At 66.3% G+C, this 99,792-nt stretch carries 78 protein-coding genes; 33 read left to right on the top strand and 45 right to left on the bottom strand.

Annotated elements, in window-relative coordinates:
- Window positions 1-156: 156 nt before the first annotated feature.
- Window positions 157-2,487 carry a TonB-dependent receptor gene (locus EBS11_RS10915; protein ID WP_290602841.1) on the top strand — a complete coding sequence of 777 codons (2,331 nt, stop codon included), beginning with the start codon at window positions 157-159 and terminating at the stop codon, window positions 2,485-2,487.
- A gap of 35 nt (window positions 2,488-2,522) precedes the next feature.
- On the opposite strand, the gene EBS11_RS10910 is transcribed toward EBS11_RS10915, so the two are convergent.
- The 5 genes from EBS11_RS10910 to EBS11_RS10890 all read right to left on the bottom strand — a co-directional run bounded on the left by EBS11_RS10910 (window position 2,523) and on the right by EBS11_RS10890 (window position 9,894).
- Window positions 2,523-3,551 carry a DUF4034 domain-containing protein gene (locus EBS11_RS10910; protein WP_290602836.1) on the bottom strand — a complete coding sequence of 343 codons (1,029 nt, stop codon included), beginning with the start codon at window positions 3,549-3,551 and terminating at the stop codon, window positions 2,523-2,525.
- A gap of 2 nt (window positions 3,552-3,553) precedes the next feature.
- Complete coding sequence (locus EBS11_RS10905) at window positions 3,554-4,780, bottom strand: hypothetical protein (protein WP_290602830.1); 1,227 nt, start codon at window positions 4,778-4,780, stop codon at window positions 3,554-3,556.
- Between the two features lie 207 nt (window positions 4,781-4,987).
- On the bottom strand, window positions 4,988-6,841 hold the full coding sequence (locus EBS11_RS10900) for a glycoside hydrolase family 15 protein (RefSeq protein ID WP_290602826.1): 1,854 nt from the start codon (window positions 6,839-6,841) through the stop codon (window positions 4,988-4,990).
- A gap of 3 nt (window positions 6,842-6,844) precedes the next feature.
- Window positions 6,845-7,606 (bottom strand): trehalose-phosphatase, encoded by a 762-nt coding sequence (gene otsB / locus EBS11_RS10895; protein ID WP_290602825.1) that lies wholly within the window; start codon window positions 7,604-7,606, stop codon window positions 6,845-6,847.
- Window positions 7,606-9,894, bottom strand: a complete 2,289-nt coding sequence (locus EBS11_RS10890) for a trehalose-6-phosphate synthase (protein WP_290602813.1) — start codon at window positions 9,892-9,894, stop codon at window positions 7,606-7,608. The genes otsB and EBS11_RS10890 overlap by 1 nt, the downstream gene beginning before the upstream one ends.
- 240 nt (window positions 9,895-10,134) lie before the next feature.
- On the opposite strand from EBS11_RS10890, the gene EBS11_RS10885 reads away from it, so the two are divergent.
- The 4 genes from EBS11_RS10885 to EBS11_RS10870 all read left to right on the top strand — a co-directional run bounded on the left by EBS11_RS10885 (window position 10,135) and on the right by EBS11_RS10870 (window position 14,165).
- Window positions 10,135-11,277 carry a mechanosensitive ion channel domain-containing protein gene (locus EBS11_RS10885; RefSeq protein WP_290602807.1) on the top strand — a complete coding sequence of 381 codons (1,143 nt, stop codon included), beginning with the start codon at window positions 10,135-10,137 and terminating at the stop codon, window positions 11,275-11,277.
- A 51-nt stretch (window positions 11,278-11,328) separates the two neighbouring features.
- Window positions 11,329-12,624, top strand: coding sequence for a cation:proton antiporter (locus tag EBS11_RS10880; RefSeq protein WP_290602792.1), 1,296 nt, complete (start codon window positions 11,329-11,331; stop codon window positions 12,622-12,624).
- A 108-nt stretch (window positions 12,625-12,732) separates the two neighbouring features.
- Window positions 12,733-13,914, top strand: a complete 1,182-nt coding sequence (locus EBS11_RS10875) for a serine hydrolase domain-containing protein (RefSeq protein WP_290602785.1) — start codon at window positions 12,733-12,735, stop codon at window positions 13,912-13,914.
- A gap of 89 nt (window positions 13,915-14,003) precedes the next feature.
- Window positions 14,004-14,165 (top strand): hypothetical protein, encoded by a 162-nt coding sequence (locus tag EBS11_RS10870; protein WP_290602782.1) that lies wholly within the window; start codon window positions 14,004-14,006, stop codon window positions 14,163-14,165.
- Window positions 14,166-14,175: 10 nt separating this feature from the next.
- Here EBS11_RS10870 and EBS11_RS10865 read toward each other — a convergent pair whose 3' ends face one another.
- Window positions 14,176-14,559, bottom strand: coding sequence for a DUF1232 domain-containing protein (locus tag EBS11_RS10865; RefSeq protein ID WP_290602778.1), 384 nt, complete (start codon window positions 14,557-14,559; stop codon window positions 14,176-14,178).
- A 110-nt stretch (window positions 14,560-14,669) separates the two neighbouring features.
- Here EBS11_RS10865 and EBS11_RS10860 point away from each other — a divergent pair, with 110 nt between their 5' ends.
- Complete coding sequence (locus EBS11_RS10860) at window positions 14,670-15,797, top strand: DNA topoisomerase IB (protein ID WP_290602773.1); 1,128 nt, start codon at window positions 14,670-14,672, stop codon at window positions 15,795-15,797.
- Here the strand turns inward: EBS11_RS10860 and EBS11_RS10855 are convergent.
- Complete coding sequence (locus EBS11_RS10855; RefSeq protein WP_290602769.1) at window positions 15,751-15,975, bottom strand: hypothetical protein; 225 nt, start codon at window positions 15,973-15,975, stop codon at window positions 15,751-15,753. The genes EBS11_RS10860 and EBS11_RS10855 overlap by 47 nt on opposite strands.
- Before the next feature lie 264 nt (window positions 15,976-16,239).
- Between EBS11_RS10855 and EBS11_RS10850 the strand changes: the two genes are divergently transcribed.
- A complete protein-coding gene (locus tag EBS11_RS10850; RefSeq protein WP_290602767.1) occupies window positions 16,240-16,485 on the top strand; it encodes a hypothetical protein in 246 nt (81 codons plus the stop codon).
- Here EBS11_RS10850 and EBS11_RS10845 read toward each other — a convergent pair.
- The 4 genes from EBS11_RS10845 to EBS11_RS10830 all read right to left on the bottom strand — a co-directional run bounded on the left by EBS11_RS10845 (window position 16,392) and on the right by EBS11_RS10830 (window position 19,967).
- A complete protein-coding gene (locus tag EBS11_RS10845) occupies window positions 16,392-17,204 on the bottom strand; it encodes a ferritin-like domain-containing protein (protein ID WP_290602765.1) in 813 nt (270 codons plus the stop codon). The genes EBS11_RS10850 and EBS11_RS10845 overlap by 94 nt on opposite strands.
- Before the next feature lie 43 nt (window positions 17,205-17,247).
- Window positions 17,248-18,168, bottom strand: a complete 921-nt coding sequence (gene dsdC, locus EBS11_RS10840; RefSeq protein ID WP_290602762.1) for a DNA-binding transcriptional regulator DsdC — start codon at window positions 18,166-18,168, stop codon at window positions 17,248-17,250.
- Window positions 18,168-19,499, bottom strand: coding sequence for a D-serine ammonia-lyase (locus EBS11_RS10835; RefSeq protein ID WP_290602760.1), 1,332 nt, complete (start codon window positions 19,497-19,499; stop codon window positions 18,168-18,170). The genes dsdC and EBS11_RS10835 overlap by 1 nt, the downstream gene beginning before the upstream one ends.
- Before the next feature lie 135 nt (window positions 19,500-19,634).
- Complete coding sequence (locus EBS11_RS10830; RefSeq protein WP_290602758.1) at window positions 19,635-19,967, bottom strand: hypothetical protein; 333 nt, start codon at window positions 19,965-19,967, stop codon at window positions 19,635-19,637.
- Window positions 19,968-20,280: 313 nt separating this feature from the next.
- On the opposite strand from EBS11_RS10830, the gene EBS11_RS10825 reads away from it, so the two are divergent.
- Window positions 20,281-20,433 (top strand): hypothetical protein, encoded by a 153-nt coding sequence (locus EBS11_RS10825; protein WP_290602756.1) that lies wholly within the window; start codon window positions 20,281-20,283, stop codon window positions 20,431-20,433.
- A gap of 164 nt (window positions 20,434-20,597) precedes the next feature.
- Window positions 20,598-20,975 carry a response regulator gene (locus EBS11_RS10820; RefSeq protein ID WP_290602754.1) on the top strand — a complete coding sequence of 126 codons (378 nt, stop codon included), beginning with the start codon at window positions 20,598-20,600 and terminating at the stop codon, window positions 20,973-20,975.
- A gap of 82 nt (window positions 20,976-21,057) precedes the next feature.
- Here EBS11_RS10820 and EBS11_RS10815 read toward each other — a convergent pair whose 3' ends face one another.
- The 7 genes from EBS11_RS10815 to EBS11_RS10785 form a co-directional block, all read right to left on the bottom strand.
- Window positions 21,058-21,498 (bottom strand): hypothetical protein, encoded by a 441-nt coding sequence (locus EBS11_RS10815; RefSeq protein ID WP_290602752.1) that lies wholly within the window; start codon window positions 21,496-21,498, stop codon window positions 21,058-21,060.
- A 258-nt stretch (window positions 21,499-21,756) separates the two neighbouring features.
- A complete protein-coding gene (locus EBS11_RS10810) occupies window positions 21,757-23,835 on the bottom strand; it encodes a TonB-dependent receptor (protein ID WP_290602751.1) in 2,079 nt (692 codons plus the stop codon).
- 88 nt (window positions 23,836-23,923) lie between these two features.
- Window positions 23,924-24,316, bottom strand: a complete 393-nt coding sequence (locus EBS11_RS10805) for a DUF2946 domain-containing protein (RefSeq protein ID WP_290602750.1) — start codon at window positions 24,314-24,316, stop codon at window positions 23,924-23,926.
- Between the two features lie 55 nt (window positions 24,317-24,371).
- Window positions 24,372-25,379, bottom strand: a complete 1,008-nt coding sequence (locus EBS11_RS10800) for a substrate-binding domain-containing protein (protein ID WP_290602747.1) — start codon at window positions 25,377-25,379, stop codon at window positions 24,372-24,374.
- Window positions 25,376-26,401 (bottom strand): substrate-binding domain-containing protein, encoded by a 1,026-nt coding sequence (locus EBS11_RS10795; RefSeq protein ID WP_290602744.1) that lies wholly within the window; start codon window positions 26,399-26,401, stop codon window positions 25,376-25,378. The genes EBS11_RS10800 and EBS11_RS10795 overlap by 4 nt, the downstream gene beginning before the upstream one ends.
- Window positions 26,391-27,086, bottom strand: coding sequence for a hypothetical protein (locus EBS11_RS10790; RefSeq protein ID WP_290602739.1), 696 nt, complete (start codon window positions 27,084-27,086; stop codon window positions 26,391-26,393). The genes EBS11_RS10795 and EBS11_RS10790 overlap by 11 nt, the downstream gene beginning before the upstream one ends.
- Window positions 27,086-29,230: a TonB-dependent siderophore receptor gene (locus EBS11_RS10785; RefSeq protein WP_290602735.1), complete on the bottom strand. Its 2,145-nt coding sequence runs from the start codon at window positions 29,228-29,230 to the stop codon at window positions 27,086-27,088. The genes EBS11_RS10790 and EBS11_RS10785 overlap by 1 nt, the downstream gene beginning before the upstream one ends.
- Window positions 29,231-29,491: 261 nt before the next feature.
- On the opposite strand from EBS11_RS10785, the gene EBS11_RS10780 reads away from it, so the two are divergent.
- A complete protein-coding gene (locus EBS11_RS10780; RefSeq protein ID WP_290602731.1) occupies window positions 29,492-32,968 on the top strand; it encodes a DUF748 domain-containing protein in 3,477 nt (1,158 codons plus the stop codon).
- A gap of 128 nt (window positions 32,969-33,096) precedes the next feature.
- On the top strand, window positions 33,097-33,534 hold the full coding sequence (locus EBS11_RS10775; protein ID WP_290602728.1) for an SRPBCC family protein: 438 nt from the start codon (window positions 33,097-33,099) through the stop codon (window positions 33,532-33,534).
- Between the two features lie 116 nt (window positions 33,535-33,650).
- Here EBS11_RS10775 and EBS11_RS10770 read toward each other — a convergent pair whose 3' ends face one another.
- Window positions 33,651-36,101 carry a membrane-bound PQQ-dependent dehydrogenase, glucose/quinate/shikimate family gene (locus EBS11_RS10770; RefSeq protein ID WP_290602727.1) on the bottom strand — a complete coding sequence of 817 codons (2,451 nt, stop codon included), beginning with the start codon at window positions 36,099-36,101 and terminating at the stop codon, window positions 33,651-33,653.
- A 351-nt stretch (window positions 36,102-36,452) separates the two neighbouring features.
- Between EBS11_RS10770 and EBS11_RS10765 the strand changes: the two genes are divergently transcribed.
- The 4 genes from EBS11_RS10765 (at window position 36,453) to EBS11_RS10750 (ending at window position 38,408) form a co-directional block, all read left to right on the top strand.
- The gene (locus EBS11_RS10765) at window positions 36,453-37,091 is read left to right on the top strand and encodes a hypothetical protein (protein WP_290602725.1); all 639 of its coding nucleotides are present in this window, start codon (window positions 36,453-36,455) and stop codon (window positions 37,089-37,091) included.
- A gap of 83 nt (window positions 37,092-37,174) precedes the next feature.
- Window positions 37,175-37,807: a response regulator gene (locus EBS11_RS10760; protein WP_290602720.1), complete on the top strand. Its 633-nt coding sequence runs from the start codon at window positions 37,175-37,177 to the stop codon at window positions 37,805-37,807.
- 12 nt (window positions 37,808-37,819) lie between these two features.
- A complete protein-coding gene (locus EBS11_RS10755; protein WP_290602715.1) occupies window positions 37,820-38,200 on the top strand; it encodes an Hpt domain-containing protein in 381 nt (126 codons plus the stop codon).
- A 79-nt stretch (window positions 38,201-38,279) separates the two neighbouring features.
- A complete protein-coding gene (locus EBS11_RS10750; RefSeq protein ID WP_290602711.1) occupies window positions 38,280-38,408 on the top strand; it encodes a hypothetical protein in 129 nt (42 codons plus the stop codon).
- A 6-nt stretch (window positions 38,409-38,414) separates the two neighbouring features.
- Here the strand turns inward: EBS11_RS10750 and EBS11_RS10745 are convergent, their stop codons facing one another.
- The 9 genes from EBS11_RS10745 to EBS11_RS10705 all read right to left on the bottom strand — a co-directional run bounded on the left by EBS11_RS10745 (window position 38,415) and on the right by EBS11_RS10705 (window position 51,014).
- Complete coding sequence (locus tag EBS11_RS10745; protein WP_290602705.1) at window positions 38,415-39,626, bottom strand: NnrS family protein; 1,212 nt, start codon at window positions 39,624-39,626, stop codon at window positions 38,415-38,417.
- 134 nt (window positions 39,627-39,760) lie between these two features.
- Window positions 39,761-40,423: a response regulator gene (locus tag EBS11_RS10740; RefSeq protein WP_290602703.1), complete on the bottom strand. Its 663-nt coding sequence runs from the start codon at window positions 40,421-40,423 to the stop codon at window positions 39,761-39,763.
- Between the two features lie 25 nt (window positions 40,424-40,448).
- A complete protein-coding gene (locus tag EBS11_RS10735) occupies window positions 40,449-42,350 on the bottom strand; it encodes a type IV pili methyl-accepting chemotaxis transducer N-terminal domain-containing protein (RefSeq protein ID WP_290602700.1) in 1,902 nt (633 codons plus the stop codon).
- A gap of 162 nt (window positions 42,351-42,512) precedes the next feature.
- Window positions 42,513-43,499, bottom strand: coding sequence for a GTP 3',8-cyclase MoaA (gene moaA / locus EBS11_RS10730; protein ID WP_290602696.1), 987 nt, complete (start codon window positions 43,497-43,499; stop codon window positions 42,513-42,515).
- 102 nt (window positions 43,500-43,601) lie between these two features.
- Window positions 43,602-44,348, bottom strand: a complete 747-nt coding sequence (locus EBS11_RS10725; RefSeq protein WP_290602692.1) for a peptidylprolyl isomerase — start codon at window positions 44,346-44,348, stop codon at window positions 43,602-43,604.
- A 15-nt stretch (window positions 44,349-44,363) separates the two neighbouring features.
- Window positions 44,364-45,050 carry a respiratory nitrate reductase subunit gamma gene (gene narI, locus EBS11_RS10720; RefSeq protein ID WP_290602686.1) on the bottom strand — a complete coding sequence of 229 codons (687 nt, stop codon included), beginning with the start codon at window positions 45,048-45,050 and terminating at the stop codon, window positions 44,364-44,366.
- A 35-nt stretch (window positions 45,051-45,085) separates the two neighbouring features.
- Entirely contained in the window at window positions 45,086-45,742 is a 657-nt protein-coding gene (narJ, locus tag EBS11_RS10715; RefSeq protein ID WP_290602682.1) for a nitrate reductase molybdenum cofactor assembly chaperone, read from the bottom strand.
- 21 nt (window positions 45,743-45,763) lie between these two features.
- Window positions 45,764-47,314, bottom strand: coding sequence for a nitrate reductase subunit beta (gene narH / locus EBS11_RS10710; protein WP_290602679.1), 1,551 nt, complete (start codon window positions 47,312-47,314; stop codon window positions 45,764-45,766).
- A gap of 1 nt (window position 47,315) precedes the next feature.
- Window positions 47,316-51,014: a nitrate reductase subunit alpha gene (locus EBS11_RS10705; protein ID WP_290602674.1), complete on the bottom strand. Its 3,699-nt coding sequence runs from the start codon at window positions 51,012-51,014 to the stop codon at window positions 47,316-47,318.
- 252 nt (window positions 51,015-51,266) lie between these two features.
- Between EBS11_RS10705 and EBS11_RS10700 the strand changes: the two genes are divergently transcribed.
- A complete protein-coding gene (locus EBS11_RS10700; protein ID WP_290602671.1) occupies window positions 51,267-51,638 on the top strand; it encodes a ribonucleotide reductase subunit alpha in 372 nt (123 codons plus the stop codon).
- Window positions 51,639-51,718: 80 nt separating this feature from the next.
- On the opposite strand, the gene EBS11_RS10695 is transcribed toward EBS11_RS10700, so the two are convergent.
- From EBS11_RS10695 to EBS11_RS10685, 3 genes are read right to left on the bottom strand one after another with little or no spacing between them, the layout of a single operon-like run.
- Window positions 51,719-52,405: a carbonic anhydrase gene (locus EBS11_RS10695; RefSeq protein ID WP_290602669.1), complete on the bottom strand. Its 687-nt coding sequence runs from the start codon at window positions 52,403-52,405 to the stop codon at window positions 51,719-51,721.
- A 58-nt stretch (window positions 52,406-52,463) separates the two neighbouring features.
- Window positions 52,464-53,849, bottom strand: coding sequence for a NarK family nitrate/nitrite MFS transporter (locus tag EBS11_RS10690; protein ID WP_290602667.1), 1,386 nt, complete (start codon window positions 53,847-53,849; stop codon window positions 52,464-52,466).
- Window positions 53,846-55,069, bottom strand: a complete 1,224-nt coding sequence (locus EBS11_RS10685) for a nitrate/nitrite transporter (protein ID WP_290602854.1) — start codon at window positions 55,067-55,069, stop codon at window positions 53,846-53,848. Before EBS11_RS10685 ends, EBS11_RS10690 begins: the two co-directional genes overlap by 4 nt.
- Before the next feature lie 304 nt (window positions 55,070-55,373).
- On the opposite strand from EBS11_RS10685, the gene EBS11_RS10680 reads away from it, so the two are divergent.
- Both EBS11_RS10680 and EBS11_RS10675 read left to right on the top strand, forming a co-directional pair.
- On the top strand, window positions 55,374-55,820 hold the full coding sequence (locus EBS11_RS10680) for a GNAT family N-acetyltransferase (protein ID WP_290602665.1): 447 nt from the start codon (window positions 55,374-55,376) through the stop codon (window positions 55,818-55,820).
- An 87-nt stretch (window positions 55,821-55,907) separates the two neighbouring features.
- On the top strand, window positions 55,908-56,285 hold the full coding sequence (locus EBS11_RS10675; RefSeq protein ID WP_290602663.1) for a SirB2 family protein: 378 nt from the start codon (window positions 55,908-55,910) through the stop codon (window positions 56,283-56,285).
- Between the two features lie 15 nt (window positions 56,286-56,300).
- Here EBS11_RS10675 and EBS11_RS10670 read toward each other — a convergent pair whose 3' ends face one another.
- The 8 genes from EBS11_RS10670 to EBS11_RS10635 form a co-directional block, all read right to left on the bottom strand.
- Window positions 56,301-58,763, bottom strand: coding sequence for a TonB-dependent receptor (locus EBS11_RS10670; RefSeq protein WP_290602662.1), 2,463 nt, complete (start codon window positions 58,761-58,763; stop codon window positions 56,301-56,303).
- A gap of 83 nt (window positions 58,764-58,846) precedes the next feature.
- Window positions 58,847-59,845, bottom strand: a complete 999-nt coding sequence (locus tag EBS11_RS10665; RefSeq protein ID WP_290602661.1) for a FecR domain-containing protein — start codon at window positions 59,843-59,845, stop codon at window positions 58,847-58,849.
- Between the two features lie 2 nt (window positions 59,846-59,847).
- Window positions 59,848-60,360 (bottom strand): sigma-70 family RNA polymerase sigma factor, encoded by a 513-nt coding sequence (locus EBS11_RS10660; RefSeq protein ID WP_290602659.1) that lies wholly within the window; start codon window positions 60,358-60,360, stop codon window positions 59,848-59,850.
- A gap of 128 nt (window positions 60,361-60,488) precedes the next feature.
- Complete coding sequence (locus EBS11_RS10655) at window positions 60,489-61,799, bottom strand: DUF5077 domain-containing protein (RefSeq protein ID WP_290602655.1); 1,311 nt, start codon at window positions 61,797-61,799, stop codon at window positions 60,489-60,491.
- Window positions 61,800-61,934: 135 nt separating this feature from the next.
- A complete protein-coding gene (locus tag EBS11_RS10650) occupies window positions 61,935-63,326 on the bottom strand; it encodes a Gfo/Idh/MocA family oxidoreductase (protein WP_290602650.1) in 1,392 nt (463 codons plus the stop codon).
- A gap of 64 nt (window positions 63,327-63,390) precedes the next feature.
- Window positions 63,391-66,432 carry a TonB-dependent receptor gene (locus EBS11_RS10645; protein WP_290602646.1) on the bottom strand — a complete coding sequence of 1,014 codons (3,042 nt, stop codon included), beginning with the start codon at window positions 66,430-66,432 and terminating at the stop codon, window positions 63,391-63,393.
- Window positions 66,433-66,935: 503 nt separating this feature from the next.
- Window positions 66,936-69,920 carry a TonB-dependent receptor gene (locus EBS11_RS10640; protein WP_290602645.1) on the bottom strand — a complete coding sequence of 995 codons (2,985 nt, stop codon included), beginning with the start codon at window positions 69,918-69,920 and terminating at the stop codon, window positions 66,936-66,938.
- 99 nt (window positions 69,921-70,019) lie between these two features.
- A complete protein-coding gene (locus tag EBS11_RS10635) occupies window positions 70,020-73,370 on the bottom strand; it encodes a TIM-barrel domain-containing protein (RefSeq protein ID WP_290602643.1) in 3,351 nt (1,116 codons plus the stop codon).
- A gap of 359 nt (window positions 73,371-73,729) precedes the next feature.
- On the opposite strand from EBS11_RS10635, the gene EBS11_RS10630 reads away from it, so the two are divergent.
- The 9 genes from EBS11_RS10630 (at window position 73,730) to EBS11_RS10590 (ending at window position 85,309) form a co-directional block, all read left to right on the top strand.
- Entirely contained in the window at window positions 73,730-74,878 is a 1,149-nt protein-coding gene (locus EBS11_RS10630; RefSeq protein ID WP_290602640.1) for an SIS domain-containing protein, read from the top strand.
- The gene (locus tag EBS11_RS10625) at window positions 74,865-75,812 is read left to right on the top strand and encodes an ROK family protein (protein ID WP_290602637.1); all 948 of its coding nucleotides are present in this window, start codon (window positions 74,865-74,867) and stop codon (window positions 75,810-75,812) included. Before EBS11_RS10630 ends, EBS11_RS10625 begins: the two co-directional genes overlap by 14 nt.
- A gap of 5 nt (window positions 75,813-75,817) precedes the next feature.
- Complete coding sequence (locus EBS11_RS10620) at window positions 75,818-77,161, top strand: D-tagatose-bisphosphate aldolase, class II, non-catalytic subunit (RefSeq protein ID WP_290602636.1); 1,344 nt, start codon at window positions 75,818-75,820, stop codon at window positions 77,159-77,161.
- Window positions 77,162-77,196: 35 nt separating this feature from the next.
- On the top strand, window positions 77,197-77,964 hold the full coding sequence (locus EBS11_RS10615; RefSeq protein WP_070223655.1) for a DeoR family transcriptional regulator: 768 nt from the start codon (window positions 77,197-77,199) through the stop codon (window positions 77,962-77,964).
- 3 nt (window positions 77,965-77,967) lie between these two features.
- Entirely contained in the window at window positions 77,968-79,062 is a 1,095-nt protein-coding gene (locus EBS11_RS10610; RefSeq protein ID WP_290602630.1) for an amidohydrolase family protein, read from the top strand.
- A 38-nt stretch (window positions 79,063-79,100) separates the two neighbouring features.
- A complete protein-coding gene (locus EBS11_RS10605; protein WP_290602627.1) occupies window positions 79,101-80,894 on the top strand; it encodes an MFS transporter in 1,794 nt (597 codons plus the stop codon).
- A 222-nt stretch (window positions 80,895-81,116) separates the two neighbouring features.
- Window positions 81,117-82,514 carry an amino acid permease gene (locus tag EBS11_RS10600; RefSeq protein ID WP_290602625.1) on the top strand — a complete coding sequence of 466 codons (1,398 nt, stop codon included), beginning with the start codon at window positions 81,117-81,119 and terminating at the stop codon, window positions 82,512-82,514.
- A gap of 128 nt (window positions 82,515-82,642) precedes the next feature.
- Window positions 82,643-84,433: an alpha/beta fold hydrolase gene (locus EBS11_RS10595; protein WP_290602619.1), complete on the top strand. Its 1,791-nt coding sequence runs from the start codon at window positions 82,643-82,645 to the stop codon at window positions 84,431-84,433.
- 30 nt (window positions 84,434-84,463) lie between these two features.
- Entirely contained in the window at window positions 84,464-85,309 is an 846-nt protein-coding gene (locus EBS11_RS10590; protein WP_290602614.1) for a universal stress protein, read from the top strand.
- 10 nt (window positions 85,310-85,319) lie between these two features.
- Here EBS11_RS10590 and EBS11_RS10585 read toward each other — a convergent pair whose 3' ends face one another.
- From EBS11_RS10585 to EBS11_RS10575, 3 genes are read right to left on the bottom strand one after another with little or no spacing between them, the layout of a single operon-like run.
- Window positions 85,320-86,291, bottom strand: a complete 972-nt coding sequence (locus EBS11_RS10585; RefSeq protein ID WP_290602612.1) for a threo-3-hydroxy-L-aspartate ammonia-lyase — start codon at window positions 86,289-86,291, stop codon at window positions 85,320-85,322.
- Window positions 86,292-86,322: 31 nt separating this feature from the next.
- Complete coding sequence (locus tag EBS11_RS10580; RefSeq protein WP_290602610.1) at window positions 86,323-87,315, bottom strand: ornithine cyclodeaminase family protein; 993 nt, start codon at window positions 87,313-87,315, stop codon at window positions 86,323-86,325.
- Between the two features lie 4 nt (window positions 87,316-87,319).
- The gene (locus tag EBS11_RS10575; protein WP_290602608.1) at window positions 87,320-87,973 is read right to left on the bottom strand and encodes a PAS domain-containing protein; all 654 of its coding nucleotides are present in this window, start codon (window positions 87,971-87,973) and stop codon (window positions 87,320-87,322) included.
- A gap of 131 nt (window positions 87,974-88,104) precedes the next feature.
- On the opposite strand from EBS11_RS10575, the gene EBS11_RS10570 reads away from it, so the two are divergent.
- On the top strand, window positions 88,105-89,178 hold the full coding sequence (locus EBS11_RS10570; protein WP_290602606.1) for an alpha/beta fold hydrolase: 1,074 nt from the start codon (window positions 88,105-88,107) through the stop codon (window positions 89,176-89,178).
- Window positions 89,179-89,259: 81 nt separating this feature from the next.
- Window positions 89,260-89,952: an alpha/beta hydrolase gene (locus EBS11_RS10565; protein ID WP_290602604.1), complete on the top strand. Its 693-nt coding sequence runs from the start codon at window positions 89,260-89,262 to the stop codon at window positions 89,950-89,952.
- 207 nt (window positions 89,953-90,159) lie between these two features.
- On the opposite strand, the gene EBS11_RS10560 is transcribed toward EBS11_RS10565, so the two are convergent.
- Entirely contained in the window at window positions 90,160-91,146 is a 987-nt protein-coding gene (locus tag EBS11_RS10560) for a magnesium and cobalt transport protein CorA (RefSeq protein WP_290602602.1), read from the bottom strand.
- 127 nt (window positions 91,147-91,273) lie between these two features.
- Here EBS11_RS10560 and EBS11_RS10555 point away from each other — a divergent pair, with 127 nt between their 5' ends.
- The 4 genes from EBS11_RS10555 to EBS11_RS10540 all read left to right on the top strand — a co-directional run bounded on the left by EBS11_RS10555 (window position 91,274) and on the right by EBS11_RS10540 (window position 96,571).
- Window positions 91,274-92,464, top strand: coding sequence for a DUF2252 family protein (locus tag EBS11_RS10555; protein WP_290602600.1), 1,191 nt, complete (start codon window positions 91,274-91,276; stop codon window positions 92,462-92,464).
- Window positions 92,465-92,646: 182 nt separating this feature from the next.
- Window positions 92,647-93,126, top strand: coding sequence for a sigma-70 family RNA polymerase sigma factor (locus EBS11_RS10550; RefSeq protein WP_290602843.1), 480 nt, complete (start codon window positions 92,647-92,649; stop codon window positions 93,124-93,126).
- Window positions 93,105-94,091 (top strand): FecR domain-containing protein, encoded by a 987-nt coding sequence (locus EBS11_RS10545; protein WP_290602598.1) that lies wholly within the window; start codon window positions 93,105-93,107, stop codon window positions 94,089-94,091. The genes EBS11_RS10550 and EBS11_RS10545 overlap by 22 nt, the downstream gene beginning before the upstream one ends.
- A 62-nt stretch (window positions 94,092-94,153) precedes the next feature.
- The gene (locus EBS11_RS10540) at window positions 94,154-96,571 is read left to right on the top strand and encodes a TonB-dependent receptor (protein ID WP_290602596.1); all 2,418 of its coding nucleotides are present in this window, start codon (window positions 94,154-94,156) and stop codon (window positions 96,569-96,571) included.
- Between the two features lie 52 nt (window positions 96,572-96,623).
- Here the strand turns inward: EBS11_RS10540 and EBS11_RS10535 are convergent, their stop codons facing one another.
- Both EBS11_RS10535 and EBS11_RS10530 read right to left on the bottom strand, forming a co-directional pair.
- The gene (locus tag EBS11_RS10535; protein WP_290602594.1) at window positions 96,624-98,993 is read right to left on the bottom strand and encodes a TonB-dependent receptor; all 2,370 of its coding nucleotides are present in this window, start codon (window positions 98,991-98,993) and stop codon (window positions 96,624-96,626) included.
- A gap of 93 nt (window positions 98,994-99,086) precedes the next feature.
- Window positions 99,087-99,792 (bottom strand): FecR domain-containing protein (locus tag EBS11_RS10530; RefSeq protein ID WP_290602591.1); only part of this gene is annotated, 706 nt, incomplete at its 5' end.

The raw sequence follows: 99,792 nt of genomic DNA, 5'->3' as shown, positions 1-99,792 counted from the left end.
GCCTGGCAACGGCGCGCCCTGCGCCAGCGCAATCATTCATATGCAGTTTACTTGCAATAGAGCGGCGCGCCCGCTATTATCGCAACTCTATTGCATTTAGACCATCTTGCCGCGGCCCCAGCCGGCGCCGCCGCTTCACCCTTCCTGGAAAGACCTATGCGCCAACACGTATTCGCAGCCGCCATGCTGTCCACCGCCCCGCTCGCCTACGGGGCGGACGACGTCACCCTGCAAGCCATCGAGGTCCGCGCAGACCGGCCCTCGGCCATCGACAGCGTCGCCGTTGTCGAGAATGACCAGGCCCGGAACAGGACGCTGGGCGACATGCTCGAACAGGTGTCCGGCGTGCAAAGCAGCGCCTTCGGGCCGAATGCGGGCGCGCCCGTGATCCGCAGCCTGGGCGGCAGCCGCGTGCAGATCCTCGAGGATGGCCAGTCCATCCTCGGCATGAATGCGCTCAGCGGCGACATCAACATCCCCTTCGATCCCCTGTTCGCGCGCAAGGTGACGGTCAACAAATCGTCCGACAGCGTGCGCTACGGCGGCAATGCCATCGGCGGCAGCGTCGACGTCGATTCCGGCCTCGTTTCCAGGAAGATGGAAAGCAAGCCGAAAGACGTGGAACTCGTCTTGCGCAAGGGCATCAACGATGCCGATGCCCAGGGCTTGCGCGCCAACTTCAACGACGGGCAGCACTTCTCGACCAATGTGCAGCTGTCCTTCCAGAAGATCGGCCATTACGACATTCCCGGCAACAGCAAGGCGGGCGTGTGCAACAGCCAGCTGTTTCCGGCAAACGGCGGGGTGAATACCTTCCTGGCCGACAGTTGCCAAAAAGAAGCGCGCATCCAGCAGGTGTACAACAAGGCTTCGCAGCCCTTCATCGACCAGTTCATGACGGAAAATCCGGACTGGGCGGACGGTGATTTTTCCTTCTTTACCAACAATCCGACCTCCGTCTGGCAGCGCAAGACCTACGTCAATCCCGCCAATCCCGCCTATGTGCCGGGCACGCCGGCGATGACGCAGAACAAGATCAACAAGGACGTGACGCCCGACTACCATGGCACTTTGGGCAACAGCTACGCCAGCAATGTCCACTTTGCTGTCGGCACTACCTATTTCTTCGAGCGGGGCTACGTGGCGGCCAGCGTCGATACCAAGGACAGCGAGTATGGCGTGCCCGGTTTTTCCATGGAAAACCAGTCCTTCGGCGCCAATTACGCCGAGGGGCAGCCCGTCGGCGTCGTGATCAGGCAGGATAAGTATGCGCTGGAAGCCCTGTTGCGCGATCCCCTCCCCTATCTGGAAAGCGTGCAGCTACGTGCTTCCCGCCTGAACAATACATCGGGGGAACGCCTCGGCGCCGCCAGGGCGAATGATTACCAGTTCGACACGAATCAGGCCGAACTGCTGCTGGCGCAGCGGCGCGCGGGGCCGTGGAGCGGCTTGCTGGGCTTCGGCTACCAGGCCAGGGACGTGAGCGGCACGGGACCGCAGCGCTACCTGCCCGACGTCAGCACCCGCAGCAGCGCGCTGTTCGTGAAGCAAAACCTCGACTTCGACTGGGCTTCCTTCGATGCGGGCGTGCGCCATGAGCGCGTGCAGCATGCGATCCACGAGAGCGGCTTCAGGACGGCGCGCAATGCTGCCAATTCAAAGCTCGAGGACAGGGCGTTCAGCCTGAACAGCTACAGCGTGGGCGCCTCGGCCCCGCTGGGCCGGCTGTTCGGCGTGAAGCTGCGCTACGCGTCATCGGCGAGGGCGCCGGAAATCAATGAGCTGTATGCGAGCAACCGGCACTATTCCATCATGACCCAGGAAGAAGGCAACCAGGACTTGCAGGCCGAGCGCGCCAGGACGACCGAACTGACGGCCCTGTTCGGCCATGGCGGCTTCAAGCTGTCGGCCACGGGCTACGCCATGAAGTACGCAAACTATCTGTATCTGGGCCACTCGGGACTGCAGACGGCCAACCGCCTGCCCCTGAAGTACTGGAAGCAGACGGATACGACGGTGAAGGGATTCGAAGTGGACGCCTCGCAGGCCATCCGGCTCGGCAGCTACGGCAAGCTCGATCTCTCCGCATTTGCCGACCTGGTCAGGAACAGGGCGGACCATCCGGACGCGCTGCGCGCGCACAACGACGGCGCCTACCTGCCCAATATGCCCACCAGCCGCTATGGCGCCCATGTGCAGTGGACACACCAGGGCTGGAAGAGCCGCCTGTCCGGCACCCGCTACGCCGCGCAGAAATACCTGGGCAAGAGCGTCAGCGAGGAAGTGCCGCTCGATGGCTACACGATGGTGAATTTCCAGGTCAGCCGCGCGTTCCAGCTGCCTGATTCTTCCGTGCGGGAAATCGAACTCTTCCTCAGCGCCACCAACCTGCTCGATGACGAGGCGCGGCCGCACAACTCCCCATTGAAATACATCGCGCCCTTGCCGGGGCGGGGATTCCAGCTGGGCTTGACGGGCAGGCTGTAAGGCGCCGGGGGGACCTTTGCCGCGGCGCCTGCCGCTCAGGCCTCGCTGGCCAGGCGCTGGCACCTTTCCAGGATGCGTTCGCCATTTGCGCCCCATTCGGCGGTGTCCAGCCTGGTGCCGATTTTTTCCAACTGCTCCAGCAACGTCATCTTGTCCTTGGCCAGGCAGGCAAAATAGGCATAGCGGTTGCGCTGGCTGACACTGTCCGGGGAGCGCGCCAGGATATCTTCATACCCCTGCTTCATCGTCGGCCAATCGGCCTGGCTGCCGTCGAACAGGGCATGGCCATACTGGTGTACCGCCGCCTCCCAGTACAGGCTGGCGTACAGGCTGGCGCCGTGTTCCGCCCGTGTCTGCGCGGCAGCCTGCCGGATATATTTGTCCAGCGTGCCACTGTCGCCGCCCCACTTGGGCAGCAGCGCCAGGCTGGCCACGGCATACAGGTTCAGGTCCCGGGGATTGCGCTTCAGGCCGTCCTGCACGATGACATCCCTCTGCTTTTGGCTGAAACCCAGGCCCCTGCCGATATCGAGCAAAGTCACATGGGCATAACTGTCGCTCAGGGCCACTTCCCCGTGGTCATTCAGGTACTTCATTGCACTGCGGAGATAGCTTTCAAAGTCTTTCCATGCCTGGGGCGGTACCTGGTGCGCCATTCCGTTGCCACGGTACGACCAGCCGTGTGCAAACAGTGACTTGGCGTGCAGGATGTGCGCCAGGGCCGATTGCGGATACTGCGTCGTCCATTGCAAGGTCAGCGCGTCCAGTTCCCGCAGATACGGTTCGCGCGGCCGCGCATCGTGATCGAAGACGCTGGTCAACTCCTCGCGAAACAGGTCGAGCTTCGCCCGGCCTTCCGGCGTGTAGCCGCCACTTTCCCTGAGTTGCGCATTTTTCCTTTCCAGCGCGGCAAAGTCTCCTATCCAGAAGTCTTCCGAGGCCTTCGTCGCGATGGGCGCCGCCGCTTCCGCCTTCGCCTGCGCGGCGCTGCCAGCCATGGCAATGAGCACGGCAGCCAAGGCCAGGAAGGGCCGGCCCGCCGTGCGCCCGCGTCGAGTCTGCATGATCATGGTGTTCCTTCCTCGCCATCGGCTGCATCGTCCATGCCGTCCAGGCTCCATACCATTTGAAAGCTGGCATAGCCCGTCTTCGACGGTGCATAGCTTTGTCCCGTCATGGCATGGGCCAGCGCGGCGGCATCAAAAACTTGCTCAAAAGCAATAGGCTGTGCATCACGGATGCCCGGCACCGCGATCTTGCGCCCAATGATACTGGCCTCCTGCGCCAGCCCGGCGCCATCGAGGCGCACGCGCACGGTCGTGGTGCCCGTCACCTCGAAGCGCCTGGCCAGCGGCGGATAGGGCCTGGCGGAAGGGCTTTCCCCAGCGGACTGCATGGAACGGAAATCATCATAACGGTCGGCCGCGACGCTCATGGTGCCATAGCGATAGGCACGCAGGGCTTGGGCAGGCGCGACGTCTTGCAACAAGCTCAGCTGCAGCCACCATTGCTGCAGGGCGCACTGTTCATCCTTATGCAGCTTATCGTACGCGAGCCGCTTCGACAGCACGCTGTCCGCCAGGGCCGGGGTGAGCGCCAGCGCAGGCCGGGGGCCGCCGGCCTGCCAGCGGCTGATTACCGAGGCAACGGCTTCCTGCGGCAGCGGTAGCGGCATGGGCAACTGGACAGGCCGCGCTTGTCCCCAGCGCGCCAACATCCGGCCTTCGTTTGCCAGCGCGGCCTCGCGCTGCGCCACGGGCATGGCCTGGATGCGCGTGATTCTCCTGGCAAAATCGCCAAAGCGCCACCCGCCATCCGTCACGCATACCCTGGGCTCCGCCTTGAGCACCGCCAGGGTTGCTGCTTCATACGCAGCATCGCCCGTATCGAGTTGCCAGAGTGCCAATTCATTGAACAAGCGGGACATCAACGGGAAATACAGGCTCGCGGCAGTGCCCGCCGCGCCGGCAGCGCGTTGCTGGACACGCTCTTCCGCCATCCAGGCCGCCAGCAAGGGGCGAACCTGCTTCAGGTGCGTCTCCCGGAGGGCATTGGCGCCCGCGCGCAGTGCCGGGTCGAGGGGCAGATCCTTGTCCAGCGCAAAGGAGAGTTCAACCCAGTGGTGCAGCCATTTGAGGAGCTCCGCATCCTCCCCCTGGCTTTTGACAGCCGCCCCATCCGCCTTGCCCTTGACGGGTGTCTTGGCGGGCGCGGCCTCCAGGGTGGTACAACACAATGCCAGGCCCAATACGAGGGCATGGCGCAAGCGGGGTGACGACGGGAGATGGGGCATCAGGAAAGGTCTCTTCGCGGGAAAGCAAATGTCTGATCGCGGCCACCGCTATCGGGCGGCGGTCCAAAATTGCGTGCGAGAAATACAATACCATCTTGTCAATGTTTAAAATACACACATTCTCACACTTTCCCACTATCGATCAAATAGTCCGGCTTCCAGCAACACTCCTGATCAGCCCTTTCCCCGGCCTGGACGGCGCGCCCGCTACACGGCGCTATCCCACGGCGCCGACAGCCGCACGGCGCAGTTGATCAAGCCCACCATGGAATACGTCTGCGGGAAATTGCCCCACATTTCGCCCGTCACGGGGTGCGTGTCTTCCGACAGCAGGCCCAGGTGGTTGCGCGCCAGCAACATGGTCTCGAAGATCTTGCGCGCCTCGTCCTTCCTGCCGATGCGCGCCAAGGCGTCGATGCGCCAGAAGGTGCAGATGTTGAAGGCCGTCTCCGGCTTGCCGAAGTCGTCGGGCGCCTCGTAGCGGCGCATGTAGGGGCCGTCGCACAGGGACGCTTCCAGCGCGTCGACGGTGGCGATGAAGCGGGGGTCCATGGGGTCGATGAAATTGACTTCCGCCATCAGCAGCACGGAGGCGTCCAGGTCGCGCCCGCCCAGGCTTTCCGCGAAGGCCTGGCGTTCCTCGCTCCACGCTTCGCGCAGCAGGCGCTCGCGGATCAGCACGGCGCGGCTGTTCCAGTGGTCGGCCCGGTCCGCCAAGCCCAGCTTGTGCGCGATCTTCGCCAGGCGGTCGCAGGCCGCCCAGCTCATCAGCATGGACGAGGTGTGGACCCTGGCCCGCGTGCGCAGCTCCCACATGCCCGCGTCCGGCTCCGCGTGCAGGCGGAAGGCCTGGTCGCCCACGGCTTCCAGCGCAGCAAACTCGGCTTTTCCCGCCCGGTGGAACAATCGGTGGTCGAGGAAAGCCTGCGCCGCGCCCAGCACGATGTTGCCGTAGACATCGTGCTGGAAGTGTTCCTGCGCCTGGTTGCCCACCCGCACGGGGCCATTGCCCCGGTAGCCGGGCAAGTGGTCGAGGATCGATTCGGGCAGCTGCTCTTCCAGCCCGATGCCGTACAGGGGCTGGATGTGGCCGCCTTTCGAGCGGGCGACGATATTCGTCAGCCAGCGCAGGTATTCCTCCATCGTGCCCACTTCCGACAGGCTGTTCAGTGCGCGCACGACGAAAAAGGCGTCGCGCAGCCAGCAGTAGCGGTAATCCCAGTTGCGGCTGCTGCCGGGCGCCTCGGGGATACTGGTGGTCATGGCGGCGATGATGGCGCCCGTGTCCTCATATAAAGACAGCTTCAAGGTGATGGCGGCGCGGATGACGACGTCCTGCCATTCCAGCGGCACGGCCAGGCGCCGCGTGTAGGTGCGCCAGTAGTTGATGGTTTCCTTCTCGAAGATGCGCGCCGTCTCGTCGATGCCGCCGGCCAGGGTTTCATCGGGACCCAGCAGGAAGTTGGCCGTGCTGCCCAGCACGAAATACGTTTCACTCAGCACATAGTTGAGGGACACGTCCGTGTTCAGGCGCAAGGTCTGTTCCGGCCCCACGTAGCGGATGTGGTGGCTGCCCTGCGTGACCTGCGGCGCCAGGCGGCCCCAGTCGTAGCGGGGGCGCAGGCGCACGCGAATGCGCACGGCGCGGTCCAGCGGGCGCACGCGGCGGATCAGCATCAGGGGGCGGAACATGCGGTCGCGGCTGAGGAAACGGGGCGCGAAATCCGTGATTTCCACGCCGCGCCCGTCCGTGTCGTACAGCCGCGTGCGCAGTACGGCCGTGTTCGGCTCATAGAACTGTTCGCTGCGGGCAAAATTCTCGATGTCGATGGCCCACACGCTGCCGTTTTGCGTGTCGTCCAGCAAGGTATTGAAGACGGGATCGCCGTCGAAGCGGGGCAAACAGGACCAGACGACCTGCCCCGCCTGGTCGATCAAGGCGTTGAAGGCGCAATTGCCCACCACGCCGCAGTTCAGGGATGCTTGCGCGGGAGGCGCCGTGGCGGCGGTCGTGGCGGCGGATGCATGTGCGCCGCTGGGGGTGTCATAGGACGTGGTCATCGGCTACTCCTTCAAAGGGGATACGGCGGCGGCCAGCAAGGCGGCGCGCAAGGCGCCCGGGCTGGCCAGGCGCAGGGCGGCGGCGCTGGGGCCGTTGCCCACTTTCACGCCCTGCCCGCCTGCAAGTTGTACAAAGGCAAAACCTGCCTCGTCGGTGGTGTCGTCACCCGCGAACACGGGCCGCCGGCCGGCGAACGGCGCTTCGCGCAGGAAGGCGGCAATGGCGCCGCCCTTGTCCGTGGCGGCCGGCTTGGCTTCCAGGACCATTTTGCCATGCAACAGCAAGATGCCCGGGCACGCTTGCACGGCGGCCGTCATTTCCTGCAGGCATAACTGTTCCAGATCGGACGCCAGCCGGTAATGCAGGGCCACGGCGCCCCGTTTCTGTTCCACCAGCAAGCCGGGGTGAAGCGCGGCCAGCGCCTGCGCGCGCGCCAGCACGGGCGACACGTCCGGCGTGGCCGCCACGGACAAGCTGCCGTCGGCGCCGCGCCGCTCCACGCCATGCACGCCGGCCACGGGCAGGGTCAGCGGCGCCAGCATGGCATCGATCTGCGCCACGGGGCGGCCGGAAATGACGGCCAGCGCGCCGCCGTGGCGCTCGGCCAGCAGCGCCAGCGCTTCCACCACGCCCGGTTCCAGGCGCACGCCGTCGGGCGTGGCCGCCAGGTCGACCAGGGTGCCGTCGAAATCGAGGAAGACAGCCGTCCCGGGCGCGCTCAGCAGTTGCAGCACGGCGCCGCTATCGTCGGCGAGCTCATCCATCAGATCCCCTTGCGCCGCTTGATGCGGCTGTGGGCGTCGATCTTCGTCATGACCTTGTCGCGCTGGCGCAAGCGGGCCGCGTCCAGCAGCATGCGCCCGGCCCAGCGGTAGACATTGAAATGTTTCACACGGGCACGCATGCTCTTCATGCGCTCGCGCTGTTCCACGGGCGGCATGACGAGGCCACGGTACAGGGCATCGGCGCCCTGCTCGATATGGTAGGGGTTGATGATCAGCGCTTCGTGCAGTTCGCGCGCGGCGCCCGTGAATTGCGACAGCACCAGCACGCCCATCTCGTCGTCGCGCGCGGCGATGAATTCCTTGGCCACCAGGTTCATGCCGTCATGCAAGCTCGTCACCATGCACACTTCGGAGGCGCGGAAATAGCGCTGCAAGTCGTCCTGGCCATGGTGCTCGGCTTTCAGCAGGATGGGCACGTAGTCGCCGCTGCCGAAGCGCCGGTTGATGCGCTCGACCATCTTGCGCACGCGCGCATCGAAGCTTTGATATTCGTCCAGGGCGGCGCGGCTGGGCGCGGCGATCTGCACGAAGGTAAAACTGCCCACCATGCCGGGCTGCTGTTCCAGCATGCGCTCGACGGCCTGGAAGCGCTCGACGATGCCTTTCGTGTAGTCGAGACGGTCCACGCCGATGCCCAGCAAGTGGTCTTGCGGCACGCCCAGCTCGCTGCGTATCTGGGCGCGGCAAGTGGCCACGTCGGGCTGCTGCGGATTCTCGTCCGGCCAGGCGATGGAAATCGGGTAATCCTCGACCTGCGTCATCTCGCCGCCGTAGGAAATGACGGACGCTTCCGGCTCGATGCGCGTTTCCAGATAGCGGTCCACCGTTTCGAGGAAATTCTTGCGGTGGAAGGGCGTATGGAAACCGAGGATGGTGCTGCCCAGCAAGCCATCGAGGATTTCCTCGCGCCACGGGCAAATGCCGAAGGATTCGGAATTGGGCCAGGGGATATGCCAGAAAGTAATAATGGTCGCCTTCGGTAAGACGGCGCGCACCATGCGCGGCAGCAAGGCGAAGTGGTAATCCTGCACCAGCACGACGGGATTGTCCGTCTTCGCCTCGGCGATCACGGCATCGGCGAAGCGCTGGTTCACCTTCACATACTGGTCCCAGTCGGACGAGCGGAACACGGGGCGCACGTGGGCGATATGGCACAGCGGCCACATGCCTTCGTTGGCAAAGCCATAATAATAGCCCTGCTCTTCCTCTTCCGTCAGCCACACGCGGCGCAAGGTGTAGCTGGGGCTGTCCGGCGGCACGGGCACGTGGTCGAGCTTATCCACCGTCTCGCGGTCGGCGGAACCGGCGCCATGCGCGATCCACGTGCCGGAACAGGCGCGCATCACGGCTTCCACGGCCGTCACCAGGCCGCTGGCCGGGCGCTGCACGGCGATTCCGGCATCCGTCCTGGTATGGATATACGGCTCGCGGTTCGACACGACGAGCACCTGGTCGCCCGCCAGGTCCGCTTCGAGCAGGGCGCGCAGCTTGTCCGGCGTCCAGTCGGACGACCAGCCGTTATCGCCCTGGCGTTCCAGGTGGTATTCCTGCAGCAGTTCGCGCAGGTCGCCGATCAGCGGCTGCATTTCCGGCGGCGGCGCGGGGGCGGCGGCCGGCGCGGCGGTGGCGGCCGCCGCGGCATTGTTTTTGGAAAGCAATTCGCCGCGCAGGATATCCTTCACGGCGGACAGCCAGCCGCGCCAGCTCAGGTGGGCGACAAACACGGTCATCAGGGAAATGAGCACGGCCAGCACGGCCAGGAAGGCGAAGATGAACCGCTTGGTGTCCGTGTTGCGGCGCTCGACAAAGCTCATGTCCTGCACCAGCACCAGGCGGCCCAGCTGCGAGGCATCCTGCATGACGGGGGTTTCGCTGATGTGGACCTGCCCTTGCGGCAATTGCGCGAGGGACTTGTACAGGCCCCCCGTGGGCGGCGTGCTCCAGCAGCCGATGGAGGCGGGGTATTCCAGGGATTGGTAGACCAGGTGGCCTGCATTGTCGCAAAAGCCGATGGCGATCAGGCGTTCATCGCGCGTGGCGCCCTGGAACAGTTCGCCGATGCGCGCGGCATCGTGGGCGGGCAGGTATTCGGTGAGCGAAGGCCGCAGGGTGCCGGCCAGCAATTCGGCCCGGCTGTCGAGGTCGCGCACATACCAGCGCAGGGTAATATTATCGAGCAGGGGTACCACAATATAGGCAAACAATCCCAGCACCAGGGCCAGCGGCAGGATGAAGCGCAAGGACATTCGGAGTGATCGTACTATCATCGTTTTCCTTTGCAGACATGAACAACCATTGCAAGTATGGCTATGTTTCCATTGCGGCGGCGCCCGTTTGCTTTCCGTATTGAAACGTCAACGGGCTTTGGCGCAGCGCAGCAATTTTTGCCAGTATCGCTCCTCCCGTCAGGCTTATCCGTTCGGCAACGCACACCCCCGCGTTGCCGTCTGCCCGTAAAATGTGGGCTTACTGCATCCATTTCACTAATAAACAAGGAGTTTTCGCCTATGGATCTCGGCACGTTCCACTCGCTGATGGGAGGCCCGCTGCGCTCGGCGCTGACCGTGCTCGTCTCCGCCCTGCTCGTCACCCTGGTCGCCATCGGCGTGCACCGGGCCGGCATCGGCCTGCTGAGACGGCTGGCCAATGGCCGCCCGTTCACCACCAATGCCACGCGCGTGGCCTTCCGCGCCAGCCAGCTGTGCGTGATCGTCTTCGGCCTGCGCATGGTGCTGGCCGGGGCGCCCGACGACACGCCGGGCCTCGTTGCCATGTCGCATGTCACCAGCGTGGCGCTCATCGTGGCGCTGACGTGGCTGGCCATGCAATGCATCCAGGCCCTGTCCCTCACCATTTCCGAAGTCAATCCCGTCGACGTGGCCGACAACCTGCGCGCGCGCCGCCTGATCACCCAGGCCCGCGTGCTCACGCGCAGCGCGCACGCCATCGTCGTCATCCTGGGCCTGGCCTTCGTGCTGCTGACCCTGCCCGGCGCGCGCCAGATCGGCGCCAGCCTGCTCGCTTCGGCCGGCGTGGCAGGCCTCGTGGCCGGTATCGCCGCCCGCCCCGTGCTGGGCAATTTCATTGCCGGTCTGCAAATTGCGTTTTCGCAACCGATCCGCATCGACGACGTGCTGATCGTCAATGGCGAATGGGGCAAGGTCGAGGAAATCAAGGGCACGTATGTCGTCGTGCGCGTGTGGGACGAGCGCCGCCTGATCGTGCCGCTGCAGTGGTTCATCGAAAATCCGTTCGAGAACTGGACGCACAGCTCGTCGACCCTGCTGGGCACGGTCTTCCTGTGGCTCGATTTCAGCATTCCGCTCGAACCGCTGCGCGCGGAACTGACGCGCATCTGCGAAGGGGCGACGCAATGGGATGGCCGGGTCTGCACGGTGCAAGCGACGGATTCGAACGAGCGGGCCGTGCGCGTGCGCTTCCTCATCAGTGCGGCAGATTCGGGCCTGGCCTTCGAGCTGCGCTGCATCGTGCGCGAGCGGATGCTGGCCTTCATCACGGCCCACTATCCGCACGGCCTGCCCCGCGTGCGCGCCACGCACGACCCGATCGAGCTCCACGCGGCGCACGAGGTACACGAGTTGCACACGATGCAGGCGCAGAACGCCGGCGTGCCGCGCCACAAGGCGTAGCAAAACCGTGCGGCGCGCTGCCCTGGCCCGCGCGCCGCTACAATGGACCGCATGAGCACCACCGCCTGGTTCATCCTCATCGGCTGCCTGATGCTGGCGCGCGGCCTGGGCGCCGCCAGCATCGCGCGCCTGCCGTTTACCTCGGCCATGGCCTACCTGGGCGTGGGCCTGCTGCTGGGCCCCATGTTCCTCGGCGTCTTCGCGCTGGACCTCGTCAAGCAGGCGCCCCTGCTGGAAACCCTGGCGGAAATCGCCGTCCTCATCTCCCTGTTTTCCGCCGGCGTGAAGATGCCCGTGCCCTTCAGCCTGGCGCGCTGGCTGCCGCCGCTGCGCCTGGCCTGGCTGTCGATGGCCATCTCCGTGGGCCTCGTGGCCACGTTTTCCTGCTGGGCACTCGATCTTCCCCTGGGCGCGGGCGTGCTGCTGGGCGCCATCCTCGCCCCCACCGATCCCGTGCTGGCCACGGACGTGCAGCTGCGCCACCCGGGCGACAGCGAACAGTTGCGCTTCATGCTGACGAGCGAGGCGGGCATGAACGATGGCAGCGGCTTTCCCTTCGTCATGCTGGGCCTGGGCCTGCTGGGCCTGCACGAGCTGGGACCGCACGGCGCCACCTGGCTGTGGCGCGACCTGCTGTGGGCCAGCGCGGGCGCCATCGCCCTGGGCGCGGCCGGCGGCGCGCTGCTGGCCTGGCTGGGCTGGCAGGTGCGGGGCAAGGAACCGAAGCACGAAGTGCTGGACGACCTGGCGGGCCTGGGCCTGATCGCCCTCGTCTACGGCGTGGCCACGTGGCTGCACGCCTGGGGTTTCCTCGCCGTCTTCTTTGCCGGCGTGGCCCTGCGCCAGACGGAACTGGTGCTGGCCGGCGCGCCGACGGACCGGCAAGGCTTGCTGCAGGGGCAGGAAACGCATGCCGTGTCCGCCGCCAAGCCACACGACAGCGACACGCCGCTCACCGTCAGCGGCGAATCGCTCGTCTTCAAGGAACACCTGGAGCGCCTGTCCGAACTGACCCTCGTGCTGCTGCTGGGCGGCGCCGCCACGGCCGCCGCCTGGAGCTGGCAGGCGTGGAGCGTGGCCCTGTTCCTGCTGCTGGTGGCGCGCCCCGCCAGCGTGATGCTGGGCTTGCTGGCCTCGGGCACCAGCCTGCGCCTGCGGGGCCTGGCCGCCTGGTTCGGCGTGCGCGGCATCGGTTCCATGTATTACCTCAGCTATGCCATCGCGCATGGCTTGCCGCACGGCCTGGCGCGCGAGCTGGCCAATATCGCCATCGTCGTCATCATCCTGTCCATCATCGCGCACGGCCTTACCGTCAAGCCCCTGCTGGCCCGCTACTGGCGCAAATGAGCACGGGAGCAGCCGGCATGTCTTTGCCGCATAGCAAAGTTTCGTCAATTGGCCGTGGCCCATCGGGAAATATTGTTAAGATAATTAAAAATGGCCAAGAGAGAAGCAATGAAACGACGAAGTGTGCTGGGACTGGGTGTATCGCTGGCCCTGCTGCAAACAGGATGTGCCACCGATCCGGCCAGGCTCGCGTGGGAAACGGAATTTGACGCCTTCATGCGCGACGGCCTGGCACGCACGGAAACGCCGGGCATGGGCGTGGCCGTCGTGCGCGGCGAGCAGACCCTGTTCGCGCGCGGCTATGGCTGGGCCGATATCGGTGCGGGCAGGCAAGCCGATGCCAATACGGTGTTTCCCGTGGCTGCCGTCAGCACCCTGGTGACGGCCACGGCCGTCATGATGCTGCTGGAACAGGGCGCCTTCCAGCTGGACGACAAGGTGGCGGCCTACCTGGACTTCCCCCTCATGCACCCGAAGTTTCCCGACGTGCCCATCACCTTCCGTCACCTGCTCAGCCATACCTCGGGCATTTCCGATGCCGTGTATGACAAGACGGCCACGTTTTCCGTGCAGGGCGACCCGCGCCTGCCACTGCGCGACTTCGTCAAGGGTTACCTGTCGCGCGGCGGCGCCTGGTATGACGCGGACCTGTCCTTTGCCGCCCGCCCCGGCACGCAATGGCGCTACAGCAAGGTGGGCATCGCCCTGCTGGGCTACCTCGTGGGCCGGCTGCAGCCGGACGGCCTCGATGCCTGGACGCATGAACACCTGTTCGAGCCGCTGGGCATGGACAACACGGCCTGGAGCCTGGCCAGCCTGCCCCGCCGCGCCGTCGTCGCCGCGCCGTATGCGCACAAGGAAGCGGGCCTGCAGGCGCTGCCGCCCGTCGGCTATCCGGACTGGCCCGCCGGCCTGCTGCGCAGCTCGCCGCAGGACTTTGCCCGGTTCCTCGCCGTGTACAGCAACGGCGGCCGAGCCGGCGGCCACCGCTATCTGCAGGAAACGACCTTGCAGCAGTGTTTCGCGCCGCAGGACGCCAGCCTGCCGCCCGCGGAACTGGCCGCCCGCCAGGCTCTGGCATGGGTCTTGCGGGATGTCGACGGCACCGCGCTGGCCACCCTGCACGGCAACGATCCCGGCGCCGCCTCGCTCGTCTGCATCGACCGCGCCAGCAGGACGGCCGTGCTGGCCTTTGCCAACGTCAGCGCCGACAAGGAATTTCGTACTTTTCAGAAAGAAGTCGTGCGGCGCCTGCTGGCGCGCGGCGGCAGTGGCGTGCCGGCAAAATAGGCGCCGCTTGTGTGAACGGGCGCACGGTAGCATCCGGGCAAGAACGTATGCTGTGCTGGTCAAACGTTATTTCAACAGAGGAGACCGGCATGACCAAGCGCATCGGCAACAAGGACGTGGCGCAGCAGCGCAGCAAGAGCGAAAAAGCCCGCATGAAGGCGCACAACATTGCCAGCGAGGCCGTCAAGAAGGCCGAGGCCAGGGCCCGCTACCGCAACGCCGTCAAGGGCCAGCCGGCCCCGGCGGCCTGACCCGGCCGGCTCAGGCGCCGAACCAGCCCTGCAGTTTTTCGGCCGCGCGCAACTTCACGTCGGCCGTGATGTAGGTCGCGACGGTGGCCACGGCGGCGGCCAGCACGGCCAGGTCGTCCGCGTAGCCGATGACGGGCGTGATGTCGGGAATCGCATCGATGGGCGAAATGAAATAGCCGAGCGCGCCGTAAATGGCCGTCTTCGCCCACAGCGGCGTATTCGGCTGCTGCGCCGCGTAATACAGCCACAGGGCCTTTTCGATGACTTCGCGCCCCGCCGTCTTGGCGAACTTGACGACCTTGTCCCAAAAACTGTCATCGGTATATTTTTTTTCATACTGCTGCCCGGCCTTGGGGGCATGGTCTTGTTCCAGATTCTTTCTTTTACCAAACATCTGCTGCTCCTGTGTGCCGCGCACGGCTTTCCGTACGCGCACCTTAGCATAATGGCGGCGCGCGCGCAGGCCGGCGGCGCCAGGCGGCAACACCGCGGAGAGCCTCAAGCATGAACATGGAGACACCTGAAAGCACCACCGTTCCCGCCTACGCCACGGCGCGCGCGGCCGGCCTGCGCCACACGGGCGACCACCAGTCCGGCATCGCCCGGCTGGGCAAGCCCGGCAAGTTCCGCTATGCGGATGCGGACGGCCAGCCCGTGCGCGACGACGACGTCTTGACGCGCATCAAGACGCTGGCCATTCCGCCCGCCTGGACCGATGTGTGGATCTGCCCGCGCGCGAACGGCCACGTGCAGGCGACGGGCCGCGATGCGCGGGGCCGCAAGCAATACCGCTACCATGCGCGCTGGCGCCAGGTGCGCGACGACGTCAAGTACGAGCGCATGCTCAGCTTTGGCAACGCCCTGCCCGCCATCCGCGCCGCCGTCGCGCGCGGCATGCAGCTGCCCGGCCTGCCCCGCGAAAAAGTGCTGGCCACCATCGTGCACCTGCTGGAGCTGACGATGATGCGTATCGGCAATGAGGAATATGCGCGCGCCAACAAGTCCTTCGGCCTGTCCACCCTGCGCACGCGCCACGTCGACATCAAGGGCAGCGCCGTGCAATTCCACTTCAAGGGCAAGAGCGGCGTGCGCCACGACATCCGCCTCAGCGACCGCCGCCTGGCCAGGGTGCTGCAGCGCATGCGCGACTTGCCTGGGCAGGAACTGTTTCAATACGTCGACGAAGCCGGCGAGCGCCACAGCGTCGATTCGGGCGACGTCAACGATTACCTGCGCGCCGCGACGGGCGAGGACTACACGGCCAAGGATTTCCGCACCTGGTCGGGCACCCTGCTGGCCGCGCTGGCCCTGCAGGCCTTCGAGCAGGTCGATTCGGCCGCGCAGGCGAAGAAGAACATCGTGCAAGCCATCGAATCGGTGGCGAAAAAGCTGGGCAATACGCCGACCATCTGCCGCAAATGCTATGTGCACCCGGCCGTGCTGGAGTCCTACCTGGATGGCAGCTTACTGGAAGGAATGCGCGCGCGGGCGCGGCAGGAATTGCGCGAGGACTTGCATGCGCTGACGCCGGAGGAAGCGGCCGTGCTGGCCTTGCTGCAGCAGCGCCTGCAAGGCACGGCTCCCGTCAAGCCTGGCGTGCCGGCTGGGGCTGGCAATGGGGTGACAGCGTAAGGGCATCGCTGCGGCATGCCGGCAAGGTATCGTGCCCCGCCTCGCGCGCCACGGGCGCCGGGCCAGCGTCGGCACCGCCGTCGGCCGGCAGCAGGCTGGCCGCCAGGGTCGACATGGTAAACAGGCAGATCAGGGCAAAGGGCTTGTTCAGGTGAAACGGCTGGATCGTCTTGTGCATCGCATACTCCGTCTGACTGGTTGGCTGTTGCAGCATGAACACGATCATCGCGTGTTTCCGCAAGGCATACAATCAGACGGCACCGACGAGATGGGTAGGACAGCGCTGACAGCCCCCTGCCCACCTTTTCGCTGTCGGAAAACTTGACGGCCGTCCCCCAGCCACTGCCCAAGTCTTTGTTTTAGCAGCCCGCTTTCTCCAGGAATGCTTCCTGCTTGCCCTCCTTCCCGGGCACCTTGGACGCCCTTCTACGGAGGAACCATCATGCGCTTCGTCAAACAGACGCCGTTAGCGCTCCTGGCGCTGCTGCTGTGCGCCTGCGGCGGGCCGAACGATCCCACGCAGCCGCCCCTGCCGAAAGTCGCGCTGGCCGGCGGCATCGACGCGGGCGCCAACGTCACGCCCGGCGATACCGGTCAGGAAGGCAAATCGGCCAGTTCCAGCTCGGAAAACCCGGCCCGGCGCCGCGCTTCCAGGTTGAACGGGCCGCGCAGGGTGGGCGCTTCGTAGCGCCGCGCCAGTTCCGCATACGTGGCGCGCAGCTCCAGGCCCCGCTGGTCGCACAGATAGCCGTACCAGCGGTTGCCGATTTCCACGTGGCCCACCTCGTCGCGCAGGATGATGTCGAGGATGGCGGCGGCGGCCAGGTCGCCCGCCTGCGCCAGCTTGGCGCGCAGGGGCGGAATCGCGTCCAGGCCCCGCGCTTCCAGGGTGCGCGGCACCAGCGCCATGCGCGCCAGCACGTCGCCGCGCGTCTTGTCGACCATTTCCCACAGGCTGTCGTGGCCGGGAAAATCGCCATACGTATGGCCCAGCACCTGCAGGTGCGCCTGCAGCATGGCGAAATGCGTGGCCTCTTCCTTGGCCACGCGCAGCCAGTCCGTGTAGTACTCGGCCGGCAGGTCCGGGAAGCGCCACAGGGCGTCGAGGGCCAGGTTCATGGCGTTGAACTCGATGTGGGCGAGCGCGTGCACCAGCATGGCGCGCCCTTCCGGGGTGATCATCGAGCGCCGTCCCACGAGGCGGGGCGGCACCAGTTCCGGGCGGGCGGGCCGGCCCGGCACGGAACCGGACGGCGCCAGGGGCGCCTTGGCGTCCAGCGCCAGGCCGGCCGCGGCCATGGCCGCCACCATCGCCACCTTCGTTGCCGGGTTCGCTTCCAGCAGGCAAGCGAGCGCGCAGGCGCGCAATTCCGCTGGCGCGGCGGAGGTCGGTGGGGATGACGGCATGGCGGTTCTTTCGGGCAGGTTCTTCAACAAGGGGCGCAGTGTATCAAATTGCCTGCCCCAGCAGCCAGTCCAGCAACGCCTGCACTCTCGCCGGCAGCGGCCGCGCGGCATGCACGAGGTAGTACGCCTGCGGGCTGCGCAAGGCAAATGGGCCGAACGGCAGCACCAGCTGGCCGCTGTCCAGCCATGGCTGCACGAGGCGGCGCCGGCCCATGGCCACGCCCGCGTGGTGGATGGCCGCCTGCGCGCACAGGTCGGCGCGGTCGAAGCGCAGGCTGCGCGCAGGCAAGTCCAGGCCGGGCGCCTGCGCGTCCAGCCACAGCCGCCATTCCGCATCGGGCGCGCAGGCGGGCCAGGCCAGGGTATCGTGCAGCACGGTCGCCTGCACCAGTTTATGCGGCGCATCAAACAAGCCGTGCCGGCGCGCATAGTCGGGACTGCAGACGGGCGCCAGCCATTCATCCATCAGCGGGCGCGACGCGAGGCCGGGAAAGCTGCCGTCGCCGTAATGCAGGGCCAGGTCCACCTGGCCGGCGCGAAAGTCCACGCTGTCATTGCCCACGCGCAAGTCGAGCGACACGTCGGGATACAAGGCGGTCAAGCCGGCCAGGCGCGGCACCAGCCAGCACTGGGCGATGGAGGGGCGCGCATGCACGGTGATGCCGCCGGCCAGCGCATCGCCGCCGGCGATGGCCGCATGCAGGCCGTCCCAGCCCATCTGCAGGGCGGCGAAGATGCGCTCGCCCTCCGGCGTCAGCCTGACCTGCCGCGTCAGGCGCTGGAACAGCCGCAGGCCCAGGGCCGCTTCCAGGCGCGCGATGCGGTGGCTGACGGCGCTGGGCGTGAGGGCCAGTTCCTGCGCCGCCAGCGCGAAACTGGCATGGCGCGCCGCCACGCGGAAGGTGTGCAGGTTGGCGAACTGGCTGGCCGTCAGCGTGGCCAAGCGCTGCGCGCCGGCCGGCATCAGACCGCTCCGGGCGCCAGCAAGGCGCGGCCCCGCGCCACGTAGGCGGCCATTTCCGCCTCGGGCACCATGCTGCCGCCCGTGCCCCACACCAGGTGCGTGGCCTGCGCCAGGTGCGGCTGGTACCGGGGCGCCGCCAGCACGGCAGCGATGCCCGCGAAACCGGCCACGGCGGACGGCTCCAGGCGCAAGCCTTGCGTTTGCTCAAGCGTCGCCAGCAAGCGGTACAGTTCTTCATCCGTGACGGTGGCGTAGCCGTCGATCAGGCGCTGCATGGCCCGCCCGACGAAGCCGGACGGGCGGCCCACTGCCAGGCCATCGGCGGCCGTGACGTTGTCGATGCCGATGTCCTGCACGCTGATGCCCTCGTGCAAGCCCGTGTGCACGCCCAGCAGCATGCAGGGCGAGTGGGTCGGCTCGGCGAAGATGCAATGGACATGGTCGCCAAAGGCCAGCTTCAGGCCGAAGGCCACGCCGCCGGGGCCGCCCCCCACGCCACACGGCAGGTAGACGAACAGGGGATGCGCCGCATCGACCGCGATGCCGCTTGCCGCGAACTGGGCTTTCAGGCGCTGGCCGGCCACCGCATAGCCGAGAAACAGATCGTTCGAGTTTTCATCGTCGACGAAGTGGCAGGCCGGGTCGCCCTGCGCCTGCTTGCGCCCTTCCTCGACGGCCACGCTGTAGTCGGTGGCGTACTCCACCACCGTGACGCCGTGGCTGCGCAGCTTGTCCTTCTTCCACTGGCGCGCGTCCGACGACATGTGCACCGTGGCGCGAAAGCCCAGCTTCGCGCTCATGATGCCGATCGACAAGCCGAGGTTGCCCGTGGAGCCGACGGCGATCGCGTACTGGCCGAAGAATGCCCGCACGGCGTCGCTGGCCAGCAGGCTGTAATCGTCGCCCTCCTTCAGCAGCCCGGCGTCCAGCGCCAGCGTTTCCGCGTGCTTCAGCACCTCGTAGATGCCGCCGCGCGCCTTGATGGAGCCGGAAATGGGCAGATGGCTGTCCAGCTTGAGCCACAGCTGACCGCTCGTCACGCCTGACGCCAAACCCAGCGCCGCCTGCATGGCGGGCAGCGGCACGACGGGCGACTCGATGACGCCGCCGCTGGCCGCCGTTTCCGGGAATGCCTTGGCCAGGTAGGGGGCAAAGCGCGCCAGGCGCGCGCTGGCGTCCATGACGTCGCCGGCAGACAGGCCCACGTCATGCAAGGCTACGGCGGCCGGCGCGATGGCGGGATTGAACCAGCTCAGGGGCTGCAAGGCCGCCAGTTCATGAATGAGGGGAAATTGCGCGCGCAAGGCGGCGATGGCGGAAGTGGATAACATGGCAAGCTCGTCGAGGATCAAGCCATGATTAGACCGCATCCGGGCGCTGCTGGCAAAGGATGGTTCATCAGGCAATGGGTGACATCACGTCATCTGTGCGCCGGGCCAGCCGCAGGCGGGCTGGCAAGCGCCTGCCTAGCGCTGCGCGGGCGCGCCGCCGCTGCCGCCATCGCCCTCCACGCCATTGATCTTGTGGTACAGCGCCTGCAGATAATGGTAGTCGGCCATGAACAGGTCCTCGATCACCTTGGAATTGACGATATCGAGCGAGCCCAGCCGCACAACGACGCGCGCCAGTACCAGGACCATCAGATAGGCAGGGTTCGCCTGCACCCGGTGGTCCTTCAGCGGCAGGATTTCATCGCCGGCCGTCGCCAGCCGCATCACCCCGTGGCGATGCAGGGTACCCTCACCATCGCGATAGCCGATGGGCAGGGTAAATTCATATTCCGTATTCCTTACTTGCATGGGCTCGTCTCCTTGTCTGCGGGGCGCCATTGCATGCACGGCAGCCCCTTTTGCAGCCCCTACTATGCAATGAAATGTTCTTTTAAGCAATATCCAAAAGCAAGCGCCCTGCGCCCCGGCGATAGCTAAATTTAATTCTTGAAGGCAATATCGATTAAAGAAAAGTTTCCACAAAAGCACAAAAATAAGTTATCTTTAATGCAAATATAAAGGAGACATTTTTCTCTTTATGACCGAGGCAAAAATGCGCTCCAGGAATGACAACATCACGATAGCGGATATGGAAACACGGGACTGCGCGAGGCAGGATGACTTGACGGCTCAGAAGGTCGAGGTCGGCATCATCTTCCAGGAAATGCTCGACACGGCCACGGCGGCCGCCTACCTGGAAAAAAACAAGGTGCCCATCGCCACGGCCCTGCGCGTGCTGACGGGCTCGCGGCGGAAAAAAGCGGGTGCACGTTGACACCTTGCTTATCCTTTTACCATATTTGGACGAAATTCATGTATGATTTCCGTCAAGCAATCTCATCATGCAGTCACAGCCCCTGACTGCCCCATTTCTTGCCGCCCTGAACCTGCTGGCTTACCGCGCTGCCCTGTCCGGGCAGACAATGCAGGCAGACAGTCATGGCAAGCCAAACTCCTCCACTGCGCATCATGGTCGTCGACGACAACCGTGACGCGGCAGACATCGTAGCCGAATTCCTCGTCATCAGCGGCCATGAAGCCATACCCGTGTACGGCGGCGCCGAGGCGCTGCGCATGGCCGACGCGTTTGCACCGGACGTGGTGTTTCTCGACCTGGGCATGCCCGAAGTGAGCGGCTTCCAGGTCGCGTCCCGCCTCAGGCAGGCGTCGAAATTCCAGGGAACAAAAATGATTGCCTTGACGGCATGGAGCGACGAGCTCACCCGCGCCAGGACGAGAAATGGCGGCTTCGACCATCATCTGGTCAAGCCCGCCAGCCTCGACGACATCCTGGGCTTGCTGGGCCCGGCAACGTGAAGCGCGCTCCTGCCCGGCACTCCCGCGCGGCGGCCAGGGTACTTCCTGTCAGCACAGGCGCCTGCAGGCGGCAGTCGCCGCCTTATTTCGCGCAGCTCGAATCCGGCAGCGTGCTGGTATCCACTTCGCCAGGCACGATTTCATAGCTGAGCAGTTCCGCCTTGTTATCGCGCACTTGCCAAATCATGCGCTCGCTGGCCTTCCCATTCCTGAAATCGGTCTGGTAAACCAGTCTGACCTGGTTCAGGACGCAGGCTGCCCTGAGCTGGTGCGATTCCTTGATGGGGCCATAGATCTGCATCGCCTGTTCGGCGGCCTGGACGAAGTCATGCTCCGTCTGGTGCTGTCTCAACAGCTCGCCGGACATGGCGTACATGGCAGAAAACTGGCCCTGTGTCCAATACTGATGAAAGACATCTGCGGCCGCATCGGCCGTTTTCCAGTCCTTTTCATAATAGCCAACGTGTACATCGCAGGCGCCCAACAGCACGGCGAGCGATAAGCAGCAGCCGATCTTTTTCATTGCCAAAGTATTCATCCTTGATGGTTTGTGGCTGGCCGCCACGTTGATTGCCGCCCACGCCCGCCAGACGGCGGCAGCACGGCGCAGCGTGCCAGGCGCCTGAAGCGGGCGCCAGAGAGCATAACAAATTACCAAGAAGAAACATAGTCACATTCTCACCAGCGGCCAGCCGCCGTGCAGGCTGCGCCCCGGGCCGGCGGGCGCCCTCCTCCCGCGGCATGGGCGGCAGGAGCAAGGCGCCGTCGCCGATGGCCAGCCTCAGAAGGTCAGCCGCAAGCCCACGTCGATCGACCTGCCCTCGCCCGGCAAGGCTTGCAGCGCCCCGCCCTGCGCCTTCAGGCCCGACAGGTAGACGCCGCCCAGCGGGTCCGCATGGGCACGGTTGAACAGGTTGCTGACACCGGCGCTCAGCGTCGCCATCTTGCCCAGCGCCACGCTGCTGCGCACGTTGACGAGGGCGTAGCCGCCCGTTTCCGGCTCCAGCCGGCGGGCATCGACCTTGTCCTTGCGCGCGACGAGCTTCGTTTCGATGCGGTTGCTCCAGGCGCCCAGCCGGTGCTCGACGGCGAACACGGCGTTGAGCGGCATCATGCGGTACAGGTCGCCGCCATCGCTGCGCCGGCCCCGCGTCCAGGCCCCGTTGCCGCTGGCGGTCAGGCTGCCCCACTGGCTGCTGCGCGCCAGCGGCAGCTGCCACGCCAGGTTGACGCCGTACAAGGTCGCATCGTGGTTGGTGAACTGCAGCAGGTTGCCCTGGGCGCCCATCTGCATGTAGGGGTGAAAAGGCGCCAGCACGTCGGCGTCGATGTAGTTGTCGACCTTGCTGTAATAGGGGTTGACGCGCAGGAACCAGCCCTCCTCGCCGCCGCCATGCCAGTCGGCCGTGAAGGCCGCCGTGTACGCCGTCTCGGGTTTCAAGTCGATATTGCCCACGTAACCGTTGCCGTCGCCAAACCAGTTGGTCATGGTCATGGCCATCGAGCCGCGGCCCCACGAGTAGCGCTCGTACAGGCTGGGTGAACGCACCTTGCGCGCCAGCGCGAAGTCATAGCGGCTGGCAGCGTCCGGCGTGTAGGTCGCTTGCGCCGAGGCATCGATATTCGTGTCGCGCTGCTTGCGGCCGCGCGCATTGAAGGCGGCGGCCGCCATCGTATCGGCCATGTTCATCATGTTCGTGCCATACGCTTGCACGGCGCCCGTGTCCATGCGCACGGCTTCGCCCCGCAGGCCCAGCACGCTCGTCCAGCGCCCATCGTGGCGCGTTTCCAGCTCGCCGAACAGCACCGTGCGCGCGCGCCTGCCGTCATTGATGTTCAGGTAGGTGCGCGGCCCCATCATCATGGAACCGGGCACGGCCGGCCAAACATCGTCGAGACGGAAGCCGTGCCATTCCTGGCCCAGGCGCAGCTCGCCCGCAGCCAGCGGCAGGCTGGCCATCAGCGCATAGCCCGTATTGCGCCCGTGCGTGAGCATCGGCATCGTGCCCGTGCGCTCGGGCGTGAAGAAGCCCATTTCATGGTCCGTCTGCTGCCAGTAGGCGCGCGCGTCCAGCACGCCCCAGGCAAACGTGCCCTGGTAGGCCAGGTTGGCGAACTGGCCGTGGTTGTCCGTCATGTCCATGTACTGGTTCGGGAAACCCTGGTAGGGGATGTGCTGCACGCCGGCGCGCAGGGTCAGCTGCTGTCCATCGCCTTTCGCCGCCAGCACGATGGCCTGGTTGATGCTTTCAAACATGCTGGCCAGCACGGTGGTGCCATGGCCATCGTCATAACTGTGGCCGCGCGTGGCGGCGCCGCTGTAGCCGATGCTGAGGGTATCGCTGGCGGCCGACGCGTTCACGCTGGTGGCCACGCTGTTGTTGACGCTGCGTCCCGACACGGCAAGGCTGCCCTGCGTCAGCAGCCCCGCGCCGGGCTGGGCAAACACGGGCGCCAGCGACTGCACGTCGATGCTGCCGCCGATGCTGTCGCCGCCCATGCTGACGGGCGTCACGCCCGCGATCAGGCGGATGCGCTGCACCTGCTGCGGGTCGATGTAGGACAGCGGCGCATTCATGTGATTGGCGCAGGCGGACGTCAGTTCCATGCCGTCGATGCGGATTTTCAAGCGCTCATCGGCGAAACCATTGACCACCGGCAAGCCGGACACGCCGCCGCCGGCCGCCACGCTGTAGCCGGGCGTGCTCGACAACATCAGCGCCGTGTCGGCGGCGGGACGGTAGCCATCCTTGACGCCCGTGACGATGACTTTCATTTCAGGCAAGACCGGCTCGCTGCGGGTCTGGCCCAGGGCGGGCATGGCGATAACAAAAGAAATGATGAATGGAAAATGTTTCATGGTGCTGCTTTCAGATTCTGTATGGGCAAGACGAACGGCCGCCAGCGCACGACGGGTGCGAGGCAAGGCAGTTCAGGGATTGGACAGGTCAGAAAGCGGCGGGCGGGCCGCGGGGCTGGACGGGTGTCCAGGCAAACAGGGGCGTGGCGGACTGGTAGAACAGCAGGGGCAGCAAGCCCGTGAGGACTTCGCCGGACGCCAGCACGAGGGTGGTGGGAGGAATATCGAGGGTGGCCGCGTGCATGCTGCAGCACGGGCAATCCATGCGCATGGCACCCTGGGCGGGATCGGGCGCGTCCGTGGACAACTTCACGGGCAGCATGTTCATGCCGCCCGCCACGGAACAGATCTCGAAACTGGGCACGGCCTGGCCGCTGGCGACCGTGAAGGCGCGCGACAGGGTCGGGGCGAGCGCGGCCATGAGGATGGCGAAGCACGCGATCCACAGGACGATGACGGCGCGGCCTTGGCGAATAAACATGGCGGCATTATAACGGCCACCCTGCCCCGTGCCCAGCCGCGCCGTCAAGGAAACTTTACAAAGCGTCCAGTTTCCTGCGCTCGGCCAGCAAATCCGTCTCGCTGAGCGGCAAATACCCTTCCTCGCTATCCTGCTGCGCGTCGAGGATGGCTTGTCCCTGCGGCGACAGGGCCAGTTGCAGATAGGCTTTCACCAGCGGATCGAGCGCCTTGCCCGGCGCGCGGTTGACGTATAGCTGCACGGGCATGGTCAGTGGATAGTTGCCGGCGCGCACGGTGGCCTTGTCGGGACCGTAGTATGGCGCGCCGGGCGCGGCTGCCAGCGGCAGCACGCGCACCTGGTCCGAGATGGGCGCCGCATTCACCCAGCCCAGCACGGCGATGCCGTAGCGGTCGGCGGCCACGGCGCGGATCACGGCCTCGCGCGAGGCCAGCGCCTCGTACTGGGCCGCGAACGGACGCTTGCCGAAACGCGCATGGCGCAAGCCCGTGGCGAAGCCGCCATCGTCGCGCAAGCCGTAGGCGTGGATGCGGCGCGGCGCCCACTCCCCTGTCGCGCCCAGCTGCGACCACAGGTGGATGTCGCCGGCCGGCGCGCCCGCCGTGAATACCTGGCCCAGCTGCTCCATCGTCAAGCCCGCCAGCGGATTGTCGCGGTGCACGTAGACGGCGGGCGGCGTCTTGGCCGGCGGCCGGGGGCCGTGGCCGTTGTAGCCGATGCGCACGGGCGTGGCGTCGTAGCCAAAGACTTGCCGGAAGGCCGCCTGGTCGCCCGGCCACATGTCGCGCGTCAGGGGCGCGAACGCCGTGGCGCCCGCCGTCAGCGCGGGCATGCCGGCCGACGAACCTTCCATGCGCAGGCTGAAACGCACTTGCGGGTGCTGGCGCGTGAACAGCGCGTTCAACTGCGTGATCACTTCTTCCAGGCCATCGTTGCCGACGATGGCCACCGTGCCGTCACGGTTCACATAGGTTTGCGCGGGATCAACGGCCACGGGCGCGGCCTGCACGGCGGCCGCCAGCAGGCAGCACGCGGCCAGCGCGGTCTTGTTCAACAGCGTCATTCGAGTTTCTCCAGTTCAGTCCTGGCCTGCGCGGCCGTCAGGGGCAGGTAGCCGCCCGCTTGCGCGGCGAGGATGGCCTGCCCTTCGCGTGACAGCACGAGGCGCAGGTATTCCTTCGCCAGCGGATCGACGGCCTGGCCCGGCAAGCGGCGCACGTACAGGTACACATAGCGGCCGTACGGGTAGCGGCCGGCGACCACTTCCGCGTCCGTGCCCGTCGCCGCCTGGCCGTCGGCGCCCACGATGGCCAGCTGGCGCAGCTGCGGATGGCGCACACCCAGCGCGGCCACGCCGATGCCGGCCGGGTCTTGCGCGATGCGGCCCGTGATGGCGGCCGTGTTGCCCAGCTCTTCGTGATTGGGCGCCAGCGCCCGGCCCTGGAAGTGTTCGCGCTGCAAGTAGTCGCCAAAGCCCGTGTACGCGGCCGTGCCGTAGGGGTGGATGGCGCGCGCCCGCCATTCGCCGCTCAAGCCCAGCTGTCCCCAGCGGCTGACATCGCCCCCGGGATTACCCACGGACAGGATTTGCGACACTTGCGCCGCCGTCAGCTGCGTCAGAGGATTGGCGCGGTTCACGTAGACGGCCAGGGAGGTGGCCAGGTGGCCGTCCGGCGTGGCCGCCGTGTGTGCGATGCGGATTTCCAGCGCGTCGCGCCCGACGATCTTGCGGTAAGGCACCAGTTCAATGGCATTGATGGCGCGGCCCATGGCGCCGAACAGGATCTTGTCGTGCATCAGGAGCGGCACGGCGCTGCTCGTGCCCTTGCCGTCAAAGCCCAGCACGATGTCCGGATGGCTGGCGGCAAATAAGGCATTCCATTCGCCCACGGCGGTGGCCACGTGTTCGGCGCCGCCTATCATGGCCGCGCCCGTCCTGCGGTCCACATAGCCGGCCGTGGCCGGCACCTTGACGGGCTGCGGCACATACGCGGGCAAGGCGGGATCGAGCGGGGCCGCCGCCCCTGCCGATGCGGACAGGGCCAGCAGGAAGGCCGCCAGCGGCAAGCAAGGCTTATTTGCCATCGCTGGCCCAGTCCACGGCCGCGTCGAACAGGCGCAGGCCGGCCGGCGACAGGTTCGTAAACGTTTCATTGTCGAGGAAGAAGCTGACCCGGCGCGCGGGCGCCAGGCTTTCGTAATCCATGGTGGCGCCCTTTTCATAGCCGAAGATGGCGGCTTTTTCCGGCTCGCCATAGATGGTGGCGATCGTCGTCGCGCCCAGGCCCGGCTTGCCCCAGCTCATAGTCGATTGCTTTTGATAAATATCCACCGTGCCGGCCGGCAAGCCGCCCGCCAGCGCATGGGGTGCGTTGACCAGCCACACATAGCGCGATTTTTCCACCGTGCCATAGTCCACGCCGGCCCGCTTGCCCGTCATCGACAGGTCGTCATACAGGTCGTTTTCCCACGTCAGCACGGGCACGGTGACGTTGCGGTAGGCGCCCAGCATGTCGCGCCCGCGGATGGTGGACGACAGGATCACCAGGTCCTTGCCTTGCGCGCCGGACACGGGCGCGTACTGGCTGTACAGGGTGACGGCATAGCCGCGCGCTTCCAGGTGTTCCTTGATCTTCTGGTCGAAGGGCAGGCTCTTGCCTTCGAGGCGCACCACCAGCAGCACCTGCTTGCCAGGTGCAGCCTGCGCCGCCTGCGCGTGCATCGTTCCCGCCAGCAGGACCGCCGCCAGCAGGGTGTTGAGCGGGCGCATCACAGGTCCACCTTCATGCTCAGCTTGATGGCGCGCGGCGCACCGGAGGCCAGGCGCGTGCCGGCGCCGGCCCAGTAGCGCTTGTCCGCCGCGTTTTCCACGTTCAGCTGCCACACGACGGCCTTGTTCATGACCGTGCTCGCATAGCGGGCGCCGGCGCTGAACAAGGTCACGCCGCCCAGGAATGCCTGGTTCAGGTCGTTGACGGGACGGGCGCTGTAGTAATACGCGCCGCCGTTGACGGACAGGCCCGGCACGGCGTCAAACGCGTAGGCGAGGAAGGCGCTGCCCGTGCGCTTGGAGGCGTTTTCCGGCGCCTTGCCGTTGTAGTCGGCGTTGATGTGCTCGAATTTCGGGTCGAGGAACTGGGCCGACGTCTGCCACGACAGCTGGCGCGTCAGCTTGCCCTGGGTCGACAGTTCCAGGCCGCGGTAGCGCTGCTCGCCATCCGACGTGAAGACATTGCTGCTGTTGGTGTAGTAGCCGGGACGCGTGATGTCGAACAGCGCGGCCGACACCAAGGTGCCGCCCGGCGTCATCCAGCGCGCGCCCAGTTCCTTTTGCTTGCTCACGCCAGGCGCCATCTTGACGTTCTGGTTGACGGTGCCCGTCGGGCCCGTCTCGCCCTCTTCCAGCCCCCGCGCCGACGAAGCGTAGAACGAGATGGCCGGCGTGGCCTTGTAGATCAGCGACACCATCGGCGTCGTCTCGCTCACGTCATAGTGGCTGGCGCCCTGGTCGCTCTGGTAGCTGGTGCGGCGCACGCCCACCACGCTTTGCCATTGCGGGCTGAAGACCATGCGGTCGAGCGCATACAGGCCCGTATCGCGCGTTTCCAGCGCGGCCGTCGTCGGCGTCGTGGGCTTGGGACCGAAGACGACATTCGTCACGGGCACGGGGTTGTACAGGTTTTGCGAGGCGATCGTGTAATTGCTCTGGTAAATCGGGTCCTGCGACTTGTCCGTGCGCGAGGCGCCCAGGGTCAGTTCATGGGCGATGAAGCCCGTGTTGAAATTGCCGGCCAGTTCCGCGCGCAGCAGGTCCGACGCCGTCACGTGGTGCTGCATATTGCCCGTGATGCGGCCCGCGCCCGTTTCCACGGCGGCCGCGTTGTTCAGGCGGAAGATGGCCAGGCGGCGGTCGCGCGCCGTTTCCGAGTGGCCCGCCTCCACCGTCAGGGCCCAGCCGTCCGCGATGGCGTAATCGGCGCGCAGTTGCGCGTTTTTCGTCTGCGCCTCGAAATTCGACCAGTCCGGGCCGATCAGCTTGCGCGGATCGACGGCGCGCGGCAAGGTGATCACGCCTTTCACGGCGGCCGGCAAGGCCACGCCCGCCTGCTCCGTCACCCGGCGGCGGTCGTATTCCAGGTCCGCCTTCAGCAGCAGCTTGTTCGTCACGCGCCAGTCCAGCGCGGCGGACACGAAGCTGCGGTTGCCGTTGCCCACATTATCCAGGTAGGAACCCAGGGTGCCGCCAGCGGCATTGATGCGCACGCCGAATTCCTGCTCCGCGCCGAAGCGGCGGCCGATGTCCACGTTTGCCACGGCACTGCCCCGGTCATCGAGACTCAGGCCCATGCTGGTGACGGGCTTGCTGCCCGCCCGCTTGGTGACGAAATTGACGACGCCGGCCGGCGAGGTGAAGCCGTAGTACAGGGCCGAGGCGCCCTTCAGCACTTCCACCCGCTCCTTGTTTTCCATGGGCACTTGCGAAAAGTTCATGATGGGCATGGAACCGTTCAGGCGGTAATTCGTGCGGTTTTCCACGGCGATGCCGCGTATCACCAACTGGTCCCACGTCTCGCCGCCGTTTTGCTGGCGCGTCACGCCCGCCGTGTTGCGCACGGCATCGTACAGGCCGGACACGGCTTGCTGCTCCAGCAATTCGCGCGTGATGACGTTGACGGTCGATGGCACGTCCATGATGTTGGCGCCACGGAAGCTGCCCGCCTCCGTCGTCGTGGGCACCAGGCCTTGCGCGCGCGCGCCCGTCACCTGCACGGCCTGCATGACTTTCTCATCGCCAGCCGTCAGGTCGTCCTGGCCGTTGGCCCCATTCGCGGCGCTGGCCGCGTGGGAAGCGAAGGCCAGCGACAGGGCCGCGGCCACTGGGAGTAGTTGCAAAGAAGGAAAGGCAGCGCGCATAAAGACAAATCTTTCAACAGAAAACAGTGATGGGAGGAAACCTCAAGTTACGCCGCATGATATCCGTAACGAGAATCATTCGCAATGAATATGTGACAATCCGTGAGATTGTGAGGGTTTTCACAAGATAAACAGTCTGCAACGCCGCCTGTTATCACATGAACACGTTTGGATTTTGCAGACGAGGCCGCAAAGAGGCATACTGACAGTCACGGCGCGCGCGACGCGCCACCCAACAAGATATGAATAAAAGGTAAGTTCGTGAACACAATCGACAAGAAAAGCGTGCAGACGAAATCATTTCGCTGGAAACGCTGGCAGCGCTGGGCCGTCGGCACAGGCTGCGTCCTGGCCGCCTACAGCGCGGCGGGCTTCTGGCTGGTGCCCTACGTCATCAAGCACCAGCTGCCCACATTTGCCGAAAAAGAACTGGCGCGCGAGGCCAGCATCGCCGACGTGCGCTTCAATCCCTACACCTTGCGGCTGGAAGCGGAGCAGATTGTCCTGAAGGAAGCGGCGGGCGCGGATGGCAAGAGCGGCGCGCCCCTGCTGTCCATCGGCGCCCTGGCCGTGCAGCTGGAATGGAAATCCATCGTGCGCCGCGCCTGGAGCCTGGCGGAAATCCGCATCACGGCGCCGCAGGCGCAGCTGACGATCTCGCCCGACGGCAAGTTCAACCTGGCTGAAGTGCTGGCCACCTGGCAGCACAAGCACCCGGAAAAGAGCGACGGCGGCATCCCGCGCCTGATCATCGGCCACTTTGCGCTGGAACAGGGCAAGGTGGACTGGCAAGACCAGAAGGCGGGCTATGCGGACAACTTCACGCCCATCGACTTCACGCTCGACAATATTTCGACCCTGCCCGACGCCAACGGCAGCTACAGCCTCAGCGCCGATGCGGCGCGCGGCGGCAAGCTGCACTGGCGCGGCACGGCATCATTGAACCCCATCCGCGGCGACGGCGAGCTGATCCTGAACGACGCTTCCCTGCCCGGCCTGGCCGCCTACCTGAAAGCCTACACGCGCGCCAGCGTGACGAGCGGCAAGCTGTCGGCCCGCCTGCCCTACGCCTTTTCGTATGCGGACGGCAAGCTGGAAGCGACCGTGAAAGGCGCCGGCCTGGCCCTGCGCGACCTGGCGCTGGTGCGCGACGGAAAGGGCGCAGCCTTTACGTCGCTCGATACCCTGGGCATTGCCGGCGTGAACGCGGACCTGGCGCGCCAGAGCGTCACGGTCGACAAGATCAACCTGTACGGCGGCAAGGTGGCCGTGCGCCGCGACAGCAAGGGCGAGATCGACGTGGCGAACCTGATGCTGCCAGGCAATTCCTCACCTGCGTCATCGGCCGCCGCCACGCCCGCCGCCGCCAAGCCGGGCAAGTGGAAGGTGGACTTACAGCAGCTGGCCCTGGCCAATGTGGACGTGTCCGCCATCGATGAAACCGTCTCTCCGGCCCTGCAACTGAGCGCCAGGCAGCTGCAGCTGAAGCTGAAGATGGCCCTGCAGCAGGCGCCAACAGGCAACAGCGTGCGCCTGGACGGCGCCAGCTTTGCCCTGGCCGACCTGGCCATGCAGCGGGGCGCGCAAACCCCGTTCAAGCTGGCCCGGCTGGGCTTCGAGGATGGCACGGTCGACCTGGCGGCGCGCAGCGTGCACCTGGGTGCCGTGACGGCCAGCGGCGCGCAGATCGACCTGGCACGCAACCGCCAGGGCCAGTTTGCGATCGCGCAAAAACTGCCCGTGTTTGCTTCCGCCAAGGCCGACGCGGGCACGCAGGCCCCTGCCGCGCCCTGGACCACCAAGGTGGACAAGGTAGAACTGAGCAAGGTCGGCGCCCGGTTCGACGATGCGGGCACGGGCATCAAGGGCAACCTGCAGGATGCACGCCTGTCCCTGCAAAACGTCAGCAACGACATGAAGCAGGCGCTGCCGTTCGAGCTGGGCGTGGGCCTGCGCGAAGGCGGCTTGCTCACGGCCAGCGGCAAGTTCGTGCCCGGCACGGCCGCCGTCGATGCGCAGCTGAACCTGAAACAGCTGACCCTGGCGCCCGTACAGCCCTTGCTGGCGCAGCATCTGAAACTGAAGCTGGCGGGCGGCACCCTCTCCGGCAGCGGCCGCCTGACGACGAGCGGCGGCGCGCCGAAGGCGCCCAAGGTGCGCTACGTGGGCGGCGTGGATATCGCCGGCCTCGTGCTCAATGAAACGGATGGCAAGCGCTTCGCCTCGTGGAAAAGCGTGCGCGCCGACAAGCTGACGGCCAGCGTGGGTCCCGATTTCATCGACATCCCCGAACTGCGCGTGGTCGAGCCGAACGCCCAGCTGATCATCGAAAACGACCGCAGCCTGAACGCGCAGCGCCTGCTGGTGAAAGCGCCGGAGCCGGCCATGCCAGCGCCCGCCGTGGCCGCCGCTGCATCGGCAGCCGACGCCGCCTTCCCCGTGCGCGTGCGCCGCGTGCGCCTGCAGAATGCCAAGCTGGACTTCGCCGACCTCAGCCTGCGGCCCCAGTTCGCCGCCAAGATCTATGAATTGAATGGCGTCGTCACGGGCCTGTCGACGAAGCGCGATGCGCGCAGCCAGATCGAACTGGACGGCCGCATCGACGAATTCGGCCTGGCCCGCGTGCGCGGGCAATTGAATCCCTTCGCCCCGACCGACAACACGGACTTGAACGTCGTGTTCAAGAACGTCGACATGGTGTCCGCTTCGCCGTACACGATGAAGTTTGCGGGCTATAAGGTGGCGGAAGGCAAGATTTCACTGGACTTGCAGTACAAGGTGCGCAACCGCCAGCTGGACGGCACCAACCAGATCGTGCTCGACAAGCTGACCCTGGGCGAGCGCATCGACAGCCCGGACGCCTTGAAACTGCCGCTGGAACTGGCGCTGGCCATCCTCAAGGACAGCGACGGGCGCATCGACCTGGGCTTGCCCGTGTCGGGCGACATGAGCGACCCGCAGTTCAGCTATGGCGCCCTGATCTGGAAGGCCGTGGGCAATGTGCTGACGAAGATCGTCACGGCGCCGTTCCGCGCCCTGGGCAACTTGCTGGGCATCAGCGCCGACAAGCTCGAAGCCATCGATTTCGATGCGGGTAGCGCCGTGCTGCTGCCGCCCGAGCGGGAAAAGCTCAAGCAGGTGGCGCAGATCCTCGCCAAACGCGAACAGCTGAAGCTGGCCGTGCCGGCCCAGTACAGCGACACGGATGCGGCCGCCCTGCGCGCCCAGGCCGTGCGCCGCGCCGTCGCCGCCAAGGCCGGCATCAAGCTGGAAGCGGGCGAAGAGCCGGGTCCGCTGAACCTGGGCGAACGCAAGGTGCGGGGCGCCCTGCGCGACCTGTACGCGGAACGCTTCGGCAAGGCCGAGCTGGACAAGCAGAAGAAGGCGGCGGAAGCGGCATCTCCTGCCGCATCCGCCAGCGCCTCGGCGGATGCCACGGCGCCAGCCGCGGCGGCCAAAATCCCCGTCTGGCAACGCCTGGGCAAGCTGATCGAAGGCGAACCGCAAGTGGCCGACACGGGCGCGTTCTACAAGGGCTTGCGCGAGCAGCTGGAAGCGAAGCAGCCGCTGCCGGCCGATGCGCTCAGCAAGCTGGGCAGCCAGCGCAGCGCGGCAATTCTTGCCGCCCTGCAGCAGGACGGCACGCCGGCGTCCCGCGTCAGCGCGGGCGCGCCGGAAAAAACGGACGCGGCACCGGGCAAGCTGGTGGGACTGAAGCTGGGATTGGCGGCGAAATAGAATTAGCATTGCTGCAATAATTCTTTTGCGGCAATGTCTGTTCGGGGACATAATGCGTGCAGGCGCTACGCTGCGGCGGGCTCAAGGTTGGTGACTTTCACCACAATGACAAGGAGATCCTGCCGCTCATGCAGATCGAAGAACGCATCCATATCCCCGTCCCGCCCCTGCTCATCGACCAGATCTGGAGCGAGGTCGATCAATGGCACCGGTGGGACCCGGACACCAAGCAGGCCCGGCTCGACGGGCCGTTCGCCGTCGGCACCAAGGGCCGCATCGTTCCCAGCAAGGGCATGGGCATCCCCATGGTCGTGACGGAGCGCTCGCAGGGCCAGTCGTTCACCGTCGAGGGCTACATCCCCCTGTTTCGCCTGCATTTCGAGCATACGGTAGCGGCGGCCAATGGCGGTTCGGACGTCCTGCACCGCGTGTGGTTTACCGGTCCCCTCGCCTTTCTGTTCGGGCCAGGCGTGGCCAGGCAGGTCAGGGCAGGCCTGCCCCGCACGATGCAGTCGCTGAAAGCCTATGCCGAGCGGCGCCACGAGACAGGCAGCCACGGCGCCTGACGATACCGCGCCGGCCGCCCCCCCCTTCGTCCCGCTGGAAAACCAGCTGATGCTTTTTGCAGGAAAGCACGACCAGCGCGGCACCATCCGCATGATGGCGCCGCGCCGTCACCGCCCTACTTCGTCCTGCCCCCCTCCTTCACCGCCTCGTCCGGCAAGGCAAACGCCACCAGGCTGTCGCCCATCTTCGTGCCCAGCGAACCGTGGCCGCCGGCCATCACCACCACATATTGCTTGCCCGTCTTGTCGGAGACATAGCTCATCGGCGTGGCCTGGCCGCCGGCCGGCAGGCGGGCTTTCCACACGGTCTTGCCATTGCGCACGTCATAGCCGCGGATGTAGTAGTCGAGCGTGCTGCTCAAAAACGCCACGCCGCCGCCCGTGGTGCTGATGCCGCCCAGGCTGGGCACGCCCAGCGGCAAGGCGATGGGCACGGGGGCGCTGTCGCGCGTGGTGCCGTTCTTGTGCATCCACACTTTCTTCATCGTGCGCAGATCGACGGCAGCCACGTAGCCCCAGGGCGGCGCCTGGCAAGGGAAGCCCAGCGGCGACAGGAAAGGCTTGATTTCCACGGCGAATGGCACGCCCGTCTGCGGCTGCAAGCCCATTTCCGTGCCCGTGCCGCCCGGCGCATTGGCTTGCGCGCGCGGCACCAGGCGTTCCAGGAAGCCCATGTAGTCGGGGTTGACCAACAGCAATTGACGACCCGGATCGACGGCCGCGCCGCCCCACTCGAAGATGCCCAGCGGGCCCGGCGAGATGATGGCGCCCTTGATCTTGCCTTCGGCCACCGTCTGCGGCGTGAACGGCCCCTCGTAGCGGTGCTGGCGGAAGATGATGCGGCACGCCAGCTGGTCGAACGGCGTCGTGCCCCACATGTCCGTCTCGCTGATGTGCTTCTCGGGCAGGAAGGTGAGCGCCGAGAACGGCTGCGTGGGCGACAGCTTGTCACCAGGCGCCGCGTTGGCGGTCGGCACGGGTTTTTCCGGCGCCGGCACCACCAGGCTGCCGTCGCGCCGGTCGATCACGTAGATGTCGCCCCGCTTGGTCGTGGCGACCACGGACGGCACCTTGCCTTTCGGCGTGTCGATGTCGACCAGGGTGGGCTGGCCGCCGATGTCCATGTCCCAGATATCGTGGTGCACGGTCTGGTAGACCCAGCGCACCTTGCCCGTCGCCAAGTCCAGCGCGACGATGGCGCTATTGTATTTTTCGCCATGGGGATTGCGGTTGCCGCCCCACGTGTCGGGCGTTTCATTGCCCATCGGCACGTACACCATGCCCAGCTTTTCATCGATGCTGGACACGCCCCAGGAATTGGGCGAGTTGTTGGTGTAGGTCTTGCCATCGGCAATCGGCGCCGTGTCGTCGGGATTGGACGCATCCCAGTTCCACATCAGCTTGCCCGTCACGGGATCATAGCCGCGGATCACGCCCGACGGCTCTTCCGTGGAGAAATTGTCGGTCACGCTGGCGGCCATCACCACGACGTTCTGCGCCACGGCCGGCGGCGAGGTGGGCATCAGGAAACCCCGCTTCTTCATGGCCATGCCGTGGTACAGGCCGATCACGCCATTTTCGCCAAAACTCTTGCAGGCCTCGCCCGTGTCGGCATTGACGGCGATCAAGGTCGCATCCATGGTGGGCGCGAAGATGCGGCGCGGGCATTCCATGCTGGCCGCTTCCGGCGCCGGGTTGTCCTTGGCGCGGCCCGCGTTCACGTCCCAGTACGCCACGCCACGGCAGATCATGTGCTGATAGCTGGAGGCGTCGCGGTTGATCTTCGGATCGTGGCGCCACAGCTCCTTGCCCGTGTCCGGGTCCAGGGCGATGACGATGTTGTGCGGCGTGCAGATGTACAGCATGCCGTTCACTTTCAGCGGCGTGACTTCGTTGGCGATCTCACCCGGGTCGTTCGGCCCCTTGAAGTCGCCCGTGTGGTAGACCCACGCCTCCTTCAGCTGCGCGGCGTTGGCCGGCGTGATCTGCGCGGCCGGCGCGTAGCGGTCGCCGTAGCCGGAACGGCCGTACGCGGCCCAGTCGTTGGGCGCCACGCCGGGCGCGTAATCGCCCTCGGGCTTGCCCGCCATGTTCTCGGCCGGCACTTCGCCGTGCAGGGTGTAGTAATCCTGGAACAGCGAAAACACGCCCACGGCGGCCGTCACGACGACGGCGGCAAGCAAGGCGCTCTTGCCGGCATCGCGCGGCTTCACCCCGGCGGCCAGGGGCGGATCGAGGCGCCGGTCGATGAAGGGCAGCAGCAGCCAGACGGCGGCGGCAAACCAGATATCGAGACGCGGCAGCAATTGCCACCAGTCGAACTTCACTTCGATGACGGACCAGATCAGGGTGGCGAACAGCAACAGCGCCAGGAAAGCCTGCGCGCTGCGCCGGCCTTTCCACACGAGCGCACCGGCAACTATCATGCCGATACCGGCCACGACGTAATACCAGGAGCCGCCGAGGCTGACGAGCCAGGCGCCGCCGCCGGCAAGCGCGAGGCCTAGCAGGAGGAAGATGACTGCGGTGATGATGAGCAAGGGTCCAGGCCGGGGAGAGGCACTCATGATGCTCCTTTACAGGTGTAAGTCGGCGGTACGCAGCTGCGCACCGTATTGCGGGCAATCAAGGCAATTACATTTTTTCACTAATTAACAAAGCGTGGCACACGCCAGAACGCATTATTTGCGCGGTGTTGCTTTTCTCCACATCGGCTCCCGCAGGGGACGCCGGCCCCGTTGAGCGTGAGGAAAAATAAATTTCTCAAATTAAATGAATATTGCTCTAAAATGAGTTAATCGTGATTTTTGTGAAAAACGTTTAATTCGCTGCCGGCAAGCGCAGCACGACGTCTTCGACAGGAGTTTCACCATGCCGCACGCCACCTTCCGCTGCGCCCGCCTTTGGCAGCCACTGCCATGAGCACCTTCATCTACACTTATCTGCTGGCCCGCTGCGACGGCATGACCCTGATACGGCCAGGGCTGGCATTGGGCGGCCTGCTGCTGTTGCTCGCCGCGCTGCTGTGGCGCCATCCGCGCCGGCGGCATGACGGCGGCGGCATGCCGCCGGCCACGCGGGCGCCCGGCGGGCTGCCCGCCCTGCTGCAGGCGGCGCACGGCAGCCCGGCGACGATGGACGCCAGCGCAGCCGCGCCGGCCCCTGCGGAACGGCGTGCGCCGCCCTTCCAGCAGGCCCGCCTCGATGCCCTGTTCGGCGAGGACCGGCTGGTGCAAGGCGAGATCCTGGCCCTGTTCGTGGCCGAGACGCGCGACCGCCTGGCCGGCATCGCCCACGCCTTGCGCTACGCCCGCACGGCGCCGGCCCGCGTGCTGGAGCAGGAAATCTTCGATGCCAGCGCGGCCCTGGGGCTGGTGCAGCTCAAGCACCTGTCCGGCGCGGCCGTGCATGCCAGCTTCAACAATGACATCGAGGCGCAGCGGCGCCTGCATGCGGACTTGCTGGTGGCGCTGGAAGAACTGTCGAGTGCGGTAACCCGGCTGCAGCAGCCGCAGCGCTATGAAGACCGGCGGCGCGACACGGCCGGCCAGCGCTGACGGCAATTCGTGGGAATTGGTAAATTTGATTTCCACGCAGCGCCTGCGTATGATGACCCCATCCCCACCACTACTGGTCCGCCATGCAAGCTGCCGACGTCTGCACCACGCAACAAGCTGCCGAAATCCTCGGCATTTCCGTCACGTCCGTGCAGCAGCTGGTGGAAGCGGGCGTCATCGAGGCGTGGAAAACCCGGGGCGGCCACCGGCGCATCCCCGTGGCGGCCGTGCATGCCTACAAGAGCGGCTACACACAACATAGTCAGGATATGCGCGATACGCGCGCGCCACGCCCGGGCAAGGCATCCGGCGCCGATGCCCTGGCCTCCATCCTCGTGATCGAGGATAATCCCATGGAACGGGCCCTGTATCAGCAGCAGATCGCCTCCTGGGGCTTGCCGGCGCGCCTGCGCTTCTGCGAGAACGGCTATCAGGCGCTGATGGAAATCGCCCGCGACCAACCCGACATTCTATTGAGCGACATCATGATGGATGGCATCGACGGCTACGAAGTGATACGCACCATCCTCGACGACCCGCTGCTGGCGGACATGCACATCGCCATGCTGTCGAGTCTGCCGCCGCAGGCGCTGGAAGACCGGGGCGGCGTGCCGGAGGGCGTGGTGTTCTTTGCCAAGCCCGTCAATTACGACGAATTGCGCGGCTACCTGCGCGCCTGCTGCGCCGCCCATGCGCGCCGCGGCGCCAGCGCCTGAAGCGGGGCTGCCATGCTGCCGGCCTTGTCCCCCGCGCCCTACCGCCACATCGACCCGGCCCTGCTGCTGCACGCCGCCTGCCATGACCTGCCCCTGTTCCGCGCGCTGTGCCAGACCTATCTCGACACGGCACCGGACATGCTCGCGCGGCTGGAGCAAGCCGTGCGCAGCGGCACGCCGCAAGCCATCGTGCACAGCAGCCACGGCTTGCGCGGCAGCGTGGCGCTGCTGGGCGCGACCGCGCTCGTCAGCCGCCTCGTCGCGCTCGAAGCGCTGGCGCGCCAGCAGGAGCGCCCCGCGCCGGACTGGCTCGACGAGACGGTGCGGCTGCTGGCGCAGGTGGAGGCGGAAGTGCGGCGCGGCATGGCCGAATACCACGATGCGCAAGCTTGAACGGTGCCAGGTGTTGATCAATTAAAAATTAATTCTCAAATGCAAGTGTTATAATTCTCGTAATTATATGAAGGAATCCATGATGATCTGGTGGCGCGACCTGCTGTTGAGAGCCTTGATGCTAGGCATGCTGATCTTCGTCGTCGGCGAATCGCTGTCCTACTGGGCACCGGACATCAAGAAACTGCTGGCCTGGCGCCCTTCCTGACCTTCTTCATCCCGCGCGCCCGTCTACCCTGGCGCGCCACAGATACGGCGCATACGCCAGCGCAAACAGGGCAAACGCCAGCGACCAGCACAGCCCCGCCGCCAGCAGCGCGGGCACGTACAGCGACGCGGGTCCCGCCGCGGCCAGCAGGCGCGCCAGCGCACCCAGCTGTATCAGCCAGTACATCACCGCTTCCGCCCTGCCCGCCTTGAGGGGACGCCCCGTGTGGCCCAGGGTGGTGCGCGTCATCATGCCGATGATCAGGCCCGCCATCGAGCCCACCGTCAGCGCGTGCAGGGCGGCGCTGGCCGGCAGCCAGCCCAGGCTGGCGACCGCCAGCAACGCAAAGCCGATGCCTATCCACGCGTACGACAGGTGCAGTATCCACAGCAGCGGCACGCGCAAGGTGCGCTGCGGCTGCCAGGCCAGCAAGTTGGCCAGCGAGACGCCGGCAGCGCAGAAGGCCAGCGGCGCCGTCACCAGCGCAGGCGCGCCCGCCAGCCAGGCGATGGCCGCCGCCGCCATGCACGCCACGCCCGCCAGCGCCCGTTTCGGACTGGCCACGGGCGTGCTGCCGGGCGCCCCGTTGCGGGTGAACATGGGAATGACGCGCGCGCCGATCACGGACTCGATCAGCACGATGATGAAGATGGCCGCCTGCACGGGGACGGACAGCGCCAGCGCCAGCCAGCCCAGCGCGGCCGCGTGATACAGGCCATTGGCCAGCGCCAGCAGTGCCAGCAGGCCGACGAGGAACAGGTTGCGCGTATTGCCCGAACGGCGCAGCACGCGATACAGGGGGTACGTGGCCAGCGGCAGGAACAGCCAGTCGACCAGTGCCGCCGCCACGCCGGGAAAGCACGCCATGGCCACGCGCCCGGCCAGCCACAGTCCCGCCAGCGCCATCAGCGGCGCGCCGTGCGGCGTGGCCAAGCCCGTCCAGTTGCGCCCCGCCGTGTACAGGAAACCCACGACGACGGCCAGGGCGAAGCCGAAGACCATTTCATGCATGTGCCAGCCCAGCCCCAGTTGCAGGCCGCCCCGCATCCAGCCCAGGTAGCTGGCCAGCCACAGGGGAATGCTGACGGCCGCAAACACGGCCGCCAGCAGGTAGAACGGGCGGAAACCCAGCTGCCAGACGGGGTGGCGGGCATGCCAGGGCGCGGCTCCCGCTGCGGCGGGAGAAGACGATGATTCGCTGATCGGGGTGATGGCCATGACGGACTCGCGCTAAAGATATATTCAATATACTACTTTAAAGGCGCAAGGACAGCCATCGGCAAAAAGGACTAGGGGGATAGCGACAAGTGACCATGGGGTCTGACCCGGCGGGTCAGACCCCGACTACTCGGCTACTTGCCCTGGCGGTGCTCCACCGCATAGACGGCGGCCTGCACGCGGCTGTTCAGGTTGAGTTTCTTCAGCACGTTCTGCACGTGGATCTTGACCGTGCTTTCCGCCAGGTCCAGGGTGCGCGCGATGCCCTTGTTGCTCTCGCCGCGCGACAGGCAGTCGATGATCTCCTTTTCGCGCGGCGTGAGCTTGTCCAGTTCCGACACGGGTTCCTCGCGCCGCGTGCCCGCCTGCAGCTGGGCCACCAGCTTGCCCGTCATGGCTTCGGCGATGACGACCTCGCCGGCGGCCGCGCGGCGGATGGCGCGCACCAGGTAGTCGGCATCGATATTCTTGATCAAATAGCCGCAGGCGCCCGCGCGCAGGGCCGTGGCCAGGTCCTCGGCATCTTCCGACACCGTCAGCATGACGATGGCCGTGTCGGGGCAATCGTGCTGCATCAGCTGCAGCGCTTCCACGCCGGACATGCCGGCCATGTTCAGGTCCAGCAGCACCACGTCGGGCTGCAGCTGGATGGCGCGCTTGATGCCTTCCACGCCATCGGCGGCCTCGCCCACGACGGAAAACTCCGTGTGGCGCTGCAGCAGCGAGCGTATGCCGCTGCGGAACAGCGCATGGTCGTCCACCAGCATGACAGTGATCGGTTTATCGGGAGTCTCCATTTTTTTTGTACTTTCAGATAGTGGCTTAGGCGGCGCGCCGCTGCTCGCGCGACAGATGCAGTTCGACCGTCGTGCCGCCGCCGGGGCAGGCATGCACGTCGAACGTGGCCTCGATGCGCTGCGCGCGTTCGCGCATGATGTGGATGCCGACATGGCTGTCGCCTTTTTCCAGCACGGCAGCGGCCTCGAAGCCGACGCCATTGTCGCTGATCGTCAGGGTAAAGTCCTGGTCATCGGCCAGGCGCACCTCGACGTGGCTCGCCTGGGCGTGCTTGCGGATGTTCGACAGCGCTTCCTGTACGATGAATAGTAGCTGCAATTGCTGCTCGCGGGGGAATGGCGCGCCATCCACGTCGGCCAGCAGCTCGGCGTCGATGCCCGTCTGGCGGCGGAATTTATCGAGCGCCGCGCGCAGGGAGCCGATCAGGTCGTCCTCCATCAGGCGGCTGCGGAAGTTCGCCAGCAGCTCGCGCACGTCTTCGTAGCTTTCCTTCACGCCCGCGTGCAGAGCCGGCACGATGCCAGCCACTTCCTCGAAACGGGCGTTGCGCACGGAGTCGTCCAGCATCTGCACCTGCAGGTTGAGGAAATTGAGGCTTTGCGCGATGCTGTCGTGCAGGCCCTGCGCCACCAGGTTGCGCTCTTCGGAGACGGCCATTTCCCGTTCGCGCGCGGCCAGGCGCAGGTTTTCCAGCGCGATGCCCAGCAGCTGGCCCAGGGTTTCCAGCAAGGCCAGCTCGCGCGCGGAAAACACGCGGGCCAGGCGGAAATGCAGGTTGAAAAAGCCCAGGTGCTGTTCGTGCGCGTGGATCTGGAACACGGAGACCGTCGCAAAACCTTCGCGGTGGCAGCGCAGCTCGTGCGCCCTGTCGATGCGGCGCATGTCGTGCACCTTCGCCACCTTCATCTCGACGGCCGTGCCGCACAGGCAGTCGCCCACCTTCAGGCAGTGCTCGGACGCCACCAGTTCCTCGGACAGGCCCGTATGCACCACCATGTGCAGGTTGCCCCGTTCCGCATCGAGCACGCGCACGGTGGAGCCGTCGGCCGCGAAATACTCGACGATGCGCTGCATGAAGCCGCCGCAGATGTCTTCCAGCGGCTGCGGGCGCTGCAGGAAGGCGGCGCTTTCGTACAGCAGCGCCAGTTCGCGGTTGCGGTATTCCAGGGTGGCGGTCTTGCTGCGCACGCCCTCCTCCAGGTTGCCGTACAGCGCCTGCAGGCGGTCGGCCATCTGGTTGAAGCCGCTGGCCAGCTGGCCGAATTCGTCGTTGCTTTCCACTGCCAGGCGCACGCTGAAATCGCGCTCCTTCATGCGCTGCATGCCCAGGCGCAGCCGCGTGACGGGTTCGATGATGAGCATGAACATGAGATAAATCATGCTGACCGTGCCGACGACGGCCATGCCCACCAAGACCAGCTGCGAAGCGCGCAGCCAGAAGGTGCGCTGCTCGCTGTCCTGCTCGATCAGGCGCACCAGCTGGTCCACCTGGCCCACGAAGGTATCGGCGTCATGCCCGAACTGGCGCGCCCGCGCGGGCGTATCGGCGGCCAGCGCGGCCGGGCGCAGGGAAGCGCGCCAGGCCTGGCCGATACGCTCGAATTCGGATTTGATGGCGCCGCTGGGCGGCAGGAACAGGGGCCGCTGTGGGTCGCCGTGGGCGATCTTGGCCAGGGTTTCGTCGATCAGCAGCACCTGCTGCTGCGCCTGATCGCGGGCATCGCTGGCGAGCAGCAGTGTCAAGCGGTAGGTCTGCATGCGCAGCCGGCCCGTCTCGTTGATGGCCGCCGAACTGCCTTCCAGCTGCCACGAGAGGAACAGGGTGCAGCCGATGGCGCTCAGGGCCAGCACCAGCATGAGCAGCAGCGCGCCGACGATCTTGGTCGACAGCTTCTGCCAGGAGGAAAACATCGCCTTGAATTTCATAGTTCCTTTTGCTGTAACAAGCACACCCCAGGTGCCGCGACACCTGGCAAAACCGTAGCGAGCGGCAGTGATTTGTGGCCGAGAAGCGCAACCGTACTCCAGTACGGTGAGCATCGCCGGCCGCAAAGCGCGACGCGTAGTAGGTTTGGCCAGGCGTCCATCCTAGCCACCGGTCTGCGCCATGAACCGCACGATCTTGTCCGGCTGCGTATTGAAATCGTGCTGCTGCGGCTTGAGCTCGATGGCGGTGCGGATCGCCGCCTCGATCTCCGCATCCGTGGCCCCGCCGCGCAGCATGGGGCCGAAGGCGAATTTTTCTTCCTGACCCAGGCACAAATACAGGGTACCATCGACGGACAGGCGCACACGGTTGCAGGTGGCGCAGAAATGCTGCGACATGGGCGTGATGAAGCCGATGCTGGCGCGCCCGTCCGGCGTGGCCAGATAGCGCGCCGGCCCGCCGCCCAGTTCCACCGCCTGCGGCACCAGGCCAAAGCGGGCCGCCAGGCGCTCGCGCACGGGGCCCAGCGGCATGTAGCGGGCATTGCGGCCCGTGCTGCCCATGGGCATGGCTTCGATCAGGCGCAGGATGAACTGCTGCTCGATGCAGAACGCGGCCATGGCCTCGATCTGGCCGTCATTGACGCCGCGCATGGCCACCATATTGATCTTGATCGGGTCGAAGCCGGCCGCCTTGCCCGCCATCAGGCCGTCCAAAATAGGCTGCAGGCTGTCGCGTCCCGTGATCTGCTGCATGCAGGCGCGGTCCAGCGAATCGAGGCTGACATTGATGCGGTCCACGCCCGCCGCGCGCAAGGCCACGGCGTGCTTGCCCAGCTGCGTGGCATTGGTCGACAGCGACAGGTCCTGCATGCCGGGCAGCGCGGACAGGCGCTGCGCCAGTTCCGGCAGATGGCGCCGCAACAGAGGCTCGCCGCCCGTCAGGCGCACGCGGCGCGTGCCGAGGCGAACGAAAATGCCCAGCAAGCGCTCGATCTCGTCGAACGTCAGCCAGTCCTTCGGCTCTTCGAAGCCGCGAAAGCCCTTGGGCATGCAATAACTGCAACGCAAGTCGCAACGGTCGGTGACGGACAGCCGCACATAATCGATGGCACGGCCAAAACGGTCCTGCAACTTGACGCTACCCATGACGCTACTCCTGTTTCTTCCTTGATTGTAAAGGCTGGGGCACGATCTGGCTGTGCCCCAGAAGGCCTAGCGCACTACGCCTTTTTAGCTACGCATTTCTACTTACTGAACCAGCGGGCTGGCTGTGCCTTCCAGCTTGATGCCGGCGATGTCGGCCCGCCCCACCAGCAGGTGCAGGTACTGGTGCACGGCCCGCTGCCACGCGGCGCGCGCCAGGCGGTCGGCGATCTGCGCCTGCACCGCCTCGTAGGCGATGGCCTGGTCTTCGACGCGGCGCAGCACTTGCACGATGTGGTAGCCGAAGCGCGTTTCCAGCAAATGGCCGGCCAGCGCGCCCGCTTCCAGGCGGAACACGAGCGCGTCGAATTCGGGCACGCTCTGGCCCGGCGACAGCTGGCCCAGATTGCCCCCCAGGGCGCCGGATGGACAGTTCGAGTACTGCGCCGCCAATTCGCCGAAGCGCTCCGGCGCCAGTTTGAGGGCGTCGAGCACGGCTTGCGCCGTGGCCCGCAGCAGCTCCAGGGGCGCTTCCGGCGTCACCTGGAACAGGATGTGGCGCGCCTCGACGAGCGCGCCGCTACGGAACAATTGCGGGCGCTGCGCATAAAAGGTGCGGCACGCCGCATCGTCGGCGGGCGGCACGCGCACTTCCTGCGCGAACAGCGCCTCGATGCGGTCGTCATCGCTGCCGCCCTGCACGCCCAGGCGCTGCGCCTCGTCCAGCAGCAGCCGGCGCAGCACCAGTTCATGCACGGCCTGTTTCAGCGGATTGCCGGCACCGTCGTGATGCGGCAGTTCGCGGGCGATGTCGGCATCGTCGATATCGATGCCATTGACGGAGATTCCCATGATATGACTCCTTTCTTAACGGCGGCGCACCAGCTGCCAGGTGCGGGCTAAATAAGCAACTGCGCCGAAGCCGCTCCACACGTGCACCAGGCGGGTGAACGGGAAGATGACGAACAGCGACATGCCCATGAACAGGTGCAGCTTGAACACCAGCGGCGCGTCGACGATGAAGCTGGCCGCATCGGCACGGAAGGTGACGATGTGCTGCGCCCAGGTCATCAGCAAGACCATCATGTGGCCATCCATGTGCGAGGCGGACACGAAGATCGACGATAGCCCCAGCAGCAGGGTCAGGAGGATCCACACCATCACCAGCTTGTCGCCCGCCGTGGTGACGGCGCGCAGGCGCTCGTTGGAAAAGCGGCGCGCCAGCAGGATCAGGATGCCGGCCAGGCACAGGCCGCCCATCACGCCGCCGGCTGCCATGGCCACGCCCTGCTTCAGGCTGTGCGACACGCCCAAGGCATCCCACACCCAGACGGGGGTGAGCAGGCCGGCCGCATGGCCGAACAGCAGGCCGATGATGCCGATGTGGAACAGGATATTCCCCAGGCGCAGGCTGCCGCGGTGCAGCAGCTGGCTGGAATCGGATTTCCACGTGTACTGCTCGCGGTCGAAGCGGATCAGACTCCCCAGCAAAAAGATGGCCAGGGCGATGTACGGGTAAATCCCGAAGATGAATTGATGCAGATAGTGATTCATGATGTACTCCTCGTCATGCGGACCCCGGGCGCCGCTCAGGCGGCGCGCCGCGGCTGCGGGTGAAAATGCACGGGGTGAACGCCGCCCACGACCTGGCCCGGGCCCGGACGCAGCAGCGGCTCGACGCCGTCCGCACCGGGACCGAAGGTTTCCAGCGCCTCGTCCATGTCGCGGATGGGCGGCTCGGCCAGGGTTTCCGCCGCCACGGGACTCAGGCGTTCGAGCAAGGTGAAGACGGGCGCGTACGGGCTGCCGTTGGCCGTCAGCTTGCGGCCGATGTGCGCCAGCACGTGGACGGCGTCGCCCAGCAGTGGCGCCGAAACCGCCTCGTCGAGCTGCGCCAGGAATTCCAGGAACAGGGGCACGAAGTCGGGCAAGTCGTCGCCCACCATCTGCAGGCCGTGGCGCTTGTACTCTTCCATCAGGTCGACCATGGCCTGGCCCCGGTCGCGCGATTCGCCGTGGATATGCTCGAACAGATGCAGCGAGTGCGAGGGATTGCGGTCGAAGGTGGCCACGTACTGCTGCTGCAGGTCGATCAGGCTGCCGCTTTCCAGGTGCGCCAGCAAGGGCCGCAGCAGCGCGTGCTGTTCCGGCACGGCCGCCAGCGCCGCGTCCAGCTGCGGCAGGTGGGCGATCAGCTCGGGCTCCGGGTACAGCAGCAGGCGAGAAAGGACTTGGTAATGATGCATAGCGTGTTCCATATGAGCTCCTTAAGCGCCTGGCGCCGTTTTGCGCGACTTCGGCATCTGCATGAAGATGGCCGAACCGTGTTTTTTCTTGCCGAACAAGGTAGGCTCGCTGACCCCGTCCGAACAGCCATTGCCGAAGCTGAAGCCGCAGCTGCCCTTCTCGTTGAAGCTGTCCTCCGCCATTTCCTTGTGGCTGCTGGGGATGACGAAGCGGTCTTCGTAGTTGGCAATGGCCATGATGTGGTACATGTCTTCCACCTGCGCCTTGGTCAATCCGACCTGCTTCAATACGGTCAGGTTTTCCACCTTGTCCACCGTCTTGCTGCGCATGTAGGCGCGCATGGCCAGCATGCGGTCCAGGGCCGAGACGATGGGCGGCTGGTCGCCGGCCGTCAGCAGGTTGGCCAGGTACTGCACCGGGATGCGCAGGCTTTGCGTGTCCGGCAGCATGCCGTTCACGCCCAGCTTGCCCGATTCGGCGGCCGCCTGGATCGGCGACAGGGGCGGCACGTACCACACCATGGGCAAGGTGCGGTATTCGGGATGCAGGGGGAACGCCACCTTCCACTCGACGGCCATCTTGTAGACGGGCGACTTGACGGCCGCTTCCAGCCACAGGTCGGGGATACCCTGGCGGCGCGCCTCGGCGATGATGGCCGGATCGTGCGGGTCGAGGAAAAGGCCCAATTGCGCCTGATACAGGTCCTGCTCCTGCGGCACGGAGGCGGCAGCCTCGATCCTGTCGGCGTCGTACAGCAGCACGCCCAGATAGCGGATGCGGCCCACGCACGTTTCCGAGCACACGGTGGGCTGGCCCGCTTCGATGCGGGGGAAGCAGAAGGTGCACTTCTCCGCCTTGCCGGACGACCAGTTGTAGTAAATCTTCTTGTACGGGCAACCGGAGATGCACATGCGCCAGCCGCGGCACTTGTCCTGGTCGATCAGCACGATGCCGTCGTCTTCGCGCTTGTAGACGGAGCCGGACGGGCAGGAGGCCACGCACGTCGGATTGAGGCAATGCTCGCACAGGCGCGGCAAATACATCATGAAGGTGTTCTCGAAGGTGCCGTACATCTCCTTCTGCATGTTGTCGAACAGTTTATCCTTGCTGCGCTGGGCGAATTCGCCGCCCAGGTCATCTTCCCAGTTCGGGCCCCACTCGATCTTCTCCATCTTTTTCCCCGTCAGCACGGAGATCGGGCGGGCCGTCGGCGGCGTCTGCGACAGGGGCGCGCTTTGCAGGTGCTCGTAGTCGTAGGTGAACGGCTCGTAGTACTCGTCGATGGCGGGCAGGTTGGGGTTGGCGAAGATGTTCGCCAGGATTTTCAGACGGCTGCCCTGGCGCGGCTCGATTTTCCCCGCGTCCGTGCGGCGCCAGCCGCCATTCCACTTGTCCTGGTTTTCCCACTGCTTCGGATAGCCGATGCCCGGTTTCGTCTCGACGTTGTTGAACCACGCGTACTCGACGCCGTCGCGGCTGGTCCACACGTTCTTGCACGTGACGGAACAGGTGTGGCAGCCAATGCACTTGTCCAGGTTCAGCACCATGCCGATTTGCGCTCTGATTTTCATACTATGCTCCTTCTTCCTGCAACGGGCCTTCCAGCCAGTCGACCTTGTTCATCTTGCGCACCAATACGAATTCATCGCGGTTGGAGCCCACCGTGCCGTAGTAATTGAAGCCGTAGGCCAGCTGGGCGTAGCCGCCTATCATGTGCGTCGGCTTGGGCACGGCGCGCGTCACGGAGTTGTGGATGCCGCCCCGCTTGCCCGTCATTTCCGCGCCAGGCACGTTGATGATCTTTTCCTGCGCGTGGTACATCATCGTCATGCCGGCCGGGATGCGCTGGCTGACGATGGCGCGCGCCGTCAGGGTGCCGTTCACGTTGAAGACCTCGATCCAGTCGTTGTCGACGATGCCGGCCGCCTTCGCGTCCGTCTCCGACAACCACACGTGGGGCCCGCCGCGCGACAGGGTCAGCATGCGCAGGTTGTCCGAATACGTGGAGTGGATACCCCACTTCTGGTGCGGCGTCAAAAAGTTCAGCGCCAGCTCCTTGTTGCCGTTCGGCCGGGTCCCCAGCAGCGCTTCCGTCGTCTTCGTGTTGATGGCCGGCTTGTAGACGCAGAGGCCTTCGCCGAAGTCGCGCATCCACAGGTGATCCTGGTAGAACTGCTGGCGGCCCGTCAGGGTGCGCCATGGGATCAGTTCATGCACGTTGGTATAGCCGGCCGTGTAGCTCACTTCCTCGCTTTCCAGTCCCGACCAGGTGGGCGAGGAAATGATCTTGCGCGGCTGCGCCTGCACGTCGCGGAAGCGGATGCTGTCATGCTCGCGCGGCAGCGCCAGATGCGTATGGTCGCGCCCAGTGATGCTTGACAGCGCAGCCCAGGCTTTCACGGCCACGTGGCCATTCGTCTCGGGCGCCAGCGACAAAATCATTTCGGCCGCATCGATGGCCGTATCGAGGCGCGGCTGGCCCTGCGACACGCCTTCTTCCAGCACCGTGCGGTTGATACCGCGCAGCACGTCCACTTCATGCCCCGTCTTCCAGGAAATGCCCTTGCCGCCATTGCCGATGCTTTCCAGCAGCGGGCCGATCGAGGTGAACTTCTTGTAGACGTCGCGGTAATTGCGCTCGACCACCGTCATGTTCGGCATGGTCTTGCCGGGAATGGCCTCGCATTCGCCCGCGCGCCAATCCTTGGGATCAAAGGGCTGGCCCAGTTCACCGGGCGTGTCGTGCATCAGCGGCGTCAGGATGATGTCTTGCTGGGTGCCCAGCAGCGCGCCGCCGATTTCCGAGAATTTCTCGGCGATGCCCTTGTAGATTTCCCAGTCCGACTTCGATTGCCACAGGGGCTGCACGGCTTCCGACAGCGGATGGATGAAGGGATGCATGTCCGAGGTGTTCAAGTCATCCTTTTCATACCAGGTGGCCGTCGGCAGCACCACGTCACCGTACAGACACGTGGTCGACATGCGGAAGTCCAGCACCACCAGCAGATCGAGCTTGCCTTCGGCGGCCGGGCGCACCTTCACCTGCTGCGGCGTGAAGCAGTCGTCCTCGTCGCTGAGCAAGCCATTCTGCGTGCCCAGCAGGTATTTCAGGAAGTACTCGTGGCCCTTGCCCGAGCTGCCCAGGATATTCGAGCGCCAGACGAACATATTGCGGGGGAAGTTGGCCGGGTTGTCCGGGTCGTCGCACGAGAACTGCAGCTGGCCCGCCTTGATCTGGTCCAGCGCATACGCGGCCGGCGCCTGCCCCGCTGCCTTGGCGGCCTTCGCCACGTCGATGGGATTGGTCTGCAGCTGCGGCGCCGATGGCAGCCAGCCCATGCGCTCGGCCTTGGCGTTGTAGTCGAGCAGGGTCAGCTCGCCCGTGGTGCCGGCCGCCGAGGGCGAGGCGATGTCGCCCGTTTCCAGCTTTTCGTGGCGCCACTGGCTCGTGTGCGCATAGAAGAACGAAGTGCCGTTCATCTGGCGCATGGGGCGTACCCAGTCCTGGGCGAAGGCCAGCGGCGTCCAGCCCGTCTGCGGGCGCAGCTTTTCCTGGCCCACGTAATGGGCCCAGCCGCCGCCCGACTGGCCGATACAGCCGCACATCATCAGCATGTTGATGATGCCCCGGTACGTCATGTCCATGTGGTACCAGTGATTCAGGCCGGCGCCCACGATGACCATGCTCTTGCCGCGCGTCTGGTCGGCGTTTTGCGCGAACTGGCGCGCCACGGTGATGACGTCGGCGCGTTTCACGCCCGTGTGCTTTTCCTGCCACGCGGGCGTGTACGGCACGTCGTCGTCATAGCTTTCGGCGACATTGGCGCCGCCGAGGCCACGGTCGATGCCGTAGTTGGCCAGGGTCAGGTCGAACACCGTGGTGACGATACCCGTCGTGCCATCGGCAAGGCGGATGGTTTTCACGGGCACTTTACGCAGCAGCATGTCGGCCGCATCCTTGCCGCCGAAGTAGGCGAAGCCCACTTCCGTGACGGCGTCGCTGTCGTTGATCATGGACAGCATCGGCACGATGGGCGTGCCGCTGCCGCCCGCCTTCTGCTCCAGGTTCCACTTGCCCGACTCGCCCCAGCGGAAGCCGATGGAGCCGGCCGGCGCCGTGATGGCCCCCGTGCTCTCGTCGATGACGAGGGTTTTCCATTCCGGGTTGTTGCTTTCGTCGAGGTTGTTGTCCAGGTGCGAAGCGCGCAGGAAGTAGTCGGGCACCAGGGTGCCGTTGTGCTCCTTGAGCAGCACCAGCATGGGGAAGTCCGTGTACTGGCGCGCATAGTCGCGGAAGTAGGCGCTCTGCCCTTCCGCATGGAATTCCTTGAGGATGACGTGGCCCATGGCCAGCGCCAGCGCGGCATCCGTGCCCTGCTTCGGCGCCAGCCAGATGTCGCCGAACTTCACCATTTCGCCGTAGTCGGGCGAGATGGCCACGGTTTTCGTGCCCTTGTAGCGCACTTCCGTGTAGAAGTGGGCGTCCGGCGTGCGCGTCATCGGCACGTTCGACCCCCACACCATCAGATAGGTCGAGTTGTACCAGTCGGCCGATTCCGGCACGTCCGTCTGCTCGCCCCACACTTGCGGGCTGGCGGGCGGCAAGTCGCAGTACCAGTCATAAAAGCTCAGGGCCACGCCGCCGATCAGCGACAGGTAGCGCGTGCCGGAGGCATAGCTGACCATGGACATGGCGGGAATCGGCGAAAAGCCGATGATGCGGTCCGGGCCGTATTTCTTGATCGTCAGCGCATTCGCGGCGGCGATGATTTCGTTCGTTTCATCCCAGCTGGCGCGCACGAAGCCGCCCAGGCCACGGATGGATTTGTACTGCTTCGAGCGTTCCTCGTCCTGGCTGATCCAGTCCCAGGCCGTGACGGGGTCCATGGTCTTGCGCGCCTCGCGCCACATTTCCATCAGCCGGCCACGCACCATCGGGTATTTCACGCGCTGGGCCGAATACACGTACCAGGAATAGCTGGCGCCACGGGGGCAGCCGCGCGGTTCGTGGTTGGGCAGGTCGGGCCGCGTGCGCGGATAGTCCGTTTGCTGGGTTTCCCAGGTGATCAGGCCATTCTTGACATACACCTTCCAGCTGCAGGAGCCGGTGCAGTTCACGCCATGCGTGGAACGCACGATCTTGTCGTGCTGCCAGCGCTGACGGTAGGCGTTTTCCCACGTGCGGTCTTCATCGACCACGGTGCCGTGGCCGTTCGAGAACGGCTCGGCGGGCTTGCTAAAAAATTTCAGACGGTCCAGAAAGTGACTCATGCTACCTCCACAGTGCGCCGCAGGCAGCGGCGCCAGGTCATTAAAACGCCGCAGGCCGGATGGCCCTCGCGTCGATACAAACAGTCTAGCGAGGCGCCCCGCGCCACGGTATTGGCAAGAAGTCGGTTTCCCGCACCAGGAATGCATAGGCAGCTAGTCACCCGGCTAGTCACTTGTGCCTATGGGCGCGGCGCGCGCCCTGCGGTATATCTGTCACCATCGCTGCCGCCATCATTCAACCAGGAGAAAACCATGCCCATTACCGATTACGCCAGCCTGCTGCGCAGCGCCCGCGCCCAGGAACAGCCGCAACGCCTGCTGTTCACCTTTACCCAGGCGCAGGCCCAGCCTGGCGGCCAGGGCAAGTCGCTCACGCCCGTGATGTCCGCAGACAAGCTGCCCGATGAACTGGACAGCTTTGAAGCGTTGAAGGAGGAATCGACGCAGATGCAGACGCACTGGGACGTGGTCTTCGTGGCGGGGCTGGCGGGACGCGCAGGCCAGCCGCCCGCGCCGCACGATTGCGAGGCGCCCCTGCGCGCCATGGTGACGGCCATCGAGCAAGGCCGCATCGATACATTGCTGGCGTTTGACCGCAGCGGGGATTTGCTGCGGTTTAGCTAAGCAGTTAATGACATTTTCACCCCGGGAGCACCGCCCGGGGCGGCCCCTGAGGGTCCGGCCCCGGCATCTCACTTCCGGGTTCAAACGTTCGGCCACGGCCGCTCATGCAGATGGCGCGCCCGCTCTATCGGACACACGAGGGGCAAAAACTGCTGCTGGCGCGCGGAATACGCCATCAGGGCGCCGCTGTCGATGTCGAAATACCAGCCATGCAATTTCAACATGCCCTGCTCCACCCGGCGCTTGAGCCATGGGTAGGTGAGCAGGTTGTCCAGCGATTGCAGGATGCTGGCCAGTTCGCACGCGTGGTGCTGCTCTGCCGACGAACGGTGCGCCAGCTCGCGCCGCACGCGCTGCGCCACGGGTTCGGCGATGCGCATCCACTGTCCCACGAAGTCCGTTTCCTGGCCTTCCGCGCGCGGCTGCGGTTCGAGCAGCGCGCGGATGCCGCCGCAGCGCGCATGACCCAGCACGATGACCCTGGCCACTTCGAGCTTGCAGACGGCGAACTCGATGGCCGAACTGACGCCGGGCGGCGCGTCGGGCGTGCACGGCGGCACCAGGTTGGCGATATTGCGCACGACGAACATGTCGCCCGGGTCGCTGCCCGTCAGCAGCATGGGATCGACCCGCGAATCGCAGCAGCCGATCAGCAGGGTCGAGGGCCGCTGGCCGTCGCGCAGGCTGTCGTACAAGGTCTGCGGCTCGCTGAAGTACTGCTGCTGAAACAGGCTGAAGCCGTTGACGAATTTTTCCAGTTCTTCCATTTCTACCTCTCGTACTCATACGGCGCCCGGCAAGCATGGCTTGCCGGGCAGTCCAGCTTCAGCAAGGCATGGGCGCGTTCTTGCGCGCATAGCACCACCAGGTAATCGCGATGCAGCTGACGTAGAAGCCGATGAAGCACCACAGGGCCGCGTCGGGGCTGCCCGTCATGGCGATCGAGGTGCCGTAGCTTTTCGGGATGAAGAAGGCGCCGTAGGCCGCCACGGCCGACGTGAAGCCCAGGACGGCCGCGCCTTCCTTGTTGGCGTCGACGATGGCTTGCTCCTGCGCCGCCTTGCCCTTGCCGGCCGCCGCGCGCTGGTGCTCCGTCAGGAAGATGACGGGGATCATGCGGAAGGTCGACGCGTTGCCGACGCCCGTGCCCGCGAACAGGAGCATGAACATCCAGAAGAAGCCGTTGAAATTGCCGCCGATACCGTTTTGCGGCATGAAGTACAGCACGCCCAGCACGGCGCCTATCATCAGCAGGAACGACCATAACGTGACGCGGGCGCCGCCCAATTTATCGGAAATCACGCCGCCGGCCACCCGCGCCAGGGCGCCCACCAGGGGGCCGAGGAAGGCATAATCGAGCGGGTTCACGTCGGGGAACTGGATCTTGATCAGCAGGGGGAATGCGGCCGAATAACCGATGAAGGAACCGAAGGTGCCCGTGTACAGCCAGCACATGAGCCAATTGTGCTTGCGCTTGAAGATCACGGCCTGCTCGGAAAACGAGGCCTTGGCCGAGGCCAGGTCATTCATGCCGAACCAGGCCAGCAAGGTACTCAAGGCGATGAACGGCACCCAGATGAAGCCCGCGTTCTGCAGCCACATTTCCTTGCTCACGCCATTTTTCACCCAGGTGAGCGAATCGCCACCCCAGGCACCGAAGACGGCAAAGGTAATCACCAGCGGCACGACGAACTGCACCACCGACACGCCCAGGTTGCCCAGGCCCGCATTCATGCCCAGCGCGAAGCCCTTGCTGGCCTTCGGATAGAAAAAGCTGATGTTGGCCATCGACGAGGCGAAATTGCCGCCGCCGAAACCGCACAGCAGCGCCAGGATCAGCATGGTCGGGTAGCCCGTGTTCACGTCCTGCACGGCCAGGCCGATGCCGATGGCGGGAATCAGCAGCGAGCCCGTGGAAATGGCCGTCCAGCGGCGCCCGCCGAAGATGGGCACCATGAACGAATAGAAGATGCGCAAGGTGGCGCCGGACAGACCCGGCAAGGCCGTCAGCCAGAACAGCTGGTTGTTACTGTAGGTGAAACCGATGTTGGGCAGGTTGACCACCACCACGCTCCACACCATCCACACGGCGAATGCCAGCAGCAGCGCGGGGATCGAGATCCACAGATTGCGCGCGGCCGTAGCCTTGCCTGTCGTTTGCCAGAAACTGGGAGTCTCAGGCTCCCACGTATTGATCATGTAGCGGCTCATGTTGATACTCCTGCAGGTTGAGGGATAGTCGCCGCGCGCAGCGGCTTGAACGAGAAATGCATCCAGACGAGGGAAACGCAGACGGTGCCGTACAGGAGCATGAAGGCGCTCGAACGCACGCCCGTGAGGTCCACCAGGGCGCCGAACATCACGGGCAGGATGAAGCCACCCAAGCCGCCGGCCAGGCCCACGACGCCCGAGACGGCGCCGATGTTGTGGGAAAAGTCATCGCCGATGAACTTGAAGACGGAGGCCTTGCCCACTGCCATGGCGATGCCGACGATGAAGAGCAGCACGGTAAACCACAGCGGCGACAGGCCGATGTGGAAAGCCAGCGGCCCCGTGACGGTTTCCACCACCATCTGCGTCTGCGGGTACGACAGCAGGAAGAAGCACACCCAGCACACCCACATCACGGCCCACGTCACCCTGGCCGCGCCGTACTTGTCCGAGATCCAGCCGCCCACGGCGCGCAGCACGCCGCCCGGCAGCGAGAAGCAGGCCGCCAGCAGCGCAGCGTGCTTCAAATCGAAGCCGTATTCGGCCACGTAGTATTTCGTCATCCACAGGGCCAGCGCCACGTAGCCGCCGAACACCACCGAGTAGTACTGGCAGTAACGCCACACGCGGGGGTCCTTCAGCACCTTCATCTGCTCGGTAAAACTTTCGCCCGATGGCGCCAGGTGCGATTTGTCCGTGTACGAAAACAGCCAGAAGAGGATGGCCGTGGCCAGCATGGCCACCGCGTAGACCTTGGGCAGCATCTGCCAGCCGAAGGCGGCGACGATGCCGGGCGCGACGAACTTGGTCAGCGCGGAACCGGAATTCCCCGCGCCGAAGATGCCCATGGCCAGGCCGCGGCGCTCCTTCTCGTACCAGCGCGCCACGTACGGCGTGCCGACGGAAAACGAGCCGCCCGCCAGGCCGACGAACATGCCCAGCAAGAGGAAATGCCAGTAGGCGGTGGCGTAGGCGATCAGGTAGATGGGCACGACGCTGGCCAGCATCAGCAGAAAGAAGACGCGGCGTCCGCCGTATTTGTCCGTCCAGATGCCCAGCGGCACGCGCACGAGGGAACCCGTCAGCACGGGCATGGCGGCCAGCAGGCCGAATTGCGTTTCAGTCAAGCCCAGGCTGGTCTTGATGGGGATGCCCAGTACGGCAAACATCATCCATACCGCGAAGCAGATCGTGAAGGCGAAGGTACTGCTGACCAGCACGGACGCCTGCTTGCGCCGCCTGCCCCCTTCACCTGCCGTGTTGTTACTGTTGTTCTTAGTGCTATCTAGGGTAGCCACGATGTTTCTCCATGAATGCACTGGCCGTCTGGCCAGCCGTCCCGACCAGCTTACGTGGCAGGCGCGCAAGGCACTATCGGCCACAGGGTGATTCTGGGAAGGCAATCTGGATAGCTGTATCGGCAAAAGTGACTAGCTGGCCGAGGCCGGACCTAGCCTGGATGGTGGGTGTTTTACAAACGGATGCATTTTTGGCACACTCGGCACAGGCACAACAGGGAGCGGCATGGACAACAGCACAGGAGAAGACGAAATCATCACCCGCGAGGCCCAGCCCGGCGATGTCGACGCCATGCTCGCCTGCGACACCCATGCGCAATCGCACCCGGAGCGCGGCGATGCCGTGCGCGCCGCCGTCGGCATGGGGCAATGCCTGGTCGCCGTGCGCGCCGGGCAGATCGCCGGCTATGTGCTGCTGCGGCATGACTTCTTCGGCTACGGTTTTGTCTCGCTGGTGGTCGTCTCGCCCGCGCAGCAGCGGCGTGGCGTGGGCTTGCGGCTCCTGGCCGCCGCCATGACGGCGTGCCGGACGGCCAAGCTGTTCACGTCGACGAACCAGTCCAACCTGGCCGCGCAGCGGCTGTTCGCCGGCGCGGGCTTCGTGCGCAGCGGGCACATCGAGCATCTCGACGAGGGCGACCCGGAACTGGTGTACGTCACATTCCTGCGCTGAAGGCCGTCCTCCCGAAGGCGTATGGCGCGGCGCGGCAAAGGCGGCTATGCTGGCGCCACCGTCAATCAACGCACCTGGCAACACCACATGGATTATCTGAGCCTCAAGCACTTCCACATGGGCTGCGCCGCCGCCAGCGGCGCGCTGTTCCTCCTGCGCGGCGCCTGGATGCTGCGCGCCTCGCCCGCCCTGCAGCAGCGCTGGGTAAAAGTGCTGCCGCACCTGGTCGACACGGCTCTGCTGGCCAGCGCCATCGCCCTGGCCGTGTGGAGCGGCCAGTCGCCCGGCAACGCGCCATGGCTGGCCGCCAAGCTGGTCGCGCTGCTGGCCTACATCGTGCTGGGCACCATCGCCCTGAAACGGGGCAAGACGCCGGCCGTGCGCGGCGCCGCGTTCGCGCTGGCCGTGCTGGTCTTCGCCTACATCGTGGCCGTCGCCGTCACCAAGCAGGCCTGGCCGCTGTAAGCAGCAATCACACCATCAGAAGAGGTAGCGCAGGGTGACGCTGGCATTGCGCGGCGCGCCCCAGTATCCCTGGTTATACATGCCGACCTGGCTGTAGTAGTGTTTGTCGAACAGGTTGTTGATATTCGCCTGCACGGACAGCTGGCGCGACAGCGCGTATTTCGCCATCAGGCTGGCCACGGCGTAGCCGCCCTGCGCCACGCGCTCGACGCCCTTCGGTCCCGTGGCGTCGCGGTAGGCGCCGCTCTGCCAGTTCACGCCGCCGCCCACGGACAGGGCGCGCCAGCCGCCAGGCATCTGCCAGGTGGAAAACACGCGGGCCAGGGTCTGCGGCACATAGCTGTTCAGGCGCGCGCCCTTGTTGTCTTCCGCCGCCGCGTGCGACACGCTGGCCGACACGTTCCAGCCCTGCGCCAGCTGGCCGGACAGGTCCAGTTCCACGCCCTTGCTGGTGGTGCCATCGGCCGCGTAATACGCCTGCGTCAGGGAATTGCCCACGAAATGCCCCGTGTCTTCCTGCGCCAGGCCATCTTGCGCGATGCGGAACACGGCCAGCGCCGCATTGAGCTTGCCGCCGAAATACTCCCCCTTCACGCCCGCTTCCAGGTTCTTGCCCTGCACGGGATCGAGGTAGCGGCCGTAGCGGTCCTGGGTACCTTGCGGCTTGAAGATCTTGCTGTAGCTGGTGTACAGCGCATGCTGCGCATCGATATCCCACACCAGGCCCGCATACGGCGTGACGGCGTGCTTGGCATACGCATAGCTGCCGCCCCAGTCGTCGACATGGTCCGCCTTGTAGCGGCTGTAGCGCGCGCCGACGATCAGCTTCAGGGGATCGGCCAGCGAAAAGCGCGCCGTGCCATAGATGCCGCGCTGCTGCACCGTGTCGAGCAGCTTCCAGCGGTAAAAGTCGGGGTCGTTCCAGTCCGGCTCCGGCGCCACGCCCTGCCACTGGTCAAAATTGCCATAGTCGACGCTGCCGCCCGAGATACCCGGATTGCTGGCGAACTGGTTACTGCCCGAGACGCCGAAGGCCAGGTCGTGCGTGCGGCCCAGCAGCTGCACGGGGCCCTGCACATAGGCATCGACGCTGTCCTGGCGCCGCGTGCCCGAATAAAAGCCGGGGCTGCCCGTCACGCCCTGCCCCGTCGCCTTGTCCGGCCAGGTATACGCGAAGGTTTCGGCGGCCGAGTAGTTGCCCCAGCCGTGATTCAGCATGGCCGTCAGGTTCCAGCCGCTGCCCAGTGCCTGCTCCAGGCGCAAAAAGGCCGTCTGGCTGCTGCTGAACCAGCGGCTCCAGGTAGCGGCCGTGGTGGTGGAACGGGAAAACGTGGCCCGTTCGCCATCCGCGTACCATAGCGGCAAGCCTCCGTACATGCCACCGCGCGGGCGGTTGTCCTGGTATTCATAGCCGGCGATCAGCACGCTGCCGGGCGCCAGGTCCGCTTCCACGGTGGCGTAGGCCATGGCCTTCTTGCCGTGATAGAGGTTTACATACGATTCGGCGTCCTGGTAGCTGGCCACGACCCGTCCGCGCACCCTGCCGTCCGCCGTCAACGGCGCGGATAGGTCCGCGCTGGCGCGCGCATTGTGCCAGGAGCCCAGGCTCAGGGCGGCCACACCGGCCAATTGCGTCGACGAGGCGCGCTTGCGCACCAGGTTGATGGTGGCCGACGGTTCGCCCGCGCCCGTCAGCAGGCCCGTGGCGCCGCGCACGATCTCGACCCGGTCGTAGGCCGTCATGTCCAGGGTGCTGTCGCCCACGTTGTAGGCATTGTCGACGGTGGTGGGAATGCCGTCGTACTGGTAGCTGGCGATGGAAAAGCCGCGCGCGAAGAACGAGGTGCGGTCGCTGTCGTAGCGGTTGATGGCCACGCCGGCCGCGTTTTGCAGCACCTCTTCCACCGTCTGCAAATTCTGGTCATCCATCTGCTGGCGCGTCACCACGCTGACGGCTTGCGGCGTTTCGCGCACGGACAGGCCCAGGCGCGTGGCCGAGCGCATGGTCTGCGTCGTGTACGAGCCGCTGCCTTCCGTCGTGCCTTTCGCCTCGGCGGCGGCCGTCACGGTCATCTCCGGCATGGTCTGGCCGGCGCTGGCCGGTGCCGCTTCCAGCACGTAGCCGCCATTCGCCTGCGGCACGGCGCGCAGGCCCGCACCGGCGACGATGGCGCCCAGCGCTTCGGGCACGCTGTAGCTGCCCGCCAGCCCGGCGCTGCGCTTGCCCGCCACCGTGGCGGCCTGGTAGGAGATCATGGTGCCCGTCTGCTGGCCGAAACGCACCAGCACCTGTTCCAGCGTACCGGCGGGTATGTCCATCTGCACGCGGCCGGCGTTGGCGGCCATGGCGACGGGCGCGACGGCCAAGGTGCCGCCGGCGGCCAGCAGCCACAGGGCCTGGCTGACGGCGATGGCGGCCACGCTGCGCTGGCAGCGGGCGGAAACGGCGGGGAAAAGAGAGGAGGTTTGAGCTGGCATGGGACGATTTTCCAGAAAGTGAATGAAGGGTTCACTGTGCTTGTCACGCGAAAACCGCAAACCCCTCACTTTTCTGAAAATATTTATTCGGCACTCTGGGCGCGCCCGGCGGCTGGCCTGTGCGGCGTTACCGTCACCCAGAAACGCGTGGTCTGGCGCACATCGACGGGCAAGGTGCGCGCGAGCATGTCCAGCACCTGTGCCGTGTCGGCCAGCGGGTAGATGCCGGACACGCGCAGGTGGGCGATGGCCGGGTCGCACGCCAGGCGCCCATGGCGGTAGCGCGCCAGCTCCTGCACAAAATCGGCCAGCGGCATGTCGTGCGCCACCAGCATGCCGGCCGTCCACGCATCGGCGCCGGCCGGCAAGGCCTGCACGGGGCCGATGCCTGCCGCCGTGAAGCCGGCCTGCTGGCCGGCCTGCAGCCTGCGCGCCGCCCCGGATGCCTGTCTCGGAAGAATATCGACGGCGCCCTCGAACACGCCCAGCTGCGTGCGTTCGCCGGCCACGCGCACGGCAAAGCGCGTGCCCACGGGCTGCAGGCGCCCTTGGGCTGTCTGCACGAAGAAAGGCCGGCCGGCGGCATCGCGCGCGGTCGTGACCATGATCTCGCCCTGCAATACCGTCAGCAGGCGCTGGCCAGCCTCGAAGCGCACGTCGATGCTGGACGCGGTATTCATCGCAATGCGCGTGCCGTCGTCCAGCACGATGTGGCGCAGTTCGCCCGTGCCGGTGCGGTAATCGGCCAGCCAGAAGCGCGCCTGTTCATCGCCGCCCACCAGCCAGGCACCGCCGCCCGCAGCCAGCAGCGCCAGGAGTTTCAGGGACTGGCGCCGCGCCGCATGCGCCTGCGCGTGCAAGGGCTTGCGCGCCAGGGTGCCGTGCGCCAGCGGCGCGGGCAAGCCGCGCATGCGCGCCATGCAAGCTTCGATATGCTGCCATGCCTGTTCATGTTCCGGGTCGCTGTCGCGCCAGGCCCGCCACGCCTGCTCCACCTCGGGCGCGCCATCGCCGGCCTGCAGGCGCACCAGCCATTCCACGGCTTGCAGGCTGGCCGCTTCCGGCGCGGCGCCGTAGCCCATGCTCATGCCTGAGGCTGGGCGAAAAAGCACTGGTGCATGGCTTTCACCAGGTAGCGCTGCACGGTGGCCAGCGAGACATTCAGTTCGGCGGCGATGGCCGCCTGCGGCATGCCATCGAGTTGCGACAGCAAAAAGGCGCGGCGCACGGGCGGCGCCAGGCCATCGAGGCGGCGGTCGATGTCGAACAGCGCTTCGAGCAGGATCGCCTGCGCTTCCGGGTCGGGCGCGCATTGCGCCGGCAGGCTGGCCAGAGTTTCCAGGTAGGCCGCTTCCAGGTCGCGGCGCCGGTACAGATTGCCCAGCACGCCCTTGGCCACCGTCGTCAGAAAGGCACGCGGCTCGCGCGCCGCGATGCGCTCTTCCCGGTGAAGCAGGCGCATGAAGGTGTCGTGCGCCACGTCGGCCGCGTCAAAGGCGTTGCCCAGCTTGTGCCGCAGCCATCCCTGCAGCCAGCGGTGATGATCGTGGTACAGGCTGCCCACCTCCTGGTGAACGCCGGATTGGGCAGCCGACACTGGATATCCTCATGCGCAAATAATAATGATTCGCATTCTAACTGGCGACCTGGTCCCGCGCAACCATCCCGAGGAAGCCCTGCCCCGCGCGTGGCAGGCGCGGGGTGGGCGTTACGGCGCTACCGCGCTTACTGCAGCGGCAAGGCCGCCACGTCGACGGCAGGCGCCTGCCCCGTCGCGGGCCGCGTGAAGTTCTGGCCGGTTTGCACGTAGTCGGCGAAGAAGCCGCCGTTATGCAGGTAGAACCTGCCGTTTTCCACGCCGCCCGCGTAGTCCATGCGCTGCGCGTTGGTGGCCGTGGCGTCGCCCGTGAACCTCCCGGCCGTCACTTCCGACCACGCACCCGACACATTGCGCGCCCACTGGTTGCCGAACTGCACGCGGCGTTCCGTGTAGCCCCTGGTGTCGATGAAGTTCTCGAGGAAAGAGTGCACGCCCGTCAGATACGTGCTGATGGCCGGGCGCTTCCACGTGGCGATGTAACGCCACTTGCCCGTCTCGGGCGCGAAGAACCAGGCGGAATAGTCGCTGCCGCCGTTGCCGTCCGGCCGCGCGCGCGTGATGAAGCGGTAGGTGGTGCCGGCCGCCCAGTTGTATGACAGATAGGTCTGGCCGCCCGTGCCCTCGCCGCCGAATGCGTTGTCGACCACGCCCGCACCCTTGCTCACCAGGGTGGTCTTGGCGCCATTATCCGCATCCCACACGGAGAACAGGATCCAGCGCTCGCTGGCCGATTTTACCTGGATGCCCATGTAGCCCTGGCCGAAGCCATTGGCCATGAAGTAAGAGCCGATGGCATCCTGCCCCTGGGGTATCGTCATCTCGTTATAAAAATACTCGGTATTGGCCGGCACCGTGTAGCCCATGTGCACGGACGGGCCGCGCCGCGACCAGTAGTAGTTGGCCGGATCGCTGGCGTAGTTGAGCGTGGCGTTCGACGTCACCTTCAGCGCCGCGACGTCGCCAAAATAGCCGCCCGCCTTGCTCACACCGCGCAAGTCCACCTTCACATAGCCTGGCGCGGCCACATTGACCGTGCCCACGGCATACGTCTTGCTGGCCGTGCCCGCCAGGGCCACGTCGAAAGGCTGGCCGTCGACCGTCACGCGCACCACGCTGCTGGTGCTGCCGGCCAGCCGGGCGTCGAGCGCCACCGTCACGGGACCGGCCGCGCCGACGCGGAAATACGTGCTCGTCACCGTGTTCGGGCTGGTCCAGTTGGCCAGGCCATTGTCATTGATGACTTCCTGCGCGCTGGCGTCGGCGCTGGTGATGAAGGCATTGCCTGCCAGGGCCACGGTAGCCGGCGTGCCCGCCACGGGTGCCAGGCCCGTTTCGGCCTTGATCACGCTGGCGCCGGCACCGCTGCTGCCGCAAGCGGCCAGCAGCAGCGGTGCGCTGGAAAGGACTGCGTAGAGTACTGCACTTCTGTGTTTCATCGACGTCTCCTGGAGGTACAGCTTGCGGCGGGCAGCAGGCGCAGAGCGTCCTGCGGCGCACGCCGCGGTTGAAAAAACGGATAGGGACAGAAAAAACCCGCTACGGCGGCAGGCGCGGTAGCGGGTTGTGCAGGCTTAGTACTTGCCGTCGAGGGCGAAGATCGGCTTGCGCGACTTCCACTGCCCGCCCGTGAAGTCGGGGAAGTCCAGGGTCTGGAAGTTGGCGGCGATCGACTGTTCGGACAGGGGCGTGATGGCGCTCCACGTCACGGCATCATAGATATCGATCGGCATCGGCGCGTTGGCCTTGAGGGCTTCGACAAAGGCGTGGATGACGAAGAAGTCCATGCCGCCGTGGCCCGCGCCCTCGGCCTGCGCCGCATACTTGCGCCACACGGGATGGTCGTACTTGTCCTGGTAAGCCTTGAAGTCATCCCACTGGTGCGGCTTGCTGACGCCTTCGATATGGATGGCATTATTCAAGTCCATCCACAGGCCGTCCGTGCCTTGCACGCGGAAGCCCAGCGAGTACGGGCGCGGCAGGCTCGTGTCGTGCTGCAGGATGATGGTTTCGCCGTTTTCGCATGCCAGGGTGGTCGTGACCACGTCGCCCAGCTTGAACTTGACCTTGGCGTTCGCGTGCTGCGCGCCGCCCGGTTGCTTGACGATGTAGTCGTGCAGGCCGCGCGCCTTGGTGGCGAAGGCGTTGATGCGCGTAAAACGGTTGCCGCGGTTGATGTTGGTGTACATGGCGCACGGGCCGATGCCGTGGCTCGGATACAGCTCGCCATTGCGTTCGACCGAATGCTGCGTGCGCCAATGGGCTTCCGACCAGCCCTTTTCGCCGAATTCCACGCCGCCGCCGTACGGCTTGGCCGGATTGCCGCTGTTGAATTTGACGGCGCGCAAATCGTGCTGGTAGCCGCCTTGCAGGTGCACCAGTTCGCCGAACAGGCCGGCGCGCACCATCTGCAGCGCCGCCATCACGTCGCGACGGTAGCATACGTTTTCCAGCAACATGTACGGCGTGCCCGTTTTCAGCTGGGTATTCAGGACGTCCCAGTGGTCTTGCAGGGTGATGCCGGCCACCACTTCGCAGCCGACGGCGACCTTTGCCTGCATGGCGGCGATCGCCATCGGCGCGTGGAATTCCCACGGCGTGGCGATGATCACGCCATCGAGGCCGCCCGCGTCCAGCATGCGCTTGTAGGCTTTCTGATCGCGGTCTTCGCCATACGTGCGCGGACGGGGCTTGCCGGCCTTTTCCACCTGGCCCAGCGCGTGCTTGAGCATGATCGGTTCGATATCGCACAGCGCCACCACTTCCACGTCATCGCGGCGCACCAGTTCGGCCAGCAGCACCTGCCCGCGCATGCCCGTGCCGATCACGCCCAGGCGGACCTTGTCGCGGCCGGCGGCCGGGGCGGCGACGGCGCCGCCAGGCAGCAGTGCGCTGCCGGCCATGGCGCCACCGGCCAGCGCGGCGCTGGCGGACAGGAAATTGCGGCGATTGAATTGTGTCGTCATTGGTCTCTTCTCACTTCCGTTGGTAATCATGGGCCGGCCCGCCGCAAGGCAGGCCGGCATGCGGTTAATAGGTGTATTCAGCCGTGAAGCGCACGGAACGCGGTGCCGTGCGGCCAGCCACCTGCAGGTAGTTGCGGGCGATGGCGCCGTGGTCTTCGCGCGTTTCGTTATAGCGGGTCACCGTCTGGCTGTTGAACACATTGAACACGTCCACCTTCAGGCTCAGGCCCTTGATGGCGCTGGGAGTATAGGCCACATTCATGTCCAGCTGGGCTTGCCATGGCAGGCGGCCCTGACTGCCGCGCGGCGCCGGCTTGCCATTGCAATAAAAGTAGGAATCGCCATAGTCGTTCTCGAACTTCAGGTCATCGGGCAGCGCACCGATGCAGTTGCGCGGCGCGCCCGAGATCAGCGACATGTTCGCGCCCACCGTCACGTCCGGCAGCACCTGCATGAAGCCGTAGGCCTTGAAGGCGTGGCGGTGGTCGCCCGGCAGGTAGCCATAGGCGTTGTACATCAGCTCCTTGTGGTCGTCGCTGACCGTCAGGCCCACGTCGCCGCCGCCGATGCTGTCCGTCTGGCCTTCCATATTGCCCTTCAGGCCGGACAGGGTGTAGGTCAGCTTGCCGTACCAGCCATTCGTGTACGGGTGCTCGACGAAGAGGTTCAGGGCGCGGTAGGTGCGCGACGGCAGCGGGTTGCCCCACTCGGCCGCCGAAATATCCACGCGGCGCAGGCCCTTGCCATCGTCGAAGTCCACCATCAGGCTGTTGTCGCGGCCCGGGTTGATGATGGCGCACTGGAAGCCGCCCCAGTTGCTGGTGTCGACGCTGTTGCGCGTGGCCCAGGCCTGCAGCGGACGCTCGTCGCAGACGTCGTCGTTGGTGTCGTTCAGCTTGCGGTACAGGACGCTGGCGCCCACCACCAGCTTCTTGCTCAGGGCGCGCTCGAAGCCCAGCGAGAATTCGTCCTGCGACAGGGGTTTCAGGCCGATGGCCGTCACCTCTCGCGCATCGCGGCTCTGGCCATACGCGTTGTTGGCCGAATACGGCTTGCTGATGGCGTGCAGGCCCGTCGGCGCGCCCGTCACCGGATCGACGCCCGTGTAGGTGAACATTTCGCTCGTGGCCAGGAAGGGACTGGCCATGTTGCTCGACAAATTCGACGGCACAGGCAAGTGGTAGCGGCCGCCGTTGGCGAAGAATTTCAGCGTGCCGTCGCCCAGGTAATCCCAGGTGGCGCCCACGCGCGGGGCGATCATGTTGCGCTGCGAAATGAAGGCCACGCCATCGGTGCTGTAATTGGTGAACTGTTCGCGGCGCAGGCCCAGGTCCAGCAGCACGCGTTCCGTGACCTGGTAGTGGTCCTGGATGTACTGCGCCGATTGCACGCTGGTGGGGCGCGCCAAGTTGGCGTTCAGGTCCTTGCTGACGTAGTAGCCCTGCGCGCCGTAGCCGCCGCCCTGCGCCGGCGTTTCAAACGCGCCGTTGATGGCCCGGTTCGGGTCTGCCGCCTTCTGGTAGCTCCAGCGGTAGCCGCCGGCCAGGCTCAGGCCCACCTTCGATTCCACGTCGATGCGGTCGATGCCGCCGCGCAGCGAGTGCTTGCCCAGCTTGTATTCCAGGTCCAGGCGCTTGGCTTTCTGGCGGTCTTCCGACGACGGGTCGATCAGCGTGCCCGTCACCGTTTGCGGATTGGCGTAACTCAAACCTGGCACCTGGGTGGAGGCATTCGACGACGTCTGCGCCAGCAGCGGGTCGTAGCCATTCGGCGTACGGCGGTGCGACGTGCGCGATTCGCCCATCATTGCCGTCACCGTCAGATTATCCGTCAGGTAGCCCGTGTACTTGAAGATGTCGATGTTCGCGCCTGGCGCGGCCGACGAGCCGCAGCAGTTGGTCGTGCTCTCGCCCTTGCCGGACTGGATGCCGTTGCTCGCATGCGTGTCGTAGCTGTAGCCATACGACTGGCTGTCCGTGCGCGTGCGGTCATACAGCTTGGTGTATTCGAAGTGATGGTCGTCCGTCAGGTTGTAATCGAGCTTGGCCATCATGCGGTCTACCTTGCTCTGGCTGGTGCTCCAGCCGCGCGACAGGGCCGTGCCCGCATCGGCGGCCGCCGCCACGGCCTGGCCATCGGTGCGCGTCTGTTCCAGCGCCACGAAGGCGAACAGCTTGTTCTTGATCAGGGGACCGCTGCCATACAGGCCCACGACCTTGCTGGTGCTGCCATTGTCGCGGTTCCAGTACAGCAGATTGCCATCCGTCTTGGGATTGGCGCCCGTGTTCGGATAGTACGTGTTTTCCGGGTCGCCCTTCAGCGAGCGGGGAATGATGGAGACCTTGCCGCCGAATTCCACCTTGTTGCCGCCGCTCTTGGTGGTGATGTTGATCACGCCGCCCGTGGAACGGCCGAATTCCGAGCCGTAGCCGCCCGACAGCACCTGCATGTTCGAGATGGCGCCGAACGGCAGTTCCGACGCGCCCACCTGGGTCAGGATGTTCGTGATGGGGAAGCCGTTGACGTAGAACGCGTTTTCCGACTGGCCCGAACCGCCGATGGACGGCGCATTGCCGTACACGCTGTTGGTGCCGCGCGACACGCCCGGCGTCAGCTGCACGATGGACGCCACGTCGTTCCCGACCGGCAGTGCCTTCAATTCCTTGGCCGTGAAGATCACGCCATTGTTCGTGTTCGACACGTCGATCGGATTGCGCGAAGCCTTTACGACGACGGTCTGCTCCTGGCCCACGGGACCTGCCGCGCTGGCCGGGCCGAAGTTCGCTTCGGCGCCGGCGCCGATCAGGGCTTCGACTTCCTGCGTCGCCTCGACCGTGCCGGCGCGCAGCACGCGCACCGCGTAGCGGCCCGGCGGCATGGAGTTGGCCACATAGCGTCCCGACGCATCGGGCGTCAGGGTGCGCTGCACGCCCGTCGCCAGGTTTTGCAGTACCACGGTGGCGCCGGCCGGCGCGCTCACTTCGCCGAAGATGGTACTGGTGGCATTCGATTGTGCCCAGGCCTGGCCTGGCACGCCGGCGGCCAGCGCGATGACGATCGCGGCGGCGCGGCTGATGTCGCGCAATTTGAGTCGGGTGCTATGCATGGTGTCTCTCCGTCTATATCGAGGGTTATCAGCGCCCTTCCCGCTCCAGGGCGAAGCTGTGGGGGGCGCCATTTTTATGGTCTTCGCCGGAAGGCAGGGCCGGGCAGCCGCACCTTCCGGAAAATCGGTCCGTCTCGGCCAATTTTCGTTTCTTGGGAATACTTTAAAAAGAAAAATAAGCATCGTCAATAAAAAGAAAGTTATAACGGCAATTTATCGCTGAATTCAGCGAATAAAGGCAATTTATCTTTCGTTTCGCTTGAATGAGCTACACATAACTTTCGCTATCGTGGCGTGAGGGATACATGCGCATGCGGAGAAGTGGTGGGCGGAGGCGAATCCGCGCAGGAATTGGGAAGAAAAATCGCGAAAGACGACATGGCGATCGCCTTTCGCTTACGTTTATCTTTCGTATTGCGTATTTCAGGATGTTGTCTTTTTCTTTTCATGGCACTATCCCGCCCCGCCACCATGGCGGCTGACGGGCCGGGACAGGTCACGCGTCAAAAGAACTTGTAGCTGGCCGACAGGGCAAACTGGCGGCCGAACAGGTCCTGGCTATGGTTGTAGCCTTCCCAGCCGTTCGGATCGTAGTACGGCTGCTTGTTGAAGGCGTTTTTCACATTCAGGCCCACATCCAGGTTCTTGACCGGCTTCCAGCTGAAGGCCAGGTTGACGGTCGTGTACGACGGCGCGCCCTTGCACTGGCCGGCCGGCAGGGAAACCGAGGCGGCGGTGCAGTTTTCAGGCGTGTTGTCCTTGTCCCAGGGACCATACGCCCAGCGCGTCTTGCCCGAGTAGTTGATGAAGACACTGCTGACGAAGTTGCGGTAGCTCCAGTCCGCGTTCACGGTGGCGCGGTAGCGCGGCGAATCGTAGTAGCCGACGGTGTTGCCCTTGATGTCACTGCCGTCTTCGCTGTCGTGGGTGTCGCGCTTGCGGATGGTGGCGGCGATGCCCGTGCTCAGCTTGCCCCACTCGCCCAGCGCAAAGCGCGTGCGCGCGTCGATGTCCACCCCGTCCATCAGGGTGCGGCCCCGGTTCGAGTACGAATTGATCAAGCCGCCCAGGTTGCCCACCGAGTAGCCCGGCACGCCGCCGGAACACACGCCCGCGTTGGCGGGATTGGCGCACATGGCCGCCACCGCCGCCATGTTGGCGCGGTCCGTATCCGTCAGCTCGTTGCGGATGGCGTTCGATGCGCCGGCCAGGGTCGGGCCGTACTTGTCCACCAGTTCCGTAAACAGCTCGTTGAAGTCCTGGCGCACGATTTCGTCGCGGCGGTTGATGAACCAGTAGTCGACGGAGATGCTCACGTCCTTGGCCGGCTGCAGCACCAGGCCCACGGTGGAAATCTTGGCCTTTTCCGGGCGCAGGTTCGGGTTCGGCGGCGTCAGTCCGCCCACCGTCGTCGAGCAGTTCGAGTTCAGCAGGCTCTTGCCCAGGTCCGCATCCGTCGCCACCTTCGATTTCAACAGCGCGCGCGCCATGGCGTTCGTCTCGTCGCAGCGCACCGTGTCGCGGATGCCGCCCACCTGCGCAAAGACGCCGCCCGAACCCGATTCGGCCAGGTTGGGCGCGCGGAAGCCTTCCGAGTACGTCCCGCGCAACATCAGGTCGGGGCGCGCGCGCCAGATCACGCCCAGCTTGGGCGCCAGATTGGCGGCGAAATGCGGATACTTGTCCAGGCGCGCGGCCGCGTTGACTTCCAGGGTGTCGGAAAGCGGCACCACCACTTCGCCGAACACGGCGGCGATGGTGCGCCGGCCGTCGAACCAGGAACCGCCCTGCTGCGTGATCAGGCCATTGGCCGCATCCGCGTTGCCGGGCGTGAGGAAGCTCTCGCGCATCACGTTCGTGCCCACGGCGGCGCGCACTTCGCGGTCGCCCAGCTTGAACAGGGTGCCTTCCAGCTTCGCGTCCCACGTCATCAGCTTGGTCCACGATTCGATGGCAAACGTCGGGTAGGCGGCGCGCAGCAGCGCCGCGTTGGCCTCGCTGATTTCGCCGAACTTGTAGGCGGGATTGTCCGAGATATACGTGCGGCCGCTGACGGGGTCCTTGGTGAACGGGCCGAACGCCTGCTCGAAACCCTTGATGTTGATGTTCGCCGTCTGGAACAGGGTCGAATGGCTGCCCGCGACGCTGAGCGCCGTCTCAAAATCCCAGCCGCCGCCGATGCTGCCGCGCAGGCCCGCGAGGGCGCGGTAGTTTTCATCGATATTTTTCTGCCCGAAGTGGCCCGTCGCATCCTGCAGCAGGTAATTCAGGCCCGCCGCGCCGCCCATCTTGGCCACCATGTCGGCATCGAGCTTGCCTTTCAGGTAGACATTGTTGGGGCTCAGGAAAGGCGTGGCGAAGGTGTTCAGGGTATTGCCCGTGTTGCGCGCGAACCAGTTGTTCGTGCTGCCGCTATTGAAGCTGGACGGGCCGTTCTCGCCGCGCATCTTGATGTGCGTGTAGGCCCCTTCCGCGAACGCTTCCATGTCGCCGCCCAGTTTCAGGCGGCCGCTCAGGTAGGCCGTGGCGCGCTCCGAGGTGGGGCCCGTGTCGAGCTGGTTGGGCAGCGCATTCCACACGCAGCGCGTGCCCGACGCTTCCGTGATGCTGGTATTGCAGCCGGGCGCGGCGCGCTGGGTGCGGGCATTGTTGTTGGCCTTGTCGAAGACGAAGAAGGTGCCGGGGTTCATCACGCCCGGCTCGCTGCCCACGCCCACGCGCATGTTCGGGATGAAATTGGGGTTGTTAACATAAAAATACGAGGGGCGTTTCTGCCAGGTGTCGGCCAGCGCGATGCGGTCGCGCTGGTAGACGTTGACGGAGCCGTAGACGTTGTAGCCATCGCTGGCCAGGTCGCCCACGCCATACAGCAGGCTGGCCTGGCGCTCGCCATAGGCTTTCACGCTGGGCGAAAATTCCCCGTTGGCGCGCGCTTCCAGGCCTTGATACGATTTTTTCGTGATCACGTTGATGACGCCGGCCACGGCATCGGAGCCATACACGGCGGAGGCGCCGTCCGTGAGGATTTCCATGCGCTCGATGGCGGCGGCGGGAATCGCGTCGATGTTGACGAACATGGTCTGGAAGCCGGCCGGCGCGCCATAGAAGGACAGGCGGCGGCCATTGAGCAGCACCAGGGTGCCCTGCGCCCCCATGCCGCGCAAGTTCGCCTGCGAGCCGCCATCGGAGCCCGTGAACATCGAGCGGAAGTCCTGCTGCGCCGGACGGGCGGCAGGCAGGTTGTCGAGCACCTGCAGCAGGGTGAGCGCGCCCATGTTCTCGATCTGCTTGGCGTTGATCACCTGTACGGGCGACGCCGTTTCCGCGTTGATGCGCTTCAGGCTGGAACCCGTCACTTCGACGCGCGCCATCTTCTCGTCCTTCTTCGCCTTGTCATCCTGCTCCTCGGCTGCCAAGGCGGTTGACGCCAGCGCTGTCGATGCCAATCCTACCGCCACCATGGCGGCCATCAGTTTTTTCAAGTGCATTCCCGACTCCCTTTTATAAGTGATTTGTTTTCGTAAGGTTGCAAGAGCCCATCCCCGGTCCGAAGAGGGGCTCGTTTTGGTGAAATGAAGTGATTGCGGTTAGCGCGGCTTGACGGTCGCGCCTTCCGTGCCGGTGAGTACGGCATTGGCCCAGTTGCCGCACACCTGGGCCGGCCGGGCGCCGCGCGCGCCCAGGGTGCGCAAACTGAGCTGGCTCAGGCCGCGCACGTCGATTTCGGGCTTGACCACCCCGGGAGCCGTGACCAGGCCGCTGTCGTACAGCAGACGCTCACCGCTCCATACCTGGAATTGCAGGCCGCCCGCGCTGCGGCAGCTGTCGTCCACGCCCAGGTCGGCGCGCAGCAGATTCCAGTTGCCCGCCAGCTGCAAGTCGATGCGGCTGGCCGGTCCCACGCCGAGGCCCTTGCGGAACCACAGCCCGTTCATGCGCATCTCGGCCGCCTTGCCGGCCGGCCGGTCCTTCGCAATATTCTTCGGCAGCGCCAGGTCCGACAGGTAGCGCTGCACTTCGGCGCCTTCGGCGACACGGTGCTCGAGCACGCGGAATTCGGACAGGGTCACGGGCGCCACGTCGGCGGCCAGCGCCGCGTCGTAGGCGCGCGCCACGGGTCCGGCCTGCGCCGCCGTCACCATAGGGTCGGTGGATGCCGCGCCGTCGCCTTCCGGATTTTGCGTGCTCATGACGCGGAAGCGCAGCAGGCGCCCGGCCGTCGCAGGGAAATTGATGGTCTGCGTGCCTTCCTGCAGCTTCAGGGTGCCGCGCACCAGCGGCGCGCCCCACTCGCCGTTGTTGTCGCCAATGTAGATTTCATAGTCGCGCACCTGGCCATGCTTCCAGTGCTGATCGTTGCGCGGCGCCAGTTCGATGCCGTCCACCAGGCGCCGTTCCGTGAAGCCGATCACCCATTCGTGCGGCCCGCTTTTCACGGACGGGCTGCGCACGGTGCGGAACCACGTCTCCGGCTTGCCATCGAAGGCGTTTTCCAGCGGATAGCCGCTCTCCTCGAAAGGACGTCCCACCACCTGCATGGCGTCGGCCGGCAAGGCGCGGCCAGGCACGGGGGCGGCCGGGAAGTCGGCGTCGACTCTCGCCACGGCCAGCGCGCCGGCCACCTGCAAGGCCAGGGGCTGGCGGATATCCTGCGCCGCCACCTTCACGTGCAAGGTGCCTTGCCTGTCCGCGCCATCGAAGAACCAGCCCTCTGCCGCCTGGTCGTAGGCGGCGCGGTCGCCGGACGCGGCGATCACGCGCTCGCCCGCCTTGACGGCCTCCGGACGCTGGCCCGCCAGCATGCGCAGCGCATAGCCGCGCCGCGCTTCCTGGCCCTGGTAGGTGCCATCGACGGCGCCGATCTCCACGCGCACGTCGCCGCCCTCCTGGCGCATGCGGATGACTTGCTGGCTGAAGGCGCCGCCCTGGTACTGGCGCGTGTTGCCGTCGTCTTCATACAAGGTGTACTCGGAGTCACCGTGCGGGTAGACATCGAGGGTCAGCCGGTCCTTCGGCTTCTGGCCGTCATACAGCATTTCCGGATACATGGGCAGGATGGCGCCGGCGCGCACGAACACGGGCAGCTTGTCGAGCGTGACCTGCAGGTCCAGGTCGCGCCCTTTCGCGTCCGCCGTGGCCTGGCGGCCATCCCAATAATCGTACCAGATGCCCTGCGGCAGATGGATGCCCTTGCGCCAGCCGCCGCTGACGGCCTGGCTGCGGTAGACGGGCGCCACCAGCACGTCGCGGCCCAGCAGGAACTGGTATTTATACGCTTCCGTGTAGGCGGCCGGGTCCTGCGGATAATCCCACATCAGGCCCCGCACCAGCGGCGCGCCCGATTGCTCCGCTTCGCGCACGAGGGTATACATATATGGCGTGAGGCGCATCTTGAGTTTTAAATAGCGGCGGTTGATGTCGCGGTATGGCGCATCGAACCACCATGGATGCTTGCGCTCGGCCGCGGCCCAGCCGGACATGCCCATCAGCACGGGCGTGAAGCTTTTCCACTGCAGGTCGCGCAGATAGGTTTCCGGGCTGCCGCCGAAGATGGCGTCCACGTCGCCGGACGCATACGCCTGGCCGGACAGGCCCGAGCCGATCAGGGTCGGGATGTGCCAGCGGATGTAGTCCCAGCTGGCGCTCTGGTCGCCCGTCCACGCCACGGCGTAGCGCTGGATGCCGGCCCAGCCCATCACAGTCCACAAAAATGGCCGGCTGTCGGAGTTGTTCAGGATGCCGTCATACGCCGACTTGTTCGCATCCATGGCGAACTGGTAGCCCTTGCCCGTCCATGCCACGTCCAGCTTTTGCACGCGGCTGCCCGCCTGGCCCACCTCCCAGGCGATCTTGTCGACGCCGTTTTCCGTCCACAGGCCCGTGCGGAAGCCATAGCCGGCCAGGCCCTTCACCGTTTCCGGCAAGTTCGTGTAGCCGCAGCCGTAGCCGTCGTTGGGCAGGATCCAGCCGCCCGGCATATCGTGTTCGCGGTACTGGCGCGCCACCGTTTCCACCACGTCCGGCGTCTTGCCCGTGGGGCCGTCGGTCCAGCCCTTCGGCACGGAGCCGGGCTTTTTCACGTTGTCGCCATCGTTGTAGCAATCGGCGTCGCCGAATTCCAGCGCCCAGCGGGGCAGCATGCGCGCGCGGCCCGTCAAGTCCGTGTAGCGGGCCACGACGTCGCGCAAGTCCTTGCCGACGAAGAAGTAGGCATCGAAGCGGCCTTCCGCGTGCTGCAGCGAGATCTGCTCCGCGTCGCGCAAGTCATAGTTGCCGTCGGACCAGGTATTGCGCAGCACGCCCCAGCCCCGTGAACTCATCAGGAATGGCGCGGGATTCGGCCGGTCGCCCTCTTCCCAGCCGCCCGAATACGACACGGGCACCTGCTTGCCCTTGAATTCAAAGCGGCCATTCTGCTGGCCGCCGCCGAAGTAGCGCTCGCCCGGCAGGCTGGACAGCACCTGCACGCCCTGCTTGTCGTCGAGCGACAGGGGCTGCACCTCGCGCCACAGGGGCACGGCGTCGCCGGCGCGCAACAGCGTGAAGCGCAGGGGCTTGCGGTCAATGCGCAGGCTCAGGGCGGCCGTGCTGATGACGATATGGTCAGGCTGTTCATGGATCTGGTAAGCCACTTGCGCGGCCGGCTGGCCCACGACGATGGGGGCGGCCTTGTCGCCCGGCCCCGTCAAGCCGCCCTTGCCGCCGGCCTGGATGCGCAGCACGTCCACCTGCGGCAGGCTGATGCGCAGTTGCACGCCCGTGTCGCTGCGCAAGTCCCAGCCCAGGCCCTCGCCCTTGGCCACGTCGGCAGCATGCACGGCGGAGAAGGCCTGCAGATTGCCGATAGGCGCGGCCTGCAGCCCAGGCGCGGACAGGGTGGCAAGGGCCGCGAGGACGCAGGCGGCAAGGACGTGGCGGGGAAGCGGGAGAGGTTTCATCTGTCGGCTTTCAGGAAATCAAAGTGATGGAAATACTTTAAGAAGAAAAATAAATATCGTCAATCAAAAGAAAGTTTTGACGCTAATTAATTAATAAAATGCCCAAAATTGGCGCATTTATCTTACGTTTCACCAAAATGTCACAAAAAATACTTTCGTTATCGTGGCATTTCAGCGACAGACCGCAGCGACAGCGGGTTCCACATGGCACTTATGCGGCACTGCAGCACACTTCAGCGCCCATAAAACGACATTATTTCGCAAGTCACGCAACAATTTACTTTCGTTTTACTTTCGTATTTGACTTTTCGAAATTTAGTATTTATGCTTTCTCACAACAAACACTTTACTGACCTCACATGACTACCCTTCTGCAGCGTGACACACAATCCTGGCGCGACATCGGCGGCCTGTACACGGCCGAGGAAATCGCCCACCAGCCCGCCATCTGGCGCGCGCTGGCCGCCATTTTGCGCGACGAGCAGGCCGCCCTGGCCGCCTTCCTGGGCGAGGCCCTGTCCAACCCGGCGCAGCGCGTCATCCTGACGGGCGCCGGCAGTTCGGCCTATGTCGGCGAAATCGTCGCCGATACCCTGAATGCAGCCTGGCCCGCGCAGATCCGCGCCCTCGCCACCACCACCCTGCTGACCCACCATGAGCTGTATCTGGAAGCGGAGGCGCCCACCCTGCTCGTCTCGTTTGCCCGCAGCGGCGACAGCCCGGAAAGCCTGGCCGCCGTGGAACTGCTGCGCCAGGTCGTGCCCGGCGCGCGCTTTTTGAACATCACCTGCAATGCGGACGGCAAGCTGGCGCGCCAGGGCGCCAACGACAGCAACACCTATAACCTGCTGATGCCGGCCGGTAGCTGCGACCGCGGCTTCGCCATGACCAGCAGCTTTACCAGCATGCTGCTGGCGGCGCTGGCCGTGCTGGGCAAGGACTCGGACCTCGCCCGCCTGGGCACCCTGGCGCAGCTGGGCGAACAGGCCTTGCGCGACTGGTCGGCCCCCGTGGCGGACCTGGGATCAACCCCCGTGCAGCGCGTCGTCTACCTGGGCAGCGGCCCGCTGGAGGCGCTGGCCAAGGAAGCTGCCCTGAAAATCCTGGAATTGACGGGCGGGCGCGTGATGGCCATGGCAAATACGCCGCTGGGCTTCCGCCACGGCCCGAAATCGGCCGTCACGACGGAGTCGCTGGTGATCCTGCTGCGCAGCAGCAAGCCGCTGGCGCGCCAGTACGAAGACGATTTACTGCAGGAACTGCAGCGCGACAGCGTGGCGCAGCGCTGCCTGACGGTGGGCATCGGCGGCGACTTGTCTGCCAACCTGGCGGCCGACGCGCCGGCCTGGCCCGACGCCTGGCTGGCGCCTTTATGGCTGCTGATGGCGCAGCAATTTGCGCTGCACCAGTCCGCGCTGCTGCAACTGCGCCCCGACAATCCATTCGCCGGCGGCATCGTCAACCGTGTCGTGCAGGGCGTCACCATCTATGGCCATGACCAATTCTAATCAACTGCCAGGCTTTCACGGCATCGACATCGGCGGCAGCAAGATGGAGCTGGTGGCGTTTGCCGACCGCGATGGCGCGCTGGAGGAAGTCTTCCGCGAGCGCGTCGCCACGCCGGGCGACGATTTTGCCGCCTTCGTGCAAGCCATCACCGGCCTGGTGGCGCGCGGCGACGCCGCGCTCGGCATGGCGGCGCCCGTCGGCATCGGCCTGCCCGGCGTGATCGACAGCGCCAGCGGCCGCCAGCTCAGTTCCAACGTGCCGGCCCTGAACGGCCGCCTCGTGGCGCAGACGCTGCAGCAGGCCTTGCAGCGCCCCGTCGCCATCGGCAACGACTGCCAGTGCTTCGCCCTGTCGGAAGCGCAGGGCGGCGCGGCCGACCATGCGGCCAGCATGTTCGGCGCCATCCTCGGCACGGGCGCCGGCGGCGGCTATTGCGTGGGCGGCCAGCTGCTGCGCGGCTTCAATGGCGTGGCCGGCGAGTGGGGCCACTGGAGCCTGCCCGCCACCCTGCTGGCGCAGCACGGCCTGGCGGAATATGCCTGCCCCTGCGGCAAGGCGGGCTGCCTGGAACGCTATGTCTCCGGCCCCGCCATGCGCAAGCTGCATGCGCATTTCGGCGGCGATGGCGCCGAACCATTGGCCATCGTCGCCCGCGCCAACATGGGCGACGCCGTGGCCGAACGCACGGTGGCCGTGCACCTCGACCTGCTCGGCCACGCGCTGGCCGGCCTGGTGCTGGCCTACGACCCGCACGTCATCGTGCTCGGCGGCGGCCTGTCCAAGCTGCCGCACCTGTACGACAGGCTGCCGGCCGCCGTGAAACGCCATTTGTTCCCCGGCGTGCACGTGCCGCCCATCCTGCCGCCCCGCTTTGGCGACGCCGGCGGCGCGCGCGGCGCGGCCCTATTGATACGACAACATACAAAGGCTTGAGAACGATGAATCCAGTGGAAACCCCGACCTTTACGCTTTCGCCCATCCAGCAAGTGATCAAGGCGCACCGCCGCGGCGAGCGCGTGGGCCTGTACGCCGTCTGCTGCAGCCACCCGAGCGTGCTGCGCGCCGCCATGCGCGTGGCGCTGGACTACGACACGGTGCTGCTGGTCGAGGCGACGTCGAACCAGGTCGACCAGTTCGGCGGCTACACGGGCATGACGCCAGCCGCCTTCCGCGACGCCATGCTGGCAATGGCGCGGGAAGAGGGTTTCCCTGCCGCCCGCCTGGTGCTGGGCGGCGACCACCTCGGTCCGAACGCCTGGCAGCACCTGGACGCGGCCACCGCCATGGACCACGCCGAGACCCTGATCGCCGCGTATGCGTCGGCCGGCTTCCACAAGATTCACCTCGATTGCAGCATGCGCTGCGTTGATGATCCCTTGCAGCTGGACGATGAAACCGTGGCGGCCCGCTCGGCGCGCCTGTGCAAGGTGGCCGAGCAGGCCGCCGCCGCCGCCGGCTTCGCCCCGCCCGTCTACGTGATCGGCACGGAAGTGCCGATTCCGGGCGGCGAAGCGTCGCTGGCGCAGGCCGGCGCCGTCACCAGCCCGCAGGCGGCGCGCCGCACGCTCGACGTGCATTGCCGCGCCTTCCTCGACAACGGCCTGCATGGCGCCTGGCGCCGCGTCATCGCCATGGTGGTGCAGCCGGGCGTCGATTTCGACCAGCGCAGCATCCAGCATTACGACGCCGATGCCGCCGCCGAGCTGTCGGCCTTTGTCGCCGAGCAGCCCGGCCTCGTGTTCGAAGCCCATTCCACCGACTACCAGCGCGAGTCCGCCCTGCACGCCATGGTGCGCGACCATTTCGCCATCCTGAAAGTGGGCCCGGCCGCCACCTTCGCCCTGCGCGAAGCGCTGTTCGCCCTGTGCCAGATCGAGGAAGAACTGCTGCCGGCGCCCGCCACCTCGCAGCTGATGCAGGTGCTCGACGACGTCATGGTGGCCAAGCCGAAGAACTGGATCAAGCATTACCTGGGCACGCCGGAAGAGCAGCGATTGATGCGCCGCTACGGCTTGAGCGACCGTTGCCGCTACTACTGGGGCGAGCTGGAAGTGGCGGCTGCCGTCGCCAGGCTGCTGGCCAATCTGGAGAGCGTGGACATTCCCCTACCGCTCCTGAGCCAGCACTTGCCGGAACAGTACCTGGCCGTCGTGCAGGGCAGCCTGGCAGCCAAGGCGCCGGCCTTGATCGAGCACAAGATCGGCAGCCTGCTGGCGCAATATGCGCGTGCCTGCAACCGCAATGCGGCAGTCCCCGCCATTGCCGAAGCGGCAATCTGTTAAGCTCGGTATTTTCACTTTTTACCGAGCCCGCCACCATGCGAAATACCAGCCAACGCCGTGAATCCATCCTCCAAATGCTTGCCCAGCAGGGCTCGGTGCAAGTGACCGATCTGGTGGAAAAACTCGGCGTGTCCGCGGTCACCATCCGCAGCGACTTGAATGCGCTGGAAGCGCAGGGCATGGCCACGCGCAGCCACGGCGGCGCGACCCTGACGCGCACGCCGCCGCCCGAGCACACGATACGCCAGAAGGATGCCATCAACCACGAGCAGAAGGAGCGCATCGGCGCCTATGCGGCGCGGCTGGTGGAACCGGGCGACAACATCATCATCGACTCGGGCACCACCACCATCTCGCTGGCGCGCCATCTGCGCGACGCCACGGGCGTGACGGTGGCGACGAATGGCCTGAACATCGCGTGGGAACTGGCCGACGCGCCGGGCGTGGACCTGATCCTCACGGGCGGCCTGCTGCGCAAGCAGTCGCTGTCCATCCAGGGCAGCCAGGCCGAGACCTGTTTGCAAGCCTACAGCTTCGACAAGCTGTTCCTGGGCGTGGACGGCTTCGACCTGCAGTTCGGCGTGACCACCCACCACGAAGCGGAAGCGAGCCTGAACCACAAGATGGTGGAACGGGCGAAGAAAATCATCGTCCTCACGGACGCCTCGAAGTTCGGCCGCGTCAGCCTGCACCGCATCGTGCAGCTGGACCGCGTCGATACCGTCATCACCGATGCCAGCATCAGCCAGGAGTACCGCGAAGGGCTGCACAAGCTGGGCATCGAACTTTTTATAGCGGAATAATACATGCTGAGCGGCAGAATCCTTACCCCATCTGGCTGGATCACGGGCACCATCACCTTTGACCAGCGTATCGTCCAGATACAAGAAGACCCTGCCGCCGACAGCGCGCTGACCATCCTGCCCGGCTTCATCGACCTGCACGTGCATGGCGCGGCCGGCGTCGACATCATGGAAGGCGGCAACGCGGGCGCCACCGTGGCGCAGGTGCATGCGCGTCACGGCACCACGGCCCTGCTGGGCACCACCCTGACGGCGAAGGAGCCGTCGATCCTGCGCGCCCTGCAAGGCCTGGCCGGCGTCATCGCCGGGCGCCCCGCCAACGGCGCGCGCATGCTGGGCGTGCACCTGGAAGGCCCGTTTCTGAATCTGCACCGCCTGGGCGCGCAGCCGCCCGACGTGGTGCAGGCCAGCCTGGCGCTGGTGCAGCGCTTCCACGCCATCGCCCCCATCAAGGTGCTGACCATGGCGCCGGAAATCCCCGGCCACCTGGAACTGATCCCGCAGCTGGCGGCGATGGGCATCCGCGTGCAGATCGGCCACAGCGCCGGCACGTTCGACGACGGCGTGGCGGCACTCAAGGCCGGCGTCTCCGGCTTTACCCACCTGTACAACGGCATGACGGGCATGACCCACTACGACCCGGGCATGGTGGGCGCCGCGCTGGCGCACGCCGAGTACGCGGAAATCATCCCCGACCTGCAGCACGTGGCCAAGGGCGCCCTGCGCGCGGCCCTGCGCGCCATCCCCCGCCTGTACGGCGTGACGGACGCCACCTCGGCCACCGGCATGCCGGACGGCGAATACGGCCTGGGCACGCAGCGCGTCTACAAATGCCTGGGCTGCGTACGCCTGGCCACGGGCTCGCTGGCCGGCAGCGTGCTGACCATGGACCAGGCCCTGCGCAATTTCGTCGAGCTGGGCCTGGACCTGGCCGACGCCTCGAACCGCCTCTCGCTGTACCCCGCCGACTACCTGGGCGAATCCGAACGGGGCCGCCTGGCACCGGGCGCCTGGGCCGACATCGTCGTCCTCGATTCGGCACTGCAGCCAGTGTCCGTCTTCGTCGAAGGCACGGCCATCGATCTTTCCACCCGCTAGACCACTTCACCTCACCTCAACCCCGTCCCGGAGTTTTCATGCACGACACGTCACACAAGGCCCCCGTGTGGGCCATGCGCTACCTGCTATTTATTGCCGGCATGGGGGGATTGCTCTACGGCATAGACATCGGCATCATCGCCGGCGCCCTGCCCTACCTGGAATCGACGGCCTCCGTGGCCTGGAAACTGACGGCCCAGCAGCTGAGCTTTATCGTCGCCGCCGTGCTGCTGGGCTCGGTCCTCTCGTCGCTGTTCGCCGGCGCCCTGTCCGACCTGCTGGGCCGGCGCTGGGTGATGTTCCTGGCCGGCGCCCTGTTCAGCGCCAGCATCCCGCTGATCGCCCTGGCCGACGGCTACCTGCCCCTGCTGCTGGGCCGCCTGCTGCAAGGCATCAGCGGCGGCTTGATCGGCGTCGTCGTGCCCCTGTACCTGGCCGAATGCCTGCCCGCGCAGCAGCGTGGCCGGGGCGCGGCCCTGTTCCAGCTGCTGCTGACCATCGGCCTGGTGGCCGCCGCCCTGATCGGCCTGCTGCAGGCGCAGACGGTGGAAACGGCCACGCAGGCGGCGCAAGCCTTGCCGGAAGCGGGCCGCATCGCCGCTATCTTCGCCGCCAAGGACCACGCCTGGCGCAGCATCTTCTGGGTCTGCCTGACGCCGGGCCTCGTGTTTACCATCGGCAGCCTGCTGCTGGCCGAATCGCCCCGCTGGCTGGCCCGCCGCGGCCGCATCGAGCAGGCGCGCCAGTCGCTGCTGCGCACGCGCCTGCCCGCCGAAGCGGACCTGGAACTGCGCGAAATGCTCGATACCCCCGAAAATGCGGCCAAGACGAGCGGTACGGCCAAGGCCAAGGACCCGCTGCTGAGCCGCCGCTACGTGCTGCCCTTCCTGCTGGCCTGTTTGATCCTCGCCTGCACGCAGGCGACGGGCATCAATTCCATCCTCGCCTATGTCGTCAATATCCTGAACCAGGCGGGCCTGTCGGGCGCTTCCGCCAACATGGCCGACGTGCTGCTGAAAGTGCTGAACGCCGTGATGACGGTGGTGGCCGTGCTGCTGGTGGACCGCAAGGGCCGCAAGTTCCTGCTGATGCTGGGCACGGGCGGCATCGTCGTCTCGCTGCTGGCGGCCGGCCTGCTGTTCCGCGGCGCCGAAGCGCACCTGGCCGACGTGCGCCCCGCCATCGCGGCGCAGGTGCAGGCCGACGGCCTGACCGTGCACCTCGATGCGGCCACCCTGGCGGCCCTGGGCGCGGCCGCCGACGGCACGCCACAGCAGCTGACCATCGCCTACGCCTACGGCCCGTTCACCAACGTGAAGAGCCTGCGCAGCGACGACCCGGTGCTGCGCCAGGTGACGATCGCCCGCGAAGACGCCGTGCAGGCCGACAGCGTGATCGGCGTGTTCTTCCGCAAGCTGCACCTGAACCCGTTCGCCGACCCGGCCGCCGGGCGCGAGGCGCCGCTGCGCATCGAGAAGGCCAGCCTCGGTCCCGTGCCCTCGTCCACGCATGGCTGGCTGGTGGCCATTGCCATCTGCGTCTTCGTTTCCAGCTTTGCCGTCGGTCCCGGCGTGTGCGTGTGGCTGGCCCTGTCCGAGCTGATGCCCACGCGCATCCGTTCGAACGGCATGAGCATCGCCCTGCTGGTCAACCAGTTCGTCTCGACGGTGATCGCCGCCATCTTCCTACCCACCGTGGGCTTGCACGGCTATTCGACCCTGTTCTTCTTCGGCGCCGGCTGCACCGTGCTGTACTTCCTGGCTGCCGCCTTCCTGCTGCCGGAGACGAAGGGCAAGACCCTGGAGGAAATCGAAGCCCATTTTGCGAAATAGTCAAACAGGCAACTATTTACTCGATTAAAGCAGTCTCCTTTACAGCCCCGGTCCATCATCCCGGGGCTTTTTTTTGGGCGGACCGCCGTGCCCCCGTCGCTGGCGCGCACGGCACCGTACGGTTTTCCTTCTGGAATGGCGGCCGCCTGGGCTAGAATCTGGCTGCGTCGTGCTACCCACGAGGCGGCAATGGCGCCATGACAAAAACACACAGGAGAGACAGTGAGCTTATTTAGAACCAAGAATTTGGATGACATGATTGCCCACAGCAAGAAGCCGGGAGGATTGGCCAAGGTGCTGGGGCCCTTCGACCTTGTCCTCATGGGCATCGGCGCCATCGTCGGCACGGGCATTTTCGTGCTCACCGGCACGGGCGCGCTGACGGCCGGCCCCGCCCTGTCGCTGTCCTTCGTCGTGGCGGCCGTCGCCTGCTGCTTCGCCGCCCTGTGCTATGCGGAATTCGCCTCCACCGTGCCGGTGGCCGGCTCCATCTACACCTACAGCTATGCGACGCTGGGCGAGCTGGCCGCCTGGATGATAGGCTGGGACTTGCTGCTCGAGTATGGCCTGGCCGCGGCCGCCGTCTCCGTCGGCTGGTCCGGCTATTTCCAGTCGCTGCTGTCGGGCTTTGGCATCACCCTGCCCGTCGCGCTCACCGCCGCCCCGGGCGCCCTGCCCGGCGTGACCACCTTCATCAACCTGCCGGCCCTCGTCATCATGCTGGCCCTGACGGCCATGCTGGGCTGGGGCGTGCGCGAATCGGCGCGCCTGAACAACGTCATGGTCGCCATCAAGGTGGGCGTGGTGCTGCTGTTCATCATCTTCGGCGCGCGCCACGTGCAGCCGGCCAACTGGCAGCCCTACATGCCCTTCGGCTATCACGGCATGCTGAGCGCCGCCGCCCTCGTCTTCTTCGCCTTCATCGGCTTCGACGCCGTCACCTCGGCCGCCGAGGAAGTCAAGAAGCCGTCGCGCGACTTGCCGATCGGCATCATCGGCTCGCTGGCCGTGTGCGCCGTGCTGTACGTGGTGGTGTCGGCCATCATGACGGGCATCGTGCCCTATCAGAAGTTCCTCGGCGTCGACCATCCCGTCTCGCTGGCCCTGCAATATGCGGGCGAAAAGTGGATCGCCGGCTTCGTCGACCTGGGCGCCATCCTCGGCATGACCACCGTGATCCTCGTGATGGCGTTTGGCCAGACGCGCATCATCTTCGCCATGTCGCGCGACGGCCTGCTGCCCAAGCGCCTGTCGACCGTGCACCCGCGCTTCCACACACCGTTCTTCGCCACCTGGCTGGTGGGCATCGTGTTCGGCCTGATCGCCGCCGTGATCCCGCTCAATATCCTCGCCGAGCTGATCAACATCGGCACCCTGGCCGCCTTCACCATGGTCTCCGTCGCCGTGGTGGTGCTGCGCAAGCGCCGTCCCGACCTGCCGCGCGCCTTCCGCTGCCCCGGCGTGCCCTTCGTGCCGGCGCTGGCCGTGATCCTGTGCGTGGGTCTGATGAGCTTTCTCAGCTGGGTCACCTGGGTGGCATTTTCCATCTGGCTGGTGATCGGCCTCGTCATCTACTTCGGCTATGCGCGCCGGCGCTCGCTGCTGCATCCGCAGACATAAGCGCCACGGCGCCGGCACCGCCTGCAGACAGGGCGGTGCCGGCGCAAGCCATCCGGCCAAACTTGATGTAGATCATAATTTTTTGAACAAGCTCTTGCTATCCTGTAAAAAAATAGCAGGAGCCCCACATGAGCAAGACGCAGCAGGCAACAACGGAACATGAACGCCAGGGCAGCGCCTGGCAAGGCGCGCCCCCGCCCGACTATCCCGAAAGCGCGCCCGAAGGCGCCACCCTGGACCTGCTGCTGAACGCCTGGCTGGGCAAGTTCACGGGCGGCATTTCTCCCGCCGCGCTGGGCAATGCCTATGCCGACTGGCTCAGCCACCTGGCGCTGGCGCCGTCGAAACAGCAAACCCTGCTGCAGGAAGCGTGGAAGAAGATCGGCCGCTGGCAGCAGTATGCTGTGCAGTCGGCACTGTCCGGCGGCGGCGCGGCGCCCTGCATCGCCCCGCTGCCGCAGGACCGGCGCTTCGACGACCCCGCCTGGCAGCGCTGGCCGTACAACCTCGTCTACCAGGGCTTCCTGCTGCAGCAGCAGTGGTGGCACCGCGCCACCACGGGCGTGCGCGGCGTCTCGCCGCACCACGAGGACGTCGTCACCTTCACCGTGCGCCAGTGGCTGGACATGCTGGCGCCATCGAACTTCATGCTGACCAATCCCGTGGTGCAGCAAGCCACCTTGGCAAGCGGCGGCGCCAACCTGGCGCGCGGCATGGCCCACTTGGCCGAGGACTGGCAGCGCGCCGCCATGGGAGCGCATGCGCCCGGGCAGCGCACCCATGCCGTGGGAGGCAACGTGGCCGTCACGCCGGGCAAGGTGGTCTACCGCAATGACCTGATCGAATTGCTCCAGTACGCGCCAACCACCGCCAGCGTGCATGCCACGCCCGTGCTGTTCGTGCCCGCCTGGATCATGAAGTTCTACATCCTCGACCTGTCGCCGCACAATTCGCTCGTGCGCTACCTGGTGGCCCAGGGGCACACGGTGTTCATGATTTCCTGGAAAAACCCGCTGGAAGAAGACCGCGAGCTGTCGCTGGAAGACTACCGCCAGCTGGGCGTGATGGATGCGCTCGACGCCGTTGTCCGCATCACGGGCGCGCCGCAGGTGCACGCGGCCGGCTACTGCCTGGGCGGCACCCTGCTGGCCATCGCCGCCGCCAGCATGGCGCGCGATGCCGACGCGCGCCTGGCCAGTCTCACCATGCTGGCCTCGCAGGTGGACTTCAAGGAACCGGGCGAACTGTCGCTGTTCATCGACGACAGCCAGGTCAGCTTCCTGGAAGCGGCCATGTGGAAGCAGGGCTACCTCGACACGAAGCAGATGGCGGGCGCCTTCCAGCTGCTGCGCTCGAACGACCTGGTCTGGTCGCGCCGGCTGCGCCACTACCTGCTGGGACTCGACGAGCAGGACAGCGACCTGATGGCCTGGAACGCAGACGCCACGCGCATGCCCTGCCGCATGCACTCGGAATACCTGCGCCGGCTGTTCCTGCACAACGACCTGGCCGAAGGCCGCTACCGCACGGCGGGCCGCCACATCGCCCTGCCCGACATCCACGCACCCATCTTCGCCGTCGGCACCGTGACGGACCACGTGGCGCCGTGGCGCTCCGTCTACAAGCTGCAGCTGCTCACCGATACCGACGTCACCTTTTTGCTCACCTCGGGCGGCCACAATGCGGGCGTCGTCTCGCCGCCGGGCCAGGCGCGCCGCAGCTACCAGCTGGCCACGCACCGCCACGACGAGGCCTACATCGACGCGGACAGCTGGCAGCGCGACGTGCCGCGCCACGAGGGGTCGTGGTGGCCCGCCTGGCAAGCCTGGCTGGCGGCGCGCTCCGGCGCGCAGGCGCCGCCGCCGGCCATGGGGCCCGACCTGGGCGACGCCCCCGGCACCTACGTGCTGCAGCCCTGACCACCGATACCGACAACCGAGGAGAACGCCATGCCCTACACTACCCTGCTGGTCCACGTGGACAATTCACGCCACTGCGCGCAGCGCATCCGCCTGGCCGTGCGCCTGGCCATCGCCGAAGGGGCGCACCTGATCGGTTCGGCCATGAGCGGCATCTCGCGCTACGCCTATGGCGGCGGCGTCAACGCGCTGCAGTTTGCGCCGGCGCAAATGCAGGCGCTGCGCGGCCAGGCCAGCGATGCCCTGCATGCCTTCGAGCGCATCGCCCGCGAAGAGGGCCTGGCCACCTACGAGACGCGCTTCGTCGACGACGACGCGCAGGGCGCGCTGCTGCTGCAGGCGCGCTATTGCGACCTGCTGATCCTGGGCCAGACGGATGCGCAGGACACGCCTTCGCGCGTCATCGCCGGCACGGCCGAATACCTGATGCTCCACTGCGGCCGTCCCGTGCTGATGGTGCCGCATGTGCCGTCCGCGGCGCCGGACAGCCTGGCCCGGCATCCCCTGCTGGCCTGGAACGGCAGCGCCGAAGCGCTGCGCGCCATCACGGACGCCCTGCCCCTGCTGCGCCGCGCCGGGCAAGTGACGCTGGCCGTCGTCAATTCGCACCTGCAGCCGGCCGCGCACGGCGAACAGCCGGGCGCCGACCTGGCCCTGTACCTGGCCCGCCACGGCGTCAATGTCGACGTGCTGCAGCACGACACGCCGCCGGGCCAGGATGTGGGACAGGCCTTGCTGGCCATGGCGGCCCAGCGGCAATGCGACCTGCTGGTGATGGGCTGCTACGGCCACATGCGCCTGCGCGAAACGCTGCTGGGCGGCGTCACGCGCACGGTGCTGCAGGAGATGACCTTGCCCGTGCTCGTGTCGCACTGACGGCGGCGCCTCAGGCGCCGCCCAGCAGCTCGCAAAAGCGCGGCATGTCCACGTTGCCGCCGCTGATCAAGATGCCCACGCGCTTGCCGCGCAGCTGCTCCTTCATCTGCAGGGCGGCGGCAAAGCCCAGGCAGCCCGTCGGCTCGATCACCAGCTTCATGCGCGAGGCGGCAAAGGCCATGCGCTCGACGAGCTGGGCGTCGCTGACCGTCAGCACGTCGTCCACGTCGCGGCGGATGATGGGGAACGTCAGGCTGCCCAGGTGCTGCGTCTGCGCGCCGTCGGCGATGGTCCTGGGGGTGTCGATGTGCACGATCTGCCCCGAGCGGAACGACTGCTGGCCATCGTTGCCGGCCTCCGGCTCCACGCCGTACAGCTTGCAATCGGGCGACAGCGCGCGCGTGGCCAGGGCCGAGCCGGCCAGCAGGCCGCCGCCGCCCAGGCACACGAAGAAGGCGTCCAGCGCTCCCACTTCCTCGAAGAGTTCCCTGGCGGCCGTGCCCTGGCCGGCGATCACGTGCGCATGGTCGTAGGGCGGAATCAGGGTCATGCCCCGCTGCTCGGCCAGTTCGCGGCCGATCTGCTCGCGGTCCTGCGTGTAGCGGTCGTACAGCACCACGTTGCCGCCATAGCCCCGCGTGGCGGCGATTTTGGCGGCCGGCGCATCCTGCGGCATGATGATGGTGGCGGGGATGTCCAGCAGCCGCGCCGACAGCGCGATAGCCTGGGCGTGGTTGCCCGACGAGAAAGCCACCACGCCCGCCTGCCGCTGCCGCGCGTCGAACTGCGACAGCGCGTTGTAGGCGCCGCGGAACTTGAAGGCGCCCATGCGCTGCAGGTTCTCGCACTTGAAGAAGACCTGGGCGCCAAATTCCGCGTCGACGGTGCGCGAGGTGATGACGGGCGTCCTGTGGGCGTGGCCCGCGATGCGGCCGGCGGCCGCCACGACGTCGGCGTAGGTGGGAAGTGTCAGGTTCTGCATGCTGCGTGCCTTTCAAAAGTGAGGAACGGCCCTACCACGGCCAGGAAATGTCGGTGCCGCTGCCGGCGGCCAGCGCCTGCCGGTACACCAGGCGCGCCACGGTCAGGTCTTGCAGGGCCAGTCCCGTCAGGTCCAGCACCGTGACGTCGGCGGCGGCCCGCGCCAAGGTGGCGCGCCCGTCGAGCAGGTCGCCCAGGGTCTGGCACGGGATCTCCGGCGCCCATTGCGCCTCGCCGATGCTGCGCGCCTGCGCCACGTCGTCGACCACCAGGCGCGCCCGCGCCAGCAAGCCCTCGGGCAGCTCGCGCTTGCCGCGCGTGTCCGCGCCGATGGCGCTGACGTGCGTACCGGGCCGCACGGCGGCGGCGCTGAACAGGGGGCCGCGGCCCGGCGTGGCCGTGATCACCACGTCGCTGGCGGCGACGGCCGCATCGGCGTCGGGCGCATGGGCGATGGCGATGCGGCCGGCAAAGGCCGCCTCGAAGCGGGCATGCGGCTGGCCGGTCGAGCTGACATAGCGCAGCTGGCGCAGGTGCGGCAGCACGCGCAGCGCATACCCGGTCTGCGCCGTGGCCTGCACGCCCGTGCCGAACACGCACAGGCTGGCGCTGTCGGGCCGCGCCAGCCGCTGCAGCCCCAGCGCGCCGGCCGCGCCCGTGCGCGCCGTGGTGATGGCATTGCCGTCGATGATGCACACGGGCCGTCCCGTGGCCGGGTCGAGCAGCATGATGGTGGCCTGGTGCGGCTCGCCGCCCGCGGCGCGGTTGGCGGGCCAGAAGCCGGCCGCCTTGAAGCCCAGCAGATTCTCGGCCGGCACGTCGCCCGCCTTGATGCCGAACACGCCGCCCGTCGCCAGCGCTTCGCGGATGACGGGGAACACGCGGCCCTGCTGGCGGCTGTGCAGCACGAAGGCTTCGTGCACGGCGGCCAGCACGGCGTCCTCCTGCAGGTGGGCGGCGACGGCGGCCGCGTCGAGCAGCAGCAGGCGCGCCGCCGACGGGTCGATGCCGGTAGAAGTGTCCATGTGCCTACCTCGCGTAGGTGTAGACGGCGGCGCGCGACACGCCAAGGTGCTCGGCGATGATTTCCATGGCGCGGCGCACGTCGAGCAGGCCGGCCGCGCGCAGTTCCTGCAGCAAGGCGCGGCGCGCCGGCGCTTTCAGGGTGCGCGGCGACGCGGCCAGGCGCGCCGCGAACTGGTCGATGCGGGCGCGGATGGCGTCGGCGCCGGCCGGGTCCAGCGATTCGCGCGGCGCGGCGCCCGCATCGACGGCCACGAACTGGTTCATGGCCGTCTGAAAACCCTGGAACAGGGTCAGGTCCACGTTCAGGCACAGGGCCGCGACGTACTTGCCTTCGCCATCCTTGATGCCGATGGAGGTGCTCTTGGCTTGCCGGCCATCGGCAAACTTGTTGGGGTAGTTCGCCACGACCTGGGCGAAATCCGGGTCGAGGATGCGCGCCAGGCCCAGTTCCGTCGCCGGCTGGCCCACGGCCCGCCCCGACAGGTTGTTATGGATGGCCAGCACGGCGTGTTCGGGCGCCAGCAGGTCGTGCAGCACCACTTCGCAGAAGGGCGCGAAGGTGCGCGCCAGGCCGTCGGCCACCTGCTTGAGCTGCTCGAGCAGCAGGACGTGTTCGGCGTTGCGCGCGGCAGCGGGAGGGGCATCGTGTGTTTTCATGCAGACAGATTATCCACTTCTGGAAAATATGTCAAAGTCTTTTCTTCAGGCGATCTTCATGCCCCGCTCAGCCGCGCTTCATGCGCGCTGCCGATACTGGCTGCTGTCACCTACCCCATGAGGAGCACGCCATGCACCAGTCCAGCGGTCCCGCGCCGCATTGCCACGCCCGCAGGCAGGTGCTGCTGGGTATCACGGCCCTGGCCGCGCTGTCCGCCTGCGGCGGCGGGCCGCGCAGCGCCAGCGTCACGGACCGGCAGATCGGCGTCGCCCCCGGCGTCAGCCTGCACGTGCGCGACTGGTCCGCGGCGCCGGGCAGCGGCGGCGACGCCGACGTGATCGTGCTGCTGGCCGGCCTGGGCGGCAACGCCTATGGCTTCGACAGCCTGGCGCCCGCGCTGGCGCGCCGCCACCGCGTGCTGGCCATTACGCGGCGCGGCTACGGCTCTTCCGGCAAGCCCCTGCCGGCCGATGCCGCCAGCGATGGCACGTACGCGCCCGCCACCCTGGTGGCCGACCTGCTGGCCGTGCTCGACGCCCTGCGCGTCCGGCGCGTCATCCTGGGCGGCCACTCCGTCGCCGGCAACGAGCTGACCCTGTTCGCCGGCAGCCACCCGCGGCGCGTGCGGGGACTCGTGTACCTGGACACGACCTTCGACTACCTGGCCAGCGGCGGCGATGACGGCGAGTCGGAACCCCTGCCCTTCGAGGCGCCCCCGCCCGGGCCGGCCGATCTGGCGTCGATGGAGGCCTCGATCGCCTATGCCCGGCGGGTCAACAAGCGATGGTGGCCGGCGCTGGAGGCGAACTGGCGCGACAGCCTGGAAGTGCTGCCCGGCGGCGCCGTGCGGCCCAATACCGCGCCCGCCATCGCCCGGGCCATGGACCTGGCCGCGCACAATTTTTCGCCCGACTACCGCCGCGTGCGCGCGCCGGCGCTGGTCATCACCGTCGATCCCGGCACCTTGCGCAACCTGCTGCCATGGCTGTCGCCGCAGAGCGACCCGGCGGTCCTGGCCGCCGGCACGGCGTTTTTCGACGCTTTCCGGCCGCTGCGCCTGGCCGATGGCGACCTTCTGGCCGCCGCCCTGCCCGGCTGTACCCATCTGCTCATCCGCAACGGCTTTCACAGCGATTTCTTCATCGAACACGAAACGGCCGTGGTGAACGCCATCGAGGCCATGCGCTGGGAAGGTCTACAATGAGCATGCAGCTTCCCGCCGCGCAGCCAGCAGCCCGTGACCGCGCGGCCCTTGCCGTTTCCCTTCGCCACAAGGAGTACCCGCATGAGCAAGCAAGCCACCATCGTCCTCGTCCACGGTTTCTGGGGCGGCGCCGCCCACTGGAGCCGCGTCATCATCGAATTGCGGCGCCAGGGCCACACGGCCATCCGCGCCGTCGAACTGCCCCTCACGTCGCTGGCCGACGATGCCGAGCGCACGCGCAAGATGGTGGCCCAGGTCGATGGCCCGGTGTTGCTGGCAGGACACTCCTACGGCGGCGCCGTCATCAGCGTGGCGGGCAACGCCCCCAATGTGCGGGGCCTCGTGTACATCGCCGCCTTCGCCCCCGACACGGGCGAAAGCGCGGGCAGCATCACGCAGGAACACCCGCCCCTGGGCGCGGCCAGCCTGGAAGGCGACAGCGACGGCTATCTGTGGGTCAAGCCCGAGCAATACCACGACAGCTTTTGCCAGGACCTCGATGCGGAGGAAGGAGCCGTGCTGGGCGTGGTGCAGAAGGCGCCGCTGGCCAGTACCTTCGGCGACACCGTCAGCGACCCGGCCTGGCGCCACAAGCCCAGCTGGTACCAGATTTCCAGCGCCGACCGCATGATCTCCCCCGTCAACCAGGAGCGCATGGCGGCCCGCCTGCAGGCAAGAAAAGTCATCACGCTCAACGCCAGCCATGCCTCGCTGGCCTCGCGCCCCGTGGAAGTGGCGGCGCTGATCCTCGAAGCGGCTGCGGCGGTGGCATAGGCAAAAAAAAGGCTCCTGGTTCGCAGGAGCCTTGTGGCGTCGGACGCGCCCTGTACCCTGGCCGCACGCTCTGGGGTCGCAGCGGCAGCCGGGCACGGCGCCCACGCCAAGGAGGTTTCAACGCGTTGCCATCGACCGCCTTCACTGGGACAACTTCATCGTAGCAGCAAATCGGGCGGCAAAACTCTCCAATATTTGCGTGCCGCCCTACAGCCAGCCGTCGCGCTTCAGGCGCCGGTGCAGCAGGTAGCAGCCGACGAAGATGCCGGCGATGACGGCCGGATAACTGCCGCGCCACTTCAGCTCCGGCATGAATTCGAAATTCATGCCGTACAGGCTGAAGACCATGGTGGGCACGGCCAGGATGGCGCCCCAGCCGGCCAGGCGCTTGACCACTTCATTCTGGCGGATCGAGATCTGCCCCAGCGCCACCTGCATGGCGGAATTGACCATTTCGCGCATCTGCCCCGCCGTGTGCGTGACGCGCTTCACGTGGTCGAGGATGTCGCGGTAATAGATGCGGTTTTCCTTGGGCACGATATCGCCATGGAAACGGATCAGCTGGGTGCAGATTTCATGCAGCGGGTTGACGGCCGCGTCCAGCTTGAGCAGCTCCGTCTTGAGCTGGTAGAAATCCTGCAGCTTGTCTTCGGACAGGCTGGGCTTGAACAGCTGCGTTTCATATTGCTGGAATTTGGCCTGCAAGTGGTCGATGCAGGGCTGGTACTGGTCGACGATGAAGTCGATGATGGAATACAGCACGTAGCCGGGGCCGCTGGCCAGCTTGTCCGGCACGCTTTCCTTGCGCTCGCGCAACTTCGCATAGCCGGCCGAGGGGCCATGGCGCACGGTGATGATGAAGCGGCAGCCGAGAAAGACGTGGGTTTCGCCGTAGACGATGGCGTCGCCGTCCAGGCTGGCCGTGTGCAGCACCATGAACAGGGTGTCGCCGTATTCCTCCAGCTTGGGCCGCTCGTGCGCCCCTTCCGCATCCTCGACGGCCAGCTCGTGCAGGCCGAAGGCCGACTGCAGCGCCTGCATGGCGGCCGTGTCCGGGCCGGCCAGGCCGATCCACACGAAGCAGGCGGGGTCGTCGAGGAAGTCGCCCACCTTGTCGATGTCGAAGTGGGCGATCTTGCGGCCATCGCGGTAGGCTTCGCAATTGACGACGGCGGCGTGCTGGCTCAAATCCATGTTGATTTCCAAAAATAAATAATAGTGACAGCTTATTCCAGACGAAGTTGTCGCTCTGTTAAGCATTGCACGGCAAAATAATGCATACAGGCATAGTATGGAGGAAACTTAGCAAAAGGACCGCACCTTGCCCAGACTGCCCGCCCCCGATCAACGCCGCCAGCTGCTGCTGGACCGCCGCGATGAAAAAATGGCCCGCTCGCCCCATGCCTATGTGCGCGGCAATACGGCGCAATACTATGACTGGCTGCAGGCGCAGCCGGGCCACAGCCTGCCCGAAGGCCCGCCCATCTGGATCTGCGGCGACTGCCACGTGGGCAACCTGGGTCCGCTGGCCGGTGCCGACGGCAGCGTGGAAATGCAGATCCGCGACTTCGACCAGAGCGTGATCGGCAATCCCGCGCACGACCTGGTGCGCCTGGCCCTGTCCCTGGCGACGGCCGCGCGCGGCTCGTCCCTGCCCGGCGTGGTGACGGCCAGCATGCTGCGTCACTTGCTCGACGGCTATGCCTTTGCCTTCCTGCCCGGCGAATTGCAGCTGGCCCTGCCCCGCCCCGCCGTCGTGCGCTCGGCCTTGCGCGGCGCCGTGCAGCGCTCGTGGAAGGAGCTGGCCGAGGAGCGCTTCCTGGAAACCCGGCCCATCATTCCCATGGGGCGCAACTTCTGGCCCATTTCCAGGGAAGAAAAGAAAGCCATCGCCGCCCTGTGCGCCTCGTCCGACCTGCGCGCCCTCGTGACGCGCCTGAAGTCGCGCAGCAAGAAGGTGAAACTGGAAGTCATCGACGCGGCCTACTGGGTCAAGGGCTGCAGTTCGCTGGGCCTGCTGCGCTATGCCGTGCTGCTGGGACTGGGCGACGGCGAATACTGCCTGATCGATATCAAGGAAGCCGTGCAAGCGACCTCCGTGCGCTATGCGCATGCCAGCATGCCGCGCGACAACGCCAAGCGCGTGGTGGCCGGCGCGCGCCACCTGTCGCCCGCCCTGGGCGAACGCACCATGCCGCAGCGCTTCCTGGGGCGCGGCATCTTCTTGCGCGAACTGCTGCCGCAAGACCTGAAGCTGGAAATCGACGAACTGAGCGTGGAAGACGCGGCCAGCACGGCCAGCTACCTGGCCTACGTCGTCGGCTGCGCGCACGCGCGGCAGATGGACTGGTCCACGGGCATGCACTGGATCAAGGAACTGCAGACGGACCGCCACGATGGCAACCCGATTCCGCCCTGGCTGTGGAACAGCGTGCTGCAGCTCATCGCCAGCCACGAGACGGGCTACCTGGAACATTGCCGCAGCTACGCCCAGCGGCGCCAGGGAAGCTGAGACCAGCCGGGGCCGCCGGCACATTGACATTCAGGCATGCCCATGTAAAATGAGAACCATTCGCATTTAAGAAGGACCTGCACGCGCCCTCTCCCAGCGGCATGGAGGACTTCAGCGCCAACCTGGAGTGTGCCGTGACGTTTGCCCTAGCCCCCGCCGCCGAGCCCGAAGGCCCGTTTTCCATGAGCCAGCTGTATGGCGAACACCACCCGTGGCTGCTGCGCTGGCTGCGCGGCAAGCTGTCGTGCACGGACCACGCGGCCGACCTGGCGCAGGATACCTTCGTCAAGCTGCTGGCCGCGCCGGAGGAACGGCGCTTCACCCTGCGCGAGCCGCGCGCCTACCTGACGACCGTGGCGCGGCGCCTGCTGATCGACCATTACCGGCGCCAGTCGCTGGAGCAGGCGTGGCTGGCCGCCATGGCACAGCTGCCCCCGCCCAGCGCGCCGTCGGCGGAGGAACGCCTGCTGATCCTGGAAACCCTGCACCGCATCGACGCCATGCTCGACGGCCTGGGCGCGAAGGTGCGCACGGCCTTTCTGCTGTCGCAGCTGGAAGGCCTGGGCTATGCCGCCATCGCCGCGCGCCTGAGCATCAGCGAGCGCACGGTGAAACGCTACATGGTGCAGGCGCTGACGCAATGCATACTGCTGGCGGCATGAACGCGGCCATCGATGCGCGCGCCGCGCGCGAAGCGGCACGCTGGATGGTGCGCCTGCAAGGCGGCGAACTCGACGATGCCGCGCGGCAGGCGCTGGCCCGCTGGCGCGCCGCCCACCCGCACCATGAAACGGCGTGGCAGCGCGCCGAGCACGTCTGCCGCAGCTTCGGCATGCTGCCCCCGCCGCTGGCCACGAGCCTGTCCATGCCCGTACTGGACCGTCCGGCCGGCGCCCAGCGCCGCGCCATGCTGAAGTCCCTGGCCCTGCTGATCGTCGCCGGGCCGGCCGGCTGGGCCATGCTGAGGGCGGCACCGTGGCAGGAGTGGACGGCCGACGTGCGCACGGCAAGGGGCGAAATCCGCCACCTCGCCCTGGCCGATGGCAGCGAACTCAGCCTGAACACGGCCAGCGCCGCCGATATCGTTTTCAGCGACGCGCTGCGCCTGGTCCGGCTGCGCGCCGGCGAGATCCACGTGGCGACCCGCCCCGATGCGCGCCAGCGCCCCTTCGTCGTGCGCACCAGCAATGGCAGCATCCGCGCCCTCGGCACGCGCTTCACGGTGCGCCAGGAGGACAGCTTGCTGGACGCGCGCACCCACGTGGCCGTGGCGCAGGGCGCCGTGGAAGTGCGGCCCGCCGACGGCCACCCCGTCATCCTGCAGGCGGGCTGGCAGGCCAGCTTCGACGGCACGGGCACCGGCGCGCCGCAGCCGCTGGCGCCGCACGCAGCGGCCTGGCTCAAGGGCTTGCTGTACGCGGACGCCACGCCGCTGGCCGACGTGCTGGCGCAGCTGGCCCGCTACCGCCACGGCGTCGTGCGCTGCGATCCGGCCGTCGCGCGGCTGGGCGTGTCGGGCGTGTACCAGCTGCGCGACACGGATGCGCTGCTGGACCTGCTGCAAGCGTCGCTGCCCATCCGCGTGCGGCGCCACAGCCGCTGGTGGATTGCCGTCGAAGCGGCATAAGAATTTCTGAAAAGAATGTCCCTTTCCCGCATGTGCCCCGTCAATCCACACAGGACCAACACATGAACGAAGGGAAACACGCAATGAAGCATTACCGCAACACCCGCATGACCCTGGCCCTGCTGGGCAGCCTGGCCCTGGCCGCGCCCGCATTCGCCCAGCAGCACCAGGAAGCGCCCGCGCGCCACTACCAGGTGGCGCCCGGCCCCCTCAGCACGGCCCTGTCCGCGTTTGCAGCCGAGGCGGGCGTCAGCATTTCCGGCGCCGCCAGCCTGTACGCGAACTTGCACAGCCGCGGCTTGAACGGCAGCTACCAGGTGGCCGACGGCTTTGCCCGCCTGCTCGATGGCAGCGGCCTCGTCGCCATCGACCAGGGCGGCGGCCACTACGCCGTGCGCAAGCTGCCGTCCGCCGCCGACGCGGCCACCCTGCCCGGCATCGCCGTGCGCGCCACGGCGGAGCGCAGCCCCGCCACGGACGGCACGGGCTCGTACACGACGCCGGCCACGGCCAGCGCCACGGGCCTGCTGCTGGCCCTGCGCGAGACGCCGCAATCGGTCAGCGTCATCACGCGCCAGCGCATGGACGACCAGGACTTGCTGACGGTGCGCGACGTGCTGCGCAACACGCCCGGCATCGCCGTCAACCAGTTCGACACGGAACGCAGCACGTTTTCCGCGCGCGGCTTCGACGTCGACAATTTCCAGTACGACGGCGTGCCCACCACCTACAAGGTGCAGTATTCGGGCGGCGAATCGGAAATGGATTCGCTGCTCTACGACAGGGTGGAAGTGACGCGGGGCGCCACGGGCTTGCTGACGGGCGCAGGCTACCCGTCCGCCTCGATCAACCTGGTGCGCAAGCGGGCCAGCGCCAGACAATTCGAGGGCCAGCTGTCGCTGGCGGCGGGCTCGTGGAGCGACTACCGGGGCACGGCCGACCTGGCCGCCCCGCTGAACGAGGACGGCTCCGTGCGCGGCCGCGTGGCGGGCGCCTGGCAGGACCGCAAGTCGTTTACCAATGGCTATGCGAACCAGCGCCAGCTCGTCTACGCCACCGTCGAGGCGGACCTGGCGCCCGGCACCGTGGCCACGCTGGGCGCCAGCTACCAGAAGAACGACCCGAAAGGCAGCAACTGGGGCGGCTTCCCCCTGTGGTACAGCGACGGCACGCGCACGGATTTCGACCGTTCCGTCACGACGGCGCCCCGCTGGGCCGCCTGGGCCACGCAGCAGACCAACGTGCACGCCACCGTGGAACACGCGCTGGGCCAGGGCTGGAAGGCGCAGGCGCAAGCCATGTACAGCCGGCACACGGAAGACACGCCGCTGGTGTTCCTGGCCGAATGGCCGGACAAGGTCACGGGCCTGGGCATGCTGGGCTACCCGAACCGCTACATCGGCGCGCGCGACCAGAGCAGCGCGGATATGAAAATCTCGGGACCGTTCAGCCTGGGCGGACGCCAGCATGAAGTCATCGTCGGCGCCAGCTACACGGTGCAGCACGCCGAATTCAAGGTCAAGGAAGCGCTCGACCCTGAACCGATCGGCAACTTCCTCGCCTGGGATGGCAGCTACCCGCAGCCGGCCTGGGGCGAACCCGTGCTGTCGGAACGATACACGACCAAGCAATATGGCGCCTACGGCGCGGCGCGCCTGAACCTGGCCGACAGCACCAAGCTGATACTCGGCGGGCGCCTGAGCCGCTGGGACAAGGACCGCATCGGCTATGACGGCAGCGCCCGCTTCACCTTTGCCAAGAGCAAGTTCGTACCCTACGCGGGCGTGGTGGTGGACCTAAACGACACGTATTCGGCGTATGCCAGTTACACGGACATCTTCCGCCCGCAGGAAAACCAGGACCGCACGGGCGCCTGGCTGGACCCGCTGACGGGGAAAAGCATGGAAATCGGCTTGAAAGGTGAGTTGCCAGGCGGACAATTGAACGGCGCCGTCGGCATCTTCTCGATCCAGCAGGACAAGCTGGCCCAGCCGGACGGCGCCCACAACATTCCCGGCACCACCACGCAAGCGTACTATGCGGCGCGCGGCGCCACCAGCCGCGGCATCGAGGGGGAACTGTCGGGCCGCCTGGCGCCGGGCTGGAACGTGACGGCCAGCGCCAGCCACTTCCGCGCCAAAGACCGCGAGCAGCAGGACATCAACACCCTGTCGCCCCGCTCGACGGCGCGCCTGTTCACCACGTGGAAAGCGCGCCAGGACATCACCGTGGGCGGCGGCGTCAACTGGCAAAGCAAGTTCTATTATGACGGCGAAGGCCCGCGCGGCACGGAGCGCGTGACGCAGCCAGCCTACGCCACGGTGAGCCTGATGGCCACCTGGCAGCTGTCGCGCCAGCTGCTGGCCCAGTTCAACGTGGAAAACGCGCTGGACAGGAAGTACATCAACATCAATACCTACGCACAAGGCACGTACGGCATGCCGCGCAGCGTGCGGGGAACCTTGACGTACCGCTTCTGACGGCCATGCAAACCGGGTGTCCAGCGCCCGGTTTGCGCGACATCAGGATCAATCAGTAGCGGTAGTTCAAACTCAGCATCGCATTGCGCGGGTCGCCGTAGCTGACGCGGCGGCCCGTGCTGATGCCGTAATAGCTGCGGTCCGTCAGGTTGTTGAAGTTGAGGGACAAGGCCAGGCGGTCGGAGATCTGGTAGCGCGCCATGGCGTCGACCACGGCGTAGGAACCCTGGTGCACGGTGGTCAGGCCGCCGCGCACGGCCCGGGTTTGCTGCCAGGTGCGCGATTGCCAGCGGGCGCCGGCGCCCACCATCAGGCGCGGCATGGGCTGCCACGTGCTGTACAGGCTCAGCTGGTCTTCCGGCGCCAGGGTATTGACCTTGCCGCTGGCGTCGCGCGCCACCTTGTGCGTGTAGCCGGCCTGCAGCTGCCAGCCCGGCATCAGCTGGCCCGACACTTCCAGCTCCACGCCGCGCGAGCGCACGCCGTCGATGGCGCGGTAGGCATCCATGCCCGTCACCCTGTTGACCTCGTCGACCGATTCGGCATAGTTATCCTGACGCACCTCGAAGGCGGCCGCGCTGGCATTCAGGCGGCCGTTCAGGAACACGCCCTTCACGCCCGCCTCGATATTCTTGCCCAGCACGGGGTCCAGCGTCCGGTTGTTCACGTCACGGCAGTTTTGCGGGCTGAAGATGTCGCTGTAGCTGGCAAACGCCGTCAGGTCGGGCGCGAAATCCCACGTCAGGCCCGCGTACGGCGTGAAGATCGACGATTCGTCGATGTCGGCCGTGGGGTTCTCGTACGAGGACAGACGCCCGCCGAGGATCACGTGCACGCCTTGCGGCAGCGAGAAGCGGCCCGTCGCATACACGGCCTTCTGGCGGATGACTTCGCGCGCCGTGTCCAGCACCCACTGCGGCTCCGGCACCTCGCCCCGGTAGGTATAGATATTATCGACCGTGATGAAGGAATACGGGCTGAAGACGTCGTCCGACTGCTTGCGGTAGGCGTTCGCGCCCACCACCAGTTCATGCGTGCGGCCCAGCAAGGTGAACGGCCCTTTCGCATACACGTCCAGGCCATTGCTGGTGGCGTCGCTGTTGTACTGGCGCGCCGTGACGGCGGTGCCGCTGCCATCGGCCTTCGGGAAGCTGTCGAGGTAGGCGACGGGCGCGTACAGGGCGTTGGCCTGGTGGATCAGGCGCAGATTGGCCAGCCAGCCGTTGTCGAAACTGTGCTCGAGCGAGGCGAAGACGGACTTGGCTTCCGTCTGCTGCGTGCTCCAGGTGGGCGCGCCGTTGAACGAACGGGGCATGGTGAAACGCTTGCCGTCCGCGTCGAACAGGGGCGCGCCGCCCCAGTCGCTGTTGCGCGGCACCGTGTGCTGGTAGTCGGCGCCCACGGTCAGCAGGGTGCGCGGCGACAGATCCGCTTCCACGGTGCCGTACGCGAGTTCCGAACGACGCTGGTAGCGGTCGACGAACGAGTGCTTGTCCTGGTACGAAGCCACGGCGCGCGCGCGCACGCTGCCGCTGTCGTTCAAGGGGCCGCCCACGTCGACCATGCCGCGGTAATTGCTCCACGATCCCGCCGACAGGTCGGCCAGCGCGCGCAGTTCGCGCGTGGGTTTCTTGCGGATCAGGTTGACGGTGGCGCCCGGCGTGCCGGCGCCGCTCATCAGCGCGTTCGCGCCCTTCAGCACTTCGACCCGGTCGTACAGGTCCATATTGGCCAGCGATTCGCCCAGGTTCAGGGACGCGTCGCGCGTCCACGGCAAGCTGTCATAGCTGAAATTGTCGAGCGAAAAGCCGCGCGCATAATAGATCGTGCGTTCGCTGTCGATGTGCTGCACGTACACGCCCGGCGTATGGTTCAGCACTTCGCTCAGCTGCACCAGGCCGAAATCGTCCATCTGCTGGCGCGTGACGACGCTGATCGCATGCGGCGTTTCGCGCGGCGACAGCACCAGGCGGTTGGCCGTGCTGACGGCGCCCGTCGTGTAGGACCCCGTGTCTTCCGTCACCTGGCCCAGGTAATTGGTGGTGATCAGCACTTCCGGCATGGTGGCCTCGGGCGGGGAAGCCGCCTGCACTGCGCGTTGCACGGTATACACGCCGCTGTCCGTCTTCAGCAAGGCCAGCTGCGTGCCCTGCAAGGCGCGGCGCAGCGCCTGTTCCGCCGTGAAATCGCCCTGTACGGGGGCGGCGCTGACGCCGCGCGCCAGTTCCGCATCGATGGATATGCGCACGCCGCCACGGCTGGCAATCGCAATCAGGCTCGCGTTCAACGGCTGAACGGGCACGTCGTAGCGCATGGTGGCAGGCGCGGTTTGCACGGAGGGCGTCTGCGCCAGGACGGCGGGCGCGGCGCAGGAAAGGAACAGTACAGCCAGGGGAATCTGGCGCATCGACAATGGTGGCATGCTGGGACTCTATCTTGGTGGTGAAGGAAAAGTGGTGCTACACCAGGTATGAGCCGCGGCGCGCCAAAAGTGACAGTGCCGGCGCAAAATAAATCAGCTGTGTTTCAGATCAATGCCGGACCACCAGCCGCCGGGACCTTGCCGCAAGGTGACCGGCAGGGTTTCCGCCAGCGCCAGCAGGGTGGCGCCGCTGTCGTCGAGCGAATAATTGCCGGACACGCGCAGCGCGGCGGCGGCCGGCGTGATGTCGAGGTAGCCGCGGCGGTAGGGCCGCAAGGCGGCCACGAGGTCGCCCAGCGGCTGGTCGACGGCCACCAGCATGCCCTGCTCCCACGCCGTCGCCTGGCTTGCCGCCAGCTCCGGCAGCATGCGCAGGCGCTCCCCGTCGAAATGCGCCGACTGGCCCTGGCGCAGCACGCGCGCCAAGCCGTTGCCGGCGGGGCGCACTTCCACGTCGCCGTGCACGGCCAGCGCCACGGTGCCCCGTTCTTCGCGCCGCAGCATCAGCGCGCCGCCCTGCGCCGCCACCGTGCCGTGCTTGCTGCGCAGCAAGAAAGGAGCAGGCCCCTCCGCCACGCGCGCCAGCAGCTGGCCCTGGCGCAAGGTGGCTTGCCGGTGTCCATGGCCGACATCCGTGTCGGCCGAGGAGCGGGCGTCCAGGGTCAGCACGCTGCCATCGGCCAGCGCAAAGCGGCCCCGCGTGGCCGTGGCCGTATGCAGGTCGGCGCTCCAGTCCGGCAAGAAAGGACTGCCGCGCAGCAGCCAGGCGCCGCCGAAGGCCGCGCCCGCCAGGCACAGG

Origin of the sequence: Janthinobacterium sp., from assembly GCF_009923995.1 — a bacterium.
Classification (GTDB): Bacteria; Pseudomonadota; Gammaproteobacteria; order Burkholderiales; family Burkholderiaceae_D; genus Janthinobacterium.
The sequence above is the reverse complement of the archived record's forward strand: the minus strand, read 5'-3'. Positions and strand labels throughout refer to the sequence as shown.

Excerpts from the sequence above, each read along its gene's own strand:
- EBS11_RS10915 (WP_290602841.1), top strand. The coding sequence starts at position 157 with ATGCGCCAACACGTATTCGCAGCCGCCATGCTGTCCACCGCCCCGCTC.
- EBS11_RS10910 (WP_290602836.1), bottom strand. The coding sequence starts at position 3,551 with ATGCAGACTCGACGCGGGCGCACGGCGGGCCGGCCCTTCCTGGCCTTG.
- EBS11_RS10905 (WP_290602830.1), bottom strand. The coding sequence starts at position 4,780 with ATGCCCCATCTCCCGTCGTCACCCCGCTTGCGCCATGCCCTCGTATTG.
- EBS11_RS10900 (WP_290602826.1), bottom strand. The coding sequence starts at position 6,841 with ATGACCACGTCCTATGACACCCCCAGCGGCGCACATGCATCCGCCGCC.
- otsB (WP_290602825.1), bottom strand. The coding sequence starts at position 7,606 with ATGGATGAGCTCGCCGACGATAGCGGCGCCGTGCTGCAACTGCTGAGC.
- EBS11_RS10890 (WP_290602813.1), bottom strand. The coding sequence starts at position 9,894 with ATGATAGTACGATCACTCCGAATGTCCTTGCGCTTCATCCTGCCGCTG.
- EBS11_RS10885 (WP_290602807.1), top strand. The coding sequence starts at position 10,135 with ATGGATCTCGGCACGTTCCACTCGCTGATGGGAGGCCCGCTGCGCTCG.
- EBS11_RS10880 (WP_290602792.1), top strand. The coding sequence starts at position 11,329 with ATGAGCACCACCGCCTGGTTCATCCTCATCGGCTGCCTGATGCTGGCG.
- EBS11_RS10875 (WP_290602785.1), top strand. The coding sequence starts at position 12,733 with ATGAAACGACGAAGTGTGCTGGGACTGGGTGTATCGCTGGCCCTGCTG.
- EBS11_RS10870 (WP_290602782.1), top strand. The coding sequence starts at position 14,004 with ATGACCAAGCGCATCGGCAACAAGGACGTGGCGCAGCAGCGCAGCAAG.
- EBS11_RS10865 (WP_290602778.1), bottom strand. The coding sequence starts at position 14,559 with ATGTTTGGTAAAAGAAAGAATCTGGAACAAGACCATGCCCCCAAGGCC.
- EBS11_RS10860 (WP_290602773.1), top strand. The coding sequence starts at position 14,670 with ATGAACATGGAGACACCTGAAAGCACCACCGTTCCCGCCTACGCCACG.
- EBS11_RS10855 (WP_290602769.1), bottom strand. The coding sequence starts at position 15,975 with ATGCACAAGACGATCCAGCCGTTTCACCTGAACAAGCCCTTTGCCCTG.
- EBS11_RS10850 (WP_290602767.1), top strand. The coding sequence starts at position 16,240 with ATGCGCTTCGTCAAACAGACGCCGTTAGCGCTCCTGGCGCTGCTGCTG.
- EBS11_RS10845 (WP_290602765.1), bottom strand. The coding sequence starts at position 17,204 with ATGCCGTCATCCCCACCGACCTCCGCCGCGCCAGCGGAATTGCGCGCC.
- dsdC (WP_290602762.1), bottom strand. The coding sequence starts at position 18,168 with ATGCCGGCCGGCGCGCAGCGCTTGGCCACGCTGACGGCCAGCCAGTTC.
- EBS11_RS10835 (WP_290602760.1), bottom strand. The coding sequence starts at position 19,499 with ATGTTATCCACTTCCGCCATCGCCGCCTTGCGCGCGCAATTTCCCCTC.
- EBS11_RS10830 (WP_290602758.1), bottom strand. The coding sequence starts at position 19,967 with ATGCAAGTAAGGAATACGGAATATGAATTTACCCTGCCCATCGGCTAT.
- EBS11_RS10820 (WP_290602754.1), top strand. The coding sequence starts at position 20,598 with ATGGCAAGCCAAACTCCTCCACTGCGCATCATGGTCGTCGACGACAAC.
- EBS11_RS10815 (WP_290602752.1), bottom strand. The coding sequence starts at position 21,498 with ATGAAAAAGATCGGCTGCTGCTTATCGCTCGCCGTGCTGTTGGGCGCC.
- EBS11_RS10810 (WP_290602751.1), bottom strand. The coding sequence starts at position 23,835 with ATGAAACATTTTCCATTCATCATTTCTTTTGTTATCGCCATGCCCGCC.
- EBS11_RS10805 (WP_290602750.1), bottom strand. The coding sequence starts at position 24,316 with ATGTTTATTCGCCAAGGCCGCGCCGTCATCGTCCTGTGGATCGCGTGC.
- EBS11_RS10800 (WP_290602747.1), bottom strand. The coding sequence starts at position 25,379 with ATGACGCTGTTGAACAAGACCGCGCTGGCCGCGTGCTGCCTGCTGGCG.
- EBS11_RS10795 (WP_290602744.1), bottom strand. The coding sequence starts at position 26,401 with ATGGCAAATAAGCCTTGCTTGCCGCTGGCGGCCTTCCTGCTGGCCCTG.
- EBS11_RS10790 (WP_290602739.1), bottom strand. The coding sequence starts at position 27,086 with ATGCGCCCGCTCAACACCCTGCTGGCGGCGGTCCTGCTGGCGGGAACG.
- EBS11_RS10785 (WP_290602735.1), bottom strand. The coding sequence starts at position 29,230 with ATGCGCGCTGCCTTTCCTTCTTTGCAACTACTCCCAGTGGCCGCGGCC.
- EBS11_RS10775 (WP_290602728.1), top strand. The coding sequence starts at position 33,097 with ATGCAGATCGAAGAACGCATCCATATCCCCGTCCCGCCCCTGCTCATC.
- EBS11_RS10770 (WP_290602727.1), bottom strand. The coding sequence starts at position 36,101 with ATGAGTGCCTCTCCCCGGCCTGGACCCTTGCTCATCATCACCGCAGTC.
- EBS11_RS10765 (WP_290602725.1), top strand. The coding sequence starts at position 36,453 with ATGAGCACCTTCATCTACACTTATCTGCTGGCCCGCTGCGACGGCATG.
- EBS11_RS10760 (WP_290602720.1), top strand. The coding sequence starts at position 37,175 with ATGCAAGCTGCCGACGTCTGCACCACGCAACAAGCTGCCGAAATCCTC.
- EBS11_RS10755 (WP_290602715.1), top strand. The coding sequence starts at position 37,820 with ATGCTGCCGGCCTTGTCCCCCGCGCCCTACCGCCACATCGACCCGGCC.
- EBS11_RS10750 (WP_290602711.1), top strand. The coding sequence starts at position 38,280 with ATGATGATCTGGTGGCGCGACCTGCTGTTGAGAGCCTTGATGCTAGGC.
- EBS11_RS10745 (WP_290602705.1), bottom strand. The coding sequence starts at position 39,626 with ATGGCCATCACCCCGATCAGCGAATCATCGTCTTCTCCCGCCGCAGCG.
- EBS11_RS10740 (WP_290602703.1), bottom strand. The coding sequence starts at position 40,423 with ATGGAGACTCCCGATAAACCGATCACTGTCATGCTGGTGGACGACCAT.
- EBS11_RS10735 (WP_290602700.1), bottom strand. The coding sequence starts at position 42,350 with ATGAAATTCAAGGCGATGTTTTCCTCCTGGCAGAAGCTGTCGACCAAG.
- moaA (WP_290602696.1), bottom strand. The coding sequence starts at position 43,499 with ATGGGTAGCGTCAAGTTGCAGGACCGTTTTGGCCGTGCCATCGATTAT.
- EBS11_RS10725 (WP_290602692.1), bottom strand. The coding sequence starts at position 44,348 with ATGGGAATCTCCGTCAATGGCATCGATATCGACGATGCCGACATCGCC.
- narI (WP_290602686.1), bottom strand. The coding sequence starts at position 45,050 with ATGAATCACTATCTGCATCAATTCATCTTCGGGATTTACCCGTACATC.
- narJ (WP_290602682.1), bottom strand. The coding sequence starts at position 45,742 with ATGCATCATTACCAAGTCCTTTCTCGCCTGCTGCTGTACCCGGAGCCC.
- narH (WP_290602679.1), bottom strand. The coding sequence starts at position 47,314 with ATGAAAATCAGAGCGCAAATCGGCATGGTGCTGAACCTGGACAAGTGC.
- EBS11_RS10705 (WP_290602674.1), bottom strand. The coding sequence starts at position 51,014 with ATGAGTCACTTTCTGGACCGTCTGAAATTTTTTAGCAAGCCCGCCGAG.
- EBS11_RS10700 (WP_290602671.1), top strand. The coding sequence starts at position 51,267 with ATGCCCATTACCGATTACGCCAGCCTGCTGCGCAGCGCCCGCGCCCAG.
- EBS11_RS10695 (WP_290602669.1), bottom strand. The coding sequence starts at position 52,405 with ATGGAAGAACTGGAAAAATTCGTCAACGGCTTCAGCCTGTTTCAGCAG.
- EBS11_RS10690 (WP_290602667.1), bottom strand. The coding sequence starts at position 53,849 with ATGAGCCGCTACATGATCAATACGTGGGAGCCTGAGACTCCCAGTTTC.
- EBS11_RS10680 (WP_290602665.1), top strand. The coding sequence starts at position 55,374 with ATGGACAACAGCACAGGAGAAGACGAAATCATCACCCGCGAGGCCCAG.
- EBS11_RS10675 (WP_290602663.1), top strand. The coding sequence starts at position 55,908 with ATGGATTATCTGAGCCTCAAGCACTTCCACATGGGCTGCGCCGCCGCC.
- EBS11_RS10670 (WP_290602662.1), bottom strand. The coding sequence starts at position 58,763 with ATGCCAGCTCAAACCTCCTCTCTTTTCCCCGCCGTTTCCGCCCGCTGC.
- EBS11_RS10665 (WP_290602661.1), bottom strand. The coding sequence starts at position 59,845 with ATGGGCTACGGCGCCGCGCCGGAAGCGGCCAGCCTGCAAGCCGTGGAA.
- EBS11_RS10655 (WP_290602655.1), bottom strand. The coding sequence starts at position 61,799 with ATGAAACACAGAAGTGCAGTACTCTACGCAGTCCTTTCCAGCGCACCG.
- EBS11_RS10650 (WP_290602650.1), bottom strand. The coding sequence starts at position 63,326 with ATGACGACACAATTCAATCGCCGCAATTTCCTGTCCGCCAGCGCCGCG.
- EBS11_RS10645 (WP_290602646.1), bottom strand. The coding sequence starts at position 66,432 with ATGCATAGCACCCGACTCAAATTGCGCGACATCAGCCGCGCCGCCGCG.
- EBS11_RS10640 (WP_290602645.1), bottom strand. The coding sequence starts at position 69,920 with ATGCACTTGAAAAAACTGATGGCCGCCATGGTGGCGGTAGGATTGGCA.
- EBS11_RS10635 (WP_290602643.1), bottom strand. The coding sequence starts at position 73,370 with ATGAAACCTCTCCCGCTTCCCCGCCACGTCCTTGCCGCCTGCGTCCTC.
- EBS11_RS10630 (WP_290602640.1), top strand. The coding sequence starts at position 73,730 with ATGACTACCCTTCTGCAGCGTGACACACAATCCTGGCGCGACATCGGC.
- EBS11_RS10625 (WP_290602637.1), top strand. The coding sequence starts at position 74,865 with ATGACCAATTCTAATCAACTGCCAGGCTTTCACGGCATCGACATCGGC.
- EBS11_RS10620 (WP_290602636.1), top strand. The coding sequence starts at position 75,818 with ATGAATCCAGTGGAAACCCCGACCTTTACGCTTTCGCCCATCCAGCAA.
- EBS11_RS10615 (WP_070223655.1), top strand. The coding sequence starts at position 77,197 with ATGCGAAATACCAGCCAACGCCGTGAATCCATCCTCCAAATGCTTGCC.
- EBS11_RS10610 (WP_290602630.1), top strand. The coding sequence starts at position 77,968 with ATGCTGAGCGGCAGAATCCTTACCCCATCTGGCTGGATCACGGGCACC.
- EBS11_RS10605 (WP_290602627.1), top strand. The coding sequence starts at position 79,101 with ATGCACGACACGTCACACAAGGCCCCCGTGTGGGCCATGCGCTACCTG.
- EBS11_RS10595 (WP_290602619.1), top strand. The coding sequence starts at position 82,643 with ATGAGCAAGACGCAGCAGGCAACAACGGAACATGAACGCCAGGGCAGC.
- EBS11_RS10590 (WP_290602614.1), top strand. The coding sequence starts at position 84,464 with ATGCCCTACACTACCCTGCTGGTCCACGTGGACAATTCACGCCACTGC.
- EBS11_RS10585 (WP_290602612.1), bottom strand. The coding sequence starts at position 86,291 with ATGCAGAACCTGACACTTCCCACCTACGCCGACGTCGTGGCGGCCGCC.
- EBS11_RS10580 (WP_290602610.1), bottom strand. The coding sequence starts at position 87,315 with ATGGACACTTCTACCGGCATCGACCCGTCGGCGGCGCGCCTGCTGCTG.
- EBS11_RS10575 (WP_290602608.1), bottom strand. The coding sequence starts at position 87,973 with ATGAAAACACACGATGCCCCTCCCGCTGCCGCGCGCAACGCCGAACAC.
- EBS11_RS10570 (WP_290602606.1), top strand. The coding sequence starts at position 88,105 with ATGCACCAGTCCAGCGGTCCCGCGCCGCATTGCCACGCCCGCAGGCAG.
- EBS11_RS10565 (WP_290602604.1), top strand. The coding sequence starts at position 89,260 with ATGAGCAAGCAAGCCACCATCGTCCTCGTCCACGGTTTCTGGGGCGGC.
- EBS11_RS10560 (WP_290602602.1), bottom strand. The coding sequence starts at position 91,146 with ATGGATTTGAGCCAGCACGCCGCCGTCGTCAATTGCGAAGCCTACCGC.
- EBS11_RS10550 (WP_290602843.1), top strand. The coding sequence starts at position 92,647 with ATGAGCCAGCTGTATGGCGAACACCACCCGTGGCTGCTGCGCTGGCTG.
- EBS11_RS10545 (WP_290602598.1), top strand. The coding sequence starts at position 93,105 with ATGCATACTGCTGGCGGCATGAACGCGGCCATCGATGCGCGCGCCGCG.
- EBS11_RS10540 (WP_290602596.1), top strand. The coding sequence starts at position 94,154 with ATGAACGAAGGGAAACACGCAATGAAGCATTACCGCAACACCCGCATG.
- EBS11_RS10535 (WP_290602594.1), bottom strand. The coding sequence starts at position 98,993 with ATGCCACCATTGTCGATGCGCCAGATTCCCCTGGCTGTACTGTTCCTT.